The sequence below is a fragment of the Arthrobacter sp. 3Tela_A genome (genome assembly GCF_049311025.1).
Taxonomy (GTDB): domain Bacteria; phylum Actinomycetota; class Actinomycetes; order Actinomycetales; family Micrococcaceae; genus Arthrobacter_B.
Map to the genome: position 1 here is coordinate 1 of NZ_JAXIOM010000008.1, position 95612 is coordinate 95612.

94 protein-coding genes, 4 tRNA genes and 2 pseudogenes are annotated in these 95612 nt (G+C 64.8%); 51 read left to right on the forward strand and 49 right to left on the reverse strand.

Annotated features, from left to right (window positions below):
• Positions 1–144 precede the first annotated feature (144 nt).
• Complete coding sequence (locus TVC13_RS04220) at positions 145–1755, reverse strand: ABC transporter substrate-binding protein (RefSeq protein WP_422399986.1); 1611 nt, start codon at positions 1753–1755, stop codon at positions 145–147.
• Between the two features lie 207 nt (positions 1756–1962).
• Between TVC13_RS04220 and TVC13_RS04225 the strand changes: the two genes are divergently transcribed.
• The 3 genes from TVC13_RS04225 to TVC13_RS04235 are packed head-to-tail and all read left to right on the forward strand — an operon-like array spanning position 1963 to position 4682.
• The gene (locus TVC13_RS04225; protein ID WP_422399987.1) at positions 1963–2697 is read left to right on the forward strand and encodes a FadR/GntR family transcriptional regulator; all 735 of its coding nucleotides are present in this window, start codon (positions 1963–1965) and stop codon (positions 2695–2697) included.
• A complete protein-coding gene (locus TVC13_RS04230) occupies positions 2694–3437 on the forward strand; it encodes a glucosamine-6-phosphate deaminase (RefSeq protein ID WP_422399988.1) in 744 nt (247 codons plus the stop codon). Before TVC13_RS04225 ends, TVC13_RS04230 begins: the two co-directional genes overlap by 4 nt.
• Before the next feature lie 18 nt (positions 3438–3455).
• Positions 3456–4682, forward strand: coding sequence for an N-acetylglucosamine-6-phosphate deacetylase (locus tag TVC13_RS04235; RefSeq protein ID WP_422399989.1), 1227 nt, complete (start codon positions 3456–3458; stop codon positions 4680–4682).
• A 21-nt stretch (positions 4683–4703) separates the two neighbouring features.
• On the opposite strand, the gene TVC13_RS04240 is transcribed toward TVC13_RS04235, so the two are convergent.
• Positions 4704–5591, reverse strand: a complete 888-nt coding sequence (locus TVC13_RS04240; RefSeq protein WP_422399990.1) for a GNAT family N-acetyltransferase — start codon at positions 5589–5591, stop codon at positions 4704–4706.
• Between the two features lie 37 nt (positions 5592–5628).
• Between TVC13_RS04240 and TVC13_RS04245 the strand changes: the two genes are divergently transcribed.
• Positions 5629–6426: an alpha/beta fold hydrolase gene (locus TVC13_RS04245; protein ID WP_422399991.1), complete on the forward strand. Its 798-nt coding sequence runs from the start codon at positions 5629–5631 to the stop codon at positions 6424–6426.
• A gap of 76 nt (positions 6427–6502) precedes the next feature.
• Here the strand turns inward: TVC13_RS04245 and TVC13_RS04250 are convergent, their stop codons facing one another.
• The 3 genes and pseudogenes from TVC13_RS04250 to TVC13_RS04260 all read right to left on the reverse strand — a co-directional run bounded on the left by TVC13_RS04250 (position 6503) and on the right by TVC13_RS04260 (position 8568).
• The gene (locus tag TVC13_RS04250; protein WP_422399992.1) at positions 6503–7537 is read right to left on the reverse strand and encodes an isopenicillin N synthase family dioxygenase; all 1035 of its coding nucleotides are present in this window, start codon (positions 7535–7537) and stop codon (positions 6503–6505) included.
• Positions 7534–7623: pseudogene (locus TVC13_RS04255) on the reverse strand (sortase B protein-sorting domain-containing protein); the annotation flags it as partial. The gene TVC13_RS04250 and the pseudogene TVC13_RS04255, both read right to left, overlap by 4 nt.
• A 51-nt stretch (positions 7624–7674) precedes the next feature.
• Positions 7675–8568: a hypothetical protein gene (locus TVC13_RS04260; protein WP_422399993.1), complete on the reverse strand. Its 894-nt coding sequence runs from the start codon at positions 8566–8568 to the stop codon at positions 7675–7677.
• A gap of 118 nt (positions 8569–8686) precedes the next feature.
• Here TVC13_RS04260 and TVC13_RS04265 point away from each other — a divergent pair, with 118 nt between their 5' ends.
• Positions 8687–8986 (forward strand): type II toxin-antitoxin system VapB family antitoxin, encoded by a 300-nt coding sequence (locus TVC13_RS04265; RefSeq protein WP_066299736.1) that lies wholly within the window; start codon positions 8687–8689, stop codon positions 8984–8986.
• Positions 8979–9656 (forward strand): LytR C-terminal domain-containing protein, encoded by a 678-nt coding sequence (locus tag TVC13_RS04270; protein WP_422399994.1) that lies wholly within the window; start codon positions 8979–8981, stop codon positions 9654–9656. Before TVC13_RS04265 ends, TVC13_RS04270 begins: the two co-directional genes overlap by 8 nt.
• 79 nt (positions 9657–9735) lie before the next feature.
• Here the strand turns inward: TVC13_RS04270 and TVC13_RS04275 are convergent, their stop codons facing one another.
• From TVC13_RS04275 to TVC13_RS04285, 3 genes are read right to left on the reverse strand one after another with little or no spacing between them, the layout of a single operon-like run.
• Positions 9736–10761 carry an ABC transporter permease gene (locus TVC13_RS04275; protein WP_422399995.1) on the reverse strand — a complete coding sequence of 342 codons (1026 nt, stop codon included), beginning with the start codon at positions 10759–10761 and terminating at the stop codon, positions 9736–9738.
• Complete coding sequence (locus TVC13_RS04280; protein ID WP_422399996.1) at positions 10758–11717, reverse strand: ABC transporter permease; 960 nt, start codon at positions 11715–11717, stop codon at positions 10758–10760. Before TVC13_RS04280 ends, TVC13_RS04275 begins: the two co-directional genes overlap by 4 nt.
• Entirely contained in the window at positions 11714–13219 is a 1506-nt protein-coding gene (locus TVC13_RS04285) for a sugar ABC transporter ATP-binding protein (protein ID WP_422399997.1), read from the reverse strand. Before TVC13_RS04285 ends, TVC13_RS04280 begins: the two co-directional genes overlap by 4 nt.
• 123 nt (positions 13220–13342) lie before the next feature.
• Between TVC13_RS04285 and TVC13_RS04290 the strand changes: the two genes are divergently transcribed.
• Together TVC13_RS04290 and TVC13_RS04295 are read left to right on the forward strand one after the other, a co-directional pair.
• On the forward strand, positions 13343–14584 hold the full coding sequence (locus TVC13_RS04290) for a substrate-binding domain-containing protein (RefSeq protein WP_422399998.1): 1242 nt from the start codon (positions 13343–13345) through the stop codon (positions 14582–14584).
• A 225-nt stretch (positions 14585–14809) separates the two neighbouring features.
• Positions 14810–15766 (forward strand): helix-turn-helix domain-containing protein, encoded by a 957-nt coding sequence (locus tag TVC13_RS04295; protein WP_422399999.1) that lies wholly within the window; start codon positions 14810–14812, stop codon positions 15764–15766.
• A gap of 66 nt (positions 15767–15832) precedes the next feature.
• Here TVC13_RS04295 and TVC13_RS04300 read toward each other — a convergent pair whose 3' ends face one another.
• The gene (locus TVC13_RS04300; protein WP_422400000.1) at positions 15833–17443 is read right to left on the reverse strand and encodes an FAD-binding oxidoreductase; all 1611 of its coding nucleotides are present in this window, start codon (positions 17441–17443) and stop codon (positions 15833–15835) included.
• 249 nt (positions 17444–17692) lie between these two features.
• Here TVC13_RS04300 and TVC13_RS04305 point away from each other — a divergent pair, with 249 nt between their 5' ends.
• On the forward strand, positions 17693–18469 hold the full coding sequence (locus TVC13_RS04305; RefSeq protein ID WP_422400001.1) for an SDR family NAD(P)-dependent oxidoreductase: 777 nt from the start codon (positions 17693–17695) through the stop codon (positions 18467–18469).
• A gap of 70 nt (positions 18470–18539) precedes the next feature.
• Here the strand turns inward: TVC13_RS04305 and TVC13_RS04310 are convergent, their stop codons facing one another.
• Entirely contained in the window at positions 18540–19859 is a 1320-nt protein-coding gene (locus TVC13_RS04310) for an NADH:flavin oxidoreductase (protein ID WP_422400002.1), read from the reverse strand.
• Between the two features lie 318 nt (positions 19860–20177).
• Between TVC13_RS04310 and TVC13_RS04315 the strand changes: the two genes are divergently transcribed.
• From TVC13_RS04315 to TVC13_RS04325, 3 genes are all read left to right on the forward strand, one after another.
• On the forward strand, positions 20178–20762 hold the full coding sequence (locus TVC13_RS04315) for a TetR/AcrR family transcriptional regulator (RefSeq protein ID WP_422400003.1): 585 nt from the start codon (positions 20178–20180) through the stop codon (positions 20760–20762).
• Positions 20763–20903: 141 nt separating this feature from the next.
• A complete protein-coding gene (locus TVC13_RS04320; protein WP_422400004.1) occupies positions 20904–22124 on the forward strand; it encodes an acetyl-CoA C-acyltransferase in 1221 nt (406 codons plus the stop codon).
• On the forward strand, positions 22121–22537 hold the full coding sequence (locus tag TVC13_RS04325) for a PaaI family thioesterase (protein ID WP_422400005.1): 417 nt from the start codon (positions 22121–22123) through the stop codon (positions 22535–22537). Before TVC13_RS04320 ends, TVC13_RS04325 begins: the two co-directional genes overlap by 4 nt.
• Before the next feature lie 165 nt (positions 22538–22702).
• Here TVC13_RS04325 and TVC13_RS04330 read toward each other — a convergent pair whose 3' ends face one another.
• Both TVC13_RS04330 and TVC13_RS04335 read right to left on the reverse strand, forming a co-directional pair.
• Positions 22703–23722: a dihydrodipicolinate synthase family protein gene (locus TVC13_RS04330; protein WP_422400006.1), complete on the reverse strand. Its 1020-nt coding sequence runs from the start codon at positions 23720–23722 to the stop codon at positions 22703–22705.
• A 22-nt stretch (positions 23723–23744) separates the two neighbouring features.
• Positions 23745–24758, reverse strand: coding sequence for an ornithine cyclodeaminase family protein (locus TVC13_RS04335; RefSeq protein WP_422400007.1), 1014 nt, complete (start codon positions 24756–24758; stop codon positions 23745–23747).
• Between the two features lie 142 nt (positions 24759–24900).
• On the opposite strand from TVC13_RS04335, the gene TVC13_RS04340 reads away from it, so the two are divergent.
• The 8 genes from TVC13_RS04340 (at position 24901) to TVC13_RS04375 (ending at position 34498) form a co-directional block, all read left to right on the forward strand.
• Positions 24901–26277, forward strand: a complete 1377-nt coding sequence (locus tag TVC13_RS04340) for an aldehyde dehydrogenase family protein (protein ID WP_422400008.1) — start codon at positions 24901–24903, stop codon at positions 26275–26277.
• A gap of 96 nt (positions 26278–26373) precedes the next feature.
• Positions 26374–27879, forward strand: coding sequence for a bifunctional 3-(3-hydroxy-phenyl)propionate/3-hydroxycinnamic acid hydroxylase (locus TVC13_RS04345; RefSeq protein WP_422400009.1), 1506 nt, complete (start codon positions 26374–26376; stop codon positions 27877–27879).
• A gap of 42 nt (positions 27880–27921) precedes the next feature.
• On the forward strand, positions 27922–28860 hold the full coding sequence (locus TVC13_RS04350; RefSeq protein WP_422400010.1) for a VOC family protein: 939 nt from the start codon (positions 27922–27924) through the stop codon (positions 28858–28860).
• 12 nt (positions 28861–28872) lie between these two features.
• Entirely contained in the window at positions 28873–29922 is a 1050-nt protein-coding gene (locus TVC13_RS04355; protein WP_422400011.1) for a fumarylacetoacetate hydrolase family protein, read from the forward strand.
• A gap of 41 nt (positions 29923–29963) precedes the next feature.
• Positions 29964–30767 carry an ABC transporter substrate-binding protein gene (locus tag TVC13_RS04360; RefSeq protein ID WP_422400012.1) on the forward strand — a complete coding sequence of 268 codons (804 nt, stop codon included), beginning with the start codon at positions 29964–29966 and terminating at the stop codon, positions 30765–30767.
• Positions 30768–30912: 145 nt separating this feature from the next.
• Positions 30913–31929: a fumarylacetoacetate hydrolase family protein gene (locus TVC13_RS04365; RefSeq protein WP_422400013.1), complete on the forward strand. Its 1017-nt coding sequence runs from the start codon at positions 30913–30915 to the stop codon at positions 31927–31929.
• Positions 31926–32534, forward strand: coding sequence for a cupin domain-containing protein (locus tag TVC13_RS04370; protein ID WP_422400014.1), 609 nt, complete (start codon positions 31926–31928; stop codon positions 32532–32534). Before TVC13_RS04365 ends, TVC13_RS04370 begins: the two co-directional genes overlap by 4 nt.
• Positions 32531–34498: an acetoacetate--CoA ligase gene (locus TVC13_RS04375; RefSeq protein WP_422400015.1), complete on the forward strand. Its 1968-nt coding sequence runs from the start codon at positions 32531–32533 to the stop codon at positions 34496–34498. Before TVC13_RS04370 ends, TVC13_RS04375 begins: the two co-directional genes overlap by 4 nt.
• A 96-nt stretch (positions 34499–34594) precedes the next feature.
• Here TVC13_RS04375 and TVC13_RS04380 read toward each other — a convergent pair whose 3' ends face one another.
• The gene (locus TVC13_RS04380; RefSeq protein WP_422400016.1) at positions 34595–35302 is read right to left on the reverse strand and encodes a DsbA family oxidoreductase; all 708 of its coding nucleotides are present in this window, start codon (positions 35300–35302) and stop codon (positions 34595–34597) included.
• A gap of 88 nt (positions 35303–35390) precedes the next feature.
• Here TVC13_RS04380 and TVC13_RS04385 point away from each other — a divergent pair, with 88 nt between their 5' ends.
• Entirely contained in the window at positions 35391–35762 is a 372-nt protein-coding gene (locus TVC13_RS04385) for a VOC family protein (RefSeq protein WP_422400017.1), read from the forward strand.
• Here TVC13_RS04385 and TVC13_RS04390 read toward each other — a convergent pair.
• The 3 genes and pseudogenes from TVC13_RS04390 to aceA all read right to left on the reverse strand — a co-directional run bounded on the left by TVC13_RS04390 (position 35759) and on the right by aceA (position 40465).
• A complete protein-coding gene (locus TVC13_RS04390; protein WP_422400018.1) occupies positions 35759–37192 on the reverse strand; it encodes an amino acid permease in 1434 nt (477 codons plus the stop codon). The genes TVC13_RS04385 and TVC13_RS04390 overlap by 4 nt on opposite strands.
• A 172-nt stretch (positions 37193–37364) precedes the next feature.
• Positions 37365–38999 carry a malate synthase A gene (gene aceB / locus TVC13_RS04395; RefSeq protein ID WP_422400019.1) on the reverse strand — a complete coding sequence of 545 codons (1635 nt, stop codon included), beginning with the start codon at positions 38997–38999 and terminating at the stop codon, positions 37365–37367.
• A 148-nt stretch (positions 39000–39147) separates the two neighbouring features.
• A pseudogene (aceA, locus tag TVC13_RS04400) lies at positions 39148–40465 on the reverse strand (isocitrate lyase).
• A 119-nt stretch (positions 40466–40584) separates the two neighbouring features.
• Here aceA and TVC13_RS04405 point away from each other — a divergent pair.
• Positions 40585–42108 (forward strand): helix-turn-helix domain-containing protein, encoded by a 1524-nt coding sequence (locus TVC13_RS04405; RefSeq protein ID WP_422400020.1) that lies wholly within the window; start codon positions 40585–40587, stop codon positions 42106–42108.
• A gap of 96 nt (positions 42109–42204) precedes the next feature.
• The gene (locus TVC13_RS04410; RefSeq protein WP_422400021.1) at positions 42205–43278 is read left to right on the forward strand and encodes an SDR family oxidoreductase; all 1074 of its coding nucleotides are present in this window, start codon (positions 42205–42207) and stop codon (positions 43276–43278) included.
• Between the two features lie 116 nt (positions 43279–43394).
• Here TVC13_RS04410 and map read toward each other — a convergent pair whose 3' ends face one another.
• A complete protein-coding gene (gene map, locus TVC13_RS04415) occupies positions 43395–44168 on the reverse strand; it encodes a type I methionyl aminopeptidase (RefSeq protein WP_422400022.1) in 774 nt (257 codons plus the stop codon).
• 69 nt (positions 44169–44237) lie between these two features.
• Here map and TVC13_RS04420 point away from each other — a divergent pair, with 69 nt between their 5' ends.
• Complete coding sequence (locus tag TVC13_RS04420; RefSeq protein WP_422400023.1) at positions 44238–45125, forward strand: DNA-formamidopyrimidine glycosylase family protein; 888 nt, start codon at positions 44238–44240, stop codon at positions 45123–45125.
• Positions 45126–45215: 90 nt separating this feature from the next.
• Here the strand turns inward: TVC13_RS04420 and TVC13_RS04425 are convergent, their stop codons facing one another.
• Positions 45216–45665 (reverse strand): Hsp20/alpha crystallin family protein, encoded by a 450-nt coding sequence (locus tag TVC13_RS04425; protein WP_422400024.1) that lies wholly within the window; start codon positions 45663–45665, stop codon positions 45216–45218.
• Between the two features lie 186 nt (positions 45666–45851).
• Here TVC13_RS04425 and TVC13_RS04430 point away from each other — a divergent pair, with 186 nt between their 5' ends.
• From TVC13_RS04430 to TVC13_RS04440, 3 genes are all read left to right on the forward strand, one after another.
• Complete coding sequence (locus TVC13_RS04430; protein WP_422400025.1) at positions 45852–46481, forward strand: hypothetical protein; 630 nt, start codon at positions 45852–45854, stop codon at positions 46479–46481.
• Between the two features lie 11 nt (positions 46482–46492).
• On the forward strand, positions 46493–47485 hold the full coding sequence (locus TVC13_RS04435) for a DUF2804 domain-containing protein (RefSeq protein ID WP_422400026.1): 993 nt from the start codon (positions 46493–46495) through the stop codon (positions 47483–47485).
• 122 nt (positions 47486–47607) lie between these two features.
• Positions 47608–47970, forward strand: coding sequence for a VOC family protein (locus tag TVC13_RS04440; protein ID WP_422400027.1), 363 nt, complete (start codon positions 47608–47610; stop codon positions 47968–47970).
• A gap of 52 nt (positions 47971–48022) precedes the next feature.
• Here the strand turns inward: TVC13_RS04440 and TVC13_RS04445 are convergent, their stop codons facing one another.
• Positions 48023–49312, reverse strand: a complete 1290-nt coding sequence (locus tag TVC13_RS04445) for an adenylosuccinate synthase (protein WP_422400028.1) — start codon at positions 49310–49312, stop codon at positions 48023–48025.
• A 196-nt stretch (positions 49313–49508) separates the two neighbouring features.
• On the opposite strand from TVC13_RS04445, the gene TVC13_RS04450 reads away from it, so the two are divergent.
• Complete coding sequence (locus TVC13_RS04450) at positions 49509–50213, forward strand: hypothetical protein (protein WP_422400029.1); 705 nt, start codon at positions 49509–49511, stop codon at positions 50211–50213.
• The gene (locus TVC13_RS04455; protein WP_422400030.1) at positions 50129–50614 is read left to right on the forward strand and encodes a DUF427 domain-containing protein; all 486 of its coding nucleotides are present in this window, start codon (positions 50129–50131) and stop codon (positions 50612–50614) included. Before TVC13_RS04450 ends, TVC13_RS04455 begins: the two co-directional genes overlap by 85 nt.
• A 68-nt stretch (positions 50615–50682) precedes the next feature.
• Here the strand turns inward: TVC13_RS04455 and TVC13_RS04460 are convergent, their stop codons facing one another.
• From TVC13_RS04460 to TVC13_RS04470, 3 genes are all read right to left on the reverse strand, one after another.
• Positions 50683–51102: a DUF3151 domain-containing protein gene (locus TVC13_RS04460; protein WP_422400031.1), complete on the reverse strand. Its 420-nt coding sequence runs from the start codon at positions 51100–51102 to the stop codon at positions 50683–50685.
• Positions 51102–52121: a class II fructose-bisphosphate aldolase gene (fbaA, locus tag TVC13_RS04465; RefSeq protein WP_422400032.1), complete on the reverse strand. Its 1020-nt coding sequence runs from the start codon at positions 52119–52121 to the stop codon at positions 51102–51104. The genes TVC13_RS04460 and fbaA overlap by 1 nt, the downstream gene beginning before the upstream one ends.
• A gap of 215 nt (positions 52122–52336) precedes the next feature.
• Complete coding sequence (locus tag TVC13_RS04470) at positions 52337–52975, reverse strand: TrmH family RNA methyltransferase (protein WP_422400033.1); 639 nt, start codon at positions 52973–52975, stop codon at positions 52337–52339.
• Between the two features lie 175 nt (positions 52976–53150).
• Between TVC13_RS04470 and TVC13_RS04475 the strand changes: the two genes are divergently transcribed.
• Entirely contained in the window at positions 53151–53903 is a 753-nt protein-coding gene (locus TVC13_RS04475) for an HAD-IIA family hydrolase (RefSeq protein WP_422400071.1), read from the forward strand.
• A gap of 10 nt (positions 53904–53913) precedes the next feature.
• On the opposite strand, the gene TVC13_RS04480 is transcribed toward TVC13_RS04475, so the two are convergent.
• Together TVC13_RS04480 and pyrE are read right to left on the reverse strand one after the other, a co-directional pair.
• The gene (locus tag TVC13_RS04480) at positions 53914–54921 is read right to left on the reverse strand and encodes an alpha/beta hydrolase (protein ID WP_422400034.1); all 1008 of its coding nucleotides are present in this window, start codon (positions 54919–54921) and stop codon (positions 53914–53916) included.
• A gap of 25 nt (positions 54922–54946) precedes the next feature.
• Positions 54947–55516 carry an orotate phosphoribosyltransferase gene (pyrE, locus tag TVC13_RS04485; RefSeq protein WP_152224850.1) on the reverse strand — a complete coding sequence of 190 codons (570 nt, stop codon included), beginning with the start codon at positions 55514–55516 and terminating at the stop codon, positions 54947–54949.
• A gap of 111 nt (positions 55517–55627) precedes the next feature.
• Here pyrE and nadE point away from each other — a divergent pair, with 111 nt between their 5' ends.
• Positions 55628–56449: an ammonia-dependent NAD(+) synthetase gene (nadE, locus tag TVC13_RS04490; RefSeq protein ID WP_422400035.1), complete on the forward strand. Its 822-nt coding sequence runs from the start codon at positions 55628–55630 to the stop codon at positions 56447–56449.
• Positions 56450–56478: 29 nt separating this feature from the next.
• Here nadE and TVC13_RS04495 read toward each other — a convergent pair whose 3' ends face one another.
• Entirely contained in the window at positions 56479–57135 is a 657-nt protein-coding gene (locus tag TVC13_RS04495) for a CoA transferase subunit B (protein ID WP_422400036.1), read from the reverse strand.
• Between the two features lie 4 nt (positions 57136–57139).
• Positions 57140–57847 carry a CoA transferase subunit A gene (locus tag TVC13_RS04500; protein WP_422400037.1) on the reverse strand — a complete coding sequence of 236 codons (708 nt, stop codon included), beginning with the start codon at positions 57845–57847 and terminating at the stop codon, positions 57140–57142.
• A 139-nt stretch (positions 57848–57986) separates the two neighbouring features.
• Here TVC13_RS04500 and TVC13_RS04505 point away from each other — a divergent pair, with 139 nt between their 5' ends.
• The 3 genes from TVC13_RS04505 (at position 57987) to TVC13_RS04515 (ending at position 61051) form a co-directional block, all read left to right on the forward strand.
• Positions 57987–58766: an IclR family transcriptional regulator gene (locus TVC13_RS04505; protein ID WP_422400038.1), complete on the forward strand. Its 780-nt coding sequence runs from the start codon at positions 57987–57989 to the stop codon at positions 58764–58766.
• Between the two features lie 624 nt (positions 58767–59390).
• Positions 59391–60194, forward strand: a complete 804-nt coding sequence (locus TVC13_RS04510; protein WP_422400039.1) for an exodeoxyribonuclease III — start codon at positions 59391–59393, stop codon at positions 60192–60194.
• Between the two features lie 2 nt (positions 60195–60196).
• Entirely contained in the window at positions 60197–61051 is an 855-nt protein-coding gene (locus TVC13_RS04515; RefSeq protein WP_422400040.1) for a hypothetical protein, read from the forward strand.
• A gap of 71 nt (positions 61052–61122) precedes the next feature.
• On the opposite strand, the gene TVC13_RS04520 is transcribed toward TVC13_RS04515, so the two are convergent.
• The 9 genes from TVC13_RS04520 to TVC13_RS04560 form a co-directional block, all read right to left on the reverse strand.
• On the reverse strand, positions 61123–61734 hold the full coding sequence (locus TVC13_RS04520) for a hypothetical protein (protein WP_422400041.1): 612 nt from the start codon (positions 61732–61734) through the stop codon (positions 61123–61125).
• A complete protein-coding gene (locus TVC13_RS04525) occupies positions 61731–62333 on the reverse strand; it encodes a DUF6286 domain-containing protein (RefSeq protein ID WP_422400042.1) in 603 nt (200 codons plus the stop codon). The genes TVC13_RS04520 and TVC13_RS04525 overlap by 4 nt, the downstream gene beginning before the upstream one ends.
• A complete protein-coding gene (locus TVC13_RS04530) occupies positions 62330–62725 on the reverse strand; it encodes a hypothetical protein (RefSeq protein WP_422400043.1) in 396 nt (131 codons plus the stop codon). Before TVC13_RS04530 ends, TVC13_RS04525 begins: the two co-directional genes overlap by 4 nt.
• The gene (locus TVC13_RS04535; protein ID WP_152224870.1) at positions 62722–62913 is read right to left on the reverse strand and encodes a DUF2273 domain-containing protein; all 192 of its coding nucleotides are present in this window, start codon (positions 62911–62913) and stop codon (positions 62722–62724) included. The genes TVC13_RS04530 and TVC13_RS04535 overlap by 4 nt, the downstream gene beginning before the upstream one ends.
• 80 nt (positions 62914–62993) lie before the next feature.
• A complete protein-coding gene (locus TVC13_RS04540; RefSeq protein WP_422400044.1) occupies positions 62994–63572 on the reverse strand; it encodes an Asp23/Gls24 family envelope stress response protein in 579 nt (192 codons plus the stop codon).
• Between the two features lie 46 nt (positions 63573–63618).
• Positions 63619–64062 carry a pyridoxamine 5'-phosphate oxidase family protein gene (locus tag TVC13_RS04545; protein ID WP_422400045.1) on the reverse strand — a complete coding sequence of 148 codons (444 nt, stop codon included), beginning with the start codon at positions 64060–64062 and terminating at the stop codon, positions 63619–63621.
• A gap of 147 nt (positions 64063–64209) precedes the next feature.
• A tRNA-Phe gene (locus TVC13_RS04550) sits at positions 64210–64285 on the reverse strand.
• Between the two features lie 56 nt (positions 64286–64341).
• Positions 64342–64415: transfer RNA gene (locus TVC13_RS04555), tRNA-Asp, on the reverse strand.
• 61 nt (positions 64416–64476) lie between these two features.
• Positions 64477–64549, reverse strand: a tRNA-Glu gene (locus TVC13_RS04560).
• A 156-nt stretch (positions 64550–64705) separates the two neighbouring features.
• On the opposite strand from TVC13_RS04560, the gene TVC13_RS04565 reads away from it, so the two are divergent.
• A complete protein-coding gene (locus TVC13_RS04565; RefSeq protein WP_422400072.1) occupies positions 64706–65065 on the forward strand; it encodes a metallopeptidase family protein in 360 nt (119 codons plus the stop codon).
• A gap of 9 nt (positions 65066–65074) precedes the next feature.
• Positions 65075–66004 carry a cation diffusion facilitator family transporter gene (locus TVC13_RS04570; protein ID WP_422400046.1) on the forward strand — a complete coding sequence of 310 codons (930 nt, stop codon included), beginning with the start codon at positions 65075–65077 and terminating at the stop codon, positions 66002–66004.
• Positions 66005–66013: 9 nt separating this feature from the next.
• Here TVC13_RS04570 and TVC13_RS04575 read toward each other — a convergent pair whose 3' ends face one another.
• Positions 66014–67012: a universal stress protein gene (locus TVC13_RS04575; RefSeq protein ID WP_422400073.1), complete on the reverse strand. Its 999-nt coding sequence runs from the start codon at positions 67010–67012 to the stop codon at positions 66014–66016.
• Positions 67013–67205: 193 nt separating this feature from the next.
• Here TVC13_RS04575 and TVC13_RS04580 point away from each other — a divergent pair, with 193 nt between their 5' ends.
• Positions 67206–68636 carry an NCS2 family permease gene (locus tag TVC13_RS04580; RefSeq protein WP_422400047.1) on the forward strand — a complete coding sequence of 477 codons (1431 nt, stop codon included), beginning with the start codon at positions 67206–67208 and terminating at the stop codon, positions 68634–68636.
• Positions 68637–68699: 63 nt separating this feature from the next.
• Here TVC13_RS04580 and TVC13_RS04585 read toward each other — a convergent pair whose 3' ends face one another.
• The 3 genes from TVC13_RS04585 to TVC13_RS04595 form a co-directional block, all read right to left on the reverse strand.
• Positions 68700–69584: a spermidine synthase gene (locus TVC13_RS04585; protein ID WP_422400048.1), complete on the reverse strand. Its 885-nt coding sequence runs from the start codon at positions 69582–69584 to the stop codon at positions 68700–68702.
• Between the two features lie 79 nt (positions 69585–69663).
• Positions 69664–70014, reverse strand: a complete 351-nt coding sequence (locus TVC13_RS04590) for a thiamine-binding protein (protein ID WP_091600748.1) — start codon at positions 70012–70014, stop codon at positions 69664–69666.
• Positions 70015–70075: 61 nt separating this feature from the next.
• Complete coding sequence (locus tag TVC13_RS04595) at positions 70076–71608, reverse strand: amino acid permease (protein WP_422400049.1); 1533 nt, start codon at positions 71606–71608, stop codon at positions 70076–70078.
• Between the two features lie 162 nt (positions 71609–71770).
• Between TVC13_RS04595 and pta the strand changes: the two genes are divergently transcribed.
• From pta to TVC13_RS04615, 4 genes are all read left to right on the forward strand, one after another.
• On the forward strand, positions 71771–73843 hold the full coding sequence (pta, locus tag TVC13_RS04600; RefSeq protein WP_422400050.1) for a phosphate acetyltransferase: 2073 nt from the start codon (positions 71771–71773) through the stop codon (positions 73841–73843).
• Positions 73843–74979, forward strand: a complete 1137-nt coding sequence (locus TVC13_RS04605) for an acetate/propionate family kinase (protein ID WP_422400051.1) — start codon at positions 73843–73845, stop codon at positions 74977–74979. Before pta ends, TVC13_RS04605 begins: the two co-directional genes overlap by 1 nt.
• 155 nt (positions 74980–75134) lie before the next feature.
• Positions 75135–75524: a hypothetical protein gene (locus TVC13_RS04610; protein ID WP_422400052.1), complete on the forward strand. Its 390-nt coding sequence runs from the start codon at positions 75135–75137 to the stop codon at positions 75522–75524.
• 133 nt (positions 75525–75657) lie between these two features.
• Positions 75658–76842, forward strand: coding sequence for a zinc-dependent alcohol dehydrogenase (locus TVC13_RS04615; protein WP_422400053.1), 1185 nt, complete (start codon positions 75658–75660; stop codon positions 76840–76842).
• A gap of 61 nt (positions 76843–76903) precedes the next feature.
• Here the strand turns inward: TVC13_RS04615 and TVC13_RS04620 are convergent, their stop codons facing one another.
• Genes TVC13_RS04620 through TVC13_RS04630 form a run of 3 tightly spaced genes read right to left on the reverse strand, consistent with a single transcriptional unit; the run spans position 76904 to position 80057 of the window.
• Complete coding sequence (locus TVC13_RS04620; RefSeq protein ID WP_422400054.1) at positions 76904–77302, reverse strand: hypothetical protein; 399 nt, start codon at positions 77300–77302, stop codon at positions 76904–76906.
• The gene (locus TVC13_RS04625) at positions 77299–79152 is read right to left on the reverse strand and encodes a glycoside hydrolase family 15 protein (RefSeq protein ID WP_422400074.1); all 1854 of its coding nucleotides are present in this window, start codon (positions 79150–79152) and stop codon (positions 77299–77301) included. The genes TVC13_RS04620 and TVC13_RS04625 overlap by 4 nt, the downstream gene beginning before the upstream one ends.
• A 14-nt stretch (positions 79153–79166) precedes the next feature.
• A complete protein-coding gene (locus tag TVC13_RS04630; RefSeq protein ID WP_422400055.1) occupies positions 79167–80057 on the reverse strand; it encodes a glycerophosphodiester phosphodiesterase in 891 nt (296 codons plus the stop codon).
• 244 nt (positions 80058–80301) lie between these two features.
• Here TVC13_RS04630 and TVC13_RS04635 point away from each other — a divergent pair, with 244 nt between their 5' ends.
• Positions 80302–81507 (forward strand): DUF445 domain-containing protein, encoded by a 1206-nt coding sequence (locus TVC13_RS04635; protein ID WP_422400075.1) that lies wholly within the window; start codon positions 80302–80304, stop codon positions 81505–81507.
• 7 nt (positions 81508–81514) lie between these two features.
• On the opposite strand, the gene TVC13_RS04640 is transcribed toward TVC13_RS04635, so the two are convergent.
• The 3 genes from TVC13_RS04640 to TVC13_RS04650 form a co-directional block, all read right to left on the reverse strand.
• Positions 81515–82261, reverse strand: coding sequence for a hypothetical protein (locus TVC13_RS04640; protein WP_422400056.1), 747 nt, complete (start codon positions 82259–82261; stop codon positions 81515–81517).
• Positions 82262–82403: 142 nt separating this feature from the next.
• Positions 82404–82670 carry a GlsB/YeaQ/YmgE family stress response membrane protein gene (locus tag TVC13_RS04645; RefSeq protein WP_422400057.1) on the reverse strand — a complete coding sequence of 89 codons (267 nt, stop codon included), beginning with the start codon at positions 82668–82670 and terminating at the stop codon, positions 82404–82406.
• 151 nt (positions 82671–82821) lie between these two features.
• A complete protein-coding gene (locus TVC13_RS04650) occupies positions 82822–83469 on the reverse strand; it encodes an alpha/beta hydrolase (RefSeq protein WP_422400058.1) in 648 nt (215 codons plus the stop codon).
• Between the two features lie 151 nt (positions 83470–83620).
• Between TVC13_RS04650 and TVC13_RS04655 the strand changes: the two genes are divergently transcribed.
• Genes TVC13_RS04655 through TVC13_RS04670 form a run of 4 tightly spaced genes read left to right on the forward strand, consistent with a single transcriptional unit; the run spans position 83621 to position 88924 of the window.
• Positions 83621–84682, forward strand: coding sequence for a 1-phosphofructokinase family hexose kinase (locus TVC13_RS04655; RefSeq protein WP_422400059.1), 1062 nt, complete (start codon positions 83621–83623; stop codon positions 84680–84682).
• Complete coding sequence (locus TVC13_RS04660) at positions 84682–86874, forward strand: PTS fructose transporter subunit IIABC (RefSeq protein ID WP_422400060.1); 2193 nt, start codon at positions 84682–84684, stop codon at positions 86872–86874. Before TVC13_RS04655 ends, TVC13_RS04660 begins: the two co-directional genes overlap by 1 nt.
• A 33-nt stretch (positions 86875–86907) precedes the next feature.
• On the forward strand, positions 86908–88602 hold the full coding sequence (ptsP, locus tag TVC13_RS04665; protein ID WP_422400061.1) for a phosphoenolpyruvate--protein phosphotransferase: 1695 nt from the start codon (positions 86908–86910) through the stop codon (positions 88600–88602).
• Between the two features lie 43 nt (positions 88603–88645).
• Positions 88646–88924: an HPr family phosphocarrier protein gene (locus TVC13_RS04670; RefSeq protein WP_422400062.1), complete on the forward strand. Its 279-nt coding sequence runs from the start codon at positions 88646–88648 to the stop codon at positions 88922–88924.
• 152 nt (positions 88925–89076) lie between these two features.
• Here TVC13_RS04670 and TVC13_RS04675 read toward each other — a convergent pair whose 3' ends face one another.
• The 3 genes from TVC13_RS04675 to TVC13_RS04685 form a co-directional block, all read right to left on the reverse strand.
• A complete protein-coding gene (locus TVC13_RS04675) occupies positions 89077–89817 on the reverse strand; it encodes a hypothetical protein (RefSeq protein WP_422400063.1) in 741 nt (246 codons plus the stop codon).
• Complete coding sequence (locus TVC13_RS04680) at positions 89814–90542, reverse strand: hypothetical protein (RefSeq protein WP_422400064.1); 729 nt, start codon at positions 90540–90542, stop codon at positions 89814–89816. Before TVC13_RS04680 ends, TVC13_RS04675 begins: the two co-directional genes overlap by 4 nt.
• Before the next feature lie 131 nt (positions 90543–90673).
• Positions 90674–91264 carry a hypothetical protein gene (locus TVC13_RS04685; protein ID WP_422400065.1) on the reverse strand — a complete coding sequence of 197 codons (591 nt, stop codon included), beginning with the start codon at positions 91262–91264 and terminating at the stop codon, positions 90674–90676.
• Between the two features lie 142 nt (positions 91265–91406).
• On the opposite strand from TVC13_RS04685, the gene TVC13_RS04690 reads away from it, so the two are divergent.
• Positions 91407–92492, forward strand: coding sequence for an iron-containing redox enzyme family protein (locus TVC13_RS04690; protein ID WP_422400066.1), 1086 nt, complete (start codon positions 91407–91409; stop codon positions 92490–92492).
• Entirely contained in the window at positions 92489–92764 is a 276-nt protein-coding gene (locus tag TVC13_RS04695) for a CDGSH iron-sulfur domain-containing protein (protein WP_422400067.1), read from the forward strand. Before TVC13_RS04690 ends, TVC13_RS04695 begins: the two co-directional genes overlap by 4 nt.
• A gap of 92 nt (positions 92765–92856) precedes the next feature.
• On the opposite strand, the gene TVC13_RS04700 is transcribed toward TVC13_RS04695, so the two are convergent.
• Positions 92857–92929: transfer RNA gene (locus TVC13_RS04700), tRNA-Lys, on the reverse strand.
• 172 nt (positions 92930–93101) lie between these two features.
• On the opposite strand from TVC13_RS04700, the gene TVC13_RS04705 reads away from it, so the two are divergent.
• The 3 genes from TVC13_RS04705 to TVC13_RS04715 all read left to right on the forward strand — a co-directional run bounded on the left by TVC13_RS04705 (position 93102) and on the right by TVC13_RS04715 (position 95596).
• Positions 93102–93746, forward strand: a complete 645-nt coding sequence (locus tag TVC13_RS04705; protein ID WP_422400068.1) for a hypothetical protein — start codon at positions 93102–93104, stop codon at positions 93744–93746.
• Between the two features lie 221 nt (positions 93747–93967).
• Complete coding sequence (locus tag TVC13_RS04710) at positions 93968–94585, forward strand: DUF47 domain-containing protein (RefSeq protein WP_422400069.1); 618 nt, start codon at positions 93968–93970, stop codon at positions 94583–94585.
• A complete protein-coding gene (locus TVC13_RS04715; protein WP_422400070.1) occupies positions 94586–95596 on the forward strand; it encodes an inorganic phosphate transporter in 1011 nt (336 codons plus the stop codon).
• Positions 95597–95612 lie beyond the last annotated feature (16 nt).

Here is a 95612-nt window from a genome sequence, read left to right on the forward strand (position 1 = left end):
GATGAGAGGCGCTGAGAGTCATATTTAGATTCTCTCCAAAATCCGCGCCAAAGGTTAAACGGCCTCCTCCCCCGGCCCGGGCCCCCGGGGGGGGCCGCCGCCCCCCCCCCCCCCCCCCGCGGGTGGTGCTTAGCGCTGGGTGGCTTACTTGCGGCCGACGCCGACGAAGGAGACGCCGGTAGTGGGCAGCGGCGCGAACCCGTCCAGGGCATTGCTGTCCCAGGCGGTGGGCAGCTTGCGGTGGAAGAGCGGGTACAGCGGGACCTCTTCGGAGACAATGTCCACCACGGAGGAATGGATGGCCTTGGCTTCTTCCGGATCCAGCTTCACGGCCTCGTCCAGCTTCGCCTGTACGTCGGCGTATTCCGGAGTGGTGTTCCAGCCGGCACGGTTCTCCATCCAGGTGGCGCCGCGGTAGAACCAGCTGAGCAGGATGTCACCGTCGTTGCCGAAGACCGATGGGTCGCCGGGGGCGCAGAGCACGTCGAAGTTCTTGCCGCCCACCTTTTCCGGGGCATATACGGCAGCGGACTGCAGGATTTCAAGGGTGGTGCTGACTCCGATGGCGTCCCAGTATTCCTTGATCAGCGGCACTACACGGGTGACCCAGCCGGTGTCGGTGGAGGTCAGGGTGATGGTCAGGTCCTGGACACCGGCTTCCTGCAGCAGCGACTTGGCCTTGGCGGCGTCGTACCCGTAGACCCCTGCTGCTTCACTGTAGGACGGATGGCCCTTCTGGAAGTAGGACGTGGCGGCAGTGGCGTTGCCGAGCAGTGCCTTGGTGATCACGGCTTCGGTGTCGATTGCGTAGTGCAGGGCCTGCCGGACGCGCTTGTCGGTGAACTTGGCGCAGTTGAACATCAGGAACAGCAGGCCGAAGGACTGGACGCTTTCCACCTCAACCTTGGTGGCCAGCTGGTCCACGTCCAGGTAGGGAACATCCTCGATGGCCTGGGTGCGGGAAGGGACGGAGGCCACGCGGGCGGCCGGGTCTGCCAGCAGCAGCCAGGTCATGTCCGCGACGCGGGCCGGGTACTTGCCGTTGTAGTCGTCGAACTTCTTGAAGACGATGCGGTCTTCCTTGACGGCGGAGACCAGGCTGTACGGGCCGGAGCCGACCGGCTTCAGGTCGAAGCCTTCAGGATCTGCGGTGACGACGGCCTTCGGCACAACCTTGATGACTGAGATGCGTGAGCTGAAGCCGGGGAATGGGTACTTCAGCTTGAACTGGACGGTTGAGTCGTCCTTCGCGCTGACAGAATCGATGAAGGGGATGAACCCGGCGAAAAGGGACTGGTTGGCCGGATCCAGGACGCGCTCGTAGGAGAAGACGACGTCTTCGGCGGTAACTGGATCGCCGTTGTGGAACTTCGCGCCATCGCGGAGCTTGACCTCCCAGGTGGTGTCATCGATCTGGGTGGGTTCGGCGGCGGCCAGCGCCAGGAACGGTTCCCGGGTTGCCGGATGCAGTTCGGTCAGGCCTTCGAAGATGTGCAGGTTTGCTGCCTGCGGAGTGGCTCCGGTGGAGATCATCGGGTCGAAGCCCGTCGAGAGCTGGTAGGAGATGCCGGCCTCGATGGAGCCCGTGCCCTCGGCTGCGGCGGCACTGCCGGCCGGGGCCGGGCTTCCGCCCGGGCTGCAGGCGGAAATCGAGCCTGCGAAAGCTGCGGCGGCACCCATGACGCCTGCCAGCTTGAGGAAGTTGCGGCGGCTTGAGTCGTTCAGCAGGCCGCTGGTGTCAAGAGAAGTATTCATCTGTTGCCTCGCCATCCATGTCACTTATCGGACGTAGGATGTCCGATGCTTGTTCCGAGAACTGTAAGGTTCCTCACATGAGAACGTCAAGCGATCTCAAGACACTCTTTTGTAACTCTGTCCTAAAGATAGGACATCCTATAACCTGTGGTGCTATCGGCTAAGTTTTATCCCATAGCCCATCGATTCGCCGTCCCAGGAGGACTTATGAGCCTGCCCCATGCTTCACTGCCGCCGGCGCGGTTCAGTGCCCAGAACCGTTCGCGGGCCCTGCAGGCTGAAATCATGGAACTCATCCTGGAGCGCGACCTCAAGGCCGGAGATGCCCTTCCCACCGAGGCGGAGCTGGCCGCGGCACTGGGAATCGGCAGGAACACGCTGCGTGAAGCGCTCAAGGTCCTGCAGGCCCTGGGTGTAGTGGAGATCCGGCACGGTTTCGGGATGTTCGTGGCTCCGGCCAACTTCGATGCGCTGGCGGACGGCCTGACTTTCCGGGGGCGGCTCTCGCTTCGGCACGAGGGCAAGGAAGCGCTCCAGCTGGTGGACGTGCGGCAGGCGCTGGAAGCCGGACTGATCGGCGAAGCCATGGACCTCTGGACTCCTGAGCACCTGGAGGAGATTGAAGCTACGGTCCGGGAAATGGAAGCCCTGGCCGCCGATGGAGCCCCCTTCACCGAAGTGGATGAGCGCTTCCACTACCAGCTCTTCGAGCCTCTGGGCAATGAACTGCTCTCTAACCTGATGTCAGTCTTCTGGCAGGTCTACCGCAAGATTCATCTGGAGCTGGGCGGGGATCCGCTGGTCAATCTGGTGGAGAACGCCGCCGTGCACCGGGGAATCCTGGAAGCGGTCAAGGCGGGGGACAAGGAACTCGCCTCTGAACGGCTCCGGCGGCACTTTGACGGTATCCGTGGGCAGCTCGCGAAGCTGCGTGACGCGTGAGCGCCGGAACCATGGACCATCCCGCTGCCCCGCTGCTGCAGATTCTGGACCGGGCGCAAATCGGACCCGCCGCTGCCGGGCTCGTGCTGGATGCGTTCTCTGCCCGTCCTGCGCCCGTGATCGGAGTGGCTACCGGCTCATCGCCGTCGCCCCTCTATGACGCCCTCGCGGACACACAAGCGGACTACCGCCACACGACCTGGTTCGCACTGGATGAGTACGTCGGCCTGCCGCCTGGTCATCCGGAAAGCTACGCGGAAGTGCTGCGCCGGGAGATTATCGAGCCCCTGGGGCTGGATCCTCGGTCAGTGCATCTCCCCGATCCGCACCGGGCTGACCTGCAGGCGGCCTGCGATGATTACGAAGGGCTGATCACGGCTGTGGGCGGAATCGACGTACAGATCCTGGGCATCGGACGCAACGGACACCTGGCGTTCAACGAACCGGGCGGGGCACTGGACTCACGGACCCGGGTGGAGGTCCTGACCGAGGACACCCGGCGTGCCAACCAGCGGTTTTTCGATTCGCTGGACAGCGTCCCCACGCACTGCCTGACCCAGGGCCTGGGAACTATTCTCGAAGCCGGGCAGCTGCTGCTCATTGCCCGCGGGAAAGACAAGGCCCCCGCCCTCCGCGCCGCGTTGAAAGGCCCGGTAAGTCCGGACTGCCCAGCCTCCGTCCTGCAGCTGCACGGCCGGGTCACCGTCCTGGCCGACACTGCAGCCGCCTCGCTCCTCTAGCCCGAAGGACCTTGTTTTATGCCCGCCACCAGCCCTCCGCCAGCGCAGTCCGCCGACCGTCCGCGCATGGTGCTGCGTGGTCCTGCGGTGACCGGTCCGCTGCTGGCGGACGCTGCGGTGGCCGTCGACGGCGGCGTCATCACTTACGCGGGGCCGCAGCGCGGCCTCGACGTCCGCCCGGATGACGACGTCGTTGATCTCGCCGCCGGCGAGGTGCTCATCCCCGGGCTGGTGGACCTGCACTGTCACGGAGCCTACGGCGTTGATTTCTCCCGGGCGGATGCCTCCTCGATCCGCGAGGCCGTTGCGGGACTGCACCGTGCCGGGACCACCACCGTCATGGCCAGCCTTGTCACCGACGAACCGGAATCATTGCTGCGGCAGGTGGCGCTGCTCGCCGGGCTGGCCGAGGAAGGCCTGATAGCGGGCATCCATTTGGAAGGTCCGTTCCTGTCTGAAGTCCGCTGCGGAGCCCAGGATCCGCGCTGGCTGCTGGCGCCGGACCTGGAGCTGGCGGAGGCCCTGATCCGGTCAAGCCGGGGCCAGCTGCGCACCATGACCTACGCTCCTGAGCTTCCCGGGGCGGACGCCCTGGTGGAGCTCCTCACCGCCAGCGGCGTGATCCCGTCCCTGGGGCATACCGCCTGCACGGCCGAGCAGGCCCACGAATCCCTGAAACTGGCTGCGAATCATCTCGCGGCATCAGGCGGGGAAACCGTACGGCCCACCGTCACACACCTGTTCAACGGCATGGACCCGATCCACCACCGGGCACCCGGGGCTGTTTCGGCCTGCCTGCGCGCTGCGAAGGCCGGCAACGCCGCGGTGGAGCTCATTGCGGACAACACGCACCTTGATCCCTACCTTGTGGCGGCCATGTTCGACCTGCTGGGAGCGGGAAACATTACCCTGGTTACCGACTCCATGGCGGCTTCCGGCCTGGCTGACGGCCAGTACCGGCTGGGTCCTGCCGACGTGCTGGTCCAGGACGGCGTAGCCCGGCTGTCGACCACAGGGTCGATTGCCGGCGGCACTGCGGCCATGGCGGATCTGGTCCGTAACGCCGTGGGTGCCGGGGTGAAGCTGGCGGACGCCGTCACCTCCGCCGCGGCTGTGCCGGCCGGAGTGCTGGGCCGTGGGCAGGAGCTGGGGTCCTTGCTTGCCGGGGCTTCCGCTGATCTGCTCGTGCTGGACGAGGCTCTGGCGCCTGTCCGGGTGATGCGCCGCGGCCGCTGGCTTTCCTAGCCCCGGCGGACGGCGTGGCGGTCAGCTGAGCCGCTCGGTGAGGCGGACGGTGACTGTGTCTCCGATGTCCTTGCCCAGCTTTTTGCGCAGCTTGGCGCTGATTGAAAGCATGTGTCCACCCTGGCCGGTGGGCATAAGTCCGCCGCGAATAGGTTCCTCATCCACGGTGGCTGCCACCTTGACGGTCTTTCCGGTACCGAAGAACTCAGCCGATCCCGGCATTTCCACGCAGGACCAGACATCTCCTTTAACCTTCACCCCGATCGGAGCTGTGAAGGTGTGGTCTAGCGGGCCCGGGACTGTCGCCATGCGTGTTCTCCTGTTCAGGGCCGGCGTCGCTGCCGGTCCGTTCACCCTATCGGGTTCCGGTGGGTAGAGGAACGGTGGGGTAAACGACGGCGGTCCTCCATGCTGCGCCGCTATGCCCGACGTCCCGATCCGGTAGAACAGGGCCGATCCGTCTCCTGACACCCCGTCCAGGACTGCCCCGTTCGCTTCAAGGGTTCGCTGTGATGCCCTGTTACCGGACAGGCAAACTGCCAGGAGATGATCCATGCCAAGACCCTGCGCTTCTCTCAGCATCCGGCCCACGGCCCAGGTGGCCAGACCCCGTCCCCGGGCCGATGGCCGGATTCCGTATCCGAGGTGCCCCGCCCTTGAAATCAGCGGGTGCCCTGAGTGACGCAGTGCGATGGCTCCTAGTACCTGCCGGCCATCGGCGATCCACCGGTAGGTGCATTGGTTATCCGTCTTGAGACGTTCCATCCACGCGGCAAACCCCGAGGATGAGTTCACCTCATCACCGGCCTCGATGCCGAAGCCGTCCTCATGCAGGCCGGGACCCCACTCCGTATGTGCTTCCAGCCAGGAGCCGTGAAGGTCTGCGGTGGGCGGGATAAAGCGGGGCATGCCGGCACTCTACCGGGAGTACTTCTAGGATGGTCGGATGCCAAAGAGATCCCGCCAAGTTGCCGGCCGTGACGGCAGCACAATCTCCTACATGGTGTGCGCCGGGGAGGCTCCGGCTGTGGTTCTTCTCCATGGGCTGGCGGGGAGCAGCCGTGAATTCCTCGGTACCGCAAAAGCACTTGCCGGCCGCAAAATCATCCTGATTGACCAGCGCGGACATGGGATGAGTACCCGCACTCCGGCCGACACCTCGCGGGAGGCGTTCGTGGATGATGTCCTGCAGGTGATTGCCGCCGAGGAGGGACAACACCCGGTCGATCTGGTGGGCCAGTCCATGGGGGCACACACCGCAATGCTTGTGGCCGCGGCCCGGCCGGAACTGGTGCGTCGTCTGGTGCTGCTGGAGTGCGGCGCCGGGGGTATGTCTGCCGGCAAAGCGGAATCGGTGGCCAATTTCTTCCGGTCCTGGGACGTCCCGTTTGCTTCTAAGGACTCCGCCCGCTTGTTCCTCGGAGAGGGTCCGCTGCCGCATGCGTGGATAGCCGACCTTGAGGATCGCGGAGATGGACTCTACCCGCGCTTCGAGGCGGAGGTGTTGGGCCGGACCCTCTCCGGCCTCCTGGCGCCGCGGTGGGAGGAATGGCAGAGCATCACCGTTCCGGTGCTGGCGGTGTTCGCCGAGCACGGGATGTTCAGTGAGGTAGAGAAACGTCTCTTTGTCGCCTCCGGAAACGATGTTTCCCGCGCGGATCTTGCAGGGGCCTCGCACGATGCGCACCTCGATGCGTGTCAACTCTGGATTGATGTCCTGCGGCCCTTCATCGCCGCAGGGTGAGCTGACGGCAGGCACGACAGCGGCCCGGCGGCAGATGCCGGAAGCACCTGCGGCCGGGCCGCCGTCGTACGTGTTGCTACTTCTTGGCCGGAACCAGTTCCGGGTGGTGGATCGCAGCGACCTGCGGGTGGGCGCGGAGCCAGCCCTTCAGGACGTTGGCACCGTAGGACGCCAGCATCGGGTTCTGCGGGTCATCGGAGATGCCGCGGGACTGGGCAGCCAGAGCGGGCGGCAGCTGCACCGGGTCGATGACTGAGTCCAGGCGCGGGGACCAGAAGAACGGAATGGCGTAGCGGTCGACACCGGGCGGCGGCGCCTGCACGCGGTGGATGGTCGCGGAGAGGTAGCCCTGGGTGGCGACTTCGAGCATCTCGCCGAGGTTCACGACCAGCGCGCCCGGGATCGGTTCAACGGGCAGCCATTCGTCGGACTCGTGTGGCTTGACCTCCAGGCCGCCCACCTCGTCCTGCAGCAGCAGGGTGACAAAACCATAGTCGGCGTGGGAACCGACACCCTGGGTGCCGGCTTCCTTCACGACGCCGCCCACGTAGTGGATGAGCTTGGCCATCCACGCCGGGGTGCCCTCGAAGGGTTCGGTGAAGTGGTCCTCCGGCAGTTCCAGCGAAACGGAAATCGCGGAAAGCAGTTCGGCACCCACCTCGCTCATCAGCTCGGCCCACTCCATGGACGTCTCACGCAGTTCCGGCAGCACGGTGTCCGGGAAGAGGTTGGGTCCCTGCACCAGCCAGTAGGGCTGGTCGGCGGGGTAGTCGGCCACGGGCTTGCGCTCCGGGCCGAAGTCGACCTGCTCGCGGGCGTCGGGGCGGCCCTGGGTCAGCTCGGTGCCGAGGCGGGTGTAGCCGCGGAAATGCGGGGATTTGCGGTTATCCAGTTCCAGGCGGTCTTCGAGCGGCAGGTCGAAGAAGCGCTTGGTGACATCGAAGAGATCCTTGACGCGTTCCTCGCCCGCACCGTAACCAACCAGCTGGAAGAACCCGATCTTGTGGGTCGCTTCACGCAGCTTGTCGATGAACTCGGGGTTGAAGGTGCCGTCCGCATTGCGGGCCGTGCTGAGGTCCAGAACAGGAATCGATGTGGGGTTATCGCTCATTCCGGAAACGTAGCACCGGGACCTGTCAACTGGGAACCAAATGTTACGCAATACAGCGTCATGCGGCTCTGATCAGCGGTTTTAGGCTGTTACTGGTGGGGCGTAGCGTAATAAACGCCCAAGCCCAGCCAGAAACCCTAGACCACGGCTGAGTCGTCCGCAGCCTTCCCGGCAGCCATCTCAGTCCAGCGGCGCAGGAACGCTTCGCCGGCGTCGTCGTGGATTCGGTCCCCTGCGGTGAGCACTGCGTACGGCTTCTGCGGGACGCCGTCGGCCGGCCGAACGTCCACGTGCGCGACGTCGAAGCCCAGGGCATGCAGCTCATCGGCCATTGCGTAATCGGTCCGGGAGTCTCCGACCGTCCGCCAGATCTGTGGCACGGGAGTTCCAGCTTCCTCGAGCAGGGCCAGTGCGCGACGGGCGCCGAGGTCCTTGCCCACGCCGAGGGCCTCGATGTCCGTGGAGATAATGGTGGGGTCGATGCGGTAATCGATCGAGTCATCCGAGTCCGGGGCGTGGTGGTCCAGCCGGCACACCCCCATGTCGAACCTGGACATCAGTGCGAGGGCATCGGCGTCGAACTCTTTCTGCTCGGTCAGGTAGTCCGCGTTGGCGACGTCCACGTTCTGCTCCACGGAGACCATGGAACGCTTGGTCTCGTCGAAGAACATGTGCCCGGTGTACTTCTCCGCCACCAGGTCGCGTACTGCGGAGGCGTACGGCGCCGGGAGGGCCAGCTCCTCATCCACGCTCACCGGGCCCGCGCCGGAGCCGTTGAAGGAGAACCAGACGCCGCCCTTTTCACAGATCGCGTGCAGCGTCACGTTCGCCGGCAGGCCCGCGGCAATCATCGGCTCCATGACCTGTGTGCGGATGAACTCGTCGGACCGTCCGGTGTTGAAGACCACCGGCCAGCCCGCGGAGGCGAGGGCCACCAGATGCCCGATCACCGCGGGGGAGACCGTGCGGGTGAGCGGGGACGCTACCGGTCCGTCGACGTCGAGCAGCAGGCCAAAACGTGCAGAAGTCATGCCTTAAGTATCCCGTCACCTGCCCAAACGCTGCACACACTCCCGGATCCGCGTAATCCAGCGGCTGCTGCCGGGGCGTCCTGTTTCCTTGGGTGCCGAACTTCTCTAGTCTGGATTAGTGATCTTCAAAGCTGTTGGCGATGTGCGCCCCTACCCCGACCATGGATACGTAACTCCCAAGGACTGGGCAGCGGTACCTCCCCGGCAGGTCCGGCTGGACGAGCTGGTGACCACTAAGGCCACCCTGGATCTCGGCGCTCTGCTGGCCGAGGATTCGACCTTCTTTGGAGACCTTTTCCCGCACGTAGTGCAATGGAGGGGCACCATGTACTTGGAAGACGGACTGCACCGGGCAGTCAGAACAGCTTTGCACCAGCGGACCATCCTGCACGCGCGCGTGCTGGTAATCGATGACTAACGAGCCCCCTCGAGGGCAGCGCAGGGACGCCGAGAGCGACCCCACCGAGTGGCACGGCCACCGGATTGTGACGGAGCAGGACCTGGGTGCCGTCTTTGATGAAGATGACGCAGAGGCAGCCGAGCTCCGTGCGCAACGAAAAAGACGGCTCCACGGCGTGGTGCTGGGCGTCCTGGCCGGCCTGCTGGTCCTGGCCGCTGTGGTGGCACAGGGGATCAACGCCGGCTGGATCAATCTTCCCCGTCCGGAAGCGCGTCCGGCAGTGGAAAGCGGATGCCCCGCGGGACCGTACCTGTACCAGTCCCCGGAGACCGTGACGGTAAACGTCTATAACACCACGGCGCAGCCCGGACTGGCCGGCCAGGTGGCCGAGGCGCTGAAAGCCCGCGGGTTCGCCATCGGGGTGGTGGGCAACAGCACCGTGAACCGGGAAGGCATGACGGCGATCATCCTCTCCGGGCCCGACGGCGAATCGGGCGCCTTTACGATGCAGCAGCAGATCCCGGACACCCAGTACATCCAGGACGACCGGGAAGATGCATCAGTGGATGTGGTGATCGGGTCCGCCTACACCACCCTGGTGCCCCTGGAGAAAGCCGAGGCGGCCGCCCCCGGGCCGATCAGCTGTCCGTGGAAGAGCGGCGCTCCGGAGCCGGAGGCCGGCAGCTAGCAGCCGCTGCCGTCCACGGCGCAGGCTCCTTCGCTTGTTTCATGGGCGTTCGCACGGTGAGGGCATGATGCACGCTCACTCAGAAACGGTCTCGGACGTGCCGCTCCCGTCCGTAGAGTGCCACAACCATGAGGATGATGATTCCGTAGATGATACGGCTCTGGGATTCGGCAAGGCCGTTGCTCACGATAATGGTGGAGAGGCCAGTGAGAATGAGGGCCCCGAGAAGCGTCCTGGTGAAGCTGCCGCGGATGGACCCGAACGTGGTCCCGCCCACCAGAACGGCCGCTAACCCGGAGAAAAGATAGGGTTCACCAATCGACTGGGCCCAGCCGGAACTGAAACTGGCGATGAACATCCCGGCGATCCCGGCAAGGGCACCCGATGCAGCGAAGACGACTGTCCAAACCGCGGTGGTGTTGATGCGGGTCAGCTTAGCGGCCCGGGCGTTGATTCCGGTGGCATAGAGGTTGCGTCCGGCGCGTGTGCGGTTGAGTCCCAGCCACAACAGTATTGAAGCGACCGCTACGATCAGGATGACCGGGGGAATCGGCAAACCGAACGTTGTGCTGGTTACTCCAGCCAGTACGCGCAGCGAATCAGGTGGAGCCGATGCATAGTTGCCATTGGTCAGGAAAAGCGTTCCTCCCGTGACGACTGCGCCCATGCCCAGCGTCATCATCAGCGGCTCGACCCGCAGCCGATGGCAGAGGAAGCCGACCGCAGCGCCGAGCCCGCCGCACACGGCAATGGTCACGAGGAACGCCAAAGGCACGGACAAGCCTTGGCCGCCTGCGAGGTTGGCTGCAACAAAGGCACCGAAAATCACGTAACCGGGGATCGCCAGGTCGAGTCCGCCCAGGATTACCACCAGTGTCTGTCCCATGGCCGCAAATGCGAGCAGCGACGCGATGACGAGCAGAGCTGTGGCAGATCTAAGGTTGGCGATGCCCGGGACGGTCGCCAGCAGCCACGCCACGATGACGACAAGCACCAGAACCTGCAGGATCGGTTGTTGAAGAACCAGTACGCGAGCTCTGTCCCGGATGCCGGCACGGGACGGGACATGCGCAGGGGTGAGGTCTGCTGAAGGCTGTGCTGTCATGCGGTTCTCCGTGTCACTCGAGGGCGAAGCAGCGTTGCGCCCAGCACAACGCCGAAAATCAGCAGTAGTCCGTAGGTGAATTCGATGAGGTTCGGTTGCACGCCGGCGGAAGTCAGCAATTGCTGCAGAAGATAGATGGCGACCGCACCAAAGAACGTCCCCAGCAGACCTCCCCGTCCGCCGCCAAGAGTGGCGCCGCCAAGGACTGCGGCTGCCAGGCCGAGGAGTGCATATGTGGTGGCAAGGGATGAGCCGGTAGCCTGCATCAGGGCAGACAGTGCGATCCCGGCGATTCCGGCGAACAATCCTCCCAATGTGTAACTGAGTATGCGGACAACGGTCACATTCACACCGGACCCGTAGGCAGAGGAATCACTCTCGCCGGTCGCGAGCATGTTGCTCACAAAAGCAGTCCGTTTCAGTAAGAACCACACAAGCGCTGCGGCTCCCAGCGTTAGGAAGGCACCAGGTACGACGCCGATAGAGCCGGCAAGGGGCCGGGTCCAGTTGTCCGGCGCATTGACGGGGTTCTTCGCGACCGTCAACGAAGCGCCGATAAGCAGGAAGAGCACGCCGGTCGTTGCCACCACCGGGTGGAGCCGTACAACTGCCACAAGAACCCCGTTCAGGGCGCCCACGGCCATCGCGATGCCAAGCAGAAGGGGGACGGCCAGATGCCAGCCCCCAAGCCCCGCGGGGATCAGGACAGCTATGAAGATGCAGTTGATCAGCGTGGCCAGGGGGCCGACGGAGATGTCTATCCCGCCCGCCAGAATGGCGGGCGTCGCAGCAAAGCCAACCAGCACGAACGGCGCAAGGGTGGCCAGCGTCGCGCCCAGACGCCCGGGCGAGACGAAGCTCGGGGAGACAATCAGATTTACTGCTAGGAGGACGGCGCACAGCAACATGGCAAACGCGAACGGCCATCGTTGGAAAACGCCCAGCATCCGGTTCATGCGACCCCTGCGACTCTCTGCCCGAAATAGGCTGCGACGATAGTTTCATTGCCGATCTCGGTTCGCCCGATTTCCGCGAACACACTCTGGTTTCGGAAGACGAGGACACGGTCTACAAGCTCCACGTGCTCTTCCACCTCGCTGGAGAGCATGACCACACTCATGCCTTCCGAGCAGAGCTGCCGCAGGGCCGCATAGATCTCTCGTTTGGTGGTGATATCAACACCGCGAGTCGGATCGTTCAGTAAGAGCACGGCGGGGTCCGTAGCCAGCCACCGGGCCAGCAGTACTTTCTGCTGGTTGCCGCCGGACAGGGTTGAGATAGCGTCAGTGCTGCTGCCGAATTTGATGCTCAGGTCCTTAGCAGCACGGGAGAACCGTTCCGACGTGCGCCTCGGGTTCAGCAAGGGTCCCCGGATGTCTTTCCTCATGGTTGGCAGTGCGAAATTCTCCTGGGTGGACATTGTTTCAAATAGGGACTCTCCACGGCGTTCCCTGGGTAAGTAGGCGACGCCGGTTTTGTTTGAACCTGCTGCCCGGATGCTCTCTCCACCGGCCGCGGGCTGAGTAAGGGATCCTTCACCGTCGATCAGTCCGGCCAGTCGTCTCAGGAACTGGTCCTGGCCTTGTCCTTCGAGGCCAGCAAGCCCCACGAGTTCGCCGCGGCGCAGTTCGAAGTCGATGGTCTCGGCTGCCGGGGCGAGCCGGATGCCTTCCGCTGAAAGAATGGCGGGACCGAGTTCGCGTTCTTCTCGCTGATGTTCGACGACGCTCGAAGCGCCGGTCATGTCAGAGATCAGCTGGCCGATCGTCATGCTGCTGCGCTCCACGGTCGAGATGGTCCGCCCTGAACGGAGGACAGTGACACGATCCGAAATCTCCTCTACTTCGTCCATTCGGTGCGAGATGAACAAGATGGCACATCCCTCGGACCTGAGTCGTCGCATTTCCTCAAACAACCGGTCACGGGTCTGCACGTCGAGTGCAGCCGTCGACTCGTCAAGGACGAGGACTCGGGGGGTGCGCACGAGGGCACGGGCAATGCAGACAGCCTGCCGTTCAGAAAGGGAGAGCTCCCCGGCGGGAGAATCCAGCTGGATGCCGTCAACTAGACGGCCCAGCACGTCAGAGGCCGCCGCGCGCTGTTCTGCGCGGCTGCGGCGACGCCGGAAAACACCGTCCGTTCCAAGCCAGATGTTCTCGAGAACTGATTGGCTGGCTGCGGTAAGCACCTCCTGAAAGACCGTGGCAACCCCCGAAGCGTTGGCTTGACGGGGCGACCGGAAGGTGAGCGCCTCGCCGTCGAGAGTCACCTTGCCCTGGTCCGCCCGGTGCACGCCTCCGATGATTTTCACCAGCGTGCTCTTGCCTGAGCCGTTCTCTCCGAGGAGGGTGTGGACCTCACCCGGTTTGACGTGCAGATTGCCGTCTCCGAGAGCAATGGTCGCTCCAAAGCGCTTCTGGAGCGCTGACAGATGAAGACCTGCCGACAGCTCTTCCATGTAACTCCTCCTCGAGTACGTCATGTGACGCGTATCACGAACGATAGTAGACGAAACGTATCGCATCGGTCTACTCTCACTCACAGGCGCATTCGGCGCTGACTCAAGGAGGAGTGCACAACGATGAAGAACCTGACGAATACAGGGCGCGCCGGCCTGGCTGGGACGGCAGTTCTCGCGCTGGCAGCTCTCGCGCTTGCGGGATGCTCGGGGGCCCAGGGCACCGGATCGGCAGCCCAGCCGACGGCTTCGGCGGCCGATGGCCAGTGCGGCTCTGTACCGGATCTCGGAGCGAATGACCCGGACGGACTGCTTGCGGAGTTCAGCCCGGAAACTGCGGCTGCGTACAACGCCTACCCGCTGCAGATCAGGAAGTCTGCCTGGGCTGACTGGAAGTCGGAGAAGGACGGGGGCTACACGGCAGCCATCGTTGGGATGCCGCCGGCCAGTTCCTTCGTTAACCTGATGCTGGACACCGTGCGGCAGGAACTGGCCGCCGCCGACGTCGAGATAATCGCCGATCTCGCTCCCGACGACCCCACGAATGTTCCGCTCCAACTGCAGCAGTTCAGTCAGGCCGTGGCACTTAAGCCGGATGTCATTTTCTTCATTCCACTGGCCGGTGAACCGTCGATCGATGCGGTAAAGTCCGCCGGTGAGGCAGGCATACCTGTGATCTCCATGCAGTCCACTGTTGATTCGGAGTACGCGGTCTCCTTGACCGGCAACAGCGTGCTGCAGGCGATGAACGTTGGTGCCGAGACGTTGAAGACGATCGGTGGTACCGGCAACGTTCTGCGGGTTACCGGCATACCGGGAATCTCAACCGAGGTGTACGCGGAGGATGGCTTCCAGAACATCCTCGAGCTGTGCCCCGACGTTAACATCGCAGGTGAGGTGACAGGCTTTTACGAAGCGACCACAGCGCAGACCGCTACCCTGCAGTATCTTGCGACCAATCCCGCTGGGGTCGATGCGGTGCTGCAATCCGGGACCATGGGCCTTGGTGTGCTCAACGCTTTCCACGAGTCGGGACAGGAGGCCCCGCCCATTGGTGACATCGGGGCAACCCAGGGATTCGCGGCCTGGGCTGCGGAGAATACGGAGTACCCGTATGCCGGTTCCACGACTCCCACGGTGAGGCAGTCCCAGGTGGCCGTGGACATCGCTCTTCGCATCCTCAGGGGAGAGGGGCCGAAGATCAACCAGTTTGTAAACGATCCCCTCGTCGTCAACCGGTCGAACCTCGACGACATGGTTGAACCGGATTGGAAGACCACAGACTCCACTGATCTCGCCGGAGATCCGGAGGAGTTCTTCCCGGAAGAGGTTCTCAAGGAGTTCTTCAACAATCCGAGCAGCTAACGCTGCCGTCGAGTCCTGGAGCTAGGATCGCATCCAAGCCTGCCTATGCGATGCCGCTTCATTCCTGGACTGGAGACGATGATGTGCAGGAGACGTTGGCCATCCTGATCGGCGTGCAGCCATTTGCTGCACGCCGATCAGCCGTAAGAGGAGAAAGATGAAGTATTGGGACTGGCTGCGCAGTAGCGGGGACGTCCATCCTGTCATTTCGGCAGGGCTGGACTGATGGCCCCGGTGCTGGACACCCGATCGGTATCTGCGGCTGACCGCCGGGACTACTGGACCGAAGGGATTGCTCAGCATTTCTTTCCAGTGCGTTTGGAAGCGGTCGCCGCGCCGTCGTTTGAGGCCCGCTTGGCAGGGGGAGACCTGGGGCCGGTGACCGTCCGATCGATCCAGGGTCTCCCGCACCGGGTGGTACGTACACAGCAGATGATCGCGGCTTCTGATCCGGAGTGCATTCTGCTTTACCTGCTTGCCAAAGGGTCAATTCACTTGGACCAGGACGGACGAAGCTGCTTTCTCCGGCACGGCGGGATCGCCTGGCAGGACACGTCACGGCCATCGGCTTTCGAGGGCCGTGACGGCTTCGAAGTCATGGTCTTCAGCGTTCCGAAGTGGTTCATCGGAGCGCGGGCTGACCGCTTTGCACGGCGCACCGCAACGCGGATCGGTGGAGGTGAGGGGAGATTGACTGCCCTCACCACACCGTTTCTCCTTTCTCTCGCCCGGACCGTCGTCGAAGGCGAAGGATTGCCTGGCCGTGAAGCCGAAAATGCCGCTGAAATGCTTCTGTCGTTCCTCCGCACTCATGAGGAGGAGGAAGACTGGACGAATAAAGCGACGCCGCGCACCGAGATGCTCCTGAACCGGATGAAGCGGTATGCCATGGAACATCTCCATGATCCAGAACTTGGCCCCGAACAAATTGCACAGGCCCACTACGTATCGACGCGTTATGTGCACAAGCTTTTTGCGGCATCGGGCGCCGGCGTGTCAGCTTGGATCCGCGAGCAGCGGCTTGAAAAGGCTGCAGCTGAGCTGCGGAAGTCTCCGAAAACACCAATTTCAGCTGTTGCGGTGAAGTGGGGTTACAGAAATCCTGCAAGCTTCAGCCGGGCGTTTCGAGAACTCCACGGTCACGCCCCTCGGGATGTCAGATTGGTCTCGCCGCAGGTCTGACTTCCTCCATAACCGGAAAAGTGATGCCCGCACTGTTATCAGCGCGGGCATCACTTGCTCAGCGGGTCAGGCCAGCGGGTAGCCAGCCTGCCGGAGACGGCTGCCCCAAATGCCGGACTTGCCGGGCGCGATGATCCCGTTGGGATCCAGCGTGTCCTTGATGGTCTCGTTGAAGCGCCGCTGGGCGTGGTTATTAAAGCCGAACTGGTCAGCTGCGAGGTCCATGAACGACAGATGAGCACGGTACTCTCCGTAGCCGCGCTTTCCGGCCTCTGCCACCATCCGCTTGGCCACGGCGTACGCCTTATCCACCTGCGCCTGGTCCTTAGTGTTGAACGGAATCACGTTGATGAAGGTAGTTGCCCGTGCATTGATCGGCAGCATGCCGCCGAGGAAGTCCAGTCCGGCCTCGGCACACATGTCGGACATCAGCTTCTGGGCTGCCTGCGCGTGGTGGGAAGTCAGGGGGATCACCGGAGAGAAATCGACATGGCCGCCGTCCTCGCCTCCGGACCAGCCTGCCATCTTGTACAGGTCCTGGCTCGGCACACCGATCTGCACGCGCTCGTGCGGATTGGGCAGGGTCTCCCATGCATCTGGGCCGTGCTTCTCGCCGGAAATATCTACCCCCGGGATCTGCAGGAAACGAGCCTGGAGTTTCGCGAAGTTGTGATCCACAACGGCTTCGTCGCCATACAGTGCAAACCGCATCATCCACCGGCCGACGCCGAGTTCCGTGGCGATCTTGTCGATGACTTCCTCGGGCATGGGGCCGTCGCCGTCATACCACTCGGAGCGGGTTGAGAGCATCGAGGCGATGCAGAGTGTATTCGAGAGCTGCGGGCGCATGTCGATGGTGCCCGCCAGCATGAGTTCACGCAGGGCATCGACCACGGCGGGAAGCTGAGAGTCGTCCCAGAGGCGCAGCCAGAGCGGCATGTAGATTTCCGGCTTGGGCATGAGCCAGTAGCCCATTTTCGTGACAATGCCGAAGTTTGACTGCATAAACATTTCGGTAGACGTGGGGCCGAGTCCCCGTTTGTACAGCGGCCAGGTCGGGTTATTGTCCATCGCGCCTGAACCAGTGCGCAGAAGATCGCCGTCCGGCAGAACAACCTCGAACCCGCAGTGCGATGCCTGGTCGATCGAGTAGGGCATGTAGGTGAGCCCATGCTCAAGGGTGTTCGAGACAACGCCTCCCCATCCGATGTCGACGATGGACGCGACCAGGTCGTGTCCTCCGGCCTTGATGGCATCATGCAGGTCATACCAGCTCACGCCGGGCTCGACCATCGCGTATCCGAGTTCCTCGTTGATCTCCACGCCGGTCATTTCCCGGAACGAGACCATCACTGAGCCCCGAACCTGAGGGGCGGCGCCGCCGTAGCCGTTGTTCTTTCCGCGGCCGATCGGCCACAGCGGAACCTTGTACTCATTGGCGATCCGTACGACCGCCTGGACGTCCTCGACGCTCGTGGGGCTGACGACGGCGGACGGCACGTTGGTGGCGCTACCCGGGACCTGGAAGGGATCCTGGAAGTCCTCCAGTGACTTTGTGTCAGTTGCTACCTTGTCCGCTCCGATCGCCGCGGCGAAGGCAGTGAGTGCCTTTTCCAGTTCGGTTTCAGAGACCCCGGGTGGGGTTGGAAGCGTGGACGTTTCGTTGGTAGTGCTCATCCTTGTCATCTCCTTTGATGCCGTTAGTTGCTGGGGTGTATCAGGGGTGTAGCCGGGGACGTATTAGGGGTGGCCTGAGGTCTCCATAGTGCTCTGCCTCACATCCAGGTTGTGCTCCGGGAGCGCCATGGTGCAGTCCGTGCACAGAAGTGTGCGCGGACTGCACCATGCGGCTGATCTGGTACCAGCCCCTACTCCTGCGTGGTTCCGTGGAACCAGTTGCTACGACGAAGTGAACGGAGAAGGTCCATGGCTGCTGGCCGCTTGGAAGGAAAAGTTGTCCTGCTGACAGGTATCGGGGGCGGAATGGGACGTGTTACGGCACGGCTGTTCGCCGCGGAGGGGGCAATCATCGTCGGGTGTGACCTCAACCCGGACAGCGCAGCTGAAACAGTTCGGCTGGTTCAGGCGGACGGCGGGTCTATCGATTCAAGTGCCCCCGTGGACCTGGGCGACCGGGGCGAGATCGACCGCTGGATCGCCGGCGCGGTGGCGCGCCACGGACGAATCGACGTCCTCTACAACAACGCAAGCCTGCCACGGTTCGCCCCGTTTTCCGGGATGAGCACCGGTGACTACCAATTCACCATCCAGAACGAACTGCATTTGGTATGGCACGCGTGCCAGGCGGCGTGGCCGCATTTGGAGGCATCCGGCGGAGCGATCGTCAATATTGGGTCGGGGGCTGGATTCCAGGGCGCACGTGCTCTTCCGCAGGCTGCCCACGCCGCTGCCAAGGGGGCTGTCATCGGTTTGACCAAGCAGCTGGCAGCGGAAGGGGTTGCCGTGGGTATCCGTGTCAACTGCCTGAGCCCGGGCGTGATGGCGACTCCGCCTGTGCTCGCCATGTACGAAGAGTTCGGCGAGGACGCACCCGTCGCCCAGATCATCGAGCGCACCATTGACGGGAAGCCTGGAGACCCGCTTGCCGTCGCTTATGCGGGCCTGTATCTCGCCTCTGACGAAGCGAAATGGGTTACCGGGATCAATCTGGTCGTCGATGGCGGAGCCAGCGCCTTCATGTAGGCTGGCGGCCCTTTTATGCAAAGGCAAGACGGCGGTGTCCGCAGAGGCGGGCACCGCCGTGGTTATGTTCTCAGTTTTTTGACGGCTTCGCCTTCGAGGCTGCCAGCTTATCCGCGATTCCCATGAGTGTCGGTGAGCCGGCGGCTGCTATGAGAGCAGCCTGCGCCGGGCGCTTGAGCTTTACCGAGACGGCTTCCTTCGCCCCTGCCAGGACCGCTTCGCGTCCCATCGCCGGATTCTTATGGCAGCGCACGGGCACGTTGAGGATTAGGCGTCGCAGGCACGAGTTGTCGTGGTCGCACCAGACAATTTCGCTGAGCCTGCCTTGGAGGACCTTGTTGGGGAACTCCGGGTCGGCCAGCAGCTGCCTTGCTAGCATAATGCCGTCCGCATGGCCTTTAGCGATCGCATCAGCGCTCTGCTGGGGCTCGTAGGTGCTGCTCAAAAGCAACGGCGTGTTCGGCAGCGCGGCGCGGAAGACCTGGGGTTCAGCGTGTTCGAGCATTGCGCCCGATGTGGACGGAACATTATTGTCCATCGACTCGTAGTTCCCGTCGGTGAGCGCGATGTACCCCAAGCCGGCTTCGGCGATGATTGCTGCAACCTCGGCAAACCCCGCGGTATCCTGCCCGTCCGGCAGGTGGTCGTTCACGCTCATCCTAAGGCCCACGGGGTAGTCGGGGCCCACCTCCGCCCGAATCGCGCGAACCGTGTCCGTGAGAATGCGGGCACGGTTCTCCGCGCTCCCTCCGTATTCGTCGGTCCGCCAGTTGGTGCGGGGTGAAAGGAAGGACGAGTAGAGGTAGCGCATATGTGCGCCCAGCTCTACGCCGTCGAACCCGGCCGTCTTGGCGCGCCGCACCGCGGCGATCGTCTGCTCCTGAACCTCCAGGATCTCTCCCTTGGTGATTTCCTGTGGAGTCGGGTTCGTCCGGCCTCCGGGAATATAGAACCCGTGCGGCAGGCGGGGTGCCCCCATGTGGACTGGTTTCGGGCTCGCGGCGAGTGTGGGCCGCCCTTCGCCCGGGACGCCCATGGCGCCAAAGCTGGGGAAAATCTGGGCGAAAATCGGTACGTCGTGCGCGTGGACGGCATCGACCATCCGTTTGAGCCCCGGGATGAAGTCGTCCCTGTCGAACCGCATCAAGGGCTGAAACGGCGCTTCCTGATTCCCCCGTTCGGTGGCCACGCCCCCGCCAATGATCAGCAGGCCAGCGCCGCCGCGGGCACGAGTTGTCAGGAAGGCGATCGTTTGGGGGCTCGGGTGACCGTCCTTTGTTGGCTGCAGCACGGCCATCGGGCTGAGGACAAAGCGGTTCTTGATGGTAAGGCCATCGATCTTCCAGGGGCTCGCGAGAACCTCGGCGACAGTGGTGGCTTCTGGGGACATTCTTATTCTCCTAGGTAGATCGTGACCGTGGCACTGAATACGGCGCACAAGCGGCGGCGGCAGGTCCAGGCCGCTCGCAACGAGGTAGTCCGCACGGCCTGATGGAGGTAACTGTTCAAAACGTATCGTATTGAATACCTTAGTCTGGCTAACCACTGTCTTCAAGGCCACATAGTCAGGCGAGACTGCCCGCCGCCTGCCGGTGGGGCGAGCTTGCAGGCCGCCTGTTCGACCGCCGGGGCGGCTTGGTGCTGGGAGCCTGTGCGTGCACTATGGTGTACGTTTCGTATTGAAAGTTCCCAACGTGAGGGCGGATGCATGGCGGTCAGAAGTGAGCAGAGTCATAAGGCGATCCTTGAGGCAACCATGGCGCTTCTTGACGAGTCCGGGCCGGACGCGCTGAGTGTCCAAAAACTGTCGATTGAGCGGATAGCCCGCGAAGCGGGCGTCAGCAAAACAACGATCTACCGCTGGTGGCCAAGTAAGGCAGCGGTTGTCATCGATTCCTTCCTGGAGAACCATGTCGCTCGCACTCCACTGCGTGAAGATGTGCCCGCCATTGACGCCTTGCGGGAGCATCTTGCGTCCCTTGCTGTCATTTATGCCGGCCCGGAGGGGCGTCTCATTTCCCAGCTGGTCGCCGAAGCGCAGTATGACGACGCGACCATGGAGGAGTTCAAGGAGCGTTTCTGGCTTCCCCGGGCCCGTGCCGTGACGGCGACTGTCCGCAGGGCTATTGATGAAGGGTCCATCCGGTCTGACCTGGAACCAATATGGGTTGCGGATTTGCTCTACTCTCCCATTTATTTTCGTCTGCTCTTCCAGGCCGGCCCACTCGACGCGGACGTTGCAAATCTCATCATGCAATCAGTTCTTGAGGGGATTGCCGCACAGAAGGGCTAGTCAGCACCTAGGATTCCCGCTCTTCGCCAGAGCCTGATTGTGGATTCGATACGGTGCGTATAGTATCTATGTCTGATGCCCCCGTATCCCGCGCCCGAAGCTCAGGCGAAGCGCGTGATCCTCCCGAAAGGACGGTTCCCCGTGAGCCCTGCAATCACCCGTCAGGACGCGGTCATCGTTGCCTACCGCAGGACGCCGATTGGACGTGCCCGTAAGGGCTCTTTCGCAGGGGAGCGGCCTGAGGATCTTGCACTGGCTGCCATTCAGGGGGCCCTCGGGGCCGTGCCTGAGTTTGAGCCGGCCGGGTTGGAGGACGCCTACATGGGCTGCGCAGTTCCCGAGGGGGCACAGGGGGACAACATTGGCCGCCGGGTTGTGGTTATGGCGGGGATGGACCATCTCCCTGCCGCTACGGTCACACGCTTTTGTGCCTCGTCCCTTCAGGCGACGGCGATGGCAGCTCAGGCTGTGCGCGCCGGGGACGGTGATGCATTCCTGGTCGCGGGTGTTGAGTCCACGTCATCCACCCCGCCAGTGACGACCTCGCCCTATCCAGGTTTTGCGGCTGCGGGGAACCGGTCCCGCGAACTCTTCGAATCCGGGGCGGAGTGGTCAAACCCCCGGACCCGCGGTGAGCTGCCGGACATCTACATCGACATGGGTAAAACCGCCGAGTTTGTGGCTCGTTCTACGGGTACCACCCGGCGGGACCAGGATGAATGGGCGCTGGAGTCACAGCTCAGGGCGGCGCAAGCCGCAGACGCCGGGTATTTTGCCCGTGAAATCGTGCCGGTCGCCACAGCGGATGGCAGCGTGGTGATGTTCGACGACGGCCCGCGCCCTGGAACAACCATGGACGGGTTGTCCGGGCTGAGGCCGGTATTCCATGCCTCGGGCACTGTCACTGCAGGTAACGCCAGCCCACTCAACGACGGTGCCTCCGCTCTCATCGTGATGAGTGCCGGCCGAGCGGAGGATTTAGGGATTGCCCCGTTGGCGCGCATCCTGGGGACAACTGCCAGCGGCCTTTCCCCGGAGATCATGGGGCTGGGCCCGGTGGATGCATCCCAGCGCCTTCTGGCTCGGCTTGGATTGTCGATCGATGACATTGACATCGTGGAATTGAATGAGGCATTCGCCGCCCAAGTGGTGCCGGTTGTCCGAAAGCTCAAGGCAGACCCGACGAAGGTCAATCCGTTCGGCGGGGCAATCGCGCTTGGTCACCCCTTCGGCGCCACCGGTGCCCGGCTTGTTGGCACATTGATTAATGGCCTTCAGACCAGGGACGCCACGCTGGGATTGGCAACTCTCTGCGTTGGTGGGGGTCAGGGCATGGCCATGGCAATAGAGCGGCTCTCATGAGCACCACGATGAGCATTGACGATCCGGCCCGTTCCATGCTGGAATCCGACCGGAGCTTGGAGCGACTGGGCGTCACGGTGGAAGGCGCCAGCGGGGGCCGTTCGGTTGCAGTCCTGAAGGTGGAGCCAGAGATGGCTAACGGGCACGGCATCGCCCACGGTGGTTTCGTTTTCAGTGTTGCAGACACCGCTTTTGCGATGGCAGCGAACACCCTCGGTCCCAGCATCGCGACCGCTGATGCATCCATTGCGTATCTGTCCCCGGCTTATGTTGGTGAGCGTCTGGTTGCTAAGGCTGAGGTGACTTTCAATGAATCGCGCCGGGTCATTGTGGACGTCGTCGTCCGCGCCGGGGACCGTACCGTGGCCATCTACCGCGGAACCGGCCGCGCACTCCGCACACCTGCCAGCTAGGGGCGCAGCGCTCCCGCAAACGGAACCCATCGTTCGAGTGCCGAACGATGGGTTCCGTTGTATGGGGGCAGCCGGCCCTACGCGAAACCGCTCCCCTGACCGTAAATCGGGTTTCCCGGTCACGGTCAGGGGAACGGCGGACAGGCACCTCTTGGTCCGTGGGTGTCAGGCCGGGACGCGGCCCCGCACGAACTCTTCGTCCGGAGAATCCGTGACCGGCAGGCCCGAGGCCACCAGTGATGCGCGTAGCTGCTTCATGAAGCGGTCGGGCAGCTTGGGGGAGGGGGCGCGAAGCGCTCCTCCGTTGAAACCCGCGAGCCACTCCTGGTACTTCCACTGGGTCCGGTTGATCATGTTGGTCCCGGGCGTCGAGGTTGCAGATACGGCGCTGTTGGCCTGGCGGGCTGGATGGACCTGCCAGTACAGCTTCATCGCTTCCTCCCACTTGCCAGTGCGCCCCAGCTCGAAGGCGCGCGGATAGTAGTCACTCATCCAGTTCGTGTTGCTCGTGCCGGAGAACTGGAAGTCAAGCGCAGACATCAAGGGGATGGTCTCTGCCTCGATCGGACAGGAGATCAGAACCTCATCGCGGAAGTGATGGTACATCTCCATCACTCCGGGGATGCCGGGGTAGGCTTGCTCCGCCTTGATAGCGACGATGTTCGGGATAGCGTCCAGCACACGTCGAACAAAGGCTACGTCCATGCCCGCCGGGTGGATGCGCTCGAACCCCCAGGCCGGCAGCGGGAACAGCATCGTTGCCAGACCCGTCTCATCGCAGAACGCTTTGGTGTAATCGAATACCTGGTCGTGGGAGGTCGGCCAGAAGGAGGCGGGGTAGGCCAGAAGCGCGCGGTCGACGCCGGCGGCTTCGGCCAGTTTGGCAGCACGGATGTTCTCTTCCAGGGTGTTGAAGATTGCATGGAAGAAGAGCGCAAAGTCCGGTCCGGCGGCTTCGCGTGCAACAGCTGCAATCCGGGCGTATTCCTCGACCGTGACGTTCACTTCGGCAACCAGGAGGGTACCGGCAAAGCCGAGTTCCTTCAGCTTGAGCACGTCGTGCCGGATGGCGTTCTCGTTAATTCCAGAGAAATCGGGCGTATAGGAAGGGTGCGTGACGGCGATTGTGCCCGCAAACTTTTCTTTCGCCCAGGCGCGGGCTTCAGTCCTGGTGTAATCCACCATGGGTTTTCTCCTTAATGCTTGGTTATTTTCTAGTAGTGACGATGCCGACGGGAAGAACGGTTCCTATTCCCTCCGCTCGCGCACGATTGACGAGCATCTCGGCAATGACAATGTCCTGCAGGCCGGAGCCTGTCGATTTGTAGATCCGTATTCCCCGGCCCGGGTCGATTACGGCTTCACCGGAGAGGGCGGCGTTTAGGGTGACAACCACAGAATCCGTATCGATTCCCTCTGCCCGGGCAATGATCATGTCACCGCTGCCGTTGACCACCTCGTCATAGGTGTCGACGACGATGACGGCGGCGCGCCCGATGAGGTCCGCCGGAAGTTCGCGCTGTGCCGGAGTGGTGGAGCCGATGGAGATAATGGCGGTGTTCGGTCCCACCCAGCTGCTATGCAGTGTGGGCGATTCGTCCCTGGATCGTGCCGCACAGAGGATGAGATCCGCGCCCTCGGCCGCCTCCCGGGCCGAGCCGACTGCGACGGCCCCCGCGGCGGACAGGCCTTCGAACTCGCGGGCGAACGACTCACGGTTAGCGGGAGTAGGACTGAATACGCGGATGCCGGCGAACTCAACCAAATGGGACAGTGCCGTGAGATGCGACCGCGCTTCGAAGCCCGAACCGATAACTCCCACCTGTAACGGCATCGGCGGCACCAGGGTCGAGGCTCCCACTGCGGAAGTCGCTGCGGTGCGCAAACCGGTGATCCGGTTCCCGTCCACCAACGCGACCAGGTCTGCAGTGTCCTTGTCGAAGAGAGAAATGAGGTAGCTGACGCGGAGTCCGTCGGCAAAGGACCCAACTATCGATTTCGCGCCGAACATCTGGCCGCTTCCGGGCACGGAGGGCATTATCCGCATCCATTCGCGTTCTGACTGCGCAAAAATCCGTCCCGGTGTGCGGGCCTCATCGTCTGCGGAGCGGTAGGCGGCCCGGATGGCCCGGATAGCTTCGGGCCAGTCTGCAAGCTTGGCGATATCGGAATCGGTCAGGAATAGCGGAAGATTCTGTGGCAGTTCACCCTCGGCGCCCACGGCCTCGCTCCTTTGCGTGTAAGCCGGCCGCTAACGCTGGGAGCGGGGCCGGGAAAATACTGAACCGGGTATTGCATTCGATACGAATCGTATCCCATATACTCGTCAGCACAACCCCGTCTCAAGGAGGAGTACTCAGAATATGGGAATTGCAACCGTGAACCCGACCACCGGCTTGATTGAAAAAGAGTTCGAGCCCCACTCGCCAGAAGAAGTCCAGGTCCGGATCGGCGAGGCTGCCCAAGCCGCTGTGCAGCTGAGGGGCACAACGTTCGAGCAGCGGGCGGCGTGGATGCGCGCCGCCGCCGAGATGCTCATGAAGGAGGCAAGCCGACTTGGGAAGCTGATTACCGTCGAGATGGGCAAGCCGATCGCACAGTCCGTCGCCGAGGTGGAAAAGTCCGCCAAAGCGATGCACTATTACGCAGATAATGCGGAAGCATTCCTTTCCGGGACTTCGCTGGAGAATCCCGCTGCCGTGGGCGCTTCGCGGGCATGGACCAGATATGAGCCTCTCGGCACGGTGCTTGCGGTCATGCCGTGGAACTATCCGCTGTGGCAGGTCATCCGGTTCGCCGCTCCCGCGCTGATGGCGGGCAATTCCGGGCTTTTGAAGCACGCATCGAACGTGCCGCAGTCTGCGCTCTTTCTCGACACGCTCTTTGAGCGGGGGGGATTTCCAAAGGGATCTTTCCGCACCTTGCTGATCGGGGGTGCGGAGGTTGCCGGTGTACTGGCTGATCCCAGGGTCAAGGCGGTCACGCTGACCGGTTCGGAGCCCGCAGGACGTTCTGTAGCTTCCATCGCAGCCGATCATGTAAAGAAGTCCGTACTGGAACTGGGCGGATCGGATCCGTTTATCGTGATGCCGACCGCAGATATTGCCGAAGCGGCAGCCGTCGCCGTGAGGGCCCGGATCAATAACAATGGGCAGTCCTGTATCGCAGGCAAGCGCTTCATTGTCCACGAAGACGTCTATGATGCCTTCGCCGCTGAATTTGCACAGCGGATGGCGGGCCTCGTCGTCGGAGATCCCCTGGATCCCGAGACTGAGGTCGGACCGTTGGCCACCCGATCGGGCCGCGACGAACTGGTCGAGCTTGTGGAGGATGCGCGGGGCCGGGGGGCCCAGATCTTGGCGGGGGGAATCGTGCCGGACAGCGATGGCTTCTTCTATGCCCCTACCGTTGTGGCCGGTCTGAGCGAGGATATGCGGCTCGTTCAGGAAGAAGCGTTCGGGCCCGTTGCCTCGCTTTACCGTGCGAAGGACAGGGAGGATGCCCTGCGCATTGCGAACCAGACGTCCTTCGGTCTGTCCAGTGCCGTGTGGACCCGCGATGAGGCGGAAGAAAGGTGGTTTATGGAGAATCTCGAGGCCGGGGCCGTGTTCATCAACGGCATGACAGTTTCCAACCAGGAGCTGCCGTTCGGAGGGATCAAGCGTTCCGGATTCGGCCGGGAACTTGCAGCAGAAGGAATCCGCGAATTCTGCAACCTTAAGACGGTCTGGAAGGCCTAACGCAACCCAGCGGGCGGTTCGCCGGAGTGCTTGCCAGTGGAATGTGATGGGTGTTACATTCTTTCGAAACGAAACGTACTGAACCGAAGGAACGAAATGACCGACGCAGTCAAAGTCGACGTGGTGGTGATTGGGGGAGGCCCGGTGGGCGTGACCGCACTGGCGCTGCTTGGCAGGGCGGGATTGACCGCCATTGGCCTGGAGCGCGAAACCGCGGCCTGGCCTACGGCCCGTGCAGTGCACTTCGACGGCGAAACCTTCCGCACACTCCAGTCACTGGGTGTTGCGGAACGGTTCGCCGAGGTAACTCTGCCAATGGCCTCGATGCACATTGAGAATGAGGCCGGGGAGGTGCTGGTCTCCGTCCCCACCGGGCGTCTCGGGAGCCAGGCATGGCATGACGACCTCACCTTCCACCAGCCGGATGTGGAGAATCTGCTCCGTGCGGTTGTCCATGAACTGCCCGGTGTGGAGCTTCGCTGCGGAAGTGCGGCCACCGCCGTCGAGAACTTCGACGGCGGCGTCGAAGTCACGGTACGCGATGCTGATGGCCGTGAATCCCGGATACTGGCACGCTGGGTCATTGCGGCAGACGGCGCCCGTTCGGAGATCCGCAAGTCGCTAGGAATCAGGAACGAACGCATCGGCGAGGATGCCCAGTGGCTTGTGGTTGACGGGATCCTGAAGGACAGCCCCGGCTTGGCAACCGACATGATCTTCCTTGGTCACCACACACGGCCCGCCCTCTGGATCCGCCTGCCAGGTGAGAGGGTGCGGATGGAATTTATGCTGATGCCTGGCGACAACCCCGAGGATATCGTCACGGCGGAGTCTGTGGAACGGATTAGCCGCGGCGTCCTGCCTGCTGACAAGTTCACCGCTGACCGGCAATCCATCTACACGTTCCGGGGGCGCATCGCCGAGCAGTGGCGGGTAGGCAATATCTTCCTCGCGGGAGATGCCGCCCATCAAGCACCCCCGCTGTTTGGCCAGGGTCTCTGCGCGGGGATCCGGGATGTGGCCAATCTCGTCTGGAAGCTTGACTTGGTTAAGCGAGAGGCAGCGGATGCGGCACTGCTGGATACCTACGAATCCGAACGGAAGCCCCACGCGCGTTTCTGGGTGGAGCAGGCAGCTACTGCCGCCGGCTTCATCCAGACGACCGACGCCGACGTGGCGAAGCAGCGGGATGAGTTCATCCGGAGCAATCCCGCCGCTTCTGCCCCGGTATCTCCGGCCCTGGGTCCGGGCCTCCATGAAGGGGGGACCGACAAGAGGGCGGGCTATTTAGGCATCCAACCCATTCTCGCCGACGGAGTCCGCCTGGACGACATGGTCGGCACGCACTTTCTGGTGGCTACTTCACCGGACCTCTACGGGGCAGTTGCCCCTGAGCTGCGCGCGCAACTGGAGGACGACGGCGACGTCGTTGTACTCCTCGATACGGCTAAGACCGGCCAGATTCTTGAAGCAGCCGGTGCAGCCGCGGTTGTCATGCGGCCGGACCACTACATCCTGGGCCTCGGGGACACTCCCCAGGAACTCGAACGCATTGTTCGCAGCATCCCGACCGTAAACCGTGCCGTCCCGGCTTCCATCTAGATCCAAACCCCGCCCAAAAGCGGAATGAGACAGGAGATCACCATGGCATTCAGTCCGATCACCCACCTGCGGCACTTTGATATCGCCGTACCCGACTACCAGAAGCAGGTGGACTTCTATAAGAACCACTGGGGGCTCACCGTCATGGAAGACGACGGCGGCGTTACCTACTTCGCGGCCGAGGGGTCACCCGAAAAGTACTCGGTTCGGGTCCGCAAGTCCGAAGAGAAACGGCTTGACCTCGTCTCTTTCGGTGCCGCGGACCGCGCTGCAGTCGACCAGCTCGCATCCGACCTCATTGCGAAGGGCGTACAACTGGTTGGCGAACCGGACGATGTAAAGACGCTAGGAGGCGGCTACGGTTTCCGGTTCTTCGATCTTGAAGGCCGCACCATTGAGGTTTCCAGCGACGTCGAAACGCGCCAGCACCGCAAAATCGAAGAGCGTGAGGACATCCCGGTCAAGCTCTCGCATGTCGTGCTGAACTCGCCCGAGCCGGAAAAAATGCGCGCCTGGTACGAGCAGCACCTCGGTTTCCGTCTGTCCGACACCCTGAACCACCCGCACACGGGCGACCTGTTCTATTTCATGCGCTGCAATGCGCAGCACCACAGCATGGCGATCGCCCGGGGCCCGCACGCTTCACTGCAGCATGCGTCATTTGAACTGCGCGGAATCGATGAATACATGCGGGGCAGTGGCCGCCTTATGCGTGCGGGCTTCCGGAAGATCTGGGGTCCGGGGCGGCACCGCGCCGGTGACAACACCTTCACCTACTTCGTCGACCCGAACGGGAACACGATGGAGTACACCACAGAACTGGACGTGATCGACGAGGATACCTGGCATCCCAGCATCTTTGACGTCCGGGAGCCGGAGACATCAGATCAGTGGGGTACCGGCGGGGAAATGGATGAGTTTATTACCAAGGAGATGTTTAACGACCCGGACAAGGGCTTGTACGTAGCCCCGCCGGTCTGACGGGCGGTTGGTGTGGCTGAAGTAACGGTAAGTGAAATGGCCGGTCTGAAGGGCTTTGCACTTGGTTCCTTTGAGCTCGCGGGAGAAACGATCCCTGGTGTGGTTTTCGGAGACTCAGTTGTAGATCTCCGATTCGTTTTGCCGGAAGTCAGGCAGATCAGAGATCTTTTCGCTAGCTGGGACAGCAATCTGGATACGCTCCAGGCCCTAGAGCCAGCGGCACTTCCAACGCACCCGCTCCGGGAACTGCGTGTCCTGCCGCCCGTGCAGCCAGTCGGAACCTTCATTGCGGCCGGTGCGAACTATCGCGAGCATGTCCTCGAGATCAGTGTGGCTCACCGGCTCGGTTCCGAAGGGGCGAACGAGGCCGAGCTTCGGATTGAGGCTGCTGCAGAGACGGATGAACGAGCCCGGGCAGGTGATCCTTACGTGTGGACGGGAATTCCCTCTGCTGCCTGCGGGGCCTACGATGACCTTCAGTTACCGGACGTCGGTGGAAATGTCGATTGGGAACTCGAGTTGGGGGTGGTGATTGGGAAGCCAGCGCATCGGGTCGCCACTGCTGACGCTATGGACTATGTAGCGGGATATACGATCGTCAATGACATCACGGCTCGGACACTGGTTCCGCGTAGTGATATTGCGATGATGGGCACCGACTGGTTCCGATCGAAGAATCAGCCGACATTTTTCCCAACTGGCCCCTATCTGATTCCAGCCCGGTTCGTGGATGACCCGGCAATGCTTCGGATAAAGCTGAGCCTCAACGGCATGCTTATGCAGGATGCCTGCACGGACGATCTGTTGTTTGGTGTGCCGGAGTTGATTGCCTATGCGTCATCGGTAGCCCAGCTGCAGCCCGGTGACATTCTGCTGACCGGTTCGCCGCCTGGAAACGGCTCGCACTGGAACCGTTTCCTGCGGGACGGCGATGTTATGGACGCATCGATCTCAGGCCTGGGTTCCCAGCGCACGGTCGTTCGAGCTCCGAGCGGGAGTCTGCCGGCGTGGTACGCCGATAGGCGGCCGGCTGGCTCGGCGATTAAGAACGCCGAACAGTGAGCCTGAAACAGAGCCATTTCGTTCCACCCGTCCCTTTCCTTATGGCAGGCCATCAGGGGATGCTTGGCGGATTGGACCTTGAGACCAGCCAAGCGGTTTCAAGTGAATCCCAGCTGGAAGGCTTGATGGCCGGGAAACTGGACATGGCAATCACGGCCATCGATAACCTGTTCACCTGGACGGAGGCTGGAGCCGATGTCAGGCTCATCGCCCAAGTCGAGAAGACCACGCCGCTGAAGGTCTATGCGCGGGGGAGCGCAGGATCCCTCGCGGAACTTGAGGGGTGCCGGTTTGGGGTGGATGCACCTCTGAACGGATTTGTGCTGGCCGCCCGGCGGGTTCTCCGTTCTGCCGGCGTCGAGGTCCAGTATGTAACTGTGGGCGGGGTGCGGGAACGGTTCGATGCTCTGGTCGCCGGGGACGTGGATGCGACGCTACTCGGTCCGCCGTTCAGTGAACTGGCTTCGGCCCAGGGCATGCAATGCCTGGCGAACCTGAACTGCCTGCTTTTGGACTTTCCCGGTCAGGGGCTGGTGGTGCGCGCGGGGGTTGCCGATTCGAATGAACTTCAGGAATATCTGCGTGCCTTGGCATGGGGTGTGCGGTCCTGTGGATGGCTTTCGTCCCTGGAAGGCAGGGCGTTCTTGTCGCTATACGGTTTCGCAGACGAAGCGGCATCAGCGGCGTGGGATGCACGTCCGGACACTCTGGAAGTCAGTTCCGCCGGTCTCGCTGCTCTAACGGACATTCGCCGGAGCCTCGAACTACTGCCCGTGGACATCGAGCTAGCGGAGCTCTGGGATCCGGGGCCGCTCCGACGAGCCCTGGATTCAACCGTTCCCTGAGTTCTGCAGCGACGCCCAAGGGCCGCCAAGGAATGGGCCGGCACTTTCGATGCACGTCGACATTCACAACCATTGTGATCGCGCACACAAGATGCGATACTGTACGTATCGCATCGAAGATCCAGAAATCTACTGAGGAGAAAACATGAAGCTAGGGAGAGTCGCCGTCGCAACGCCCGACGGCGAACAAATCCGGCTCGTTGCAGCCCTGCCCGAAGAGGAGAGGGTTGTTGACCTGGCCCGTGCGTACGCGCTGACCCTGCAGCGGAAAGCCGCCGATCCGGACCGCGCCCGGGCAATTGCGCTGACCATGCTGCCGGGCAGCCTGTCGGCGGGGATTGGCGGAGGAGATGCCTTCCTTGACGCCGCTCATGCTGCGCTGGCGGCGGCGGACGACGCCTCCTTCGCCATCGACGAGGTCTCTTGGCGGGCGGCAGTGGATTCTCCGGTCATCCGCGACGGGCTGACGTTCGAACAGCACATTCAGAACTTCCACCGCATCGTCGCCAAGGCGCAGCCTTCACGCTCGATCTACCAGCGGCCCGGATACTTTAAGGGGACCACTGCCAGGTCCTTGGGTCATAACGAGGTTCTTGCGTACCCGGACTTCACTGAGGCCCTGGACTGGGAGCTGGAGGTCGGTTACGTAGTCGGTAAGTCCGGCAGCGACCTGACTCCGGATGAAGCCCCCAGCCACCTTTTTGGGATCACCATCTTCAACGACTTCAGCGCCCGCGACGTGCAGGGCGTAGAGATGCCCATTGGAATGGGGCCGCAGAAGAGCAAGGACTTTGCTTACGGCATCGGCCCGTGGGTAGTCACTATGGATGAAATTGCCTCGGTTGAGGGACTGAAGGGGCAAGTCCGCGTCAACGGAGAAGTCCTCTCCGATACCAAGGTTGAGGACTTCGTTTACACCCCTGCCGAGCTTCTGGCGTACGTCTCCATTTCCGACCGCCTGCAGCCGGGCGACATCATCGGCTCCGGCACCATGGGGTTCGGAGCCGGGGTCGAGATCGGGCGCTTTCTGCAGCCGGGCGATGTCATTGAGCTGGAGCTCGAAGGTGTCGGGACGCTGCGCACTCCCATATCCACCGAGCGTGAGAAGGCCCCGTGGTGGCCAGAGCCCCGTCCCTACCCGCACGAGGAGTGGCAGGCATGAGCACCAGACCTCCCGTCCGCCGTGTTGTTACCGGACACGACGACCAGGGCCGCGCCGTCATCCTCTCGGACGGGCCGGCACCGAATCACTGGTCCTCCGATGTGATTCCGGGTTTCGGCGCAACCGTTCCGTGGATCACCCAAGGTCCCATCGACCACGTAAGTGACGAGGACCCGGCCGCTGCAGAAGCGGATATCCCCAGCTTTCCCGGCACGGGCGAAACGATCCTGCGCATCGCAGACTTCCCACCGGATTCTGTTTACCCGGATGAAGCCGAGTCCGTGGTCTTCAGCGAAATTGACGGGCATGAAGAGGCCGAAGCCGGCGCGCAGCACAGCAAGGGGAAACACTTCTGGTTCCACCGAACCGATTCACTGGATTATGCGGTTGTACTCGATGGTGAGATCACTTTGATGGTCGATGAAGGTGAAACGACCATGCGTGCAGGAGACGTAGCCGTGCAGCGTGCCACCAGCCATGCCTGGTCCAATCGCACGGACCGCACAGCCCGGTTGCTTTTCGTGCTGATCGGAACCGAGCCGGTGTCGGCTGCGGAAATCGCGGCGAAGCGTCAGGAGCAATCCCATTCCTTGGAGCGCGCATGATAGTTGATGCCAGCGCCGCCGACGGCGACGTGATCTGGGAGCCCGGCGCTGCCGTCCCAGACACGGGGATAGGACGATTCGTCCATTTCCTGCAAACCCAGGGCGTCGACACAGGCGAGGACTATGACGAGATCTGGCAGTGGTCGGTGGATAATCCAGGGACCTTCTGGGAGCTCTTCGCCCGTTTCGCCGGAGTGGATTTCGGTGGTTCCGATGGGCCCGTCTGCACGCCGGAGCCCATGCCGCACACGAGATGGTTTCCCGGACGCACAGTGAACTTTGCTCGCCATCTGCTTGATGGCCATCAGGGCACTGCGCTCATCGCCGTCGCAGAAGACGGGTCCAGGGAAGAGATTAGCTGGGACACGCTGCGAAGCGAGGTTGCCTCCCTGGCGAAGCACCTGCGCGAGCAGGGCGTTGAGCCGGGTGACCGGGTTGTGGCCGTCCTGCCGAACGTGGCCGAGGCTGTTGCCGGGTTCCTGGCTGCGGCCTCGATCGGAGCCGTGTGGTCCATCTGTGCGCCTGAATTCGGCGCGGGAGCGATCGTTTCGCGATTTAGTCAACTGGGCCCAAAGGTTGTGATTGCCGCGCCGAGCTACTGGCTCGGCGGCAAGGAACGTGACCGGAGGGAAGAGTTCCGGGAGATCTTCGCCCAGCTTCCAACCGCTGAACAAATCATCTGGGTGACCCGTCACGGTTCCACTCCACCAGTCGACACGCCGGTGCCGGCGCTCAGCTGGGAACAGGCCGTGGCCGTACCGGCGGATCCTGTGTATAACGACGTCGAGTTCAGCCACCCGCTGTGGGTCCTTTTTTCCTCCGGGACCACTGGTATTCCCAAGGGAATTGTGCACGGTCACGGCGGCGCGCTGCTCGAGGAGCTGAAGATGCTCCTCATCCATTCGGACCTGCGGCCGGGTGACCGGTATTACAACGTGGCCTCGACCAGCTGGGTGCTGTGGAACTCGCTGATCTCCGCCCTTGGCGTGGGGGCGACGGCCGTGCTCGTGGACGGAAACCCCACGTTCCCCTCGGCGGACCGGGTCTGGCAGGTGACCGCTGCAGAGAACGTTGCGGTTCTCGGAGTCAGTGCCGGATTTGTCCACGCCTGTGCCAAGACGGGACTGTCGCCGATGAACGATCATGACCTGCCCGCGCTGCGTTCACTCCAGGTCACCGGCTCGCCGCTGTCCGCGGACGGTTACCGCTGGGTATACGGCCATGTGGGCGATATCTGGCTGAGCTCGATGAGTGGCGGCACGGACATCGCGTCGGTCTTTGTCGGCGGATCACCCACACTGCCTGTTCGGGTCGGCTACATTCAGGCACCCGCCCTGGGGGTCCGGGCGGAGGCATGGGACGACGCCGGAAGACCCACCACCGGGAAAGGCGAGCTCGTAGTTACCCAGCCCATGCCGTCCATGCCCCTACAGTTCTGGGGCGACGACGGCAGCCGCTACCACGAGAGCTATTTCTCGACCTATCCGGGAGTATGGCGGCACGGCGACTACATCGAGTTCACCTGGCGCGGGATCCTCATCCACGGAAGATCCGACTCCACGCTCAACCGCAACGGACTCCGGCTCGGCTCGGCGGACATCTACGCTGCCGTCGAGTCTCTTCCGGAAGTTGCTGAAGCCCTCGTCATTGGTGCCGAGCTTGGCACGGAATACTATATGCCGCTCTTCGTTAGGCTCGCAGACGGTGCCACCCCCGAGGTGGCAGAGGCTGCGATTGTGAAGTCCATCCGGGATAGTCTCTCCGCCCGCTACCTGCCTGACGAGATCGTGTTCATGCCTGCGATCCCACACACCCGTACGGGCAAAAAGCTGGAAGTCCCGGTGAAACGCCTCCTGCAGGGTGCTGCGCTCGACGCCGTCGCGGACCTCGGTGCAGTCGACGACCCCGAATTGCTCGAAGAGTACGCTCGGTTCGCAGCCGGACGCCACAGCGTGGCAACCTAGCCGGACTACTAGTCCGGTGTCCGAAGAGGCCCGCCTGCACGCCGGCGGGCCTCTTCGGAGAAGCCGAGCCGGCCCCTGGAAGCAGAGTCCAACAGGCTAGCAGCCGCTGCCGTCCACGGCGCAGGCTCCGCCTTCCGGCACGACGGGCTGGAGCGGGCGCTGGCCTTCCTGCCATGCCTGGGTCAGTGCCTGGGTGAACACCTCTTCGGGCTGGGCACCGGAGATGCCGTAACGGCGGTCAAGCACAAAGAACGGCACGCCGCTCACGCCCAGGGCACGGGCTTCGGCGATGTCTGAGTCAACCGAATCGGTGTAGCCGGTGCCCGCAAGCACTTCCCTCACGGCATCCGGTTCCAGCCCCGCGCCGGCGCCGATCCCGGCCAGTACGTCGTGGCTGGAAATGTCCTGGCCCTGCTCGAAATGCGCTGCGAGGAGTGCTTCCTTCACGGCTGCAGCTGTTTCGGCGCCCTTCAGGTCGCGGGCCAGATGGATCAGCCGGTGTGCGGTGAACGTATTGGCTACCACCAGGTCATCAAAGCGGTAGTTCAGGCCGACGCCGGCAGCCTGGGCCGTGACGTGCTCCAGCATCCCGGACACCTGGGCGGGATCCATGCCCTTGACCTTGCTCAGGTACTCGACCTCCGAGCCCTCAAAGCGTTCCGGCAGGCTCGGATCCAGCTGGTAGCTGCGCCAGCAGACCTCCACTTCCGAAGCGTGATCGAAGCGGGACAGGGCAGCCTCAAAGCGCCGCTTACCAATGAAACACCAGGGGCATCCGATATCGGACCAGATTTCTACCAACACATGTGCCTAAACAGCGCAGTGCAGGACTTCTATTCCCCGCCTCAGGGCACCGTTCCGTGTTCGGACCTGCTGTGACATGATCCTGGACATGAAAATCACCAGGCAGGTACTCGTCATAGACGCACCGGACCTCAATGTTGAAAGCACCTTCTGGGCGTCGCTGCTCGGCGGAACGGCCGTTGAAACAGACGACGACTGGCACAGTATCCAGGTGAACGGCGAGAAAGTGATGGCGATCCAGCTGGCACCGGACCACGTCCGGCCGCAGTGGCCGGACGGCCAGCCGCAGCAGCTGCACCTTGACCTGCACGTGGAAGATCTGCCCTCCGCCCATGCCGAAGCCCTGTCCCTGGGGGCGGAGCTGCTGCAGCCTTCCCCGGACACCACGGCAGCGAGCGGATTCCAGGTCTATGCCGATCCCGCCGGGCATCCGTTCTGCCTCTGCTGGGGCGAAGGCTAGCTGCGCGAGCCGGCCGCCGCCGTCGTGCTTTCGGGGGTGCCGGTCTCATCGGCCAGCACCGCGCGCTCCCGGCCCGCACCGCGGACCCAGATCCGGTAGGCAATAAAGAGGAAACCGATCCACACGACGCCCACGACCAGCGCGATCCGGGTATCCGGCATGATGCCCAGCAGCACCACAATGAAGACCATAAAGGCCAGCGCCGCATAGGACGCCACCGGCCAGAACGGCACGCCGAATTCCGACGCCGGAAGTCCCCTGCGCTTGATCTCGCGCTTCATGGCGAGGTGGGAGAGCAGGATCATCAGCCATACCCAGACGGTGGCGAACGTGGCGATCGAGGCGATGAGCAGGAACAGGGATTCGGGCAGCACGGCGTTGAGCACTACGCCCACGAGGAGCACTCCGGCCATCACCGCCACAGTCATCCAGGGCACGCCGCGGCGGGAAATGCGGGCAAACCCTGCCGGCGCCTGGCCCTGCTGGGCGAGGGCGAACATCATCCGGCCGGCGCCGAAGGTGTCTGAGTTGATGGCGGAAAGGGCTGCCGTAATGACGACGGCGTTGAGGATGTGCGCTGCTGCCGGGATGCCCAGGGAGTCGAAGATCTGCACAAACGGGCTGGTTTCGCCGTCGATCTGCTCCCACGGGAAGATCATCATCAGCACGGCCAGCGCGCCCACATAGAAGAGCAGGATGCGCACCGGCACGGTGTTCACGGCGGCGGGGATGGCCTGCTTCGGGTTCTCTGCTTCCCCGGCGGTGATTCCAATGGTTTCAATGCCGCCGAAGGCGAACATCACCACGGCAAAGGAGGCCAGCAGGCCCCAGAACCCGTTGGCGAAGAACCCGCCGGAGCCCAGCAGGGTGTCCAGGCCGGGGTTTGCTGCGTCCTCGAGCCCAAAGCCGAACACGATGATCGCTGCGCCGCCGGCAATCATGGCGATGATCGCTGCCACCTTGATGATGGAGAGCCAGAACTCGGTCTCCCCGAAGACCTTCACCCGCATCAGGTTCAGCGCCGCAATCAGCAGCACGACGGCGAGGATCCAGATCCAGCGCGGCACATCCGGGAACCAGAAGCCCATGTAGATGCCGAAGGCCGTGACGTCGGCGATCGCCACGATTGCCATCTCGAAGGCGAACGTCCAGCCGGTGATGAACCCGGCGAACGGGCCGAGATAGCGGCTGGCGTACTGGCCAAAGGATCCGGAGACCGGATGGCGGACGGCCATTTCCCCCAGTGCCCGCATGACCACGAAGACCGCTGCACCGCCGATGATGTAGGCGAGCAGGACCGCCGGCCCGGCAGCCTGAATCGCTGCAGCGGAGCCGTAGAAAAGTCCCGTGCCGATTGCGGAGCCGAGGGCCATAAAGCGGATGTGCCGGACATTCAGTCCGCGGGCCAGGGCCTGGCCGAAGGAAGACATGCAGAAAACACCTTGAAATGGGGGAGAGCCGCAGACAGCAGCCCATCCATGCTACGCCTCCCGGCCGGTGCCGGCGGGCGAGACGTGGCGCCGCCCACACGCGGATCAACCCCCGGAACAGACAAGCGGGGGCCGGACGCTTTCGCATCCAGCCCCCGCCTTCGCGAAGGAGTTAGGCAGCCGCTGCCGGTTCGCGGGATTCGTGCAGGAACCGGGCGTAGGCCGGAACGGTAAGGAAGGTTGGGAACTGCTCGCCGCAGGCCACTTCCTCGAACAGCTCCAGGGCGTCCTCGAAACGGTCACCGTCGAAGCGCTCCAGCTTGGCGAACTCCTCTTCCATTAGTTCCTGGACCCAGTGCGGGGTCACGATCTCTCCCTCGTCGGTCACAGCGGAGGAGTGGATCCACTGCCAGACCTGGGACCGGGAGATCTCCGCGGTGGCGGCGTCTTCCATCAGGTTGTTGATGGCAGCGGCGCCGTTGCCCCGCAGCCAGGACTCGATGTAGCGGATGCCCACCTCGATGTTTGAACGGATGCCGGCCTCGGTGATCACGCCCGGAGTCGCTGCGATGTTCAGCAGCTCCTTGTCATTCGGGATGACGTCCTCGCGGGAGCGGTCCAGCTGGTTCGGACGTTCGCCCAGCACGCCGTCGAACACCTCCATGGCCACCGGCACCAGGTCCGGGTGCGCCACCCAGGAGCCATCGAAGCCGTCATTCGCCTCGCGGGTCTTGTCAGCGCGCACCCGCTCCATGGCGACGTCGTTCGCTGCCTTGTCCCGACGGTTGGGGATGAAGGCGGCCATGCCGCCGATTGCGTGGGCGCCGCGGCGGTGGCAGGCCCGCACCAGCTGCTCGGTGTAGGAGCGCATGAACGGAGCGGTCATGGTCACCATGGAGCGGTCCGGGAGGATGAAGCGCGGGCCACGGGTGCGGAAGTTCTTGATCACGGAGAAGATGTAGTCCCAGCGGCCGGCGTTCAAACCGGCAGCGTGGTCCCGCAGTTCGTAGAGGATCTCTTCCATCTCAAAGGCTGCGGTGATGGTTTCGATCAGCACGGTGGCACGGATCGTGCCCTGCGGGATGCCGAGCAGGTCCTGGGCCAGGATGAAGATGTCATTCCACAGCCTGGCTTCGAGGTGGTTCTCGATCTTCGGCAGGTAGAAGTACGGGCCGCGGCCTTCGGCGATCAGCCGGTGCGCGTTGTGGAAGAAGTAGAGGCCAAAGTCCACGATTCCGCCGGCGATTGGCGTGTTGTTCACCAGCATGTGCTTTTCCGGCAGGTGCCAGCCGCGCGGCCGCACCACGATCGTGGGCAGGTCGGTCAGGCGGGAGCCGGCGACCTTGTATTCCTTGCCCTCGGGGGAGGTGAAGCCGAGGCGGTTGTCCAGGGCGTCGCGCAGGTTCAGCTGGCCGTTGATCACGTTGGACCACGACGGCGTGGAGGAATCCTCCATGTCCGCCAGCCACACCTTGGCACCGGAGTTCAGGGCGTTGATGGTCATCTTGCGGTCCACCGGACCGGTGATCTCCACACGGCGGTCTTCCAGTCCGGGAGCGGTGGGAGCCACGCGCCAGGAGTCGTCCTCGCGGATGTGCCGGGTCTCGGCCAGGAACGCCGGGTCAGCGCCGTTGGAGATCTTCTGCCGGCGGGCCTGGCGCTGCTGCAGCAGTTCCTGACGGCGGGTGTGGGTCGCCTGGTGCAGCGCCTTGACGAAGTCCAGGGCCTGCGGGGTGAGGATTTCCTCCTGCCGGCGGACCGGCGAAGCGGTGAGGGAAATACCGTTCAGGGTGATGGGATCGTTCATGGCGTGCTCCTTGGCGTTTTCAAAAGTTTGGGTTTCCCGCCCGCCCCTCCCCACCCCGCCGAAAGGGCAGTTACGGCTGTTTTCAGGGCTGAAACGAGCCGTAACTGGCCTCACGACGGAGGGGGAAGGGACAGGAGAGTGGTGCTGGTTAGTGGAACTGGGCGGTTTCGGTGGAGCCGGCCAGTGCCAGGGTGCTGCCCTCGGGGTTCAGGGCGGTGGCAATAGCGTCGAAGTAGCCGGTGCCGACTTCGCGCTGGTGACGGGTAGCGGTGTAGCCGCGGTCTTCGGCGCCGAACTCGCGCTCCTGCAGTTCCACGTAGGCGCTCATGCCGGACCGGGCGTAGCCGTGGGCCAGGTCGAACATGGAGTAGTTCAGGGCGTGGAAGCCGGCGAGGGTGATGAACTGGAACTTGAAGCCCATGGCACCGAGTTCGCGCTGGAACTTGGCGATGGTGTCATCGTCCAGGTGCTTCTTCCAGTTGAACGACGGCGAGCAGTTGTAGGCCAGCATCTGGTCCGGGAATTCCGAACGGACAGCTTCGGAGAACTTGCGGGCCATTTCCAGGTCCGGGGTGCCGGTCTCCATCCAGATGAGGTCGGAGTACGGTGCGTAGGCCTTGGCCCGGGCGATGCAGGGCTCAATGCCGTTGCGGACCTTGTAGAAGCCTTCAGCGGTGCGCTCGCCCGTGATGAACTCCTGGTCCCGCTCATCGACGTCGGACGTGATCAGCGTGGCGGCCTCAGCATCGGTCCGGGCGATCACCACGGTGGGCGTGCCGGCGACGTCGGCTGCCAGACGGGCCGCGTTCAGGGTGCGGATGTGCTGGCTGGTAGGGATCAGCACCTTGCCGCCGAGGTGGCCGCACTTCTTCTCCGAGGCGAGCTGGTCCTCCCAGTGAACGCCTGAGGCGCCGGCCTGGATCATGGACTTCATCAGTTCGTAGGCGTTCAGCGGGCCGGGGGGGGGGGCGGGGGCGGCGGGGGGCGTCGGCCACGATCGGCACCAGGTAGTCATCCACGGACTGGATGCCTTCGGCGAACTCGATCTGGTCTGCACGGAGCAGGGCGTTGTTGATGCGGCGGACTACGGTGGGAACCGAGTTGGCCGGGTACAGCGACTGGTCGGGGTAGGTGTGGCCGGAGTTGTTGGCGTCAGCTGCGACCTGCCAGCCGGAGAGGTAGATGGCCTTCAGGCCGGCCTTGACCTGCTGCACGGCCTGATTGCCGGTGAGGGCACCGAGTGCGTTGGTGTACCCCTCATCGCCGGCGTTGCGCAGCTGGTCCCACAGCTTCTCGGCGCCGCGGCGGGCCAGCGTGTGCTCTTCCTGGACGCGGCCGCGGAGCTTGACGACGTCTTCGGCAGTGTAATCGCGCTCGAGGCCTTCCCAGCGGGGATCGGTGGCCCATTCCTGGGTGAGCTGCTCTGCGGTGCGTGCTGTCTGTTCGCGGCTGGGTTCCTGCGTCATGCCCTACATCTCCTCGGTTGCGGTGCGAGCCGGCCTTGCGTGAATCCGGCGTTTCCTTGCTGTGGAATCAACACTCGAGCAAAAACAACCCCCTTTCTAGGGGTTTTCTGTGGAAAGAAATGCAGTTCTTCGCTTATTGTGAATTTGTGACGAGTGCAACATGGAACCGGCCCGTTTCAGCCGGCAAATCGGACGACGACGGCGCCGCAGGCTCCGCGCTCGACGTCATCTCCCTGGGCCGCCGGGTACGGCACCTGCGCAAAGCCAAAGACATGACACTCGATGACCTGGGTGCCGCCGTCGGAACCGTGGCCTCCCAGCTCTCCCTGATCGAAAACGGCAAGCGTGAGCCGAAACTGGGGCTGCTGCAGTCCCTCGCGAAGGCGCTGGACGTGAGCATTGACCAGCTGCTCGGCTCGGAGCCGCCCAGCCGCCGCGCGGCCCTGGAAATTGAGCTGGAACGCGCCCAGCGCGGCCCGCTCTATCAATCCCTGGGCCTGCCGAAAGTTCGCATTTCTTCGCGTTTGCCCCTTGACGTGCTCGAATCCCTCGTTGGCCTGCAGGCCGAACTGGAGCGGCGGCTGAACGAACAGGTGGCCACACCGGAGGAAGCGCGCCGGGCCAACGGCGAGCTGCGGGCCATGATGCGCGAGCGGAACAACTACTTCCCGGAGTACGAACAGGCCGCGCAGCAGGTGCTGGACTCAGTGGGGCACACGAACGGTCCGCTGTCCCAGCACGTCATTGCGGACATTGCCGCGCACCTGGGTTTCAGCCTGCACCACGTCTCGGACCTGCCGCACTCCACCCGCTCGGTGACGGACCTGAAGAACAAGCGCATCTACCTCACCCAGTCACAGCGCTCCGAGCACGATCCGCGGTCCGTGCTGCTGCAGGCGCTGGGCCACTACGTGCTGGACCACCAGACGCCGCGCAGTTACGGGGAGTTCCTCAGCCAGCGGGTGGCCACCAACTACTTTGCGGCTGCGCTGCTGCTGCCGGAAAAGGCGACCGTGGAGTTCCTGCAGCGGGCCAAGACGGCCAAGGAAATCGCCGTCGAGGACATCCGTGACGCCTTTGCCGTGTCCTACGAAACCGCGGCGCACCGCTTCACAAACCTGGCCACCGAGCACCTGGGCATCCGCACACACTTCCAGAAGGTGCATGAAAGCGGCATTGTCTACAAGGCCTATGAGAACGACGGCGTGACGTTCCCGTCCGATCACACCGGCGCCATTGAGGGCCAGCCGATCTGCCGGTACTGGACCAGCCGCGAAGTATTCTCAGTGCCGGACAAATTCAGCGCGTACAACCAGTACACCGACACCCCTGCGGGAACGTTCTGGTGTACGGCGCGGACCGAGCGCAGCTCCGGCGGACTGTTCTCCCTGAGCATCGGTGTTCCGTACGCGCATGTGAAGTGGTTCCGCGGCCGGGACACCACGGAGCGGTCCAAGTCCCGCTGCCCGGATCCGGACTGCTGCCGCACGCCTCCATCGGAGCTGGCCTCGGAATGGTCCGGCATGGCCTGGCCGAGCGCCCGGGCCCACTCGCACCTGCTGGCCGCCCTGCCGCCGGGCGCGTTCCCGGGTGTGGACGAGACCGAGGTCTACAGCTTCCTGCAGGCCCACGCCGAGGACTGACCGCCGTGTGAATGGGCGCTCGTGCCGGAGCGTGGAATGACGGCTGCCGCCAAACCTGGCCTCACTGCCGCGGAAACCAGGGGATAGGGTGAATTGATGGTCACCGAATCCAACAAGACAGCACTGGTCATCGGCGGAAGCGGCATCGCCGGATCATCCATCATCAGGCGGCTGAACCAGGAGGGTGGCTGGACGGTACTTTCACTGTCCCGCAACCCTGTGAGCGGCTCGGAGTCCCGGCACATCCCCGCCGACCTGCTGTCAGCAGACAGTCTCGCGGATGCCCTCAGCGGGGAACAGCCCACACACGTGTTTTTCACCGCATGGGCACGGCAGGACACCGAGGAAGAAAACATCCGCATCAACTCAGCGATGCTGCGGAATGTGCTCCAGGCACTCGAACACGCCCCGGTTGAACACGTGGCATTGATGACCGGCCTGAAGCACTACCTGGGCCCGTTTGAAGCGTATGGGGCGGGACCGGTGCCGGACACTCCATTCCGGGAAGAAGAGCCCCGGCTGCCCGTCGACAACTTCTACTACGCGCAGGAAGACGAACTCTGGGCGGCGGCTGAAAAGCAGGGCTTCCGCTGGTCAGTGCACCGGTCACACACCGTGGTTGGCCACGCCGTCGGCAACGCCATGAACATGGGCCTGACGCTGGCGGCACAGGCCACCATCTGCAGGAAACTGGGAAGGCCCCTCATCTTCCCGGGCTCTGAAACCCAGTGGAACGGTCTCACGGACGTCACCGACGCGAACCTTCTCGCCGAACACATGATCTGGGCCGCAACCACCGAAAAGGCGGGTAATGAGGCCTACAACGTCGTCAACGGTGATGTGTTTCGCTGGCGCTGGATGTGGCCGAAACTGGCCGCCTATTTTGGTGTGGAAGCCGAAGGGTTCAAAGATTGGCCTCGTCCCCTGGAACAGCAGATGCAGGGAATGGAACAGGAGTGGTCGGACATCGCCGCCGAGGAGGGGCTCAGCGAGGCAAACCTTGCCCGCATCGCGTCCTGGTGGCACACGGATGCAGACCTTGGCCGGGATATCGAGGTCCTCGCGGACATGAGCAAGAGCCGCCTCGCAGGATTCACCGGTTACCGCCGCACGGAAGACAGCTTCTTCCAGCTGTTTGACCAGTACCGCGCGGACAAGATCATTCCCTGATCAATTCCGCCCCTCCATCGAGATGACAGAAACTACCCGTTAGACCCCGCCACCCCCCTATTCGGGCAGTTTCTGTTATCTGGCTGCGCCCGGCGGGCACCCGGAGGGGCTGCGCGCTAGGCCGCCGGAAGCGTCAGGATCTCCGCGCCGTCGTCCGTAATGACAATCGTGTGCTCGCTGTGTGCACTGCGGGCACCGGTGGAGCTGCGCAGCGTCCAGCCATCTTTGTCGAAGGTGAGCTGGTCAGTGTCCGCCATGACCCATGGTTCCAGCGCCAGCATCAGCCCTGGCGCCAGCACGTAGCCGCGGCCGGGGCGGCCGGTGTTGGGGACGTGCGGGTCCTGGTGCATGGTTGAGCCGATGCCGTGGCCGCCGAACTCCGTGTTCACTGGGTACCCGGCCGCGCTGAGGACCGAGCCGATCGCGTAGGAGAGGTCACCGATCCGTGCCCCAGGGCGGGCAGCTGCAATTCCAGCTGCCAGTGCCTGTTCGGTGGTCTTGATCAGCTTCACGCTTTCGGCCGGACGGGCATCCCCAACGATGAAGCTGATCGCGGAGTCAGCAGCGATTCCGTCCTTGGACACGGCCAGGTCCAGGCTCAGCAGATCCCCGTCCTGCAGCTTGTAGTCGTACGGCAGGCCGTGCAGCACCGCGTCGTTCACTCCGGTGCAGATGTAATGCCCAAAGGGGCCGCGGCCAAAGGAGGGCGCGTAGTCGATGTAGCACGACTCAGCGCCTGCATCCTTGATCATCTGGCCGGTCCACTGGTCGATTTCCAGCAGGTTGGTACCCACGGTTGCCCGCCTTTTCATGGCCTGCAGGATGTCGGCGACAAGCCGGCCGGTAACCCGGGCCTTCGCCACTTCAGCTGCGTTCAGGATCTCGATCATGTGGTGCCTTTCGGGGGCAGGAGAATTGGCGTCTGTTCTGCATTCTGGCAGACCGTCTAGGGTGTAGGCATGCCCGAGATGCCCGAAGTGCAGGGACTCGCCGATTTCCTGCGGACCAAGCTGCTGCCCGACGACGGACCGCCCGCGCAGATTTCCGACGTGGAGGTACTCTCCTTCGCCGTGCTGAAAACGGCAGGCGTGCCATTCGAGGAACTGCAGGCGGGCCCCGTGTGTGCGGTGCAGCGCCGCGGTAAATACCTCATCGTCACCGCCGGGGGAGTGCATCTGGTAATGCATTTGGCCAAGGCGGGGTGGCTTCGGTGGTCGGACGCACTGAAGCCCGGGAAGCTGCGGCCGGGGAAGGGCCGGATGGCGCTGCGGGTCCGGTTCGCACCGCCTGAACACGGAGGGGACGAGCCGGGCTTTGACCTCACCGAAGCCGGCACGAAAAAGTCCCTGGCGGTCTACCTGGTCCGGGACCCGGCGGAAGTTCCGGGTATTGCCCGGCTGGGTCCGGAAGCGTTCGACGTCGACGAGGAGACCTTCGCGGCGCTGGTCGCCGGCCACCGCGGACAGATCAAGGGCCTGCTGCGGGACCAGTCCGTGATTGCCGGTATAGGAAACGCCTACAGCGACGAAATCCTGCACGCTGCCCATCTCTCCCCGTTTGCCAACGCAGCCAAGCTCAAACCGGAGGAAACCGAACGGCTTTACCAGGCCATGCGCGCGGTGCTCGAATCAGCGATCGACAATGCCTCCGGGCGGCCAGCTGCCGAGCTGAAGGACTCCAAGCGCCGTGCGCTGCGGGTCCATGCCCGCACCGGGGAACTTTGCCCGGTGTGCGGCGACACCGTCCGTGAAGTGTCCTTCGCAGATTCGTCCCTGCAGTACTGCCCCACCTGCCAGACCGGAGGCAAGCTGCTGGCGGACCGGCGGATGTCCCGGCTGCTCAAATAGGCCGCTCCAGAGACCAGAACAGGGGGGGGGGGGGGGGGGGGGGGGGCGGCCGCCCCCCCCCCCCTGCCGCCCCGGAAAGCGCTGGTGCCGCTAGGCGCTGACGGCCTCGGCTTCGCGGTGCTCGTCGGCGGAGCCGAGTGATGCCGCGGAACCGGACTGCACCTCGATGCGGCGCGGCTTGGCCTTTTCGCTGACCGGGATGATCACGTTGAGCACACCGTTTTCGTAGTGGGCCGTGATCGCGTCGGTGTCGATGCCCTGGCCCAGGCTGAGCTGGCGCAGGAAAGACCCGCCTTCCCGTTCACGGGTGAGCCATTGGACCCCGTCTGCGCCGCGCAGTGTCCGCTCGGCCCGGATGGTCAGCAGCTGTCCGTCGACGTCAATGTCAACGGACCCCGGATCGATGCCGGGCAGGTCAACACTCAGGACGTACCGGTCATCCTGCCGGTACAGGTCCATGGGCATGCCGCGCAGGGATTCACTGCGCACCGCCTGGGCAAAACGGTCGAGTTCACGGAACGGATCAAAACGTGTTGCCATCACAAATCAACTCCTTCACTCCGCTGTACGCAGCGGGCTGATCTGCCATTTCATCAAAGTTGAGTTGGCTTCACTCAACTTTCGGCAGTAGATTAGCACTTGCAACTCGAGAGTGCTAACCCGAGATGTTGCAGCGGAGAAATCCGCTTTCTTTCATTCGAACCTTGTCTGGAAGGAAAGGAAGCAGTGCCCCATCCTGCGTTGTTCCGGCGTGGAACAGGCAACCCCACCGAACGTCTGGAGAAACTCCGCACGCTCCCGAGCCGGATGTCAGGCTCGGCACCGTCCCCCGCACTTGATGCGGCCGGCTGGATCAGCGGACTGTGGCTGTCCGCCGCGCTGCTGGGCCTCGGCGTTTTCTCCGGTGGAACAACTTCCCTGGTGCTGGCGGTGGTGCTGCTCTACGGCACCGGAGCCGCGCTGGCCGTACTGGGCTGGCTGGCCTGGCGGGCACTCAGCGTGCGCATGCGCCGGCGCGCGGCCTCCGAACCCGGGGCGTCGGCAGCCCGGGACTTCCTGGCGGCAACAGCTTCAGCCCGGGAAGAGATCGTCCAGGCTCTCTTCCCTGCGGGAGCCACCGGCACTCCCGAAGTACTGCGGGCAACGGCGCCGGCACGGGTAGCCGCTGCGGGTGCACCCAGCAGCCCGCTTCCGGCGAAGGCCCCGAACAGCGGCCCGGATACAATACCCCGGTCCGTCCCGCGCTCCGGTAAATCTGCCATCCGCAAGAATGCCACCTGCAAGTCCGCCCACCGGCGCCGCGGCGTGCAGTCGCCCGCCCCGCCGGTGCAGGATGATTTCGCCCCCGCCGCCTAGACTGGGGCGCCATGGAAGAAATCAAGGAACCTGTCCAGCTGTCCCTGGGAAACGGGAAGCTGAACCCGGCTGCAGCGGGCTTCTCCCGCACCCCGCTGCACGCCTTCGAGAACCTTCCCCAGGGCGTGCGGCACGGCTGGCGGACCAAGCGCTGGGAGTACTGGGGCGTGCTGACCCCGGACCTGGTGCTTGGCATGACAATTGCGCACCTCGACTACACGGCTACCCTCCAGCTCTATGTGTTTGAGCGCGCCACCGGCAAGGAAATCTCCAGCGATCCGCTCAGCATTCCGCCGGGATCCACGGCCGTCCTTCCGGGAACCCTTCCGCCACTGACCGCATTGGGCACCATGGGCGGGCTGCACCTGCGCTTCCATGACGACGACGGCGGCACGCACCTGCGCGCGGAGTCCGAACGCGTCGGCGTCGAGCTCTATGCGCCCGCGGCGGGCGACGTCCTGGGCGTTGTGGTTCCATGGTCGGACACCCGCTACCAGTACACACTCAAGGACGTGGCCCGCGAGGTCAGCGGAACCGTCACCGTTGACGGCCGGCAGTATCCGGTGGGCGAAGGCGCGTTCGCCGTCCTGGACCGCGGACGCGGACGCTGGCCCTACTCCCGGCGGTGGAACTGGGCGGCAGGCTACGGCACCTCCGCCGGCACCCGGCTTGGCCTGCAGCTGGGCGGGATGTGGACCGAGGGCACACCTGCGACCGAAAACGCACTGATCGTGAACGGCGTGCTGCACCATTTCGACGCCGAACTTGAGTTCAGCTACGACCTCACCGATCCGCAGGCGCCGTGGCATGTCCGCGGGGACTGGCTCGAGGCCACTCTCACTCCGTTCCATCGGCGCCTGGCCGCAACGAACGTGGTGGCCGTCGCCTCAAAGACCTGGCAGGCGTTCGGCGAATGGTCCGGCTGGGCCGCCGCTCCGGACGGCACCCGCTATGACCTGGGCGGGGTTCAGGGCTGGATTGAGGAAGCCCGCAACCGCTGGTAGCCCCAGGACCGCCGTGATCCGCCCCGCCGTGATCCGCCCCGCCGGACAGGCAGCAGCTCTTCCCCCGCCCAGGACGCACTGCTAGGTTTCTTCCGACCTCACCCGAGCCGAAGGAGCCTTCCGTGAGCAGCAGATTCGCGTCCCTTGCCCTTGATGCCCTCGATGTGGATGCCCAGACCCGGTTCTGGACCCAGGCCCTGGGTTACCGGGTGGCTGAGGAGTTCGACGGCGGCATTTCCCTGGCGCCCGCCAACGGCGTCCCCGGACCGCCGATCGACATCATTCCGGTTCCGGACAAAAAGACAGCCAAACTCCGCCTGCACATGGATCTGGTTCCGCACGGCTGCACGCAGGAGGAGGAAGTCGAGCGGCTGCTGGCACTCGGTGCGGTCCGCGCCGACGTCGGGCAGGGTTCCAACGTCGACTGGGTGGTGCTGGCGGACCCGGAGGGCAACGAGTTCTGTATTCTGTCCGCCCGGGATTAGGGCGGACAAAATCCCCCCCCCCCGCCGGCGGGGGGGCTTTTGCGTAAACGGATTATTCGCTGATCAGGTCGCGGATCACGATCGTCTGGTCGCGGTCCGGGCCGACGCCGATCGCGGAGAACCGGGTGCCGGACATCTTTTCCAGTGCCAGCACGTAGTTCCGGGCGTTCTCGGGCAGGTCCTCGAGGGTCTTGGCCCCGGTGATGTCCTCGGTCCAGCCGTCGAAGTACTCGAAGATCGGCTTGGCGTGGTGGAAGTCGGTCTGCGTCATCGGCATTTCGTCGAAGCGCACGCCGTCGACGTCGTAGGCCACACATACCGGAATCTTCTCGATGCCGGTAAGCACGTCCAGCTTGGTCACGAAGTAGTCCGTGAAGCCGTTGACGCGGGAAGCGTGGCGGGCCAGCACGGCGTCGTACCAGCCGCAGCGGCGCGGGCGGCCGGTGTTCACGCCGAACTCGCCGCCGGTCTTCTGCAGGTACAGGCCCATGTCATCGAAGAGTTCGGTGGGGAACGGGCCGGCGCCAACGCGGGTGGTGTAGGCCTTGATGATGCCCACGGCGCGGTTGATGCGGGTGGGGCCGATGCCGGAGCCTACCGACGCGCCGCCGGCCGTCGGGTTGGAGGAAGTCACGAACGGGTAGGTGCCGTGGTCCACGTCCAGGAACGTGGCCTGGCCGCCTTCCATCAGGATCACCTTGCCCTCATCCAGGGCACGGTTGAGTTCGTAGGTGGAGTCGATGACCATGGGGCGCAGCCGGTCCGCGTAGGAGAGGAAGTACTGCACCATCTCTTCGACGTCCACGTCGCGGCGGTTGTAGACCTTCAGCAGCAGCTGGTTCTTCTGCCGCAGCGAGCCTTCAACCTTCTGGCGCAGGATCGACTCGTCGAAGATGTCCTGGACGCGGATGCCCAGGCGGGCAACCTTGTCCATGTAGGCCGGGCCGATGCCGCGGCCGGTGGTGCCGATGGCACGCTTGCCCAGGAACCGCTCGGTGACCTTGTCCATGACCTGGTGGAACGGGGCCACCAGGTGGGCGTTGGCGGAGATCCGCAGCTTGGAGGTGTCTGCGCCGCGCGCTTCCAGCCCGTCAATTTCGGTGAAGAGGGCCTCCAGGTTCACCACGCAGCCGTTGCCGATCACGGGAATGGCGTTGGGGCTCAGGATGCCGGCGGGCAGCAGCTTCAGTTCGTACTTTTCACCGCCGACGACGACGGTGTGGCCGGCGTTGTTTCCCCCGTTGGGCTTGACGACGTAGTCGACGCGGCCGCCAAGCAGGTCGGTGGCCTTACCTTTACCTTCGTCGCCCCACTGGGCTCCGACGATGACAATTGCGGGCATGGGATCCTCCCCCATTAGTTACGCTAGGGAGCCGCGCCAGGCGCTGAACCGCTACCGTGCATGAGAACGCCCCTGCACCGTGAGACGCGGGACACAGCGGTCCCTGATCCGGGTTGCGGGGCTCTTACCTGTCAAGTTTAGCCGATCTGCGGCTTCGCCCGTTTGGAAGAGCCATTCAGGGGCGTACGGTTTAGGCATGGAGCGCTTCCGCGGCTATATCGCCGGGCTGGGCACCGCCTCTGGAACCCGCCTGGTTGTTGGGCACTGGCCGGAATCTCCGTTTGGCCCGTTCACCGACGTAATGGTGGAGAACCGCTTCGGTTCCAGGCTGCTGCTGGCACCGTCCGAACCCGTGGCCCGGTACGTCTCCTCCACTTATTCCTTTGATGCGGTGGACGTGGTTCCGGTCAGCGCCTGTCTCGCTGACGGCCGGCTGAGCGTCGACGGCGGCCCCCTGCGGCTCAGCGCCCGGCTGGGAGCGGTGACCCTGCTGGGCAGGCTTCTTCAGGCCGTTCCCGCACCCCTGGCGGTGCACCCTCTGTGGCTGCAGGCGGTCAACCCGCTGGCCGGCCTGATTGTCCGCGGCGTCCGCACCGCCGGAACCACAGGTGACCGGCTCGAGTTTTACGGGGTGCGGTCGATCCGGCGGCTCTCCTCGGCACAGTGTTCCTGGAACGGCAGGGATCTCGGCCCCCTTGCACCGGTGAATCCGCCGGTCCGTTTTGGCTTTTCCTCCGTTCCGTCACGTCCGCAGATTCTGGCCGTCACCACCACCATTACCGCCAGGAATGCGGTCCAGAGCAAAGGAATCCGCGCATGGAAAACCGCTTTCACCCGCATGCCGAGTCCGTCTGGTCCTATCCCCGTCCGCCCCGGGTCGACCCAAGCACCGAACGGGTAAAAGTCTGGCTTGGCGGAAACCTGATCGCGGACACCACCGATTCGCTGCGGGTCCTGGAGACCAGCCATCCGCCGGTCTATTACCTGCCCCTGGACGTCTTCGCGCCGGGAGTCCTCCAGCCGGTCAGCGGAATCACGCACTGCGAGTTCAAGGGGGCCGCCTCCTATTTCGACGTCGTCTCCGGCCAGCGGCGGGCTGCCCGTGCGGCGTGGACCTATCCGCACCCGTTTCCAGGCTACGAAGAGCTCGCCCACGCCGCCGCGCTGTATCCGGGGCTGATGGATTCGGTAACAGTGGACGGAGAGGAGGTCCAGCCGCAGGAAGGGGACTTCTACGGCGGCTGGATCACCAGCCGGGTAACCGGGCCCTTCAAGGGGGCACCGGGCACCTGGGGCTGGTGAACCGAGTACCCCGGACACGGCAAAGGCGCCTTCCCCGTGGAAAGCGCCTTTGCTGTTACTACGGCTTGTTAGCCCTCGATCGCGGCCTTGGCAGCCGGGTCGGAAGCATCGAGGAACTTCTCGATCCGGTCCACTTCCTCAGCCTCGCCGATCGCGGCTGCGGCACGGCCCAGGGCGTAGAGCGCGCGCAGGAAACCGCGGTTGGGCTCGTGCTCCCACGGAATCGGGCCGGTGCCGCGCCAGCCGGCGCGCCGCAGCGCGTCCAGGCCGCGGTGGTAACCCACCCGGGCGTAGGCGTAGGACTCAACGGGACGCCCGTCGGCGAAGGCTTCGTCGGCCAGTGCCGCCCAGACCTGGGATGAGGTGGGGTACTTGGCGGCCAGGTCCACGGGCTCGTCACCCGCGGCGAGGCGGGCGACGACGTCGGTCTCCTCGGGCAGGTACGTCGGCTCGGGGCCGAGCAGGTTCTTGCGGAATTCGTCTGACATTAGAGGTGCTTTCCTGCCGATCCGAGGGACTGTGCGGCTTCGACCACGCGGGCGGCCATGCCCTTTTCGGCCGACGCACCCCAGACGCGCGGGTCGTACTGCTTCTTGTTGCCAACTTCGCCGTCCACCTTGAGCACGCCGTCGTAGTAGCGGAACATGTGGTCGGCAACCGGACGGGTGTAGGCGTACTGGGTGTCCGTGTCGATGTTCATCTTCACCACACCGTAGGAGACGGCGTCGGCGATTTCCTGGGCGGAGGAACCGGAACCGCCGTGGAAGACCAGGTCAAAGGGGCGTTCCTTGCCGATGGAACCGCCCACTGCGGTCTGGATCTCCTCGAGGATCTCCGGACGCAGCTTCACGCCGCCGGGCTTGTAGACGCCGTGGACGTTGCCGAAGGTCAGGGCGGTCAGGTAACGGCCCTTGCTGCCGTCCCCGAGTGCCTCAATGGTGGCCATGCCGTCAGCAACGGTGGTGTAGAGCTTCTCGTTGATCTCGTTCTCGACGCCGTCCTCTTCGCCGCCGACGGTGCCGATCTCGACTTCCAGGATGATCTTGGCTGCTGCGGTGCGGGCCAGCAGGTCCTGGGCGATCTTCAGGTTCTCTTCGAGGGTCTCGGCGGAGCCATCCCACATGTGGGAGTTGAAGATGGGGTCCTCGCCGCGCTTGACGCGTTCTTCGGAGGCTGCCAGCAGCGGCAGGACGAAGTCGTCCAGCTTGTCCTTGGGGCAGTGGTCGGTGTGCAGGGCAATGTTCACGTCGTAGCTCTTGGCTACTTCGCGGGCGTAGGCGGCGAAGGCCAGGGAGCCGGTGACCATGTTCTTGACCGATGCGCCGGACCAGTAGGCGGCACCGCCGGTGGAGACCTGGACAATGCCGTCCGAGCCGGCTTCAGCGAAGCCGGCGAGCGCGGCGTTGAGGGTCTGGGAGGAGGTGACGTTGACTGCCGGGTATGCGAATCCCCCCGCCTTGGCCCGGTCGATCATCTCTGCATAGATCTCGGGGGTTGCAATAGGCATGCTGACTCCTTAGCGAAGATTCGAAACTGCGGCAGGGCCGGGCCCTCTTTGGCTTCTCCCATCCTAGCCACAAGAGTCCTGTGTGCATCAGGGCACGCAGTTCTTGGCCCGGCGTTACATCGTCTTACGTCCTGGCCCCCGCAACACTGCTGCGGGGGCCAGTGTCCGTGCGGTCAGTCCTGGGCGGTCAGTCCTGGGCGGGCATCAGCCAGCAGTCAGTTCACCTTCTGCCCGAACACATGCCGGCGGACCCAGCCGTGCATGGCGATCGCAGCGGCCGCGGACGCATTCATGGAACGGGTGGAGCCGAACTGTGCAATGGAGAGCGTGGCTTCGGCTGCCTGGTGCACTTCGGGGGTCAGCCCGGGGCCTTCCTGCCCGAAGACGAGGACGCAGTTGCGCGGCAGGTCATAGGTTTCCAGGGGCACGGAGTCGGGGAAGTTGTCGATGCCGATGATCGCCAGCCCCTCGGCCCGCGCCCACTCGGTGAACTCTTCCACGCTGGGGTGGTGGCGGACGTGCTGGTAGCGGTCGGTGACCATTGCCCCGCGCCGGTTCCAGCGCCGTCGGCCAATAATGTGGACTTCCTTGGCCAGGAAGGCGTTGGCGGTGCGCACCACGGACCCGATGTTCAGGTCGTGCTGCCAGTTTTCGATCGCAACATGGAACTCGTGGCGCTTGGAGTCCAGGTCCGCCACGATCGCCTCGTGCTTCCAGTAGCGGTACTCGTCGACTACGTTGCGGCGGTCTCCGGCGGCCAGGAGTTCAGGATCCCACTGTTCGCCCTCCGGCCACGGCCCCTCCCACGGTCCAACACCAACCTGCGGCGTTTCAGCCGGCTCTGCTGGGGGCATTACTTCAGGGCTCTCTATCACCCTTCCAGCGTAAGGTGAAAGACTGAACCATCCCGCATCCGCAGCGGCCGGGTACGGCCTGCGCCAGACCCGGAACGGTGCGGGCAAAGAGCAGAACACGCACTGGAGGCAGACTGTGGGCGAGAACGAGAACATCGAGTGCTGGCTGACGGACATGGACGGTGTGCTCGTCCATGAGAACCAGGCGATTCCCGGCGCCGCCGAGCTGATCAACCGCTGGGTGGACACTTCCAAGCGTTTCCTCGTGCTGACCAACAACTCCATCTACACGCCGCGGGACCTCGCCGCCAGGCTGCATGCCTCCGGGCTGGACGTTCCGGAGGAGAACCTCTGGACCTCCGCCCTGGCCACCGCCGAGTTCCTGAAGGACCAGCTCAAGAGCTCAACCACCCCGGGCCGGGCGTTCGTGATCGGCGAGGCGGGACTCACGACGGCGCTGCATGAGGCCGGCCTGATCCTCACCGACACCAGCCCGGACTATGTGGTGCTGGGCGAAACCCGCACCTACTCCTTCGGCACCATCACCAAGGCCATCCGGCTGATCCTGGACGGTGCGCGGTTTATCGCCACCAACCCTGACGTCACCGGGCCTTCCCCGGAAGGTCCGCTTCCGGCAACCGGCGCCATCGCCGCACTGATTACCGCGGCCACCAACCGGGAGCCCTACATTGTGGGCAAGCCGAACCCGATGATGTTCCGCTCGGCCATGAACAAGATTGACGCCCACTCGGAAACCACCGGCATGATCGGGGACCGCATGGACACGGACATCATCGCCGGCATCGAGGCCGGGCTGACCACGGTGCTGGTGCTTACCGGCATCACGCAGCGCGAGGATATTGCCCGCTACTCCTTCCGGCCCACCCAGATCATCGACTCCGTCGCGGACCTGATCAAGACCATTTAGCCGTCCGGGCCTAAAACGGAACCTTGCCTCCGCCGCCGCCCACCGCGGGCAGCGGTACGTAGGTGTCCAGGACCTCGTCCACCACCTGCTGGTAGATCACCGGGTTCCACTGCGGGCTGGCGTGCGCGGGGCGTGCACCTTCGGTGATGAGGGAATTGGAGACCATGTTGGCCGGGAACAGTTCGGTCCAGCGGGCGCGGGCGGTGTAGTAGTTCACGGTCTCGTCGCCGGGGTTTCCAATGAAGGCCAGCTCGGCGTTCCCGATCGCACCCGCGTAGGCGGCGGCGTCGTAATGGTAGATGTAGGAGGATTCCGACTGGATCAGGGTGCTCGACGGCGCCAGCGGGGACAGCTGTTCCAGCGTCTGGTCCAGGACCGTACCCCAGCTGCGCTCGTCTTTATGCAGGATCCGCTCCCCCAGTTCGTAGCCGCCGCGCAGTGCGCTGGGGATGCGGTAGCCGGCCTCATAAAGCAGCACGACGCCGCGAATCATGTTCTGGTCCAGGACGTCGAACCGGCCGGCCGGGCTGGAGTCCAGGATGATTACTTCCACCTGCACGCCGCGGGCCAGCAGCCGTGCGGCCATTTCCACTGCCACCATCCCGCCGAAACTGTGGCCGTAGAAGTAGACGCGGTTGAGGCGGCGGGTGCGGATGTGCCGGAACACCTCGGCCTCGATCGTGTCCAGGTCCAGGCCCTTGTTGGAGTAACCCACAGCGGCCATCTGCCCGCGCCGGGCCAGCGCCGGGCGCAGTGAATTCACGATCCAGACTGCTTCTTCCCAGCTGGTCTTGTAACCGGGGAACATAAACCACATGGCGCGGGGGAACTCGGAGGCCGCGGCGTCGTCGCGCACCGTCAGGATCTCCAGCTCCTCACGCTGCTCCTGAATGAGGCGCGTGACAAAGAGGTCAGCGGCCAGCGTCAGGCCCGCGGCGGCTCCCACCAGGAACCGCCGCCGGGAAAACCGGCCAAGGCTCTCCGCATAGCGGAGGACCTTTGCTGGGTCATCGCTCATGGGCTTGGCGCAACCGGGGTGGTGCTTAGTCGAGCCCGAGCTCGTCCTTGCCGAACGCGAACAGGTAGGGCACGCCGGCTTCGGCTTCAATGCGTTCCTTGGCCCCGGTGTCCCGGTCCACGATCACGGCGACGGCGACGACGTTGCCGCCCGCGTTCCGCACGCCCTCCACGGCGGTCAGTGCCGAGCCGCCGGTGGTTGAGGTGTCTTCCAGGACAACGACGTCGCGGCCGGCGACATCGGGACCTTCCACCTGGCGGCCCATACCGTAGGACTTCTGGGCCTTGCGGACCACAAACGCGTCCACGGTTCCGCCGCTGCGGGCGGAGGCGTTCATAACGGCGGTGGCGACCGGGTCTGCACCCATGGTTAGCCCGCCGGCGCTGGCGAACTGGATGCCGGCGGATTCGATCATGTCCAGCATGACCTCGCCGACAAGCTGTGAAGCCTCGTGGTGCAGGGTGATGCGGCGCAGGTCAATGTAGTAATCGGCTTCCTTGCCGGAAGAAAGAATCACCTTTCCGCGCACTACAGCCAGCTCCTTGATCAGTTCCAGGAGGCGGGCACGGGACGCGGCGATCTGCGGGGAAGTCATGCCCCAATCCTATCCGAGCGCCCCCTATCAGCCCTTCGGGGCGGCAGGCCACGCGTCACAGAACGCACCGGCTCTGCCCGGGGAAAGAAAGCGTTGTATAGGCTGAACGCCATGCGCGAACTTCAAGCCGAAATCATTGCCGAAATGGGTGTGCACCCCGCCATTGATCCGGAAGCGGAGATCCGGCGCCGGGTGGACTTCCTCAAGGACTACCTGCACGCAGCCCACGCAAAAGGGTTTGTGCTGGGCATCAGCGGCGGCGTGGACTCCACGCTCGCGGGCCGCCTGGCCCAGCTCGCCGTCGAGGAGCTGAACGCGGAGGGCATGGACGCGAACTTCATCGCCCTGCGCCTGCCGTACCGGGTGCAGCACGACGAAGACGACGCCCAGGCCGCACTGGAATTCATCCAGCCGAAGACCTCCTGGACCTACAACATCGGCGACGCCGTTGACGGGTTCGAGAAGGCCTACGCCGCCATGGAAAACGGCAGCCTCAGCGACTTCAACAAGGGCAACATCAAGGCCCGCGTGCGGATGACCGCCCAGTACGCCGTGGGCGGGGAACACAACCTGCTGGTCATCGGCACGGACCACGGCGCCGAATCGGTGACCGGTTTCTTCACCAAGTACGGCGACGGCGGCGCGGACATCCTTCCGCTCTTCGGCCTCAACAAACGCCAAGTCCGCTCGCTGCTCAGTGGGCTGGGGGCGTCCGACAAGCTCGTAGGCAAGGCACCGACCGCCGACCTGCTCGACGGCGTTCCCGGCCAGACGGACGAAACCGAGCTGGGCATCACGTACGACGAGATCGACGACTACCTTGAGGGCCGGGAAGTCTCCGATGAGGCAGCGGAGAAGATCGAGAAGCGGTACCTCATGACGCGGCACAAGCGGACGACGCCGGTGTCGATTCTTGACGGCTGGTGGAAATAGTTCTTCGCTGGCAGGCAGTGGCGAGCCGCCTATGAAACCACGGCGTCGGCCGTTTCCAGCTGAATGGTGAAGGTCGCTGCAGTGTCTGCCCGCAGTGAGTCGATGTCCTGATCGGGAGCCATTCGCCGGAGGACCAGGGCGTTGTCGACGACGTCGAAGACGGCACGGTCGGTGATGATGCGGTCCACGACGCCGACGCCGGTCAGGGGCAGGTCGCAGGATGGGACGATCTTCGGCGTGCCGTCCTTCGCTACGTGATCGGTGATGACAATGACGCGCGGCGTCCCCGCAACCAGGTCCATGGCGCCGCCCATGCCTTTGACGAGCTTGCCCGGGATGGTCCAGTTCGCCAGGTCGCCGGAGGCGGAAACCTGAAGTGCGCCGAGAATCGCCGTCTGCACGTGGCCGCCGCGGATCATGCCGAAGGAGGTGGCTGAGTCGAAGAAGCTGCCGCCGGGAAGAACCGTGATGGTCTGCTTGCCGGCGTTGATGAGGTCCGCATCCTCGTCACCCTCATAAGGGAACGGGCCCATGCCCAGCAGCCCGTTCTCGCTTTGCAGGAACACATTCACACCCGGCGGCAGGTGATTGGCCACCAGTGTGGGAATGCCGATCCCAAGATTGACGTACTGGCCGTCCTCAAGCTCCGCAGCGGCGATGGCTGCCATCTCGTCCCGTCTCCACATGGTCTTAGGCCTCCACCCGGACCCGAACGGTCCGCTGTTCGATGTGCTTTTCCGTGATGTCAGCTTTCACCACGCGCTGGACAAAGATTCCCGGCGTATTGATTCGGTCCGGATCAAGGAAGTCCGGGCTGATTTCCTCGGCCTCCGCAATCGTCAGCCGGCCGGCCGCTGCGACCAGCGGATTGAAGTTCTGCGCCGTCATCCGGTAGCGCAGATTGCCTTCAGAGTCTGCGATATGCGCTCGGACCAAGGCTATGTCCGCAACTATGCCGCGTTCCAGGATGGCCCGCCGCCCATCGAAGACTGCTTCAGGTTTTCCTTCTGCTACCGGGGTACCGACTCCGGTGGGAGTGTAGAAGGCCGGAATCCCTGCCCCGCCCGCACGCAGCCGTTCCGCCAGGGTTCCCTGTGGAACGAACTCCACCTCCAGATCCCCGGACAGATACTGTTCCGCGAACAGCTTGTTTTCCCCGACGTAGGAACCCAGCACCTTGGCGACCTGCCTGTTCTCAAGCAGCAGTCCAAGTCCCTTGCCGTCCACGCACATGTTGTTGGAAACAATCGTCAGCCCGGTGGCTCCGCTTTCCCGCAGCGCCGTGATCAGGTTGACCGGAATCCCGCTTAGGCCGAACCCGCCGACGGCAACAGTCATGCCGTCCCGAACGGTCTCCGCCAGGGCTTCGCCGGCACTGCCCAGTATCTTATTCCCCATCAGCATGCTCCTGCGCTCATAATGTGGACGTTGTCCGCTTTGAACTCCGAGGCTAGATAGCTGGCTTCGCAGGGTCAACCAATGCAATTAAAGTGTTCGGATCATGGCCAGGACTCCAACATGCGTTCATAATGTGGACATGACCGAAGGTATACAGGGGGCGCAGGTTGTCCACCGGCTCGCGGGGGTCCTGCGGACGGTGAGCGCTGCAATGCCCCAGGGCATAGGAACCAGCGACGTCGCACGGACCGCTTCACTGCCCCGGCCCACCGCCCACCGTTTGCTTGCCTCACTGGCTGCCGAGGGGTTCCTGGACCACGACAACCGGACCGGGCGCTGGCTGCTGGGCCCGGAGCTCTATCTGATGGGCTCAGTGGCCGCGGAACGCTACGACATTTCCTCCCTCGCGCGGGAACACGTCCGGGCCCTCGCCGAAGCCACGGGAGAAAGCGCCTTCTTCTCGGTGCGCCGCGGCAATGAGACTGTCTGCCTGCTGCGTGAGGACGGCGCCTTCCCGATCCGCTCGTTTGTCCTCCACGAGGGCAAGCGCTTTCCGCTCGGCGTTGCCTCCGCGGGCCTGGCGATCCTGGCGTTCCTGCCGGAGAGCACCGTTGAGAACTACCTTGCCGCCACAGACCTCGCCGCCGAACACGGCGAGGGCCATGACCCGGACTCTATCCGGGCCCGCATCCAGGAGACCCGCACGCTCGGCTATGCCGTCAATCCGGGACTCATTGTCACAGGCAGCTGGGGCATGGGGGCAGCGGTCTTTGACCCCTCCGGCCAGCCTGCCTGGGCACTGAGCCTGACCGGCATAGCTCCCCGCTTCGCTCCGGAGCGCCGCCCCGACCTTGGCCGTCTCCTCCTCCACCACGCCCACGAACTCTCCAAGAAGCTCGGCCCTTCACCAACCCGGTAGCGCCCAGGACATTTGTGGGGCTCGGCATCCCTGTCCTTGGGACCGCCCGGCGTCCGTTTCCCTCCCTTTCGGGACAATCCTGCGTTGTGGGACCAGTCGGGGGCCCGATTCCGCTCCACTTCGGGACATCCCTGCCAGTTTGGGAAAATCCTCCGCGGCGCCGCGGCAGGAAAGTCCCAAACCGAACGGATTGTCCCAAACCGGACCGAAAGCCCATGCAGGTGCAGGACCGGTAGCGCGTTCAGCAGCAGGCCGGGGCGCCCGCCCGCCGGACGAACCGGGTCAGGCAGCCCTAATACTCCGTGCGAGCTCTGCGCGCGAAGTTGCCACCATTCCCGCTGGCCGGACGGGCCGGGTCAGGCAGCCCTAATACTCCGTGCGAGCTCTCCGCGCGAAGTGGCCGCCGGTCCCGCCCGCCGGACGGGCCGGGTTAGGCGGCTTTAATACTCCGAGCGAGCTCTGCGAGAGAAGGAGTTTCGTTGCCGCCGTTCCGGCCCGCCCGGCGGGTCCCCTGCGGCACCCGGCGGATCCCCGGCGGGCACCCACGCTACCGAGCTGGGCAAGACAAGAACCCGCCCAGCACCCCGTAGGCCCCTGTTGCGCGGATTGGGTAACGTAGCAAGTGTGAAGATTGCTACTTGGAACGTGAACTCCATTCGTGCCCGTGCCGACCGCGTTGAAGCCTGGCTGCAGCGCTCCGACGTCGACGTCCTGGCTATCCAGGAGACCAAGGCCAAGGACGACAACTTCCCGTGGGAGATGTTTGAGTTCAACGGCTACGAGGTGGCGCACTTCGGGCTGAGCCAGTGGAACGGCGTCGCCATCGCATCGCGGGTAGGCCTCGACGACGTCGAGCGCACCTTCCCGGGCCAGCCGCACTTCGGCAAGACCGCGGAGACCACCGCCGCTGAGGCCCGCGCCATCGGCGCCACCTGCGGCGGCGTGCGGATCTGGAGCCTGTACGTTCCAAACGGCCGGGCCGTGGATGATCCCCACATGCCGTACAAGCTCGAATGGCTGAAGGTCCTGCGGGACCAGGCCGCCTCCTGGATCGAGGCCGATCCGAACCTGAACCTGGCACTGATGGGTGATTGGAACATTGCTCCCCGCGACGAGGACGTCTGGGACATTGACTGGTTCCGTGCCCAGAACGCTACCCACATCACCGAACCCGAGCGGGCTGCCTTCCAGGCGTTCCTGGACTCAGGTTTCCAGGACCTCTCCCGCCCGTACACCGAGGGTCCGGGCGTCTACACGTACTGGGACTACACGCAGCTGCGCTTCCCGAAGAAGCAGGGCATGCGCATCGACTTCGCCCTGGGCTCCCCCGCTCTGGCGGCCCGCGTCACCGGCGCAAGCATCGACCGGGAGGAACGCAAGGGCAAGGGCGCCTCTGACCACGCGCCCGTGATCGTGGAACTGGACTAGGCATGGCCGGGACACCGGAGGCTACCGTGTGGCGGACGTTCCCGTACGTGTCCTACCTCCGCGCCTACGAACCCCTGGATGCGTTCGACGATGACCAGCAGCTGCGCATCCTGAACCAGCGCTCCCGCGCCCGCCACGAGACGGAGGTCCTGGAACGCAGCGACGCCGTCCGCCGGCTGGTCCGCGCCGTTTCCGATCCGTTCCCGCACAATTCCACGGATCTGGTCCGGGTGCTGCATCACCCGGGTCAGGACGGCACCACCACGCGGCTGTACTGCCCCAACCAGCTGGCGGTCCGAACGTCGCTGGCTGCGGAGTCACTGGGCGAAACCGTGCACGGACCGCTGGTGGACGTGCTGCTGCCCGAGGTGGCGCGGGAGGCCCACGCCGCCCGGATCGACCCGGATTCCTTCGCGGATTCCCTGGCCAAGCTCCACACCCGTTCAGCTACCTGGGGCGTGCCTTTCGGCTGGTTTGTGCTGATGCACGAGGATGACCAGACCGAGGTGGTCGAGGAGGACGGCCGGGTACTCACCGTCCGGCTTTCAGCCCCTGTGCAGCAGTGCATTGAGCGCGCCCGGCATGCTGCGGCGGCGCTGGCCCTGGCAGCCCCGGAACTGGACCTGCTGGACGAGCTGACGGACCTGGTCGCGTGGATGGAGGTCTTCTCCCCTGCCGCCGTGCTGGAGCTGGACTACGGCCCGGTCGCAGACCTCGTCTATCCGGACGATTCGCCGTCTGACGTGCGGCTGGGCATTGAATCACTGGCCGACGGCGACATGACCGGTGCGGCGGCGGCGTATCGGCGGCTGGCCAGCCGGTGGATCCCTATCCGTCAGCTCGCCCGCGCGTCCTGACCGCCTCCCCCGCGGGGCCCCCCCCCCCCCCCCCCCCCCCCCCCCCCCCCCCGACCCGGGTGCCGGGTTCGTTAGCGGACCCGTTCCTCCCGGCCCAGCCGGTAGCGCCGTCCCGCTTCAATGCTGATCAGCACGGTTGAGCGGCGGCCGAGCGCAGCATCCAGGGCGTCGACGAGGCTGGTCGCGTCGGCAGCCACGAGGTGTGGTGCGGCACCCTGCCGCGGCACAATCCGTACACGGAGCCCGTTGCCGTCCTGCAGCGCCCAGGTGCTGACTCCCACCGAGGTCACGTCGGGATCCTTGAGCAGCGCTTCGCGCAGCGCCTGTTCGGGCACCGAACCGCTGATGGCAATCCGGCCGGCTGCGCCGTCGTCGTCGTATTCGGCAACGAGCGTGTCCGCCCTGCCTCGTCCCTGTGCAGCAATCCAGAGCACGAGCAGCACAGCAAGAACGATCATGGCCAGGGCCAGGGCGGGCCAGAGCCAGCTCTGACTCAGTCCCGGCATGGCGGTGCCGCTCAGCAGGCGCCCTCCTCCGCTGAGAACGGCCGGGGCGGTGTCCTGCCACCAGCGGGCGGCGGCGGGGTCAACGCTGAGCAGTACGAGTCCGGCGCCCACAGCGAGCAGCAGCAGGCCGCCGAGCCCCAAGAGCACACGGTTTAGGGAACGTGGGGTGCGGTTCACTGGCCGATCGCCCCCACGGTTGATACCAGCACGGTTACGGCCGGCTGCGGCTGCAGTCCGGTGAGCGCCAGCTCATCCTCGACGGCGGCACGCACGGCCTCTGAATCGACGGGGATTCCGGACGTGGGACGGATCCTCACTTCGACCCGTGTCCGGCCGACCGTCACCAGGACCTGGCTGGAGGTAACCCCCGCAGTCAGGCGGGCGCGGCGGGCCAGGGAAGAGGCCAGGACTTCGGCGTCCACCACGACGGCGGCACGCGAGTTCGGGATGGGATAGCGGGCCCGGCGGCCGGGAAGCACCCCCATCAGGAAGAACCAGAGGCCAGCCAGGAAGATCAGGGCGCCGGTGAGGCCCAGGACCAGGGGGTCCGCGTCCCCCGGCAGTCCGGCGAGCCAGTGGCCGAAGGTGGGCGGATCAATCAGCCATTCGTCCTGCCCCAGGGACTGCAGTACCGACTCGAGCAGGACATACAGGCAGAAGAGAATGCCGAGTGCGGCGGCAATCACTGCGGGAACAGTCCGTGCGGCATGGGTTTCCCGCCGCACGATGCGGCCGGTGGAGCCTTCGGTGGGCGGTGCAGCGGTGGTGTCGCTCATTTCACCCGGCTCCCTTCCTGCACGCGGATGCCGGTCACGCGGATGTCCACGAGGGAGAGGATTGAACCGGTGAGGTAGGTGATGCGTTCCAGCAGCACCGGCTTCGCGGCGTGCACCCGGTCCCAGACCGACCCGCCGGTACGTTCCACCAGCCCCGGGTCCTTCACGACGGCGCCAAGCGGCGGCATGGTGACCGGCAGGGCCAGTGACAGGGCCAGCAGACCCTGGTCGTCGCTCCAGGTGACCCGGATTGCAGAAGCCGGAACACCGAAATGTTCCGCTGCCACCGCCTGCGCAGTGCTGGTCAGGGCCTGGGTGCTGATCCGGTTGTGCCCGGCCAGCGGCGCGGCGGTGCGGGGCCTGGTGTCAACCGGCACAACAGCAGTGCTCATGAGGAGGAGCGGCGCCCGGTGAGGGCGTCCCGCACGCTGCGGAAATCGACTTTGCCTTCAGCGGCACGGCCAAAGAAGGCTCCGACCGCTATGAACAGGGCCATCAGCAGGAAGCCCCAGAAATCAAAAAGGAGGGCGGTAAAAGCCAGCACGGCGCCCACTGCCATGCCCACCACGGTCGGTTTCATTGTTCCTGCCTTACTTTCAGTCCCGTGCGGGACCGGATACGCGTTGGTTGATCCTTCAAAGCCCGGAAGACTGCGCATTCTCAGTCCTGAACCGTGCCCGGCTGGCGCTTGACGGTGCGGGGATCCAGCGCCTCGGGAACGTGCACATCCGCCACGGAGACGTTGACTTCCACCACGTTGAGCCCCACCAGGTCTTCCACGGCGGAGTACACGGCGGAACGGACGGAGTCGGCAAGGCCGGTCAGCGGGATGCCGTAGTCGGCCACCAGGGTGATGTCCACGGCGGCCTCGGTCTCACCGACTTCAACGTTTACACCGGCAGTGGCGGTGGTGTCTGAGCCTGCGACGGCGTCGCGCACCGCGCCCAGGGTCCTGCCGGCACCGGTGCCAAGCGAGTGCACCCCGGGAACTGCTCTCGCGGCGATTGCTGCAACCTTGGCCACAGCCTGTTCCGCGATGGAGGTGCGCCCGCCCGGCTCGGTACCGGCAGGCGGAGCCGGAACATCCGGTGCCGGGGGCAGGTGTGCCGCGGCATTCGGTTTTGGCCCGGGTCCGGGCGGCGGTGCGGAGACTGGACCCCGACCGGCCGGCGTCGGGGTTCCTGGCTGGTTTCCGGCAGCGGCTGGACCGTTTCCCGGAGTGATCTGGGCATCTTCCATAAGAGCCAAGCCTAGCCCCTCACCTGTCCCATTGGGCAGGGAGGCCTCAGCCCATCCGGACGAGGCGGCCTGTCACCTGGGTTGGATCGATTCCTACGAACATGTTGCGCTGCCCGCCGCCGTAGGGTGCGGTGCTGCGCATGCCCCAAAGCGTGGTCAGCAGCGACTCGTCACGAACCGCATTCGCACGTCCGCTGACCAGGACGGACCACCCTGACATGGCATCGCCGTCGTGCGCGTCCACCTGGAAGGAGGTGTTGAGGTCTCCCGGCAGCAGGGCCAGGCCACTGTCTTCACTGGTCCGGAAATAAACGGACTTATTGTGCACCAGGTAGTTGACGGGAAAGACCAGCAGCCTGCCGTCCTGCAGGAACGCGATCCTGCCGGTTTCCTTGCCGCCGATCAGGGACCAGCACTGGGCTTCGCTCAGCTCCTCGTTCTCATGCGGGCTCACGGAGTCCCACTGGAACGCTTCACTGTTTGGAATCATCTTTGACCTCCATAGGGTTCGACCGCTCAAGTGAACCGTCCCGTGACGGTGAAGGAAAGGGTGAACGGTGTTCCGGGGTCCCGGACAAGGCAAAATGCACGCAGACAGAAAGAAACCCCGCACTCATTGAGTACGGGGTTTCTTAGCTGGTGGCTCCGACCGGCGTCGATCCGGTGACCTTTCGATTTTCAGTCGAACGCTCTACCAACTGAGCTACAGAGCCGGGCATCATCGAAAGATGATCACCGAGATCTTCCAAATCGCTTCAGAAAATCTGAGCGACCCTGACGGGACTTGAACCCGCGACCTCCGCCGTGACAGGGCGGCGCGCTAACCAACTGCGCTACAGGGCCTTGCTTTTCACGAGTGTAAACTCTACCAGCTTTTCAGCGGTTGAATTACCACTCTCGTGAGTACCCCCAACGGGATTCGAACCCGTGCCGCCGCCGTGAAAGGGCGGTGTCCTAGGCCGCTAGACGATGGGGGCTCAGAACACGCAGCTTTCAACTTGGCTGACTCCGAGGCTTCTCGGTTCCAGTCGTGTTTCCCGGCTGCGGACCTATAAAACTATAGGGCCTACTGGCGGGATTTCCAAAATCGGGTTTCACAGGCCCCCGGCTAGAGTGGAAATGTGCCGATCGAGATGAGCCCCGATGACTTCGAAGCCGCCGTCGACGACGCCCTGAACTCCATTCCGGAGGACCTGGCCAAGGCGATGAACAACGTGGCGGTCTTCGTTGAGGACGAGTACGTTCCGGGCCCGCACGAGGACCCGGAGACGGAGCTGCTGGGCCTGTATGACGGTACGCCCCTGACTGAGCGGGACTCCTGGTGGGGAGCAGGTTCACTGCCGGACCGGATCGTCATCTTCAGCGGACCGCTGATGCGCATGTGCGACAGCCGCGATGAGCTGGTCGATGAAATCCGGATCACCGTCATCCATGAGGTGGCCCACCACTTCGGGATCGACGACGCCCGGCTTCATGAACTGGGCTGGGGCTAGCCTGTAATTATGGGTGATCATTCCGGCCACAGCCATGGGCTGCCGTCAGGCACCGCCACCGGCAGGCACCGCCGCAAACTGCTGGCTGTTTTCCTCATCACCATCTCGGTGGTTCTCATTCAGGCGGCCGGCGCACTGGTCTCGGGGTCACTGGCACTGCTGGCGGACGCCGGGCACATGCTCTCGGACGCAGCGGGCGTTTCGATCGCCCTGCTGGCGGCCTGGATAGCCGGCCGGCCCGCGACGTCGAAACGCACCTACGGCTACCAGCGGGCGGAAGTCCTCGCGGCCCTGGCCAACGCGGTGCTGCTGATTGTGATTGCCGTTGTCATCTTCACGGAAGCCGTCCGCCGGATCGGTGACGCTCCGGAAGTCCACACCGGGATCATGCTGTTCGCGGCGGTCATCGGCGGACTGGCAAACCTGGTGTCCCTGCTGATCCTGCGCTCGGGCCGCAAGGAAAGCCTGAACGTACGCGGGGCGTATCTGGAGGTGCTGGGCGACCTGCTGGGCTCGGCCGCGGTGGTGGTGTCCGCCGTCGTCATCATTCTGACCGGCTACCAGCAGGCGGATGTGTGGGCCTCGTTCCTGATCGCCGCGATGATCCTGCCGCGGGCGTGGTCGCTGCTGCGGGAAGTGATCGATGTGCTGCTTGAGGCAACGCCGCAGGGCGTGGACGTTGAAATGATCCGGGAGCACATTGTCCGGGTGGACGGTGTGCAGGACGCCCATGACATCCACATCTGGACCATCACGTCGGGGGTGCTGGTGTTTTCGGCCCATGTGGTGGTGGACGAGGAGTTCCTGACCCCGCACGGGATGGACACCATCCTGGACCGGCTTTCGGGCTGCCTCGCCAGCCACTTCGACACCGAGCATTGCACCTTCCAGCTGGAGCCGGAGCGGCATGCCGTCCACGAAGGTGAACGGCACGCCTGAGCCATGCTCCTACTGTTCGGCCATGGGCCCGAACTTCGCCCGGTCAGCCAGGCGCGGATCGTCGTAGTCCGGGACCACCATGACGGGGCCCTTTGCGTGATGCAGCACGCTCTGGCTGGTTGAGCCCAGCAGCATACCGGCGAAACCGCCGCGGCCGCGGGTGCCAAGCACCACCAGTTCAACGTTTGCGGTGCGCCCCACCATAATTTCCGCCGGCGGCCCGTCCACGAGCTCCACGGACATCTCCACGTCCGGGAAGTGGCTCTGCAGCCAGTTCCGGCCGGCGTTGAGCTGCTCCATCAGTTCGGCATGCAGTGCGTCAACGTCCAGCGGTGCAGGCACCCAGGCCAGCGATCCGCTGAATGGAGGAAGTGCGCAGACAATGCGCAGCGGCAGGCCGGTGCTGCGTGCCTGTTCGGCGGCCACCAGGGAGGCGGCACGGCCGTGTTCTGAGCCGTCAACGCCGACGACGATGGCCTGGTGCACATCGTCTGCCACCGGGGATCCTGCCGGGGCGGACACACCGGCTTCGGGCAGCCGTCCGGCGGTCCGCAGCGGAACGATCACCGTGGGGCATTTGGCGTGGGCCGGAAGTGCACTAGAGACGGAGCCAAGGAGCCGCCCCACGAATCCGCCGCGGCCGCGGGAACCCACCACCATAAGATCCGCGTCCTCGGAGAGTTCCAGCAGGACTGCGGCAGCATCCCCGGTTTCAACCCGGGAGATGACCTCGAGTCCATCGTGGGAGATGCGGGCCAGGGCCTTTTCCTGAACGGAGCGGGCACCGTCGCGGATCACGGCGTCATCAACGGCCGTGTAGCCGGCGTCCATGGACGACGCCGCGAAGATGGGAACGGTGTAGGCCGTCACCACGTGCAGCGGAACACGCCGCCGCCGGGCTTCCCTTGCAGCCCAGGTGAGGGCACAGATGCTCTGGTCCGAGCCATCCACGCCGACCACGATTCCGGAGCGGAGCGGGTCCGCCTCAAACTCAGCATCGAACACAATCGGCTCCCTTCGGGTGCACACAGCCACCTTTGGCTGCGCTCCTATTGAAAGCCTACCCGCGAAGGTTCCCAGGCGGCGGTATCTATTTCGTCGGGACGTGCGCATTAAAAGCTAGGGGCACCGCAGGACTAATATCGAAACTGGTGCTTTCGCACATCCCCGAGCCACAACACTCACTCAGAGGAAAACAGTCATGCTCAAGCAAGGTTCAAGACTGGACCGGTATTTCGAAATCTCCAAGCGGGGCTCCACGGTTGCCACGGAGATCCGCGGAGGTCTGGCCACTTTCTTCGCCATGAGCTACATCGTGGTTCTGAACCCGCTGATCCTCGGAGGAGAAGACGGTGCCGGCAACGTCCTGGGAGCCCCTGCGGTCGCCGCAGCCACGGCACTGGTTGCCGGTGTCCTGACCATCATCATGGGCGCGTGGGCCAAGCACCCGTTCGCTCTGGCCACCGGTCTGGGAGTCAACGCGTTCGTCGCCGTCACCGTTGCCACGACCGATAACCTCACCTGGCCCGATGTGATGGGCCTGGTAGTCCTGGCTGGCATCACGATGCTCATCCTGGTGCTGACCGGGTTCCGGACAGCGGTCTTCAGGGCCGTTCCGGCGAGCCTCAAGACCGCCATCGTTGTGGGCATCGGCCTCTTCATTGCGCTGCTCGGATTCGTAAACGCCGGTTTTGTCCGCCGTGTCCCAGACGCCGCAGGCACCACCGTCCCTGTCGAACTCGGCGCCGGCGGAGACTTGCTGGGCTGGCCGACCTTCGTGTTCGTTTTTGGCCTGATCCTCACCATCGTGCTCATGGCCCGCGAGGTCCGCGGCGCGATCCTCATTGGCATCCTGTCCTCCACGGTGCTGGCCGTCATCATTGAAACCGTTGCCGCCCCCGGCAGCCAGGGCGCAGGCGTAGCAACCGGCTGGTCCCTGGTCACCCCGAGCATGCCGCAGTGGGGCGCCCCCGACCTTTCCCTGATCGGCGACTTCAACCTCTTCGGGTCCTTTGAGACGATGGGCATCATTGGCGCCTCGCTGCTGGCCTTCGTGATCCTGCTCAGCATCTTCTTCGATGCGATGGGAACCATGGTGGGCCTCTCCACCGGCGCCGGAAGCATCGACAAGGACGGCAACATCCCCAACGTTGACCGTGTGCTGCTTGTTGACGCAGCGGGCGCGATCGCCGGCGGCGGTGCCAGCGTCTCCTCCAACCAGCTGTTCGTTGAATCAGGCGCAGGCATCGGCGAAGGCGCCCGCACCGGTCTGGCATCGATCGTCACCGGCCTGCTGTTTATCGCAGCCATGTTCCTGACCCCGCTGATCTACCTGGTGCCGTTCGAAGCAGTGGCCCCGGCACTCGTCGTCGTCGGTTACCTGATGACCACACAGGTGGCGAAGATCGACTGGTCGGACATCGGACTGGCCCTGCCGTCCTTCCTGACCATTGTGCTGATGCCCTTCACCTACTCGATCGCCAACGGCCTGGGTGCCGGTTTCGTCTCCTATGTGCTTATCCGCACGGTGCAGGGACGGGCCCGGGAAGTCCACCCGGTCATGTGGATTGTCGCCCTGGCATTCGCCGTCTTCTTCTGCGTCGGCCCGATCGAAGCTGCGCTGGGCGTCTAAACCCTTATCTCCGCAGCAGCATCAGGGAAGTGCCCCCACCCGGCCCGCCCCCCCACTTCCCCTTTACGGCCTGGCCTTTTCCGCGGTTACTCCCGCTGTCTCGGCGTCGTGGATCACCTGGGATCCCCGCCCGAACGCGCGGACCTTTGCATCGTCCCAGAGCTGGGCCGGCAGCGCGCCGCCCAGCAGGGTGCGCGGCAGTGAGGCGTCCTCGGCGAAGGGGATATCGGAACCGGCGATGATGATGTTTCCGTAGCGCCTGCCCTTGAGCATCGCGGGGTCCGCAATGATGGCGGTGTGACGGAAGGATTCAGCAATCGTGGCCGCTTCCCGGCGGGCAGTCCTGAGGTCCGGCGCGTCACCGCAGTTGACCACGTACAGTCCGTCCGCTGCCAGCACGCGCTTTGCGTGGGCCAGGAACTCCGCGGACGTCAGCGGGGCCGGAGTCTTGTCCCCGGCGAAGACGTCGCGGATGATCAGGTCCCGGCTGTCCTCGCTGAGGGATTCGGTCACCTCGCGGGCTTCACCCACGCGCAGCCGCATCAGCGGGGCCCGGGGAAGATCGAACCAGCCGCGCACCAGTTCCGCGAGTTTCCCGTCCAGTTCGACGACGACCTGCCGCGCACCGGGGTAAACGTCCGCGAAGTACCGTGCCATCGAGCACGCCCCTCCGCCCAGGTGCAGTGCGCGCAGCCTGGCATCTGCCGGGAACCTGGATTCCACCAGGGCTGCGATCCAGCGCATGTACTCGAAGTCGAGCTCGCGCGGGTTGGCGAGGTCGATGTGTGAGGAGTGCACGCCGTTGATTTTCAGGAGCCAGCCGGTGGAGGAGAACTGGTCCGGAAGCAGTTCGCAGGTTCCGGTGTCGATTTCATAGCGGCCCGCTACAGGTCCGGCTCCGGGCGCGGGTTCTTCCGGTTTGCCTTTGCCGGGGCGCTGGCGGCCCATCAGCCAGCTGCCCGGGGAACGTGGATAGAGCTCATGCTTCCAGCTTAGGCTTCGCCGGAGACGGCACGTTCTTCCGGAACTAGGAGTGGCCCCGGTATTCGTCCTCCGCCGCCAGCACCTGCTCCAGCCGCTCCACCTTGCCGGTCAGTTCTCCCGTGTGGCCCGGGCGGATGTCCGCCTTGAGCACCAGGGATACCCGGCTGCCGTACCGGCCGACGGCTTCGGTGGCACGGCGGATGACGTCCATGACTTCGTCCCATTCGCCCTCAATGGTGGTGAACATGGCGTCGGTGCGGTTCGGCAGTCCGGACTGGCGGACGATTTTGACGGCGGCGGCAACGGCGTCGTGCACTGAAGCGTCTGCGGACGGACCACCGGGACCCGTTTCGGGACCCACACCGGACGGGGCAACTGAGAAGGCTACAAGCATGCGCCCAGTCTGCCACCCGGGGCGGCGAACCTGAACCGTACCGTCGTGCTGCGCAACAGAACTACGGCTCCGGCGTTGCCTCCGGGCTCCCCGCGGTGGGTCCGCCGGCCGGCAGCGGCTGGGCATTCTTCGGGTTCAGCCGGGAGCGGCGCTGCCCGTAGATGAAGTACAGCAGGAAGCCCAGAGCCAGCCAGAACATGAAGTAGATCCACGTTTCCACGGACAGGTTGGTCATCAGGTAGAGGCACAGCAGGGCGGAGAGCACCGGCAGGACCGGGCCGAACGGCACACGGAACGCCGGCTTGAGGTCCGGGCGCTTGCGGCGCAGCACCAGCACGCCGGCACTCACGACGACGAACGCGGAGAGCGTGCCGATGTTGATCATTTCCTCCAGCAGGTCCACCTGCGTGAAGCCGGCAACCAGGGCGACCAGGACGCCGCAGAGGATCTGCAGGCGGGCCGGGGTGGCGTGCTTGGAGCTGGTCCGTGACAGCGCCCGGGGCAGCAGCCCGTCGCGGGACATGGCCAGCACCACGCGGGCCAGACCCATCAGCAGCACCATGATCACGGTGGTAAGGCCAATCAGCGATCCGATGGCAATGACCTGCGCGGCACCCGTGTTGCCCACCAGGCTGAAGGCGGTGGCCAGGTTGGGTGATTCAACCGAGGCCAGCTCGGTGTAGGAAACCATGCCGGTCAGCGCCAGCGAGACGCCGATGTACAGGGCGGTGACCACGGCCAGGCCGGCGAAGATGCCGCGGGGCAGGGTGCGCCCGGGGTTCTTGACCTCCTCGGCGGAAGTGGCGACGACGTCGAACCCGATGAAGGCGAAGAACACCACAGCCGCGCCGGCGAAGATACCCAGCACGCCGTACTGGGCAGGAGCTGCGCCGGTCATGAAGGAGAACAGCGACTGCGCCATCACGCCTTCACTGCCGGCAGATGCGGTTGAAACCGGATCCGGGATGAACGGGGTGTAGTTCTCGAAGTCGATGTAGAAGAACCCGACCACGATCACGAACAGCACAACGCCGATCTTGATCAGGGTGAACACGTTGCCCACGCGGGCGGAGAGCTTGGTGCCCATCACCAGCAGCACGGTAAACAGGGCCACGATCAGGAACGGGCCCCAGGTCATGTCCACCGGACCGAGGGAAATGGTGGGCGGAATGTCCCAGCCGATCAGCGCAAAGACTTCGCTCAGGTAGATCCCCCAGTACTTGGCGATGACAGCCGCAGCCGTGAAGAGCTCCAGGATCAGGTTCCAGCCGATGATCCAGGCGATCAGCTCACCCATGGTGGCGTAGGTAAAGACATAGGCAGAGCCGGCAACCGGGATTGCCGTGGCGAATTCCGCGTAGCACATGATGGCCAGGGCACAGGTGACCGCGGCAAGGATGAAGGACAGCGTGACAGCCGGCCCGGAGAACTCAGCAGCGGCTTTGGCGCCAACGGAAAAGATGCCGGCACCCACGGCCACGGCGACACCCATGATCATGAGGTCCCACGTAGTCAGGGACCGCTTTAGGCGCCGCCCCTCCTCGTCTGCATCTGCCAGTGATTGCTCAATCGGCTTTGTACGGAACAGGCTCACTGCTTAGGTCCTTGCTATGGGGGTGGCTGCTAGGACCGGTCATTCAAAGGCCGGCGGTACAAGTGTAGACACACGCTGCTGGCTAAGTGCAGTTCGCTTTGCAAGTATGGATTCAGGCCCGTGTGCGCCATGCGGGCGCCTTCCTAGAGAACGGACATCGCCATGGCCCGCGGAATCTATGTAAGCGCCATGACTCCGGGATCCGGCAAGTCCCTCATCAGCCTTGGGCTGGCAGATATGCTCCAGCGGCACGCGGACCGGATCGGCTTTTTCCGCCCGATCGTGGAGGGCACGGACCGCGAGAATGATCCGATGGTCCGGCTCATGCAGCGCCGCTTCGACCTCAGCACCTCGAACTGCCGCGGCGGCCTGACCCGGCCCGAGCTGCGCGCCCTGCTGGTGGCCGGTGAACGCGGGGAAGTCGATGCGCGGTGCCTGGCCGTCTACAGCGAAATTGCGGCGAACTGCGACGTGGTGATTGTGGAGGGAACGGACCTTTCCGGGCACGACGTCGCATTGGAGTTCGATCTCAATGCCCGCCTGGCGAACAACCTGGGCGCCATGGTGATGGCCGTGGTCAACGCCCGTGAAATGGGCGTAGAGGAAGCGGCCGACGCCGTCGACGTCGCCCGCCGCGAACTCGCCGCGGCCAAGTGCGACCTGCTGGCCGTGATGGTGAACCGGGCTGAAGAGGAGGCCGTGGATGAGCTGCGGGCCAACGTCCGGCCCGGAGCCTCCCACCGGCCGGTGTATGTGCTGCCGGAACTGAACGAGATCTCCCAGCCGTCCGTCTCCGAAGTCGCTAAGGCACTTTCCGCCCGGCACATTGCCGGCAGCCGGTCCCTGGAACGCGACGTCACCGGCGTGAAGGTGGCGGCGATGACGGTTGGGAACTTTGTCGGCCAGCTGGCGGACGGTTCGCTGGTGATTGCACCCGGTGACCGGGCGGACGTGATGGTGGCAGCCCTGGCATCGTCCTTTTCCTCCGAGTTTCCGGTCCCCAGCGGCATGATCCTCACCGGCGGCCTGCCGCTGGAAGCCGGGATCCTGGCCCTCCTGGCGCAGGCCCCGTTCCCGGTCTTCGCCGTGGATTCGGATACCTATGCCGCGGCGCGGGACGTCAGCAACGTCCGGGGCGAAATCGCCACCGGCCAGCCGCGGAAGGTCGCTGCGGCACTTGGCGTCTGGTCACGCTACGTGGATGAAAACGAGCTGCTGGAACGCCTTGAACTGCCGCGGCCGGAAAAGACGACGCCACTGCGCTTCCTGAACGAACTTATTGTCCGGGCACGCACCAACCGCCGGCACATCGTGCTGCCCGAGGGCCTGGACGTGCGGATCCTGCGTGCAGCAGAGATCCTCCGCCGCCGGGATGTCTGCGCCCTGACGCTGCTTGGGCCGGCAGACCAGGTCAGGGAACTGGCCGCCAGCGAAGGCCTCGACCTCAGCGGCATCACTGTGATCAACCCCGCCACCAGCGGAATGCGGGACGACTTCGCCCGTGAGTACCAGCAGCTGCGCGCCAAGAAGGGCGTCACCCTGGAGGAGGCAAACGAACGTATGCTCCAGGGGGCATACTTCGGAACCATGATGGTGAAGCTGGGCCGGGTGGACGGTATGGTCTCCGGCGCCGCCCACACCACGGCCAACACCATCCGCCCGGCACTGGAGTTCATCCGGACCCGGGAGAACGTGCAGATAGTGTCCTCCGTGTTCCTAATGCTGCTGCAGGACCGGGTGCTGGTTTACGGCGACTGCGCCGTAAACCCGGAACCGGATGCCGGCCAGCTGGCAGACATTGCCCTGGCCTCCGCTGCCACGGCCGAGCAGTTCGGCATCACGCCAAGGGTTGCCATGCTCTCCTACTCCACGGGCGCCTCAGGCAAGGGCGGCTCCGTGGAAAAGGTCCGCGAGGCAACTGAATTGGTCCGCAGGACCCGGCCAGACCTTCCGGTGGAGGGGCCCATCCAGTACGACGCCGCCGTCGATGCCTCCGTGGCGGCATCCAAGGCACCTGGATCCTCGGTGGCCGGGCAGGCGACGGTGTTCATCTTCCCGGACCTGAACACCGGCAACAACACCTACAAGGCCGTTCAGCAGTCCTCCGGCGCCGTGGCTGTGGGCCCGATCCTGCAGGGCCTGCGCAAACCGGTAAACGACCTATCCCGCGGCTGCACCGTTGATGACATCGTCAACACCGTGGCCATCACCGCCGTCCAGGCGCAGGAGGACTAATGCTGGTACTTGTGGTCAACTCCGGTTCCTCGTCACTGAAGTACCAGGTGAGGGACACCGACACACACGAGGTTGTGGCCAAGGGCCTGATCGACCGCATTGGCGGCCCGGACGTCCCGGACCACCATGAGGCGCTGGTGCGGCTGCACCGGGATGTCGCCGACGCCCTGGACGGGAAGTCGATCGACGCCGTCGGGCACCGGGTGGTCCATGGCGGCGAGCGCTTCAGCGAGCCGGTGCTCGTGGACAACGAAATCACCCGCGCCATCGAACGGCTCAGCCCGCTGGCACCGCTGCACAATCCGGCCAGCGCCATGGGTATCCGGGCGGTGGCGGACCTGTATCCGGACATCCCCCAGGTGGCTGTTTTTGACACCGCCTTCCACCGCACGCTCCCGCAGCGCGCCTGGCGCTATGCCATTCCGCAGTCCCTGTACCGCCGGTACGGGATCCGCCGCTACGGGTTCCACGGCACGAGCTGCGATTACGTGAGCGGGCTGGCCGCGGAATTCCTGGGGGTTCCGGTCGAGAAGTTCGACGCCGTGATCGCCCACCTGGGCAACGGCGCGTCCGTGACGGCGCTCAAAGACGGCCGCAGCATCGACACCTCCATGGGCTTCACTCCGATGGCAGGGCTGGTCATGGGCACCCGTTCCGGGGACATCGATCCTTCCATCCTGGTCTTCCTGGGACGCGAGGGCTACGGCCCGGATGACGTCGACACGCTGCTGAACCGGGAATCCGGGCTGCTGGCCCTGGGCGGCGCCGCGGATATGCGGGAGGTCGAAGAGGACGCTGACGCCGGAAACGAGCAGGCGCGGCTGGCCCTGGAGATCGCGGCCTACCGGCTGGCAAAGTACATCGGCGCCTATCACGTGGCCGTGGGAGGGGCGAAGGCAATTGTGTTCACTGCCGGGATCGGTGAGAACGCCAGCGAGTTCCGGGAACAGGTAGTGGGAATGCTCGGTGCGCTGAATGTGCGCCTGGATGCGGAGGCCAACGCCGCGCGCTCCCGGCAGGTGCGGCGGATCAGCTCCCCCGACTCGGCAATCGAGGTGCTGGTCGTACCCACGGACGAAGAGGAAGCAATCGCCGAAGCCACAGTGGAAACTGTCCTGGCGTCCGGGCGCAAATAGGAACCACGGCTCCCCGCGCGGCGCAACCCTACTGGCGGGTACTTAGGCAATCCCCCGCCGGCACCCGGTCCGATGCGACAGCAAACGCAGAGCGTTGCTATATTGCAGGTCAGGTCAAGCAGAGGCCGCAGATTATTCTCGTGCGTGGAGTTGGCATGGAGCACACCCTGCGGGTACTGGTACGAATCGACACAAAAACGTCGTCGGCATGCATCGAAGTGCGCGGCTGCCTGGTTCTGGACAACTGCGCCGACCTCGTCGAGATCCTCCGCCACACATCCCTCCTGGGCGCGCACGTGGTGGTGAACCTGTCCCGCGCCAACCATCTGGATGCCCTCGCACTGGATGAGCTGCTGGCCCGGGCAGAAGAGATCCCGCCGCAGCCCCTAGCCGGCGGATTGACCACGGTCTCGGTGCAGATACCGCCGCGGATGCCGGTCTGCCTTCCATCCGTGCCCCAGCACCCGGACCCCCTGGACAATGAACTCGCCTTCGAAATGGCCTTCCTGCAGCGCAGCACTTCCGTTTTCCGCCGCCCCGGGTAACTGCTGCCCCTGCATTCCCAGGCCACTGGGAACCTGACCTCACCGGTCCCGCCACGCCGCACAATTGTCAGCAGGCTTATAAATTTGGCAGGATGGGACCAACTTATCCCGCACCATCGAGCAGGAGGTCAGCATGAAGGCAGTGACGTGGCAGGGCAAGCGGAAGGTCAGCGTCGAAGAGGTTCCCGATCCGGTGATCCAGGAGCCGACGGACGCAATCATCCGGATCACCTCCACCGCACTGTGCGGCTCGGACCTGCACCTCTACGAGGTCCTGGGCCCGTACATGAACGCCGGGGACATTGTGGGCCATGAGCCGATGGGCATCGTGGAAGAGGTCGGCAGCGCCGTCACCAACCTCAAGCGTGGCGACCGCGTGGTAATCCCCTTCCAGATCGCCTGCGGCCAGTGCTTTATGTGCCGCCAGGGACTGCAGACCCAGTGCGAGGTGACCCAGGTACGCGAAAAGGGTTCCGGGGCAGCATTGTTCGGCTACTCGGAGCTCTACGGCTCGGTACCGGGCGGCCAGGCCGAGTTCCTGCGCGTCCCGCACGCCGACTACGGCCCCATCAAGGTCAGCTCCGAGGGTCCGGATGACAAATACCTCTTCCTCTCCGACATTCTTCCCACGGCCTGGCAGGGCGTGCAGTACGCCAACGTGCCCGACGGCGGCACACTCGCCGTTTACGGGCTGGGCCCCGTGGGCCAGTTCGCCGCACGGATCGGCACCCACCTGGGTTACCGGGTGATTGGCATTGAGCCGCAGGCAGAGCGCCGTGACCTCGCCGCCCGCTACGGTGCCGAGGTGCTGGACCTCTCCAAGGATCTCGGTGACGAGCTCCGCGAAATGACCTCCGGACGCGGGCCGGACTCCGTGGTGGACGCCGTCGGCATGGAAGCCCACGGCTCCGGCGTCGGCGCCTTTGCCCAGGCCGCGGTGGGCCTGTTGCCCGATGCGCTGGCGCAGAAGGCAATGGAAACCGCGGGTACGGACCGCCTGTCCGTCCTGCACAGCGCAATCGACGCGGTGCGGCGCGGCGGCACCATCTCCCTGAGCGGCGTCTACGGCGGCACCGCCAGCCCCATGCCGCTGATGACAATGTTCGACAAGCAGCTGAACTTCCGCATGGGACAGGCCAACGTGAAGCGCTGGATTGACGACCTGCTGCCGCTTGTCGAAGACTCCGCTGACCCCCTGGGCGTGATGGATCTGGTGACCCACCGGGCCGGCCTTGAGGCAGCGCCCGAGCTCTACGAGAAATTCCAGAAGAAGGAAGACGGCTGCATCAAGGTGGTCTTCCAGCCCGGACTGAACTAGGCACAACCAGCACCAGGCGAAATGCTGTGCCCGACCGGATTCCGGTGGGGCACAGCATTTTCTATGCTCTTCGCAGGCTCCAGGCCCAGCGGATCAGGGGCAGCTGCAGGGGCAGGCGCAGGGTATGGATCACTTTTTCGCGGTCCGAGCCCCGCTCCCCGAAGGCACGTTCCAGTGCGCTGAGGTGTCCGGCGATGAAGGCTGCATACATCAGCGTGGTTCCGGTCGCCGCTGCACGCCGGGTGGCCGGAACCAGCAGTGCTCCCGCGGCGGCGGCTTCAATGACGCCGCTTGCACTGATCCACTGGCTGCGGGTCAGCACTCCGAAGCGGCCGCCCTTGTCCCGGCAGAGGCTGCGGGGAACCACGCCTGCATAGAAGCCGGGGTTGCGGAAATGGTTCACGGCGCTGGCGCTGAGCAGGGCCGCCATGGCGGCCGCCGAGAGGTTCTGTTTGTTCATGGGCTGCTTTCCATTGGTTCGGCAGGCTGGGTGCTGCGGAGCTGCTGTTCGGCTTCCGCCGCGTGGATGGCATCTGCCGCGCGGACCAGCGCCAGGTGGGAGAAGGCCTGCGGGTAGTTGCCGGCCATGCGCCCGTTCACTGTGTCATATTCCTCACTGAGCAGCCCAACCTCGTTGGCGTAGCCCACCAGCTGGTCCATGAGCCGGATCGCCTCCGGTAGCCGCCCGGTATGGGCGTATTGCTCCACTAACCAGAAACTGCAGGCCAGGAAGGGGTTCTCCCCCGGCTCCAGCCCGTCAACGCCGGCCCCGGTGCGGTAGCGGAGCAGCAGCCCCTCGCCATTGAGCAGCTCGCGCTCCAGGAATGCCACTGTCCCGAGCATCCGCGGATCGTCATAGTCCAGGAAACCGACGTGGGTCAGCTGGAGCAGGGAGGCATCTGCCTCCGAAGACCCGTAGCTCTGGACAAAGGCATTCCGGCCGGCATCAAAGCCGCGGTCCATGATCTCGGTGCGCAGTCCGTCCCGTAGGGCTTCCCACAGCTCCACCGGCCCTTCCATGCCGCCTGCCCGTGCAGCCCGGGCCGCGCGGTCGAACGCCGCCCACATCATGACCCTGGAATAGGTAAAGAACCTGGGCTCGCCCCGCACCTCCCAGATTCCATGGTCCGGTTCTTCCATGTGGCGCTCCAGGAAACCCAGCAGGGCCCGCTGCAGCGGCCAGGAGAAGTCGTCCTCGGCCACTCCCCGGTCCCGCATCCGGGCCAGCGCCACCATCACCGTGCCAACTACGTCTGCCTGGTACTGCTCAACCGCAGCGTTGCCCAGCCGGACCGGGAGTGAACCCGCGTATCCGGGGAACTGGCGCAGAATGCGTTCGGGTATTTCGCGCCCTCCGTCCACGGCGTACATGATCTGCAGATCATCCGGGTCCCCGGCCACCGCCCGCAGGAGCCAGTTCCGCCAGTGCTCGGCTTCGTCGTCATACCCGTGGGTCATCATCGCTTCGAGCGTCAGTGCAGCATCCCGCAGCCAGCAGTACCGGTAGTCCCAGTTCCGGGAGCCGCCGAATTCCTCCGGCAGGGACATGGTGGGCGCCGCGACGATCCCGCCCGTGTCCTCATGTGTCAGCGCCCGCAGGACCAGCAGCGAGCGCCGGACCGGCATCCGGTAGCGTTCCCGGTCTACGCAGAGCCCGGCCCAGTCCTGCCAGTACCTGGTGGTGCGGTCCAGTGCAGCATCAAGGTCCACTTCCCCGGGTGTCTCTCGGTGCGAGGGATACCAGACCAGCTCCAGGTCCACGGTTTCCCCCGCCCGGACCAGGAATTCCCCGGTGTGCCGGTGGTCGCTGCCGTGCGGGATGTTTCCGCCGTTCAGCACCATGGCGCTGGGCCCGGCGATGCAGAGCAGCCGTTCAGTTCCTCCGCGGGTTTCCCGGCGCATCCAGGGCACCGTGCTCCCGTAGTTGAACCGGACCTCCAGCTCCTGGCGCATCAGCACGGTGCCGGTCAGACCCTCGATCCGCCGCACAACCGACGCCCGCCGGTCCTTGACCGGCATGAAGTCCGTTACCAGCACGTCCCCGCTGCCGGTGCGCCAAAGGGTCTGCAGGATGAAGGCTGACTCCAGGTAGTCCCGCCTCAGCACCCTGGCTCCGGGCTGGTCCGGGGCCAGCAGCCAACGGCCATGCTCTTCGGTCCCCAGCAGCGAACCGAAGACCGACGGCGAGTCAAACCGCGGAAGGCAGAGCCAGTCGATGCTCCCGGCCCGGGACACCAGGGCCCCGGTGTGAAGGTCGGAAATCAGGGCATAGTCCTCGATTGGAGTGGCCATTGCACCACTCAACCACAGGCCCTGCCCGGAGCCTACGGCTGCGGCGCTGCGGTTGTTCCGGGTTCGGTGAGCGCGTCAAGGATGCCGCGCATCCGGCCCGGATAGTTGGTGGTAAATTCCCGGACACCGAGCCCGTACGCATACACTGCGTCCCGGGGCTCATCCACCGTCCACGCCCGCACCGTCCGGCCGGCCTGCACCCAGTCCGAGACCAGTTCCGGGTGCGCGTAGAGGAATTCGACTCCCGGGCCCGCAATGCCGGCAGTTCCTGCTGCGAGCAGCCCTTCAGCCTCAGCCAGCCCTGTCTCCAGCACCGTCCTGGCGTCCGTTCCCGGGGGCAGCGCTGCTTCCGCTTCGGCAATTGCTGCGGCATCGACGTCGGACACCAGCTGGCACACGAAACGCGCGTCAACGGTGCGGCGCAGGTGGGCGACCGACTCAGGGCTGAAGCTCATAAAGCTGACCTGGATGTTGGCCAGGCGCGATGTGCCGGCGTCCCAGCCCCGTGACGCCAGCAGCTGCAGGACGGTGTCTTCGAGTTTCAGCCCAAAGGGACCGGGCTGCTTGAACTCCACGGCCAGGCCCACGCCGCGTCCGGCGGCGCAGAGCAGATCCAGCAGTTCGGCGAGCGTGAGGAACTGCTCTGCGGCGCTACCGCGGTCCGCCGGGATCTGCGCTCCCTTCCAGCTGCTGAAATCCAGTTCCCGCAGCCGCGCCAGGGTGTAGCCGGACACCGGGCCGGAGCCGTTGGACGTGCGGTCCACTACCGGGTCATGCAGCAGCACGGGCTGCAGGTCGGCGCTGAGGTGGACGTCGCACTCAACGCCGTCGGCTCCTTCGGCCAGGGCCTGCAGGTACGCAGCCCGCGTGTGCTCCGCATACTGGCCGCTGGCTCCGCGGTGGGCATAGATCTGGGTCTGCACGTAAGACCTTTCGCTCAGGTATGGACTTCCACGGTACGTGAGCAGGCGTGCGCCCCGCGGCGGGCATGGCTTCCGGGCAGCGTGGCGCCGGAGCCGTGCTGCTGATTAGATGGCAGTGCGGTGCAGACGCGGGATTGCCGCGCGCCGGACAGACCGGTACCGCAACCGAGCTGGGACTGGAGGAGCGCCGGTGAGCACACCGCTGCTGGAGAAAGACGCCGTCAAGGCCGCGGCACTGCGCCGGATGAAACTGGTGGCCACCGGGCTGCTGGTAATTCTGGGCATCATCTTCGTCATCGCATTCGCGCTGCAGGACCGGTATCCGTGGCTGCAGTATGTCCGGGCCGCCGCCGAGGGCGGAATGGTCGGTGCACTGGCAGACTGGTTCGCGGTCACCGCACTGTTCAAGCATCCGCTGGGCCTGAAGATCCCGCACACTGCGATCATTCCCCGGAACAAGGACCAGATCGGCGCCACCCTGGGCGATTTTGTGGAGGACAACTTCCTTTCCGACGAGGTGGTCAAGACCAAACTCGACTCGATCGGGATTGCGCAGCGCGCCGGTGCCTGGCTGTCCCGGCCCGAGGGCGCCGAGCGGGTGGCCACCGAAGGAGCTGCCGCGATCCGCGGAATCCTCCGGGTCCTCGATGACGAAGCCGTGCGCGACGTCCTGGAGTCAATGTTCCGCAGGCATGTGGTGGATGTTCCCTGGGGTCCTCCGGTGGGCCGGATGGCCGAGCGTGTATTCGAAGAGGGCCATCACCACCAGCTGGTAGACCTGCTGGTGGACAGCCTGAACGACTGGGTGCACCAGAATCCGGACGTGGTGGCCCGGCTGGTAGCCGAGCGGTCGCCGTCGTGGGTTCCGAGTTTCCTCGATGACCTGGTGGGAGACCGGGTGCAGGTGGAGCTGGGACGCTTCCTGGATGCCGTGCAGGACGACCCCAACCACCAGGTTCGCCGCTCACTGGATGAATACCTCCGCGGCCTGGCCTCGGACCTGCAGCATGACCCCGGAGCCATGGCCAAGGCAGAACGGATCAAGGAACAGGTGCTCGACGATCCGCGCGTGAAGGAACTCATGGCGCAGACGTGGGCGACCATCAAGGGCGCGCTGGCCAACGCCGTGGACGACCCGGACAGCGAGCTCACCTCGAACTTCAAGTCCGCAGTGCAGGACTTCGGCACCCGGCTGGTCAGCGAGCCGGAGCTGGCCGCGAAGGTCAATGCCTACGTGGGCGACGCCGCCGGCTACCTGGTGCGTACCTACCGCAAGGACATTGCCGGCGTCATCACGGAAACGGTGGAGCGCTGGGACGCGGAGGAGACCTCGGAAAAGATTGAACTGCAGGTCGGCAAGGACCTGCAGTTCATCCGCATCAACGGCACCGTGGTGGGTTCGCTGGCCGGCCTGGCCATCTTCTCGGTGGCCCACGCCATTTTCGGCTAGTCCGCGCTCAGGCGCCGCGGCCCTCGGGGAGATCCCTGATCTCGGCGGCAAGCTCGCCCGGGATGGTATCCGGTGCTTCGCCGAATGCCCGGTGTGCAGCCTTGATCACGGACCGGCCCATGGTGTAATTGCCGGCACCGCCAATCACCGCGCCGACCCCCATGGGAAGCGCACGGCCAATAATTACCGATCCCTGCCGGGCCAGCATCTTCCTCATGAACTGTTTGCGGATGCTCCCGCCGATGCTGCCCAGCATGCCTGACGAGGCCCCGCCCAGCGCGCTGCCCCAGGGCTGGCCCTTGCTCAGCTGCTGCATCATGGCCGTGCCCTCTTCGCCCAGCATGATCGCCATTACTACCGTGCGGGAACGGTCCGGGTCCTGCAGGCGAACGCCGTGCAGCTCGGCGACGGACTGCGCGTAGAGAGCCGTCGCTTCCAGGAAGCCCACCGTGGCTGCCACCGAAAGCCCCAGGGCCGCTGCGGTGCCAACCGCAGGGACTATGGCGGTGGCGCCGACTGCGGCGCCGCCGCCTGCAACTGCGGCCAGATAATGGTGTTCAAGCATCTTTACCAGTTCGGCGGCGGAGGCCTCCGGGTGCCTGCGCTGCAGCCGCCGAATGTTGGCCAGGACCAGGGGACGCTGGACTTCCACGGCCCGCTCAATACCCCGGGCGACGTGGGTCTTGGGGCGCCCGTCACGGTCAAAGACGGCACCGCCGGCAAGCCGGAGTGCGCTGTTGGTCTTGAAGCCCATGGATGCTCCTTAGGTAGTGCCGGACACAGGGTCCGGGCGGCCGCTCGTCCAGCCTACGTGACTGGGCTTAACCGGAACGGACCCACGGAATAGCTTCCGTGGGCCCGTTCGTGGCTGCGGGCACTGCCCGCGTGCTCACTTACTAGGCGCGGGCGCCGCGCTTGGTGATCATGCCGTAAACCAGCAGCACGATGATCGAGCCGACGATGGCTACGAGCCAGGTCTGGATCGAGAAGAATTCTTCGAGGCCAATACCGAAGATCGCATTGCCGATGAAGCCGCCCAGCAGGGCGCCAACGACGCCGAGGACCATGGTGATGATCCATCCGCCGCCCTGGCGTCCCGGAAGCAGGGCCTTCGCAATGGCGCCTGCAATAAGTCCCAGAATAAGGAAAGCAATGATACCCATGTGAATACTCCTTGCTGTGTGTGAGTGACTGGTGAAAGTCTGCGTGACCTGTGGGCCGCGCTTTCCATCAGCCTACTTCATAAGCATGCTTATGCGAAGCCGTTCCCGCCCAAATTCAGGCACCTCGAAAACATAATGCCTAGTCAGAGCGCTAATAAGGTACCTTATTTTTTTCCTGCGGCAGGGCGAAGGTGCGCAGGAAAATGCCCACATCACGCATCTCATCGTCCCCGATCCGGTGCCCCATGCCGGGGTAGGTACGTGCCGTTAGAGCGGTGTTCTCGTCCAGCCAGTGAGCTGCCGCCGCGACGGCGTCGGAATGGATCACCCAGTCCGCGCGGTCCCGCCCCCAGAAAAACGGCACGGGCCGGGCCAGTGGTTCGGCCATCGCCAGCAGTTCGCTTTGCACGATGAACCCGGAGAGCCCGATTACACAGGTGAAATCATCCGGGCGGAGCCGGAGGGCGGTCACCGCCATGGCCATTCCCTGGGAGAAGCCCAGCAGGGATACTCCGGTGAAGTCTCCCTGCCGCTTTAGCTCCGAGATCGTGTTCAGGAGGCCGCTTCCCGCCGCCAGGACGTCGGCTTCGTCCGACTCCAGCATCGGGTCCAGCAGGAACCAGCCGCTGCGCCCGCCGACGTCGAACGGGCCTCGCAGGGCAGCGCCCGTAATACCGGGCGGTAGGCGCCGGAACAGCGGCGTCAGCGCGGACTCATCCGATCCATAACCGTGCAGCATAACGAGCAGGTGCGTTCCCCCGCGCGCTTCTTCCGGGGCGGACCAGGTGACCGAATGCATGCCCCCCAGCCTAGGCGCCGACGAGCACGCCGGGCGTTTGTGCCGGCGCACCCGCCGGGCAACCGCTGCCCCATTGCATTTGGCCAGACGGGGAACCTACCGTTGCAGACAGCGCATAGTCATGCGTCGCGGCCACTGAATGCGGGGGCACATGTACGCAGGAAAGAACCGGGGCGCCATCGTGACGCTCACCGCCAATCCAAGCCTTGACCGGACAGTCGAGCTGTCAGGGGTTCTGGTGCGCGGCGCCGTGCAGCGGGCCGCCGGAGTCCACGAAGAACCCGGAGGCAAGGGCGTGAATGTCTGCCGGGCGCTGGCCGCCTCCTCAGTGCCCAGCGTGGCAGTACTGCCGGGAGACAACGCCGATCCGGTTATGCAGGCGCTGCGGACCACGGGAATTCCACACAGCAACCTGCCCATCGGCGCCCCGCTGCGGGCCAACCTCACGCTGACTGAGCCGGACGGCACCACCACCAAGGTCAACCTTCCCGGGCCTGAGCTCAGCGCCGCCGTGCAGGAGAGCCTGCTGGCCCTGACCGTGGACACGTGCGGCGGGCCGGAAGGAGCCGATCCGGCAAGCTGGCTGGTCCTGGCCGGGTCGCTTCCCCCCGGAGTTCCCGCGGACTACTACGCCGTCGTCGCCCATGCCCTCCGCGCGCGCTACGCCGCGGCCGCTCCCCTGCTGGCCATTGATTCCTCCGGTCCGCCGCTGCTTGGCGCCCTCCTGCACGACGCCATGCCGGACCTGCTCAAACCCAACGGGGAAGAACTCGCCGAAGTGACCGGCGTTGCCACCGGAGATGCCTTGGAAGCCGACCCCGCACTGGCCGCCGGTGCAGCCATGACGCTGGTTGAACGGGGCGTCGGCGCGGTACTGGCCACTCTGGGTGCCCGCGGCGCGCTCCTGGTGACGGCCGACGGCGCATGGCTGGCAACCCGACCGCCGGTTACCCCAAAATCCACGGTCGGCGCCGGGGACTCCTCGCTGGCCGGCTACCTGCTGGCACAGACCGAGGGACGGACACCGCCCGAATGCCTGCGCCAGGCAGTGGCGCACGGCGCCGCCGCCGCTTCGCTGCCGGGAACGACCGTGCCCGCCCTCTCGCAGACGGATCCCGGGGCCGTAACCGTGACCACGCTTGAACTCCACCCAGTGCCCGCCTCCGCCACCAGGCGCGGCCCGGCTACAGCAACGCCGAAGGAGCAGGACTGATGTCAGAGCTAATTACCCCGGAACTGGTCACCCTGGACCAGGATCTTGGCGGCACGCGGGAATCGGTCATCCGGCATTTGGCCGAGCAAGTGGTCGCCGCCGGCCGCGCATCGAGCCTGGAAGAACTGTTTGCCGATGCAATAGCGAGGGAACAGAAGACGGCCACCGGCGTACCGGGCGGAATCGCCATTCCGCACTGCCGCTCCGCCGCAGTCACCCAGGCAAGCCTGGCGATGGCACGGCTGACGCCCCCGGTGGACTGGGGCGCCAAGGACGGCCCGGCGGACATTGTCTTCTTTATTGCCGCACCGGAAGGCGCGGACCAGGAGCACCTGCAGCTGCTGGCCAAGCTGGCGCGGTCCCTGATCAAAAAGGACTTCACCGGCGCGCTGCGCAGCGCACCCACACCGCAGGCCGTCGTGGAGCTGGTGGACGGCGCACTGGGCCTGGGGCCCGCACAGGAAGCGCCCCAGGCTCCCGCCACCGGGGCCTCGGCCGCGGACGGCGGACAGGCTTCTGCGGGCACCCCAGGTTCCGGCGCCGGCGGCGCAGCAGCAGGTGCTGCTGCCGGTGCAGCAGCCGCAGGGGGGTCAACAGGGGCGCATGCCGAAAGCACCTCCGGCACCGGTGAGGTTCACGGCGGAGGCGGGACGGCCACGTCGGGCGACGCCCCTGCATCGGCGTCGGGCTCCCGGCCGGAGCGTCTGGTCGCAGTGACCGCCTGCCCCACCGGAATCGCCCACACCTACATGGCCGCGGATTCACTCGCAGCGGCCGCCGCTGAGCGCGGCATAGACCTGCAGGTTGAGACACAGGGTTCAGCGGGCTCCACCCCGCTGGATCCCGAGGTAATCCGGAATGCCGATGCCGTGATCTTCGCCGTCGACGTCGATGTACGGGACAAGGGCCGGTTCGCCGGCAAGCCGGTGATCAGCGGACCGGTCAAGCGCGGCATCGACGAACCCGGAGTCATGATCGACGAGGCCCTGGCGGCAGCCAAGGACCCAAACGCACGCACAGTTTCCGGAGGAGGCGGCGGTGGAGAGGAGCGTGCCTCCGCCGGCGGGGAGAACTTCGGCGGACAGCTGAAGCGGGCACTGCTCACCGGCGTCAGCTACATGATTCCGTTCGTGGCCGGCGGCGGCCTCTTGATTGCCCTGGGCTTCCTGCTGGGCGGGTATGAACTTTCGCTCTCGAATGACGAAGGCGTCGCCAACGGCGACATCCTCCTGGACGGGACCAGCATTTTCTCACTGCCCCCGGACGGACTGCTGGCATATCTGGGTGCCGTCTTCTGGAAGATCGGCAACATCTCCCTCGGGTTCCTGGTCCCGGCCCTAGCCGGTTACATCGCCTACGCGCTGGCTGACCGGCCGGGCATCGCCCCCGGATTTACCGCCGGTGCCGTCGCCCTGTACATGGACGCCGGGTTCCTCGGCGGAATCGCCGGCGGCCTCCTGGCCGGGTACGTTGCCATGTGGGTGGGCGGCTGGAAGGTGCCAAGCTGGCTGCGCGGACTGATGCCCGTGGTGATCATTCCACTCATAGCCTCACTCATAGCCTCCGGCCTGCTGCTGCTGGTGCTTGGCGGGCCAATCGCTGCACTGACCCTGGCGCTGAACGACTGGCTCTCCGGGCTCACCGGCGTCGCAGCCATTGGACTGGGCATAATCCTGGGCCTGATGATGGGCGCGGACCTCGGCGGGCCGATCAACAAGGTTGCCTACGCCTTTGCCGTCGCCGGCCTCGGTGAAGGAGCATTCGACAACCAGGCTCCCTGGCAGATCATGGCCGCCGTTATGGCAGCCGGCATGGTCCCGCCGCTGGGCATGGCCCTGGCAACGGTCCTCGACAAGAGCCAGTTCAGCATGGCCCTGCGGGAGAACGGCAAGGCAGCCTGGCTGCTCGGTGCCGCGTTCATATCAGAGGGCGCCATCCCATTCGCCGCAGCGGATCCGCTGCGTGTCATCCCGTCCACCATGCTCGGCGGTGCAGTGGCCGGTGCCATCTGCATGGCCGCCGGGGTAACGTCGCAGGCACCGCACGGCGGAATCTTTGTCTTCTTCGCCATCGGAAACATTTTTATGTTCATCGTGGCCATCCTGGCCGGCATGGTCGTCAGCGCGCTGGTCCTCGTGGGGCTCAAACGCCTGACCGGATCGAAGAAGGCAGAGGAACCCGTCGTTGCCTAGGAACTCAGTTTTGATCCACAGAGAGGTTCAGTGATGCGCACCATCAAGGGAATCGGAGTCAGTCCCGGCCGGGTCCTGGGGCCTTCACTGCGGATGCCGCCGCCGGTGCCGGAGCCCGACGCCGACGCAAAGTACGCGCCGGACAGTTCAGTTGACCAGGAGAAAGCACGGCTGAAGGACGCCGCCGAAGCGGTTCGGGAGGACCTCAAGCACCGCTCCTCCGTCGCCTCTGGGGACGCCAAGGCCGTCCTGGATGCCACCGCCATGATGGCCACCGACCCCATGCTGCTCAAAGCTGCCGGCAAGCACATCAACCAGGGTATGGCCGCAGACCGCGCCGTCTGGGAAGCCGGCCTAGAAGTCGCGGCAATGCTGCAGGGCCTCGGCGGATACATGGCAGAGCGCACACAGGACGTCCTGGACGTCCGTTCCCGGATCGTGGCACAGCTTGACGGCCTTCCGGCGCCCGGCATACCGGCGTCGGACGTCCCGTTCATCCTCACCGCCGAGGAACTCGCTCCGGCCGACACAGCCACGCTGGACCCGGCGCTGGTCATCGGGCTTGTCACCAGCGGCGGCGGACCCCAGTCCCACACCGCCATCCTCGCCCGCTCGCTGGGGCTGCCGGCAGTAGTGGGTGCCGCGAGCGCGGACTCGATTCTCGACGGCACGGAGATCTACCTCGACGGCGGCACCGGAACCGTGGTGGTGAACCCCGGCGTCGCGGAGCGCGAAGCCGCCCAGAAGTATGCCTCCAGATCCTCGCTCCCGGCCTTCAACGGCGTCGGCAGCACATCCGACGGCCACCGGGTGCCGCTGCTGGCCAATGTCGGCTCCGGCAAGGATGCCGAGGCAGCCGCGGCAGCCGGAGCGGAGGGCGTGGGTCTGCTGCGCACTGAGTTCTGCTTCCTGGGCAGGGACTCCGAGCCGAGCCTGCAGGAACAGGTGGCGGCCTACGGTGCGGTTCTTGATGCTTTCCCAGGCCGCAAGGTGGTGGTGCGGACCCTCGACGCAGGCGCGGACAAGCCGCTGCCGTTCCTCACGGACGCCACCGAGCCGAATCCGGCGCTGGGGGTGCGCGGGTTCCGGACTGACAGGTCCGCCCCCGGAGTCCTGACCCGCCAGCTGGAAGCGATCGCTGACGCGGCTGGTTCGCATGACTGCGATGTCTGGGTCATGGCTCCCATGGTGGCCACCGCCGATGAGGCCTCCGACTTTGCCGTGATGTGCGCTGCCGCCGGCTTGGCGACCCCCGGAGTAATGATCGAGGTGCCCGCAGCAGCCATCAAGTCCGAGGCCGTGCTTTCCAAGGTGAAGTTCGCGTCACTGGGCACCAATGACCTCACGCAGTACACCATGGCGGCCGACCGGCAGCTGGGCACACTCGCGTCCCTGAACGACCCATGGCAGCCTGCCGTACTGCAGCTGATCGCGATGACCGTCCAGGGCGCGGCCCTGGCGGGCGCAGCCGACAGCGTGCCGCGCAACGTGGGCGTGTGCGGCGAGGCGGCAGCTGACCCTGCCCTCGCCGTCGTCCTGACCGGGATTGGCGTCAACACCCTGTCCATGACCCCGCGGGCATTGTCTACGGTGGGTGCCGTGCTGGCCTCAGTGACTCTGGCCGAGGCCCAGGAACTCGCGGGTATCGCGCTGATTGCCAGGACGGCGGCCGAAGCACGGACCCAGGTTCGCAGCCGGCTTCCCATCCTCGAACAGCTTGGCCTCTAGTACCGGCCGCAAACGAGCAGCAACCAACCGGAAGGAAAACCCGATGCCAGAACGCGAAGCCACCATAGCCAGCAGGGTAGGGCTCCATGCCCGCCCGGCTTCCCTCTTCGCCGAAGCGGCGGCAGCCCAGCCCGTGGAAGTCACCATCGCGATGCAGGGCGAACCGGCGGAGGAGGCGATGGACGCCTCCAGCATGCTCTCCCTGATGAGCCTGGGCGCCTCCCACGGAGACGTGGTGGTTCTGCGGGCAGAGGGTGAAGGCGCTGATGCCGCACTTGATGCCCTGGTAAAGGTCCTCGAAACGGACCTCGACGCCACCTAGCACTCGCCGCAAGCTGCTTAAAGGAGCGAAGCCGGCGGCCTCAGGCCGCTGGCTTCGACAGCAACTTCACGCTGACCCCCCACAGGCAGCGGACGTTACACATTCATTATTCTGGCACAGAGGCATGAATTTGTGAACGCATGCTGTGATTTTCATTTCACGTTTTCGTAACGTTCTGTTAGCGCACTCCGCTGCGGGCGTTTCAGTCGGAGCCGGTGCGAGATCCACATGATGACCAGGCCGGAGACCACTAGGATGACGGCCGAAAACGGCATGATGACCATAAAGGCACCAATATCCGCCACCATCGTCAGCACGGTGAAGAGGACCACCAGCGCCAATCCCGCGCCGAAGAGTCCGGAACCCAGGCGATGAGGCATGCGGTAACTCGCATTGCGGGAAGCGGCGAGTGCCGGCGCGCAGATCACGGCCGCCACATAGGCCGGGTACAAGCGGCCAAGCATCCCGTACACCTCAACGGTTACCTGGTCGCTGTAGTCGAGCAGTCCGGTCGACGTGGCTGGAATGTCACTGGCTGCAAAGAATCCCGCCGTCAGCACCGCAATGACGCCCAGAACCGCCAGCCCGATGGGACCGGTGATCCATCGGCGTGCCCACTCAGCGCCGAACGCAGCAGCACCACGCACGCCCAGGATCACGAAGACCCCGTACAGCGCATAGCGGAGCAGGAGGTTCGCCAGGTTCATGCCGCCCATGAGGGGGTCAATGAACTCGTAGATCACCGACAGGCTCAGGCCGGTTGACACGGCCATGAGGACCAGGCAGAAAAAGATGCTCCGGTTGCGTCCGCGAACGGCGTCGGGGAGGCGGAAAAGCGCAAAGAGGGAACTCAGCGCGAACGCCGACACCTGTATGGCGAAACCTGCGGTCATCCCAAATTCTCCAAAAGTGCGTGGTGGTATTTCTCATCTTGTTCACGTTTGCGCAGCACCTTCGCCAGCGCATCGAGCCTGTCCCGGGCGAGCGTGACCAGTTCTGCGTCGGAGAGCGCGGCCAGGGCTTCTTCCCTCCCCTGCGGCGGCCACCCGCCCTCATCAGGATGCAGCACACCTGTGACAACCAGCCCGCTGGTCAGCGATACGCCCGCCTGGCGCGCTGCCTCGACTGCAAGCCGGGTGGACAGCCGCCCGGCGGTCAGCTGGGCGGAGATGTTCTGTGGGGCAATCCCGGTGGCTGCGGAGAGCTGATGCCGCAGGTCTCCGGGATCCACGGCCTCGAACCATGGCCGAACCGCGATTGAATCGGCATAGCTGGCCACCTGGGGAACGGCGGGATGCCCTTCGTCCGCCTCGCCGCGGGCCAGCAGGTACTTCAGGATGCACTGGTACGGGATCTGGCTGATGAGCTCGGCCGGCGTGGGTTCCCGCCTCCCTTCGGCCAGCCCGTGGTATCCGTCAAAACCGGACAGCGCAACCACCGGATCCTGACCGTACGCCCGGGCAGACCGGACAACGGTGGAAACAGCGACGTTTCCCCGCACCAGCTGCTGGGCCAGGGTGGAACGTTTAATCCCCGTTCTGCGGCACAGATCAGCCGTAGATTCGTCAGGTGCAACCAGGGTCCGCCAACTCTGGAAGGCCTTAGCGGAGACCCCCATCCGACCCCCCGTGCTGCTTGATTGGATTCCATGCGTCTGGATCAGTATACTTCTAGCACTGGCTTCCTCCTCTGCGTTCCCCCCATATGCAGAGGAGGAAGCCAGCTCCAATTAACCCGGCTTTTCCGGACCTAGCCGGCGCGCTTCCGCGCAGCGGTGCGGGCACGCTCCCACGCCGCTTCAAGTTCACCTACGGCACTGCCATAGCGCTCCACTGCCTCATCACCCTCGTCGCCTTCCGCCGCCGACTGGGCAGCCTCATGCGCTGAGAGGGCTTCACGAGCCGCGCGCGCCAGCAGGCCGGTTTCCCTCTCACGAACATCCGTCAGCCCCGGAAATTCCACACCCTTCCAGGGGTCGAGTTCATAGGATCCCCACTCCAGCAGGACTGCTTCGCGTCTTCGGGCGAGCGCCTGGATTCTGCGGCGGCGAAGTTTTTGCAGCCGCGCCCGCTTCCTTGCCCGGTGCCTGCGGCTCAGCCAGTACCAGGCGCCCGCGGAACCGCCCAGCGCCAGGAGACCAACCACCGCTGCGGCCCCGGGAGCCGTCAGCCCCGCCCAGGCGATGGCGGCGACAACAGCCAGCCCGCCGGTGAGCCCTACCCAGAAGAGCCGCTCCCCGTCCTCCCGGCGGAGGGCCGAGTCGAGTGCCGGAGCCGTGAGCCCGACGGCGGCAGCGGCCAGCAGCAGGGCAGGCAGAGCTGCCAGAAAGCCTGAATCCATGCTGCTCCCCTCTCCGCGCGGCCCCCGTGCCGGTCGGCATCAAGCTGACTCATATTTACCAAGTATGCTGATAAACAGAGTTTTCCACCGAGGTACTCGGAAGACTCAAGCATTGCATGACGCCTCACAGCTAAGGAATGACATGTTGGTACCTGCCCCGCGCGGAGAACTCACCTACGCGCTCCTGAACGCGCTGCATGCCGGCCCACAGGCGACCGCGGAACAGTACGGGAAGCTGGACGACGCCGCTTCCCTCACCCTGGCAGGCAGTACGGACGTCCTGCGTAATGATGACCTGCAGCTTGCCCTCTTCCTGCTCTATGAACTCCATTACAGCGGGCTGAACGGCATCGACCCTGACCTGGAGTGGCAGCCCGAACTGATCCGGGTGCGCAGAAGGCTGGAGGCCGCTTTTGAAGCGGCCCTGCGCCAGGCTGTTCCGGTACCCGCTGCTCCAGCACCGGTTGCGGAGCAGGTTGCCGAGACCCTGTTCAAACTGGCCGACGACGACGACGGCCCCAGCGTGTCCCGCTTCATCGCACGGCACGCCACCGAGGAACAGCTGCGGGAGTTCCTGATCCTCCGGTCCGTGTACCAGCTCCGTGAGGCTGATCCGCACAGCTGGGCCATCCCCCGCCTGGCAGTGGGACGGGCGAAGGCAGCCCTGGTGGAAATCCAGGCCGACGAGTACGGCGGCGGGCGGCCCGAGCGGATGCACTCCGCGCTCTTCGCCCGCACCATGGCGGGGCTCGGCCTGGACACTGAGTACGGCTGCTACCTGGACCGCATTCCGGCGCTTGTCCTTGCCTCATCCAACGCGATGTCGCTCTTTGGCCTGAACCGCCGGCTCCGCGGCTGCATCGCGGGTCATCTGGCCGCCTTTGAGATGACATCTTCCATTCCGAACTCGTTCTACGCCCGGGGGTTCAAGCGCGCCGGCTACGGACCGGAGGTCACGTTCTACTTCGATGAGCACGTTGAGGCCGACGCCGTGCACGAACAAATTGCCGCCCGTGACCTCGCCGGAGGACTGGCCGAAGCCGAGCCGGAACTGCTTGAAGACATTCTGTTCGGCGCCGCGACCGTCCTGACCCTGGACGCCCTGCAGGGCGGGGAACAGCTGGCTGCCTGGAAAGAGGGGCGCTCGGCCCTGCGGGAGACGTCCTCCTCCCGCTTCGGAACCCAGGCACTGGATGCGGCAGCTGCGGCCGCGGGGGTGCCGGCATGAGTTCCCGGCCCGGATCGGATGCAGTTTCCGTTCCCGGCTCCAAGGTCACCGTTGTTCCGCCGGCCGGTAACCGGGACGGAGAACCGTTTGCGGTAACAGAATGCCCGGGAGGTCCGCTGCTGGTGCGGGGCGACTTTGAAATCCAGGACAGCGACGGCAACGAGGTGGCGAAGAACCGGGAAACCGTTGCCCTCTGCCGGTGCGCCGGCTCCCGGATCAAACCCTGGTGCGACGGCACCCACAAGCTGCTCCGCCGGGCAAGCGAAAACTGACCCTTCCGGCCCGCGCCCAGCCGGAACAGTCCCGGACAGCAGAACACCCCGGTTCCGTTCGGAACCGGGGTGTTCTTGCATTAAGCGGCGGGTGGGCCCTGTGGGGCTCGAACCCACGACCCACGGATTAAAAGTCCGATGCTCTACCAACTGAGCTAAAGGCCCCCCATCGGCACGGCAGCAATAGTGCCACCACGTCGACTTTTCCACTTTATCGCACGCCCCGGGAATCGTGGAAACCCCTGCGCGGGCCCAGAATCCACAGCCTTTCGGCAGCTGGTTTCCATCTGCCGAAAGCGGCTTCGATTCCCTCCACCGGCGGGAGTATTCTCAAGACATGACTGAGTCGAATGCATCGGTTCCCCGTCACCACAAACCCAAGCTGTATGCGCCCATGGACTTCGCCAACCACCCGGGCGGCGCTGATCCGGCCCGGGTCTCGGAGGCCGCCCATCTGGCGGCGCAGGCCCTGGTGCACCACGGCAGGGAGAGCGACGACCCTGAGGTCACCCGCCGGCTGGTTGAACTGGCCGACCAGCAGGGCCTCGAAGCAGTCGCGGAAATCTGGGCCACCAGTCCGGCCCGCTCCCTGCCCGGTGCCCTCTGGCGTCTCTACGCGCTGCGGGCTGCGGTGCAGCAGAACCCGGAAAAAGTTGCAGCCTTCTACGCAGCCGGCAAGGAAGCCGCCCAGGTGTCCAGGGTTGTCTCCGGCGTGGCCGAGCCGCTGGGCGCGGACGAGGTGCGCGCCATGGCGGACACCATTCTCTCCGGAGCCTTCGAGGGAGATTTCGACGTCGCGCTGGAGCGCTTCGCTGCCTTCTGCCGGGTGGTAGCCCTGGGCGAAACCCACCACGCTGACTCCGCCGAAGCAGCCAGCAGCGCCCGTGCAACGGAGCTGACCCGCAACGCACGCCAGCTGATACGGACTGCTGAGGACCTCGAGCATTCCGCGGAATCCTGGCGGCGGGGAGAGCTGGACTGAGCTCACCGGACCGTGTCGCGGGCTGTGGATACCCCGGTTGACATCAGGGACCGTGAGTAGAAAACTGAAAGTGGTGTCGGACCGCGGAACCCCCGGGCTTCAACTTAGAGCCGCTTCGAGCGGCCTTCCGCCGAGAGGCGCTCCCGGTTCGGCACCGTTACTCTTTCCACATCGGATATTCTTACCGGTGTGATGACCCCCCAGAGCAGCAGGGCAGTCCGGTGAAGCTCAGGCTGTTTCCCCAGGAGAACGCCGGTCTGGACCTTCTTTCCAGAATGGCTGCCCAGGCTGTCCGCGGCACAGCGACCCTCTCGGAAGCCCTTGGGGCGGATCCGTCGGAGTTCGCCCGGCTGGCAGAGGAACTTCACACGCTGGAGGCCGAAACCACGGAGCTGCACTTTGCGCTGATGACCCAGATGCGCACCAGCTTTATCAATCCGCTCCCGCGCGAAGACCTGTACGACCTCTCCCTGATTCTCCTTGGCCTGATGGAGCGCCTGGACAGCGCAGCGGAGATCGTCTCGCTCTACAAGCTCACCAATGTTTCGCGCCGGGCGGCCGAACAGCTTGAGGTCCTTGGCCGCCAGGCCGAACTCTCCGTGGCCGCCATGCGCACACTGGCCTCACTGGAGGACCTGGAAGACTACTGGATCGAAATGCTGCGGCTGAGCAAGCGGGTGGAACGCACTCACCGCATGTGGCTCGCTGAGCTGATCCACGACCATAAAGCCCTCTCCTACATCCGCCACCGTGACCTGGCCGACCAGCTCGCGGCAGCGTCGAAGGAGCTTCGCCGGCTGGGCACCTACGTGGGCAACATCCTGGTCCGGGAATCCTAGTTGACCACCGTACTGCTGGTGGCCGTATTCGCCTTCGCGGGCGCGTACGCCTTCATCAACGGCTTCCACGACGTCTCCAACTCGGTGGCAGCTGCCATCCGCACCCGGGCACTCACCCCGGGTGTCGCCGTCGTACTGGCCAGCGTCTTTAACCTGCTTGGTGCCCTGATCAGCACCGCCCTCGCGCTGGTGCTCGCGGATCTGTTCGTGCAGCTGCCGCCGGGCAGCAACGGGTTAGGCATCCTGATTGCCGGCCTTGCAGCGGCCTGTGCGTGGGGGTTGTGGACCTGGTGGCGGCGTATGCCCTCCTCCTCCACCCACGCCCTTGTAGGCGGCATTGTGGGCTCCTCAGCGGCCTCCACCCTGGTGGGTGGTCCCAGCATCTCCGAATCCTTCCGGCTCCTCTGGGACCAGATTGCCCTGCCGCTGCTGCTCTCCCCCGTAATCGCCTTCGTTCTGGCCTACCTGCTGGTGTACCCGGTGATGTGGCTCATGCGGTACAGCTCGCTTCGGCGCGGAGACGCGGGAAACCGGATTGCCCAGTCGGTCCTCTCCGCCGCGTTTTCACTCGGCCACGGCATGCAGGACGGACAGCGGACCATGGCCGTGCTGGTACTGGGGCTGGTGGCGGCGGGATACTCCACCGGCGCGGAAATCCCCTGGGGAGTGCAGGTCTTTGCCGGCCTGGCCCTGGCTGTCGGGGCGCTCTTCGGCGGCTGGCGGATCACCCACACCCTGGGCTACCGGCTGGTGCGCATCGACCCGCTGCGCGGCATGAGCGCGCAGGCCGTGGCTACCGGCATGCTGTTCCTGGGCGGCCTCTGGCTGCATATGCCGCTCTCCAGCACGCAGACCATGACCAGTGCGATCGTGGGCGCCGGAGCCAACCGCCGGTTCGCTGCCGTGCGGTTCATTCCGCTGCGCGAGATCCTCTTCACCTGGCTGGTCACCGCCCCGGCCGCGGCCCTGCTGGGCGGCATCTTCCTGCTGGCCCTAAGCCCGCTCCTCTGACTCCCTGCCCCTGCCC

Bases quoted from the DNA above. Each gene is read 5' to 3' on its own strand.
- aceB (WP_422400019.1), bottom strand. From the start codon at position 38,999: ATGAACGATCCCATCACCCTGAACGGTATTTCCCTCACCGCTTCGCCG.
- TVC13_RS04345 (WP_422400009.1), top strand. From the start codon at position 26,374: ATGACCGACGCAGTCAAAGTCGACGTGGTGGTGATTGGGGGAGGCCCG.
- TVC13_RS04455 (WP_422400030.1), top strand. From the start codon at position 50,129: ATGGAAAACCGCTTTCACCCGCATGCCGAGTCCGTCTGGTCCTATCCC.
- TVC13_RS04450 (WP_422400029.1), top strand. From the start codon at position 49,509: ATGGAGCGCTTCCGCGGCTATATCGCCGGGCTGGGCACCGCCTCTGGA.
- TVC13_RS04315 (WP_422400003.1), top strand. From the start codon at position 20,178: ATGGCGGTCAGAAGTGAGCAGAGTCATAAGGCGATCCTTGAGGCAACC.
- TVC13_RS04435 (WP_422400026.1), top strand. From the start codon at position 46,493: ATGGAAGAAATCAAGGAACCTGTCCAGCTGTCCCTGGGAAACGGGAAG.
- TVC13_RS04605 (WP_422400051.1), top strand. From the start codon at position 73,843: ATGCTGGTACTTGTGGTCAACTCCGGTTCCTCGTCACTGAAGTACCAG.
- TVC13_RS04690 (WP_422400066.1), top strand. From the start codon at position 91,407: ATGTTGGTACCTGCCCCGCGCGGAGAACTCACCTACGCGCTCCTGAAC.
- TVC13_RS04585 (WP_422400048.1), bottom strand. From the start codon at position 69,584: ATGGGCCGCCAGCGCCCCGGCAAAGGCAAACCGGAAGAACCCGCGCCC.
- TVC13_RS04640 (WP_422400056.1), bottom strand. From the start codon at position 82,261: ATGGGCTTCAAGACCAACAGCGCACTCCGGCTTGCCGGCGGTGCCGTC.
- TVC13_RS04420 (WP_422400023.1), top strand. From the start codon at position 44,238: ATGCCCGAGATGCCCGAAGTGCAGGGACTCGCCGATTTCCTGCGGACC.
- TVC13_RS04340 (WP_422400008.1), top strand. From the start codon at position 24,901: ATGGGAATTGCAACCGTGAACCCGACCACCGGCTTGATTGAAAAAGAG.
- TVC13_RS04365 (WP_422400013.1), top strand. From the start codon at position 30,913: ATGAAGCTAGGGAGAGTCGCCGTCGCAACGCCCGACGGCGAACAAATC.
- TVC13_RS04540 (WP_422400044.1), bottom strand. From the start codon at position 63,572: ATGGAAGATGCCCAGATCACTCCGGGAAACGGTCCAGCCGCTGCCGGA.
- TVC13_RS04295 (WP_422399999.1), top strand. From the start codon at position 14,810: ATGGCCCCGGTGCTGGACACCCGATCGGTATCTGCGGCTGACCGCCGG.
- TVC13_RS04385 (WP_422400017.1), top strand. From the start codon at position 35,391: ATGAAAATCACCAGGCAGGTACTCGTCATAGACGCACCGGACCTCAAT.
- TVC13_RS04260 (WP_422399993.1), bottom strand. From the start codon at position 8,568: ATGACTTCTGCACGTTTTGGCCTGCTGCTCGACGTCGACGGACCGGTA.
- TVC13_RS04685 (WP_422400065.1), bottom strand. From the start codon at position 91,264: ATGGATTCAGGCTTTCTGGCAGCTCTGCCTGCCCTGCTGCTGGCCGCT.
- TVC13_RS04655 (WP_422400059.1), top strand. From the start codon at position 83,621: ATGTACGCAGGAAAGAACCGGGGCGCCATCGTGACGCTCACCGCCAAT.
- TVC13_RS04245 (WP_422399991.1), top strand. From the start codon at position 5,629: ATGCCAAAGAGATCCCGCCAAGTTGCCGGCCGTGACGGCAGCACAATC.
- TVC13_RS04590 (WP_091600748.1), bottom strand. From the start codon at position 70,014: ATGCTTGTAGCCTTCTCAGTTGCCCCGTCCGGTGTGGGTCCCGAAACG.
- TVC13_RS04375 (WP_422400015.1), top strand. From the start codon at position 32,531: ATGATAGTTGATGCCAGCGCCGCCGACGGCGACGTGATCTGGGAGCCC.
- TVC13_RS04570 (WP_422400046.1), top strand. From the start codon at position 65,075: ATGGGTGATCATTCCGGCCACAGCCATGGGCTGCCGTCAGGCACCGCC.
- TVC13_RS04240 (WP_422399990.1), bottom strand. From the start codon at position 5,591: ATGCCCCGCTTTATCCCGCCCACCGCAGACCTTCACGGCTCCTGGCTG.
- TVC13_RS04705 (WP_422400068.1), top strand. From the start codon at position 93,102: ATGACTGAGTCGAATGCATCGGTTCCCCGTCACCACAAACCCAAGCTG.
- TVC13_RS04275 (WP_422399995.1), bottom strand. From the start codon at position 10,761: ATGACAGCACAGCCTTCAGCAGACCTCACCCCTGCGCATGTCCCGTCC.
- TVC13_RS04475 (WP_422400071.1), top strand. From the start codon at position 53,151: ATGGACGGTGTGCTCGTCCATGAGAACCAGGCGATTCCCGGCGCCGCC.
- TVC13_RS04225 (WP_422399987.1), top strand. From the start codon at position 1,963: ATGAGCCTGCCCCATGCTTCACTGCCGCCGGCGCGGTTCAGTGCCCAG.
- TVC13_RS04445 (WP_422400028.1), bottom strand. From the start codon at position 49,312: ATGCCCGCAATTGTCATCGTCGGAGCCCAGTGGGGCGACGAAGGTAAA.
- TVC13_RS04220 (WP_422399986.1), bottom strand. From the start codon at position 1,755: ATGAATACTTCTCTTGACACCAGCGGCCTGCTGAACGACTCAAGCCGC.
- fbaA (WP_422400032.1), bottom strand. From the start codon at position 52,121: ATGCCTATTGCAACCCCCGAGATCTATGCAGAGATGATCGACCGGGCC.
- TVC13_RS04470 (WP_422400033.1), bottom strand. From the start codon at position 52,975: ATGCCCCCAGCAGAGCCGGCTGAAACGCCGCAGGTTGGTGTTGGACCG.
- TVC13_RS04290 (WP_422399998.1), top strand. From the start codon at position 13,343: ATGAAGAACCTGACGAATACAGGGCGCGCCGGCCTGGCTGGGACGGCA.
- pyrE (WP_152224850.1), bottom strand. From the start codon at position 55,516: ATGACTTCCCCGCAGATCGCCGCGTCCCGTGCCCGCCTCCTGGAACTG.
- TVC13_RS04235 (WP_422399989.1), top strand. From the start codon at position 3,456: ATGCCCGCCACCAGCCCTCCGCCAGCGCAGTCCGCCGACCGTCCGCGC.
- TVC13_RS04350 (WP_422400010.1), top strand. From the start codon at position 27,922: ATGGCATTCAGTCCGATCACCCACCTGCGGCACTTTGATATCGCCGTA.
- TVC13_RS04250 (WP_422399992.1), bottom strand. From the start codon at position 7,537: ATGAGCGATAACCCCACATCGATTCCTGTTCTGGACCTCAGCACGGCC.
- TVC13_RS04410 (WP_422400021.1), top strand. From the start codon at position 42,205: ATGGTCACCGAATCCAACAAGACAGCACTGGTCATCGGCGGAAGCGGC.
- TVC13_RS04650 (WP_422400058.1), bottom strand. From the start codon at position 83,469: ATGCATTCGGTCACCTGGTCCGCCCCGGAAGAAGCGCGCGGGGGAACG.
- TVC13_RS04480 (WP_422400034.1), bottom strand. From the start codon at position 54,921: ATGAGCGATGACCCAGCAAAGGTCCTCCGCTATGCGGAGAGCCTTGGC.
- TVC13_RS04425 (WP_422400024.1), bottom strand. From the start codon at position 45,665: ATGGCAACACGTTTTGATCCGTTCCGTGAACTCGACCGTTTTGCCCAG.
- TVC13_RS04505 (WP_422400038.1), top strand. From the start codon at position 57,987: ATGACCGAAGGTATACAGGGGGCGCAGGTTGTCCACCGGCTCGCGGGG.
- TVC13_RS04660 (WP_422400060.1), top strand. From the start codon at position 84,682: ATGTCAGAGCTAATTACCCCGGAACTGGTCACCCTGGACCAGGATCTT.
- TVC13_RS04300 (WP_422400000.1), bottom strand. From the start codon at position 17,443: ATGAGCACTACCAACGAAACGTCCACGCTTCCAACCCCACCCGGGGTC.
- TVC13_RS04645 (WP_422400057.1), bottom strand. From the start codon at position 82,670: ATGGGTATCATTGCTTTCCTTATTCTGGGACTTATTGCAGGCGCCATT.
- TVC13_RS04535 (WP_152224870.1), bottom strand. From the start codon at position 62,913: ATGAAACCGACCGTGGTGGGCATGGCAGTGGGCGCCGTGCTGGCTTTT.
- TVC13_RS04675 (WP_422400063.1), bottom strand. From the start codon at position 89,817: ATGACCGCAGGTTTCGCCATACAGGTGTCGGCGTTCGCGCTGAGTTCC.
- pta (WP_422400050.1), top strand. From the start codon at position 71,771: ATGGCCCGCGGAATCTATGTAAGCGCCATGACTCCGGGATCCGGCAAG.
- TVC13_RS04635 (WP_422400075.1), top strand. From the start codon at position 80,302: ATGAAACTGGTGGCCACCGGGCTGCTGGTAATTCTGGGCATCATCTTC.
- TVC13_RS04390 (WP_422400018.1), bottom strand. From the start codon at position 37,192: ATGTCTTCCTTCGGCCAGGCCCTGGCCCGCGGACTGAATGTCCGGCAC.
- TVC13_RS04460 (WP_422400031.1), bottom strand. From the start codon at position 51,102: ATGTCAGACGAATTCCGCAAGAACCTGCTCGGCCCCGAGCCGACGTAC.
- TVC13_RS04515 (WP_422400040.1), top strand. From the start codon at position 60,197: ATGGCCGGGACACCGGAGGCTACCGTGTGGCGGACGTTCCCGTACGTG.
- TVC13_RS04280 (WP_422399996.1), bottom strand. From the start codon at position 11,717: ATGAACCGGATGCTGGGCGTTTTCCAACGATGGCCGTTCGCGTTTGCC.
- TVC13_RS04325 (WP_422400005.1), top strand. From the start codon at position 22,121: ATGAGCACCACGATGAGCATTGACGATCCGGCCCGTTCCATGCTGGAA.
- TVC13_RS04360 (WP_422400012.1), top strand. From the start codon at position 29,964: ATGGCAGGCCATCAGGGGATGCTTGGCGGATTGGACCTTGAGACCAGC.
- TVC13_RS04495 (WP_422400036.1), bottom strand. From the start codon at position 57,135: ATGTGGAGACGGGACGAGATGGCAGCCATCGCCGCTGCGGAGCTTGAG.
- nadE (WP_422400035.1), top strand. From the start codon at position 55,628: ATGCGCGAACTTCAAGCCGAAATCATTGCCGAAATGGGTGTGCACCCC.
- TVC13_RS04620 (WP_422400054.1), bottom strand. From the start codon at position 77,302: ATGAACAAACAGAACCTCTCGGCGGCCGCCATGGCGGCCCTGCTCAGC.
- map (WP_422400022.1), bottom strand. From the start codon at position 44,168: ATGATCGAGATCCTGAACGCAGCTGAAGTGGCGAAGGCCCGGGTTACC.
- TVC13_RS04680 (WP_422400064.1), bottom strand. From the start codon at position 90,542: ATGGGGGTCTCCGCTAAGGCCTTCCAGAGTTGGCGGACCCTGGTTGCA.
- TVC13_RS04545 (WP_422400045.1), bottom strand. From the start codon at position 64,062: ATGATTCCAAACAGTGAAGCGTTCCAGTGGGACTCCGTGAGCCCGCAT.
- TVC13_RS04500 (WP_422400037.1), bottom strand. From the start codon at position 57,847: ATGGGGAATAAGATACTGGGCAGTGCCGGCGAAGCCCTGGCGGAGACC.
- TVC13_RS04370 (WP_422400014.1), top strand. From the start codon at position 31,926: ATGAGCACCAGACCTCCCGTCCGCCGTGTTGTTACCGGACACGACGAC.
- TVC13_RS04405 (WP_422400020.1), top strand. From the start codon at position 40,585: ATGCAGTTCTTCGCTTATTGTGAATTTGTGACGAGTGCAACATGGAAC.
- TVC13_RS04330 (WP_422400006.1), bottom strand. From the start codon at position 23,722: ATGGTGGATTACACCAGGACTGAAGCCCGCGCCTGGGCGAAAGAAAAG.
- TVC13_RS04610 (WP_422400052.1), top strand. From the start codon at position 75,135: ATGGAGCACACCCTGCGGGTACTGGTACGAATCGACACAAAAACGTCG.
- TVC13_RS04310 (WP_422400002.1), bottom strand. From the start codon at position 19,859: ATGTCCCCAGAAGCCACCACTGTCGCCGAGGTTCTCGCGAGCCCCTGG.
- TVC13_RS04615 (WP_422400053.1), top strand. From the start codon at position 75,658: ATGAAGGCAGTGACGTGGCAGGGCAAGCGGAAGGTCAGCGTCGAAGAG.
- TVC13_RS04285 (WP_422399997.1), bottom strand. From the start codon at position 13,219: ATGGAAGAGCTGTCGGCAGGTCTTCATCTGTCAGCGCTCCAGAAGCGC.
- TVC13_RS04670 (WP_422400062.1), top strand. From the start codon at position 88,646: ATGCCAGAACGCGAAGCCACCATAGCCAGCAGGGTAGGGCTCCATGCC.
- TVC13_RS04270 (WP_422399994.1), top strand. From the start codon at position 8,979: ATGACTAACGAGCCCCCTCGAGGGCAGCGCAGGGACGCCGAGAGCGAC.
- TVC13_RS04695 (WP_422400067.1), top strand. From the start codon at position 92,489: ATGAGTTCCCGGCCCGGATCGGATGCAGTTTCCGTTCCCGGCTCCAAG.
- ptsP (WP_422400061.1), top strand. From the start codon at position 86,908: ATGCGCACCATCAAGGGAATCGGAGTCAGTCCCGGCCGGGTCCTGGGG.
- TVC13_RS04530 (WP_422400043.1), bottom strand. From the start codon at position 62,725: ATGAGCACTGCTGTTGTGCCGGTTGACACCAGGCCCCGCACCGCCGCG.
- TVC13_RS04305 (WP_422400001.1), top strand. From the start codon at position 17,693: ATGGCTGCTGGCCGCTTGGAAGGAAAAGTTGTCCTGCTGACAGGTATC.
- TVC13_RS04565 (WP_422400072.1), top strand. From the start codon at position 64,706: ATGAGCCCCGATGACTTCGAAGCCGCCGTCGACGACGCCCTGAACTCC.
- TVC13_RS04525 (WP_422400042.1), bottom strand. From the start codon at position 62,333: ATGAGCGACACCACCGCTGCACCGCCCACCGAAGGCTCCACCGGCCGC.
- TVC13_RS04580 (WP_422400047.1), top strand. From the start codon at position 67,206: ATGCTCAAGCAAGGTTCAAGACTGGACCGGTATTTCGAAATCTCCAAG.